This is a genomic window from Sorangium sp. So ce887 (genome assembly GCF_051521455.1).
Lineage (GTDB): Bacteria > Myxococcota_A > Polyangia > Polyangiales > Polyangiaceae > Sorangium.
The window spans coordinates 1,903,161-2,018,503 of record NZ_CP150354.1; the positions used below are offsets into that span (position 1 = coordinate 1,903,161).

75 protein-coding genes and 4 pseudogenes (2 of these 79 cut by a window edge) are annotated in these 115,343 nt (G+C 69.6%); 45 read left to right on the forward strand and 34 right to left on the reverse strand.

Annotation, left to right across the window (positions count from 1 at the left end):
• Together WMF36_RS07220 and WMF36_RS07225 are read right to left on the reverse strand one after the other, a co-directional pair.
• Window positions 1–658, reverse strand: partial view of a CotH kinase family protein gene (locus tag WMF36_RS07220; RefSeq protein WP_437578864.1) — the start only. 1,184 nt of this gene lie to the left of the window's left edge; the window shows 658 of its 1,842 coding nt (coding positions 1–658); it begins with the start codon at window positions 656–658; the stop codon falls past the left edge of the window.
• An 87-nt stretch (window positions 659–745) separates the two neighbouring features.
• Window positions 746–904 (reverse strand): annotated as a pseudogene (locus tag WMF36_RS07225) (DUF1552 domain-containing protein); the annotation flags it as partial.
• 432 nt (window positions 905–1,336) lie between these two features.
• Between WMF36_RS07225 and WMF36_RS07230 the strand changes: the two are divergent.
• Entirely contained in the window at window positions 1,337–3,028 is a 1,692-nt protein-coding gene (locus WMF36_RS07230) for a hypothetical protein (protein WP_437578865.1), read from the forward strand.
• Window positions 3,029–3,154: 126 nt separating this feature from the next.
• Here the strand turns inward: WMF36_RS07230 and WMF36_RS07235 are convergent, their stop codons facing one another.
• The 3 genes from WMF36_RS07235 to WMF36_RS07245 form a co-directional block, all read right to left on the reverse strand.
• Window positions 3,155–4,072: a hypothetical protein gene (locus WMF36_RS07235; RefSeq protein WP_437578866.1), complete on the reverse strand. Its 918-nt coding sequence runs from the start codon at window positions 4,070–4,072 to the stop codon at window positions 3,155–3,157.
• A gap of 469 nt (window positions 4,073–4,541) precedes the next feature.
• Window positions 4,542–5,117: an RNA polymerase sigma factor gene (locus WMF36_RS07240; protein WP_437578867.1), complete on the reverse strand. Its 576-nt coding sequence runs from the start codon at window positions 5,115–5,117 to the stop codon at window positions 4,542–4,544.
• A gap of 383 nt (window positions 5,118–5,500) precedes the next feature.
• A complete protein-coding gene (locus WMF36_RS07245) occupies window positions 5,501–6,505 on the reverse strand; it encodes an RNA polymerase sigma factor (RefSeq protein ID WP_437578868.1) in 1,005 nt (334 codons plus the stop codon).
• Between the two features lie 431 nt (window positions 6,506–6,936).
• Here WMF36_RS07245 and WMF36_RS07250 point away from each other — a divergent pair, with 431 nt between their 5' ends.
• The 3 genes from WMF36_RS07250 to WMF36_RS07260 are packed head-to-tail and all read left to right on the forward strand — an operon-like array spanning window position 6,937 to window position 11,279.
• On the forward strand, window positions 6,937–8,019 hold the full coding sequence (locus WMF36_RS07250) for a hypothetical protein (RefSeq protein WP_437578869.1): 1,083 nt from the start codon (window positions 6,937–6,939) through the stop codon (window positions 8,017–8,019).
• Between the two features lie 17 nt (window positions 8,020–8,036).
• Window positions 8,037–9,659 (forward strand): hypothetical protein, encoded by a 1,623-nt coding sequence (locus WMF36_RS07255; RefSeq protein WP_437578870.1) that lies wholly within the window; start codon window positions 8,037–8,039, stop codon window positions 9,657–9,659.
• 36 nt (window positions 9,660–9,695) lie between these two features.
• On the forward strand, window positions 9,696–11,279 hold the full coding sequence (locus tag WMF36_RS07260) for a hypothetical protein (RefSeq protein ID WP_437578871.1): 1,584 nt from the start codon (window positions 9,696–9,698) through the stop codon (window positions 11,277–11,279).
• Window positions 11,280–11,588: 309 nt separating this feature from the next.
• Here the strand turns inward: WMF36_RS07260 and WMF36_RS07265 are convergent, their stop codons facing one another.
• Window positions 11,589–11,900, reverse strand: coding sequence for a GxxExxY protein (locus tag WMF36_RS07265; RefSeq protein WP_437578872.1), 312 nt, complete (start codon window positions 11,898–11,900; stop codon window positions 11,589–11,591).
• A 148-nt stretch (window positions 11,901–12,048) separates the two neighbouring features.
• Here WMF36_RS07265 and WMF36_RS07270 point away from each other — a divergent pair, with 148 nt between their 5' ends.
• Complete coding sequence (locus tag WMF36_RS07270; RefSeq protein WP_437578873.1) at window positions 12,049–12,675, forward strand: hypothetical protein; 627 nt, start codon at window positions 12,049–12,051, stop codon at window positions 12,673–12,675.
• 59 nt (window positions 12,676–12,734) lie between these two features.
• On the opposite strand, the gene WMF36_RS07275 is transcribed toward WMF36_RS07270, so the two are convergent.
• Window positions 12,735–13,898: a hypothetical protein gene (locus WMF36_RS07275; protein ID WP_437578874.1), complete on the reverse strand. Its 1,164-nt coding sequence runs from the start codon at window positions 13,896–13,898 to the stop codon at window positions 12,735–12,737.
• A 426-nt stretch (window positions 13,899–14,324) separates the two neighbouring features.
• Between WMF36_RS07275 and WMF36_RS07280 the strand changes: the two genes are divergently transcribed.
• The 11 genes from WMF36_RS07280 to WMF36_RS07330 all read left to right on the forward strand — a co-directional run bounded on the left by WMF36_RS07280 (window position 14,325) and on the right by WMF36_RS07330 (window position 26,282).
• A complete protein-coding gene (locus WMF36_RS07280) occupies window positions 14,325–15,401 on the forward strand; it encodes an FG-GAP repeat domain-containing protein (RefSeq protein ID WP_437578875.1) in 1,077 nt (358 codons plus the stop codon).
• 405 nt (window positions 15,402–15,806) lie between these two features.
• A complete protein-coding gene (gene kdpF / locus WMF36_RS07285; RefSeq protein ID WP_437308836.1) occupies window positions 15,807–15,899 on the forward strand; it encodes a K(+)-transporting ATPase subunit F in 93 nt (30 codons plus the stop codon).
• Window positions 15,896–17,638: a potassium-transporting ATPase subunit KdpA gene (gene kdpA, locus WMF36_RS07290; RefSeq protein WP_437578876.1), complete on the forward strand. Its 1,743-nt coding sequence runs from the start codon at window positions 15,896–15,898 to the stop codon at window positions 17,636–17,638. Before kdpF ends, kdpA begins: the two co-directional genes overlap by 4 nt.
• Complete coding sequence (kdpB, locus tag WMF36_RS07295) at window positions 17,635–19,833, forward strand: potassium-transporting ATPase subunit KdpB (protein WP_437578877.1); 2,199 nt, start codon at window positions 17,635–17,637, stop codon at window positions 19,831–19,833. Before kdpA ends, kdpB begins: the two co-directional genes overlap by 4 nt.
• A 20-nt stretch (window positions 19,834–19,853) precedes the next feature.
• Complete coding sequence (gene kdpC / locus WMF36_RS07300) at window positions 19,854–20,426, forward strand: potassium-transporting ATPase subunit KdpC (protein ID WP_437578878.1); 573 nt, start codon at window positions 19,854–19,856, stop codon at window positions 20,424–20,426.
• Window positions 20,427–20,441: 15 nt separating this feature from the next.
• Window positions 20,442–23,171, forward strand: coding sequence for a DUF4118 domain-containing protein (locus WMF36_RS07305; RefSeq protein ID WP_437578879.1), 2,730 nt, complete (start codon window positions 20,442–20,444; stop codon window positions 23,169–23,171).
• 16 nt (window positions 23,172–23,187) lie between these two features.
• On the forward strand, window positions 23,188–23,892 hold the full coding sequence (locus tag WMF36_RS07310) for a response regulator (RefSeq protein WP_437578880.1): 705 nt from the start codon (window positions 23,188–23,190) through the stop codon (window positions 23,890–23,892).
• Between the two features lie 238 nt (window positions 23,893–24,130).
• Window positions 24,131–24,271 (forward strand): hypothetical protein, encoded by a 141-nt coding sequence (locus WMF36_RS07315; RefSeq protein WP_437578881.1) that lies wholly within the window; start codon window positions 24,131–24,133, stop codon window positions 24,269–24,271.
• Between the two features lie 239 nt (window positions 24,272–24,510).
• Complete coding sequence (locus tag WMF36_RS07320; protein ID WP_437578882.1) at window positions 24,511–25,224, forward strand: YcnI family copper-binding membrane protein; 714 nt, start codon at window positions 24,511–24,513, stop codon at window positions 25,222–25,224.
• Between the two features lie 16 nt (window positions 25,225–25,240).
• Window positions 25,241–25,516 carry a hypothetical protein gene (locus WMF36_RS07325; RefSeq protein ID WP_437578883.1) on the forward strand — a complete coding sequence of 92 codons (276 nt, stop codon included), beginning with the start codon at window positions 25,241–25,243 and terminating at the stop codon, window positions 25,514–25,516.
• Between the two features lie 157 nt (window positions 25,517–25,673).
• Window positions 25,674–26,282, forward strand: coding sequence for a hypothetical protein (locus tag WMF36_RS07330; RefSeq protein ID WP_437578884.1), 609 nt, complete (start codon window positions 25,674–25,676; stop codon window positions 26,280–26,282).
• Between the two features lie 146 nt (window positions 26,283–26,428).
• Here WMF36_RS07330 and WMF36_RS07335 read toward each other — a convergent pair whose 3' ends face one another.
• The 3 genes and pseudogenes from WMF36_RS07335 to WMF36_RS07345 all read right to left on the reverse strand — a co-directional run.
• Window positions 26,429–27,325 (reverse strand): hypothetical protein, encoded by an 897-nt coding sequence (locus WMF36_RS07335; protein WP_437578885.1) that lies wholly within the window; start codon window positions 27,323–27,325, stop codon window positions 26,429–26,431.
• 205 nt (window positions 27,326–27,530) lie between these two features.
• Window positions 27,531–29,300, reverse strand: coding sequence for an endo-1,4-beta-xylanase (locus WMF36_RS07340; RefSeq protein WP_437578886.1), 1,770 nt, complete (start codon window positions 29,298–29,300; stop codon window positions 27,531–27,533).
• Window positions 29,301–29,374: 74 nt separating this feature from the next.
• Window positions 29,375–29,515 (reverse strand): annotated as a pseudogene (locus WMF36_RS07345) (2Fe-2S iron-sulfur cluster-binding protein); the annotation flags it as partial.
• Window positions 29,516–29,517: 2 nt separating this feature from the next.
• Between WMF36_RS07345 and WMF36_RS07350 the strand changes: the two are divergent.
• From WMF36_RS07350 to WMF36_RS07380, 7 genes are all read left to right on the forward strand, one after another.
• Entirely contained in the window at window positions 29,518–29,781 is a 264-nt protein-coding gene (locus tag WMF36_RS07350; protein ID WP_437578887.1) for a hypothetical protein, read from the forward strand.
• An 87-nt stretch (window positions 29,782–29,868) separates the two neighbouring features.
• Entirely contained in the window at window positions 29,869–30,876 is a 1,008-nt protein-coding gene (locus WMF36_RS07355; protein WP_437578888.1) for a hypothetical protein, read from the forward strand.
• Window positions 30,877–30,974: 98 nt separating this feature from the next.
• The gene (locus tag WMF36_RS07360) at window positions 30,975–32,255 is read left to right on the forward strand and encodes a sigma 54-interacting transcriptional regulator (protein ID WP_437578889.1); all 1,281 of its coding nucleotides are present in this window, start codon (window positions 30,975–30,977) and stop codon (window positions 32,253–32,255) included.
• Window positions 32,256–33,286: 1,031 nt separating this feature from the next.
• Window positions 33,287–35,602, forward strand: coding sequence for a family 2 encapsulin nanocompartment cargo protein terpene cyclase (locus WMF36_RS07365; RefSeq protein ID WP_437581864.1), 2,316 nt, complete (start codon window positions 33,287–33,289; stop codon window positions 35,600–35,602).
• A gap of 21 nt (window positions 35,603–35,623) precedes the next feature.
• Complete coding sequence (locus WMF36_RS07370; protein WP_437578890.1) at window positions 35,624–37,030, forward strand: family 2B encapsulin nanocompartment shell protein; 1,407 nt, start codon at window positions 35,624–35,626, stop codon at window positions 37,028–37,030.
• 96 nt (window positions 37,031–37,126) lie between these two features.
• Window positions 37,127–38,527 (forward strand): family 2B encapsulin nanocompartment shell protein, encoded by a 1,401-nt coding sequence (locus WMF36_RS07375; RefSeq protein WP_437578891.1) that lies wholly within the window; start codon window positions 37,127–37,129, stop codon window positions 38,525–38,527.
• 14 nt (window positions 38,528–38,541) lie between these two features.
• The gene (locus tag WMF36_RS07380) at window positions 38,542–40,227 is read left to right on the forward strand and encodes a mechanosensitive ion channel family protein (RefSeq protein ID WP_437578892.1); all 1,686 of its coding nucleotides are present in this window, start codon (window positions 38,542–38,544) and stop codon (window positions 40,225–40,227) included.
• 184 nt (window positions 40,228–40,411) lie between these two features.
• Here the strand turns inward: WMF36_RS07380 and WMF36_RS07385 are convergent, their stop codons facing one another.
• Complete coding sequence (locus WMF36_RS07385) at window positions 40,412–42,487, reverse strand: bifunctional serine/threonine-protein kinase/formylglycine-generating enzyme family protein (RefSeq protein WP_437578893.1); 2,076 nt, start codon at window positions 42,485–42,487, stop codon at window positions 40,412–40,414.
• Between the two features lie 121 nt (window positions 42,488–42,608).
• Window positions 42,609–43,727 (reverse strand): hypothetical protein, encoded by a 1,119-nt coding sequence (locus WMF36_RS07390; RefSeq protein WP_437578894.1) that lies wholly within the window; start codon window positions 43,725–43,727, stop codon window positions 42,609–42,611.
• A gap of 450 nt (window positions 43,728–44,177) precedes the next feature.
• On the opposite strand from WMF36_RS07390, the gene WMF36_RS07395 reads away from it, so the two are divergent.
• The 4 genes from WMF36_RS07395 (at window position 44,178) to WMF36_RS07410 (ending at window position 48,621) form a co-directional block, all read left to right on the forward strand.
• On the forward strand, window positions 44,178–45,392 hold the full coding sequence (locus WMF36_RS07395) for a DNA polymerase IV (protein ID WP_437578895.1): 1,215 nt from the start codon (window positions 44,178–44,180) through the stop codon (window positions 45,390–45,392).
• Window positions 45,393–45,419: 27 nt separating this feature from the next.
• On the forward strand, window positions 45,420–46,673 hold the full coding sequence (locus WMF36_RS07400; RefSeq protein WP_437578896.1) for an outer membrane protein assembly factor BamB family protein: 1,254 nt from the start codon (window positions 45,420–45,422) through the stop codon (window positions 46,671–46,673).
• 37 nt (window positions 46,674–46,710) lie between these two features.
• Window positions 46,711–47,256 (forward strand): dihydrofolate reductase family protein, encoded by a 546-nt coding sequence (locus tag WMF36_RS07405; protein ID WP_437578897.1) that lies wholly within the window; start codon window positions 46,711–46,713, stop codon window positions 47,254–47,256.
• A 177-nt stretch (window positions 47,257–47,433) separates the two neighbouring features.
• Complete coding sequence (locus WMF36_RS07410; protein WP_437578898.1) at window positions 47,434–48,621, forward strand: MFS transporter; 1,188 nt, start codon at window positions 47,434–47,436, stop codon at window positions 48,619–48,621.
• A gap of 39 nt (window positions 48,622–48,660) precedes the next feature.
• Here WMF36_RS07410 and WMF36_RS07415 read toward each other — a convergent pair whose 3' ends face one another.
• Window positions 48,661–49,158, reverse strand: a complete 498-nt coding sequence (locus WMF36_RS07415; protein ID WP_437578899.1) for a hypothetical protein — start codon at window positions 49,156–49,158, stop codon at window positions 48,661–48,663.
• A gap of 181 nt (window positions 49,159–49,339) precedes the next feature.
• On the opposite strand from WMF36_RS07415, the gene WMF36_RS07420 reads away from it, so the two are divergent.
• The gene (locus WMF36_RS07420) at window positions 49,340–49,810 is read left to right on the forward strand and encodes a hypothetical protein (protein ID WP_437578900.1); all 471 of its coding nucleotides are present in this window, start codon (window positions 49,340–49,342) and stop codon (window positions 49,808–49,810) included.
• A gap of 362 nt (window positions 49,811–50,172) precedes the next feature.
• Window positions 50,173–51,330, forward strand: coding sequence for a hypothetical protein (locus tag WMF36_RS07425; protein ID WP_437578901.1), 1,158 nt, complete (start codon window positions 50,173–50,175; stop codon window positions 51,328–51,330).
• Between the two features lie 348 nt (window positions 51,331–51,678).
• Here the strand turns inward: WMF36_RS07425 and WMF36_RS07430 are convergent, their stop codons facing one another.
• The 3 genes from WMF36_RS07430 to WMF36_RS07440 all read right to left on the reverse strand — a co-directional run bounded on the left by WMF36_RS07430 (window position 51,679) and on the right by WMF36_RS07440 (window position 57,556).
• Window positions 51,679–52,035, reverse strand: a complete 357-nt coding sequence (locus WMF36_RS07430) for a hypothetical protein (protein WP_437578902.1) — start codon at window positions 52,033–52,035, stop codon at window positions 51,679–51,681.
• A gap of 688 nt (window positions 52,036–52,723) precedes the next feature.
• Entirely contained in the window at window positions 52,724–54,985 is a 2,262-nt protein-coding gene (locus WMF36_RS07435) for an SdrD B-like domain-containing protein (protein WP_437578903.1), read from the reverse strand.
• A gap of 1,350 nt (window positions 54,986–56,335) precedes the next feature.
• Window positions 56,336–57,556, reverse strand: coding sequence for a cytochrome P450 (locus tag WMF36_RS07440; RefSeq protein ID WP_437578904.1), 1,221 nt, complete (start codon window positions 57,554–57,556; stop codon window positions 56,336–56,338).
• Window positions 57,557–57,749: 193 nt separating this feature from the next.
• Between WMF36_RS07440 and WMF36_RS07445 the strand changes: the two genes are divergently transcribed.
• From WMF36_RS07445 to WMF36_RS07465, 5 genes are all read left to right on the forward strand, one after another.
• Window positions 57,750–59,441, forward strand: coding sequence for an SNF2-related protein (locus WMF36_RS07445; protein WP_437578905.1), 1,692 nt, complete (start codon window positions 57,750–57,752; stop codon window positions 59,439–59,441).
• Between the two features lie 274 nt (window positions 59,442–59,715).
• Window positions 59,716–60,147 carry a hypothetical protein gene (locus WMF36_RS07450; RefSeq protein WP_437578906.1) on the forward strand — a complete coding sequence of 144 codons (432 nt, stop codon included), beginning with the start codon at window positions 59,716–59,718 and terminating at the stop codon, window positions 60,145–60,147.
• A 349-nt stretch (window positions 60,148–60,496) separates the two neighbouring features.
• Entirely contained in the window at window positions 60,497–61,603 is a 1,107-nt protein-coding gene (locus WMF36_RS07455) for a hypothetical protein (protein ID WP_437578907.1), read from the forward strand.
• Between the two features lie 286 nt (window positions 61,604–61,889).
• On the forward strand, window positions 61,890–62,750 hold the full coding sequence (locus WMF36_RS07460) for a HipA family kinase (protein ID WP_437578908.1): 861 nt from the start codon (window positions 61,890–61,892) through the stop codon (window positions 62,748–62,750).
• A complete protein-coding gene (locus WMF36_RS07465) occupies window positions 62,731–63,159 on the forward strand; it encodes a DUF3037 domain-containing protein (RefSeq protein ID WP_437578909.1) in 429 nt (142 codons plus the stop codon). The genes WMF36_RS07460 and WMF36_RS07465 overlap by 20 nt, the downstream gene beginning before the upstream one ends.
• On the opposite strand, the gene WMF36_RS07470 is transcribed toward WMF36_RS07465, so the two are convergent.
• Both WMF36_RS07470 and WMF36_RS07475 read right to left on the reverse strand, forming a co-directional pair.
• Entirely contained in the window at window positions 63,160–65,169 is a 2,010-nt protein-coding gene (locus WMF36_RS07470) for a S9 family peptidase (RefSeq protein WP_437578910.1), read from the reverse strand.
• A gap of 8 nt (window positions 65,170–65,177) precedes the next feature.
• The gene (locus WMF36_RS07475) at window positions 65,178–66,101 is read right to left on the reverse strand and encodes a DUF808 domain-containing protein (protein ID WP_437578911.1); all 924 of its coding nucleotides are present in this window, start codon (window positions 66,099–66,101) and stop codon (window positions 65,178–65,180) included.
• A gap of 346 nt (window positions 66,102–66,447) precedes the next feature.
• On the opposite strand from WMF36_RS07475, the gene WMF36_RS07480 reads away from it, so the two are divergent.
• On the forward strand, window positions 66,448–67,020 hold the full coding sequence (locus tag WMF36_RS07480; RefSeq protein WP_437487799.1) for an NADPH-dependent FMN reductase: 573 nt from the start codon (window positions 66,448–66,450) through the stop codon (window positions 67,018–67,020).
• A gap of 42 nt (window positions 67,021–67,062) precedes the next feature.
• On the opposite strand, the gene WMF36_RS07485 is transcribed toward WMF36_RS07480, so the two are convergent.
• The 9 genes from WMF36_RS07485 to WMF36_RS07525 form a co-directional block, all read right to left on the reverse strand.
• A complete protein-coding gene (locus WMF36_RS07485; RefSeq protein ID WP_437578912.1) occupies window positions 67,063–67,992 on the reverse strand; it encodes a YlqF/YawG family GTPase in 930 nt (309 codons plus the stop codon).
• A gap of 29 nt (window positions 67,993–68,021) precedes the next feature.
• Window positions 68,022–68,750: a DsbA family oxidoreductase gene (locus tag WMF36_RS07490; RefSeq protein WP_437578913.1), complete on the reverse strand. Its 729-nt coding sequence runs from the start codon at window positions 68,748–68,750 to the stop codon at window positions 68,022–68,024.
• Between the two features lie 382 nt (window positions 68,751–69,132).
• Window positions 69,133–69,912 (reverse strand): ZIP family metal transporter, encoded by a 780-nt coding sequence (locus WMF36_RS07495; protein ID WP_437578914.1) that lies wholly within the window; start codon window positions 69,910–69,912, stop codon window positions 69,133–69,135.
• A 164-nt stretch (window positions 69,913–70,076) separates the two neighbouring features.
• The gene (locus tag WMF36_RS07500) at window positions 70,077–70,325 is read right to left on the reverse strand and encodes a DUF6510 family protein (protein ID WP_437578915.1); all 249 of its coding nucleotides are present in this window, start codon (window positions 70,323–70,325) and stop codon (window positions 70,077–70,079) included.
• The gene (locus WMF36_RS07505) at window positions 70,325–71,083 is read right to left on the reverse strand and encodes a ferredoxin reductase (protein ID WP_437578916.1); all 759 of its coding nucleotides are present in this window, start codon (window positions 71,081–71,083) and stop codon (window positions 70,325–70,327) included. Before WMF36_RS07505 ends, WMF36_RS07500 begins: the two co-directional genes overlap by 1 nt.
• A complete protein-coding gene (locus tag WMF36_RS07510; protein WP_437578917.1) occupies window positions 71,053–71,664 on the reverse strand; it encodes a sulfite oxidase-like oxidoreductase in 612 nt (203 codons plus the stop codon). Before WMF36_RS07510 ends, WMF36_RS07505 begins: the two co-directional genes overlap by 31 nt.
• Window positions 71,665–71,892: 228 nt before the next feature.
• The gene (locus WMF36_RS07515) at window positions 71,893–72,312 is read right to left on the reverse strand and encodes a rhodanese-like domain-containing protein (protein ID WP_437578918.1); all 420 of its coding nucleotides are present in this window, start codon (window positions 72,310–72,312) and stop codon (window positions 71,893–71,895) included.
• Between the two features lie 174 nt (window positions 72,313–72,486).
• A complete protein-coding gene (locus WMF36_RS07520; protein WP_437578919.1) occupies window positions 72,487–72,636 on the reverse strand; it encodes a hypothetical protein in 150 nt (49 codons plus the stop codon).
• A gap of 284 nt (window positions 72,637–72,920) precedes the next feature.
• The gene (locus WMF36_RS07525) at window positions 72,921–73,994 is read right to left on the reverse strand and encodes a LacI family DNA-binding transcriptional regulator (protein ID WP_437578920.1); all 1,074 of its coding nucleotides are present in this window, start codon (window positions 73,992–73,994) and stop codon (window positions 72,921–72,923) included.
• 113 nt (window positions 73,995–74,107) lie between these two features.
• Between WMF36_RS07525 and WMF36_RS07530 the strand changes: the two genes are divergently transcribed.
• Window positions 74,108–75,700 carry an L-fucose/L-arabinose isomerase family protein gene (locus WMF36_RS07530; RefSeq protein WP_437578921.1) on the forward strand — a complete coding sequence of 531 codons (1,593 nt, stop codon included), beginning with the start codon at window positions 74,108–74,110 and terminating at the stop codon, window positions 75,698–75,700.
• 174 nt (window positions 75,701–75,874) lie between these two features.
• On the opposite strand, the gene WMF36_RS07535 is transcribed toward WMF36_RS07530, so the two are convergent.
• Genes WMF36_RS07535 through WMF36_RS07545 form a run of 3 tightly spaced genes read right to left on the reverse strand, consistent with a single transcriptional unit; the run spans window position 75,875 to window position 79,069 of the window.
• On the reverse strand, window positions 75,875–76,468 hold the full coding sequence (locus WMF36_RS07535; protein ID WP_437578922.1) for a hypothetical protein: 594 nt from the start codon (window positions 76,466–76,468) through the stop codon (window positions 75,875–75,877).
• A gap of 10 nt (window positions 76,469–76,478) precedes the next feature.
• Window positions 76,479–78,611 (reverse strand): molybdopterin cofactor-binding domain-containing protein, encoded by a 2,133-nt coding sequence (locus WMF36_RS07540; protein ID WP_437578924.1) that lies wholly within the window; start codon window positions 78,609–78,611, stop codon window positions 76,479–76,481.
• Window positions 78,608–79,069 (reverse strand): (2Fe-2S)-binding protein, encoded by a 462-nt coding sequence (locus tag WMF36_RS07545; RefSeq protein ID WP_437581865.1) that lies wholly within the window; start codon window positions 79,067–79,069, stop codon window positions 78,608–78,610. Before WMF36_RS07545 ends, WMF36_RS07540 begins: the two co-directional genes overlap by 4 nt.
• A gap of 194 nt (window positions 79,070–79,263) precedes the next feature.
• Between WMF36_RS07545 and WMF36_RS07550 the strand changes: the two genes are divergently transcribed.
• The 3 genes from WMF36_RS07550 (at window position 79,264) to WMF36_RS07560 (ending at window position 81,588) form a co-directional block, all read left to right on the forward strand.
• On the forward strand, window positions 79,264–79,668 hold the full coding sequence (locus WMF36_RS07550; RefSeq protein WP_437578926.1) for a dihydrofolate reductase family protein: 405 nt from the start codon (window positions 79,264–79,266) through the stop codon (window positions 79,666–79,668).
• A 99-nt stretch (window positions 79,669–79,767) separates the two neighbouring features.
• Complete coding sequence (locus WMF36_RS07555; RefSeq protein ID WP_437578928.1) at window positions 79,768–79,917, forward strand: hypothetical protein; 150 nt, start codon at window positions 79,768–79,770, stop codon at window positions 79,915–79,917.
• Window positions 79,918–79,950: 33 nt separating this feature from the next.
• Window positions 79,951–81,588, forward strand: coding sequence for a CocE/NonD family hydrolase (locus WMF36_RS07560; RefSeq protein ID WP_437578930.1), 1,638 nt, complete (start codon window positions 79,951–79,953; stop codon window positions 81,586–81,588).
• Between the two features lie 468 nt (window positions 81,589–82,056).
• Here WMF36_RS07560 and WMF36_RS07565 read toward each other — a convergent pair.
• Window positions 82,057–82,455 (reverse strand): annotated as a pseudogene (locus WMF36_RS07565) (aldo/keto reductase); the annotation flags it as partial.
• Between the two features lie 224 nt (window positions 82,456–82,679).
• On the opposite strand from WMF36_RS07565, the gene WMF36_RS07570 reads away from it, so the two are divergent.
• Window positions 82,680–83,573: an NAD(P)/FAD-dependent oxidoreductase gene (locus tag WMF36_RS07570; protein WP_437578932.1), complete on the forward strand. Its 894-nt coding sequence runs from the start codon at window positions 82,680–82,682 to the stop codon at window positions 83,571–83,573.
• Between the two features lie 40 nt (window positions 83,574–83,613).
• Window positions 83,614–84,444, forward strand: coding sequence for a GNAT family N-acetyltransferase (locus WMF36_RS07575; protein ID WP_437578933.1), 831 nt, complete (start codon window positions 83,614–83,616; stop codon window positions 84,442–84,444).
• 726 nt (window positions 84,445–85,170) lie between these two features.
• Here WMF36_RS07575 and WMF36_RS07580 read toward each other — a convergent pair.
• The 3 genes and pseudogenes from WMF36_RS07580 to WMF36_RS07590 form a co-directional block, all read right to left on the reverse strand.
• Window positions 85,171–85,695 (reverse strand): annotated as a pseudogene (locus WMF36_RS07580) (TfuA-like protein); the annotation flags it as partial.
• Window positions 85,692–86,927: a YcaO-like family protein gene (locus WMF36_RS07585; RefSeq protein WP_437578934.1), complete on the reverse strand. Its 1,236-nt coding sequence runs from the start codon at window positions 86,925–86,927 to the stop codon at window positions 85,692–85,694. The pseudogene WMF36_RS07580 and the gene WMF36_RS07585, both read right to left, overlap by 4 nt.
• A gap of 938 nt (window positions 86,928–87,865) precedes the next feature.
• The gene (locus WMF36_RS07590) at window positions 87,866–88,144 is read right to left on the reverse strand and encodes a hypothetical protein (protein ID WP_437578935.1); all 279 of its coding nucleotides are present in this window, start codon (window positions 88,142–88,144) and stop codon (window positions 87,866–87,868) included.
• A gap of 662 nt (window positions 88,145–88,806) precedes the next feature.
• On the opposite strand from WMF36_RS07590, the gene WMF36_RS07595 reads away from it, so the two are divergent.
• The 4 genes in view from WMF36_RS07595 to WMF36_RS07610 are tightly spaced (each overlapping or abutting the next) and all read left to right on the forward strand, a layout consistent with a single transcriptional unit that may run on beyond the window.
• Window positions 88,807–94,026, forward strand: a complete 5,220-nt coding sequence (locus WMF36_RS07595; protein WP_437578936.1) for an amino acid adenylation domain-containing protein — start codon at window positions 88,807–88,809, stop codon at window positions 94,024–94,026.
• Window positions 94,023–99,338, forward strand: coding sequence for a type I polyketide synthase (locus WMF36_RS07600; protein ID WP_437578937.1), 5,316 nt, complete (start codon window positions 94,023–94,025; stop codon window positions 99,336–99,338). Before WMF36_RS07595 ends, WMF36_RS07600 begins: the two co-directional genes overlap by 4 nt.
• Window positions 99,328–104,172 carry a type I polyketide synthase gene (locus WMF36_RS07605; RefSeq protein ID WP_437578938.1) on the forward strand — a complete coding sequence of 1,615 codons (4,845 nt, stop codon included), beginning with the start codon at window positions 99,328–99,330 and terminating at the stop codon, window positions 104,170–104,172. Before WMF36_RS07600 ends, WMF36_RS07605 begins: the two co-directional genes overlap by 11 nt.
• Window positions 104,169–115,343, forward strand: partial view of an amino acid adenylation domain-containing protein gene (locus WMF36_RS07610; RefSeq protein WP_437578940.1) — the 5' portion only. It continues 1,122 nt past the right edge of the window; only the first 11,175 of its 12,297 coding nucleotides appear in the window; its start codon is at window positions 104,169–104,171; its stop codon lies off the right edge, out of view. Before WMF36_RS07605 ends, WMF36_RS07610 begins: the two co-directional genes overlap by 4 nt.

Consider the following 115,343-nt stretch of genomic DNA (forward strand, 5'->3'; position numbering starts at 1 on the left):
CGAGGTCCTCCCCGTTGACGGTCACGTGGGCGAAGTTGCAGCGCGAGGCGGGCAGGCCTGCGTCGCGGAAGACCTTGAACGCGAGACACGTCTTTATCAGCGAGGGATCCTGGCGGGCGTTGTTGAGGGTCAGCCCTTCGAGTCCGGCGTGCTTGCGGCCGTCCACGTATTCGTCGAAGCTCACCTTGAGCGACGGCTTTGACAGGCTGGCGGATCCGAGGAAGCCCTTCTTGCGGACGGCGGACATCTCGAGCGGGGTGCCGTCGACGGTGACGGTCGCGGGGAACTGGGTGTAGGGGCTCTCCTTGGGGCCGTCCATGCAGCCCTCGCCGAACAGCTTCGAGACGTCGCGGGACTGGCGGCGGAGCGTCTCCCAGTCCTCGGGCGCCATGGTGATTCCCACCTCGATCACGTGGTCGGGATCGAACATGGCGTCGGTCGGATCGGGATCGGGTGCGTCAGGGCCGCCGCCGTCGCCGGAGGGGCCGCCGCCGTCGCCGGAGGGGCCGCCGCCGGAGGAGGAGGAGGCGTCGGGCGTCCCGCCGGGCGTCTGCGGCGGGTCGGAGCCGCACGCGGGCGCGCCGAGGGCCAGCGCGAACGCCATCGCCGAGAGCATGCTGCCTGCGCGAACGAGAGTGGTTGTGTGTTTCCGTACCATGGGACCAGTGTCTAGCACGGCCTTCCCCCTCCGCGGCCAGAAGCACGAAAACCGTTTGTCGCTCTAGCCAGGCATCGCGGGAAATGCCTACGTGAGGTTCGTGAGCGGCCCGGTGCAGTGCTCCGGCGCGCCGAACGTCGTCCGGGGGTCGCCGAACAGGTTCAAGATCGAGACGAGCAGGTTGTTGTGCGAGAGGCTCGGGTACCGGACCCAGCGGCCGGTGCGCAGGCCCCCCGCCTGCGCGAGCGGGATAGCCCACCGGGAACCTCCGGGAGGACCCGCGGGCTCCTGACTCGAGGACCCAGGCATCGCTGCCGCTCCTCGCCCGCGCCGCCCGCGCTGAGGTCCCGTGATTAAACAACAGTCTTTACAAAGTGACCAAGGGGATTGTCGCGCGGGGATCACCGGACCACGAAGTGTTCACCACGAGCGCGTATGCCACAGAGATAAAACTTTCTCATGCGCGCCTCTCCGGAGCAGCTCCGGCCACCAGCGTGTTTGGCGGGGATACCGGGGTCGGGGCCGCCCCGCCGCGCGATCCGGCGCGTCTCACACGCCATCACCTTGCGCCCCCGCGCCTGCCTCCGTGGTATCCACGACCGCGCACCGCTCGGGTCCCGATGCCGCCGCCGGCCTTCGGCGAAACCTTTGCGGATCGCCCGTGTCCAAGGAGACGTGATGCGCTCGATCCCCCGCTCGATCTTCACCGCCCTCACCGCCGCGATGGGGCTCTCCCTCGCGGCCTGCGCCGCGGCTCCTCCGCCCGCGGCGCACGCGCCCGTCCCGCCGGGCGACGCCCGCGCGGCGACCCCGCCGCCGCCTCCGCTCCCCGAGAGCGAGGCGTTCGCCGTCCACGGCACGCTCAAGGATGAGTGGCTGCCGCTCCTCAAGCCGACGCCGTTCGACCCGAAGGCCGCGCTGGTCCCCCCGGCGCCGGCCGGGGTGCCCGCCCCGCCGCGCGTCTGCGAGCCGTTCGTGCGGCGCGCCCCGGTCGCGCCCGCGCAGCCCTGCGGCGATGCCCGGGGCGCGCTCGACGCGCTCGACGCCGCGCTCGCCGAGGAGGACGCCGCGAAGCGCGACGCGCGGCTCGCGGGGGTCGAGGCGTGCGCGGGCCTGGAGGCGGGCCTCGCGCGCGCGCTCCGGGCCGAGCTCGCGCCCGTCGCGTGCGGCGACGCCCTCGCCGTGCCGTACCTCGAGGCGCCGCCGGCCGCGCTCAAGGGCGACCTCTACCAGGTGCTGCTCGGCCTCACGCTCTCCGCCCGGCTCGCGCGCACCGCGACCGAGCCGCCCGCGCTGCGGCCGCCCTACGATGTCCAGCGCGTGCTCGCGTTCACCAAGGGGCCGCTCTTCACGTGGGTGACGGACCAGGCCCGGGCGATCGAGGATCTCGGGCGGCTCGGGGTCGAGCTGCCGTTCTACGCGAAGGGCATCGTCGCCGTGGAGTCCGGGCGGGCCGACATGCGGCTCGTCGAGGCGGTCCGGTCGGCGCCGCTGCCCGACGCCATGCGGAAGGACGCGGAGCTCAGCAACGTCTACTACGCCGAGCTCGACCAGCTGCTGGAGCCCTGGAAGAGCCGCGGCCGCGACGCCGCGCTCGTCGGCCTGCGCGAGCTCTCGTCGGTCGGCGTGCTCCGCGACGCCCGCGTCGAGGGCGCGCGCGCGATGCTCTCGCGCCTCTACGGCGGCCGGCCCGTCGACGCGCTCGACGCGCTGGAGCTGCCGCCGCCCCCGGAGGTCGCGCCCTCGTCGGGCGTCGAGCGGCTCGCGGCCAGGCTGCCGACGTACTACGCGGGCCGCCTGATCCCGTCCGAGATGGCGGCGCGGCCCGAGCTCCTCGGCATCTTCCTTGGCCGGGGCGTCCCGCTGCAGCACCGCGCGGCGCTGCGCTCGGCCCAGCTCTCGCCCGACGCGCGGCTGCTCTATGCGCGGGCGCGGATCGAGCTCGGCCGGCTGTACTGGCGCGCCGTGGACTTCGACCAGGCGACGGCGCTGCTCGCGGCGTGGCCCGAGGGCACCCCGCGCCCGCCCGAGGCGACGACGCTGCTCGCGGTCGCCCTCGGCCTGCGCAACGGCCCCGAGGACGCGGCGCTCATGATGCGGCGGGCGCCGCTCACCGGGCTCGGCCTGGGCGATCTCGCGGCGCTCGACTGGGTGGCCCGCGCGAAGCCGGCCTCGCCGTACGCGGGCATCGCGGCGTACGACGCGGCGCTGATCAAGCAGCTCGCCGCCCCGCAGGGCGCGGACCCGAGCTACTGGGCCGACGTGGCCGCGCGCTTCCGCGAGGCGCAGGCGCTCCTGACGGGGCCGCTGGCGAAGGCGGCGGAGGAGCGGGCGCGGGCGGCGGAGGAGATCGGGCGGACGGCGCGCTGAGGCGCGGGCGCTGAGCGCGCGGAGCCGCGGGCGCTGCGCCGCGGGGCGGGGGACCCGGCGGGCTGGGTCGAGCACGGGCCCCCTCCCGGACCCTGCGAACCCTGGCCGAATTTCTGACGCGCGGAGCTAGACGACAGGCGGCGCGCCGTTGGGCGCAGCGCCGGGCGCCGCCGTGTCCGCCGGCACCACCGGAGGCGCCGCGCCGGGCGATGCCGGCACCGTCGGGCCAGCCGGGGCGGCGTCCTGCGGCGCCGCGGCGGTGTCGCTCGACGACGCCGAGCGACCGCCGCGGCCCTTGTACAGCGACGGCGCGATCGTGTCGGCATCACCCTCGTTCCATCGGAGGTAGGCGACGGCGCGGCGGGTCTGATCGTAGGCGTGCACGAGCAGCGCGAACGCACGCGCCCTCTTGTCGGCGGCCTCGGTCGGTCCAGGCCCCTTACCGTGCTCCCTCACGCCGAGGGCGGCGAGGAGCAGCGGCCCGATCTCCCCGGCGCGGTTCACCTCCTTCTCTGTCGCCGCCGTCTTGCCGGCGATCTCCGACCAGCTTCCGCTGAACAGCGCCGAGAGCGCGACGAGGTCGTTTGCCGTGTCGATGTGCCCTTGTCCTGCGCGGATCTCCGCGACCGCCTCCGCGTCGAGCAGGCCGCGGCGGGCGAGCGCCTCGGCGTCGCTCAGCAGGTTCTCGCGGAGCGGCACCGCCTCTTCGACGAGCGGCTTCAGCGCGTTCTCGGCGCCTCCGCTGGACAGCCACACGAGGTGCGCGTACCACGCGGCGAGCGCGTACGTCTCGAGCCGGTCGACCAGCGCGACATCGTGCTTCTGCAGTCGCTCGGTGATGTCCGAGCGGAGCACGACGAGGCCAGGCAGCACGCCAAGCACCTGGGAGACCATGCGCGGAATGTCGAGATTGATGGCGATGAGCCGATCCGGGCTCAGCGCCTCAATCTCGGGGAGGGTCTTGTCGAACGCCGCCGCCGCCTGGGGCGTGGCCCCGGGCTTCTTGGGAGCCGGCTTCTTCTTGTTCGAGAACGGTCTGGCCATGAGGGGATTACCTCTCGTTGATCTCCGTCGCGGAGCGGCAGAAGAACATGAGCATCATGCTCCCTACCCCCCGCGCTGAACATGATAGGAGCGCCCGGCGCGCGCCGGACGTTCGGGGCAGGGATAATCATCCGCGTCTTACTGTCAATTCATCTGTCGATGATTCTCCAGATGCGTGCCCCCTCTATAAACGTCGGAATGTTACGTCGGAATGTTGCGCATGGCTGGCGTGCCTGCACGCGTCGATCGATAGAGAGGAGCCGCCCTGTCGCCCTCGCGCGCGCCTGGCATCCTGCGGGGCGGGCGCCCTGCGGGGCCTGGAAGGTAGAGGATCGGGCAGCCCGGTTCCGCGAGGCTGCTCAGCTGCCTGCCGGCAACCGGTCCCGGTTCCGCGAGGCTGCTCAGCTGCCTGCCGGCAACCGGTCCCGGTTCCGCGGGACCGCTCAGCAGCCCGCCGGCGAGGCAGGCTTCAGCTGCCTCCCCCGCGGGGGCGAGCGTGGGGCTCCTCCTCCGCAGCGAGGCGCCTCGCGAGCGCTTCCTGCGCGCCATGGAGCGCTCTGGCGCGCCATTTGTACACCGTGCTGACGGGTATCCCTCTCGTCGCGGCGATGTCTCTCATGGAGATCTCGTAGAGGTCGTGCTGGAACAGCACCGAGCGCGGCTCGAACGGCAACTCCAGGACGACTGATCTCAGCAGGCGCCGCCGCTCCGCTGCGAGCAGGAGCTCGATGGCCGTCGCGCCGCCGCCGGCCTTGCACAGCTCCGCGGGATCCGTGATGGCCTCGTTCCGCCGAGATGCCTTCGCGTGGTAATGCGAAGCCAGGTTCACCGCGAGGCCGTTCAGCCACCGCGCGACCGAGCCACGCGAGGGATCATAGTTGCCAAAGCTCATGACGGCCGCCAGGAAGACATCCTGGCTCAGGTCGCTCCGATCGCGCTCGGGCACGCGGAGCTTCCCGAGCCATCGATGAACACGCCGGATCGTCTCCGCCTGGAATAGAGCGTGGAACGCGTGCGCCCGGTCGCGGTTCGTCGCCGGCTTCACCGCGCTCTGCCGAGATCCCGGCCGAGCCGTCGTCCGCGCCGCGACGCACGGCGCGCCGGACGCGCTCGGACCCGCCGTCCTTTCGTGTCGCGCCGCAGGGGACGACTCCTCGGCGAAGACGCGTGTTCCGACGCAATGAATGATCGCCCCGCGCGGGGGCAACGCCAGGAGCTCCAAGGCTCGCCTCCAGGTGAAACGTGAATGCTCCGCGCGAGTCCTCGTCCGCGCGGACACGATCGCTCCTGAGCGGGCGTCGCTCGGCGCGCGACGACCGCTCAGGAGACGCTCAACCTCCTACGGCGGCGACCACGAACCACAGTGGTCCAGCGCCGCCTTCGCCACGAAGGACACCTCGTGCTCAGCGATGGCCTAATGCTCGGTTATCACCTGAGCTGGTCCAGCAGCGCTTCGCGTTCACCCGCCAGCCGGCCGCGCGGGAATCTCCGTCCGTGCTCCTCCAGCAGGCGTCGCGCCTCGACGAGCGACACGACATCACCGGCCTCCACGGCCGTCCGTGCGCGGGCGATCAGATCTCGCTCGCGGGAGCTGATCGCCGGGCGCGGTGCCGCCTGCCGGCCTGCCGGCGTGGCGGAGGCGGCAGGGGCAGTCACCGCCGCGTCCAGCGCCGGAGAGGCCGTCGCCGCCCCGTCCAGCGCATCGCCCACGCGCGCCGACACGGCGGGGTTCCGGGCGGTCTGCGCGGTCGCCGGCCCGGTCGTCCTCCTGGAGACCAGGGTGGCCAGGGAGGCGCGGAGAGGCTCGACGGGCTCCGTCGGGCCCGTGGCCAGCGTGCCGAGCATCGCCGCACAAGCGATGGCGAAGCCTCGTGCCATCCAGCGCGCGGGACCACCTCGCTGCCCAGAGCGCCGTTCCAGGAGCCAGGGCGGGAACAGCACGGCGCGCAGCCGGCGAGCGCCGCGACCTCGCTGCCTCGCGTCCCAGCGAGCCGCCGCCTCTTCGAACTCCTCCCAGGCCCGGCGCAGGCGACTTCGCGCGGTCTCCAGCGGGATCTCCTGCTCTCGGGCGACGTCGGCGATCGGCCGCTCCAGGAGCTCGCACGCGATGAAGACGCCGCGGCACCGCTCGCCGATCTGCGCGATGAGCTGCCGCACCAGCGCCGCCTCCTGGCGAGCGATGGCGTGATCCTCGGGGCTCCGGCGCTCGTCGCACAGCGCCGCCTCGTCAAAGCCCGCGAGCGCCTCCTCGCGCCTGCGCGCTCCCCGGCGGTGATCGCGGGCCGTGTTCAGCACGACGCTGTCGCGAAAGGCGCCCGGGTTCCCGGCCGATCGGACCTGCTCTCGCCTCTCCCACAGCCGGATCATCGCGTCCTGCATGACGTCCTCGAGATCCCGGGCGGGCACCCCGACGTAGGCGACGAGCGATTTCACGCGCGCGGGCGGAGGAGGGGTCGGCGTTGCTCGGTCCACGATCCAGCAGACGATCCGAGCCCGGTCCCAAGGTTCAACAATCGACCGAGCCCCCCGGAAGAAGGTGGGACAGACGGAGCCACCGTATGCGATCGCGAAGAGGGGGAGCAGGGGCCCGGCGAGGGTTCCTCCTCTCGGGTCGCAGCGCTGCCCGCCGGGGGAGCTGATCCGTTGCCCGGCGACGCCATGGCCGCCTTCCTCTCCCACCCTCCTGATCGCCCTGATGGAACCAAGACGCCAAGGCATTCCTTCATCGATGCTCCAATTCTCTTTCGTTCATCGATCCGGTGACGATTCTGGCCGTCCTGAACGCGGTCATGAACGAGAATTCCCGGCGGTTCCGGGAAGCGGCGCGTTGACATGGGCCCGCGCGAAAGAGTATTCAGGGTGGCGTGCGTCACGCGCTCTGCTCCTTCTTGCCGTGCGTCTTCATGGGAGTCGTCGCGGCGGTGGAGGGCGTGGCGAGCGCAGGCGAGCCGCCCCATGCCATCTCGGGTCCGCGCGAAACATCGACCCTGGCGAGCTCGCTGCGCCGTGCTCGGCAGGCGCGCGATGCGGGGCGGTGGGTCGAGGCCGAGGCGGCGTACGAGCTTTCGCTGAAGGCGGCCGACGCCGCGTGGACGACCGACGCGGAGCGCGCCGAGATCGCCGCGGAGCTCGGGCTGTGCGAGCTCGCGCTGGGCAGGTATCGAGACGCGGCCGACCACCTGGCGCAGAGCTTGAGGCACCGTGATGCGCTCCGCGGCGGGCTGGCGGAGCGGGCCGAAGAAGGATTGAAGAAAGCCGAGAGCCGGGTGGTGACGTTCTATCTGGGTGTGAGCCCACCGGACGCCGAGGTCCTTGTCGATGGAAAGACGCCGGGTCGCCCGGCGCCGACCTACGAGCTGTTCCTGGAGCCGGGGCACCACACCGTGCGGGCGCGGCTGGATGGCCACACCGACGCGGTGAGCTCGCTGGAGGGGCAGGCAGGCGGGCGGCTCTCGCTGACGCTGAAGCTGCTGCGCGCGCCGGAGCGCGGCGCGCCGCAGGCGGCCGGCGGCGGCCCGGTGCGGGCGGCGGATCCGGCGGCGCGGTCGACGGTCCCCATGACGGAGCTGCGGATCGGGGGCGCGGCGCTGGCTACGGCGGCGCTGGGGGCGGGCGCGGTGTTCCTCATGCGGGCCGATGTGGTTCACGACAACCTCGCCGAGCGCGACGTCGTGTTCCGCGGGCGAGGCTGGACCTCGTCGACGTGCTGGTGGCCGAACGCGCCCTCGGCGTGCGCGGAGATCCGCGACGACGCGGCGGAGCGGGATCTGTTCGCCACGCTCGGCAAGGTGGCGCTGGCGACGGGGGCGGTGTTCGGGATCGCGACGGCGGCGTCGTTCCTCGCGGAGGGGTGGATCCTCGACGAGACACCGGTCCGCGGCGGCGTGCACGTGGTGCCGAGCCCGACGGGAACGCAGGCCGGGCTCGTCCTTCAGGGCGTATGGTGAGGCGCGAAGAGGGGCTCATGGGGAGGATGCGCGGGGGTCGAGGCTGGCTGCGTTCGCTCGCGGTGATCGCGCTCGGCTGCGGGAGCGCCGCGGGGGGCACCGGGTGTTATGCCGAGGACTGCGCGACGACGTTCTCGTGCCATCCGCTCCCCGGCGAGACGCCGCCCGTGCTGCCTGCGTCACCGTGCGACGGCGATCCCGCGACGAGCGCGGCGAAGGACGGGTGCGGGGTGTTCGTCGCGAGGCGCGGGGACGACGCGAGCGACGGGACGAGGGAGGCGCCCGTCAGGACGCTGCGGCGCGCGGTGGAGAAGGCCGCGGAGCCCGGGGGGACGCGGCGGGTGTACGCCTGCGCGGAGGATTTCGCGGAGGCGGTCACGCTGCCGTCGGGCGTCGCGATCTGGGGCGGCCGGGACTGCGCCGCGGAGGCGTGGACCTGGGGCGGGGTGGAGAGCTTCACCGAGATCGCGCCGGAGCCGGAGCGGGTGCCGCTCACCGTGGAGGCGCGCCAGGCGAGCGTGACGTCGGCGGTGTTCGGCGTGCGGCTCGTGGCGGCGGACGCGACCCGGCCCAGCGGGTCGTCCATCGCGATGATCGTGCGCGAGGGCGCCGCGGTGGACGTGGTGTCGAGCGAGCTCCTGGCGGGGAACGGCGCAGATGGGGCGGACGGGGACGATGGCGCTCCCCGGGACCAGCCGTGGCGGGCGCCGGACGGGGTGGTTGGCAACCCTGGCATGCCCGGGTGCGTGGCGGACTGGACCGAGGGCGCGCCGCGGGTGGTGACGGTGTGCGAGGACGGCACGATGTCCATCGGCGGCGCGGGCGGCGAGGGCGACGTCGCTGCGGGCGGCGACGGCATGGAAGGCGCGCCGGCACCGGTATCCGACTCGATGGAGAGAGGCGAAGGGGGAAACGGCGGGGTGATGAGCTGCACGGCCGGCAAGTCGGGCGGCAATGGGGAGTCCGGCGCGAACGGGGTTGGAGGCGGGGCGGGGTTGTCCGATGAGCGGCTCAAGTACGGAAGCATCAGCGCCCACGGCTGGCAGGGCTTCTCGGGACAGAACGGCCAGAACGGGGGGATCGGCCTGGGAGGCGGCGGTGGGGGCGGCGTCGGCTCGAACGGCCACTGCCGCCCCGTGGATCCGCAAAGCGGACCGTCCGGCGGCTCGGGCGGAAGCGGCGGCTGCGGAGGGCGTGGCGGCCGGGGGGGCGGCTACGGAGGCGGCAGCTTCGGGATCATCGCGTTGCATGCACACGTCCTGGTGGACAAGACAGCCATCATCACCGGCGACGGCGGTCGCGGCGGCAACGCAGGGACGGGGCAAGCGGGGGGCCGGGGCCGGGCAGGCGGCGCCGACGGACGAATCGACGGTACCGTTTACTCTGCATGCGCAGGGGGTAACGGCGGCGCCGGAGGCAAAGGCGGCCATGGTGGCGGAGGGCTCGGAGGCGTCTCCATGGCCGTCGCGCGCGTCGACAGCAGCGTCCACCTCACGCAGAGCGCGACCTGGGCCTGGGGAGAAGCCGGCGCTGGTGGGCTCGGCGGCGCAGGCGATCCGAACGATACGATAGCCAATGGAGAGCGCGGCCGGACCGCGCCCCTCTGGGATTTCCCCGAGCTGGTTGTGCCGCCCCGATGATGGATTCCACAAGGGGATGACCAGGGAGAGAGGATCATGAAGATCACAACCGCTGCATGGGTCCTTCTGCTGTCCTCTCCGGTCGCCCTGGGGTGCGGAACGGAGCCGTCCACCACCCCGCCGTGCGCGGAGGGGGGCACCTGCGACGCCGAGCCCGCGGCCGAGCCCTCGGAGGAGGCGTGTCTCGAGGGCCTCGCCGCGCTGCGCGTGCAGGCCGGCTGCGGGGTGTTCGCGAGCACGACGCAAGGGGACGACAGCAATCCCGGCACGATGGAGAAACCGGTGAGGACGCTCGCCCGTGCGGCCGAGCTCGCGCCGCGCGCACGGGGGCGGATCTTCGCCTGCAGCGAGCCTTTCCTCGCGGGCTTCACGTTGCCCTCCGGCATCGATCTGTGGGGCGGTTTCCAGTGCTGGGGGCAGTGGAGGCACACGACGGACAATCTGGGCGGCTTGCTGGCAACCATCGGAGGCGCAAGGCGCCGCGACGCTCTGATCACCGTGGTCGCAGCGCAGGGCGACGGCGAGGTGGTCGGCGACGGCGTATCCACGATCGTGGAGGTGCACCTGTTCGCCGAGGTCCCACCGGACACGAGCCTCGATGTCGTCGCGATGAGGCTAGAGCCGGGTGCGGTCGTGGAGGTGCTTCGGAGCAAGATCGAGACGGGTCATGCCCAGAGAGGCGTGGACGGCGTGGACTGGGGCCTCATCAATCCGCAGGCGCCGCACGGGGAGACCGGCGCGATCGGGAAGGACGCCTGCTCGGCAGCCACCGTGGCCGGCGCACCCGCCGTGAGGAGCGTGTGTGGCGACCTGGTCTCGACGGGCGGCAAAGGGGGCGACGGGACTCCGGACCGCGGCGGCGATGGCGACGATGGGAAGCCGCTGCCGATCCCGAACCCCGGCAACGCGGGCGCGGGTGGTGTAGGCGCGAAGGACGGCGCCGGGTGCAAGGACGGCCTCGATGGGGAGCGCGGCGCGCCGGGCGCGCCAGGCGCCGGTGGCCAGGGTGGACGCCTCACCGCGGCCGGGTGGGAGGGCGTGCCTGGCGAGCAAGGCGGCGCGGGAGCGCCCGGCCAGGGGGGCGGCGGGGGCGGCGGCGCGCGGGGCGGCCGGAGCGCCTGCGGCAACGCGGCGCTGGGCGGTGCGTCGGGCGGCTCGGGCGGCGGCGGCGGTTGTGGCGGCCAGGGCGGCTACGGCGGCGGCGGGGGCGGCTCGAGCATCGCGATCTTCGCGCATCCGGGGAGCAAGGTGACCCTGCGGGAAACGCGCGTGGTCACGGGCTGGGGCGGCGCCGGAGGCCGGGGGGGCGAAGGCCAAGGCGGTGGGGCTGGCCCGCAAGGAGGCCCGTCGGGGCCGCGGGCGGACACGCTCAGCGAATACGCCTGCCGAGGAGGTTACGGCGGCTGGGGCGGCAAGGGCGGCTACGGCGGCGGGGGCTCCGGCGGGCCCTCGATCGGCATCGCCTATGCCGACGACGAGCAGCTCACCCTGGATCGCGTCACGTTCGAGATCGGCCCAGGGGGCCCGGGCCGCGCAGCGGATGTATTCGACGAGACGCTCGAAAAGGCGAACCGAGGCGGCGACGGCTTCTCCGCCGAGACGATGCGCTTCGCGCCGTGAGTCCGCGCGCGGGATCGCCGCCCGCGACCGGCGCAAGCTCGTGCACAACGCCCGCGGCCGTTGTGATCTCCCATGGAGGCTCGCCCAGCGCCTCGAGCGCCAGCCGGTTGGAAGATCAGGGCCACCAGCGCAAAGCCGTAGAATCTGTGGGTGCATGGTTCGAGCAAGGGCACAACGACTTGCGAATCCGCCGGAGGGTGCCAGCCGTCCAGCCCCCCTATGCGGCTGGGCGCAGCGTCGGGTGAATCCGCTGGTTGGGCCGTCTATTCCAGCACCTTGGTCGCTGAAGCGGTGGCGGAGCGCGTCCATTCACAACGGGAAGCCGGAATTTAACGCAAAGGCGCAAAGGCGCAAAGGCGCAAAAAGACAAGGGAGAGGGGGGAAGTCATTCCTGCAATTGGTTGACCACGCACCACGCACCACGCGATGGATACCCTGCCTCACGCTCACCTCGCCAAAGTTGATGACGATCGCGAGCTTGAGGTTCGAGAGCCGCAGGTAGGTGAGGGCCTGCGCTTCGAATACTCTGTTGTGCGCGACCGTGGCCTTGCGCTCGACGATGACTCGCTCGCCCGCGAGCCGATCGAGGCGCGAGTCCGACGCAAGATCATTCTCGTTCATTTTCCCTCCGTCGTTTTGCGCCTTTGCGCCTTTGCGCCTTTGCGTTGAATTCTGGCTGCTCCGCAGAATATGCGCTGCAGGCGTGTGCCAGCGGTGCCCACCTCCAGCCGGCCCGGCGAGTGCTGCGCGGAGGGAGGGGGGAAGCGCAATGAGCGGCACGAGTGACGTGGTTCGCCTTGAACATGCGACGCGCAGGCGCGGCGGCGACCCGCCGGTGTCGGAGGTCTCCGGCGTGGTGCTCGTCGACAACATTGCCCCCGAGAAGCAGGTGCTCATCCATTACCGGGACGCCGGCGGCGCGTGGCGCGTTGCTCCGGCCAGGTACGATTCCGCGCCGCCGTGGGGCTCCCCCGAGCGGTGGGTGTTCTCCGGGATCGTCTATCCTGCCGACCACGCGGAGCCGGCGCGGTTCGCGATTCAGTACATCGTCGCCGGGCGTGAATACTGGGACAACAACGGGCAGCACGACTACCTGCTGGATCCCGAGGGGATCCTGTTCGGCGATGCGCCGCTCTTCGGGGTCGATCGTCTCCAGCGTATCGTCGAGTTCGTGAGCTGGCGATACCACATGGACGTGATACGGATCGAGGAGGTCATGCCGATCCACGGGCGCGGCCACGTCTTGCGATACAAGGTCACGATCGGGCGAAGCGTGGGACCCGGCCGTTACGCCCATGCGCGCTGCGTGGGCATCGCCGTTCGTGGCTCGGACGTCAGCGTCCTGGGCCACACGGCGTGCGAGTCCGTTCCTCCGGTCGAGCTGGTCACCCCTTGATCAGGGCGACTCGCGGGCCGGCGACAGCCACGACGCTGGCCGGCCCGCGAGGCGCGGGCTCACGGGCCGCCCCCCGAACCGCCTGCTCCGCCGGTGGCCCCAGCACCGCCGGTGGCTCCCCCGCCGCCCGCGCCAGGATCGCCGCCCGCGCCGCCGCTGCCAGGATCGCCGCCCGCGCCTGCGCCGCCCGCGCCGTACGTGGGAGGGCCCAGGATCGGGCCCGGGTTGAGCACTCCCCCGCCCATTGCGGCAAAGTCATAGGCGCGGTACGTCGCAAAATAGACACCAATCGGCTTGAGCACGACGCCGGAGCCGACGACGATGCCCCCTGCCGGGCCGGCTCCCCAGTTCCAGCCGCCGTTGCTGACGATGTTCCAGGTGATCTTCTGGAAGACGGGGTACGCCGAGACGCGCGCATACGCAGCCGTCGGGACGAAGTAGATTGAGCTGGCCTGAAGCGTGATGGTCTCGCTCACGCTGAATCCAACGGCGCTGGAGATGTCCGAGATCGTCGGTGTGCAGCTGCCGGGTAGGCCCAGCGAAGGGCTGTTCGGGCGCACGCCGCTGCCCGGCATGCTCGACGAGGGCTGTCCGTTCGAGGGCGCGCCGCTGCCCGGCATGTTCCACGGGGGCTGTCCGTTCGAGGGCGCGCCGTTGCCCGGCATGCTCCACGAGGGCTGTCCGTTCGGAGGCATGCAGTCGACAGGCCTGTTCCACGGAGGCTGGCAGTCCGCGGGAGCGCGGGTGCCCGGCGTGCCCGTCACGACGGGCGCGAACGGTGTGCCGGGCGCGAACGGTGTGCCGGGCGCGAACGGTGTGCCGGGTACGCCCGGGAGCTCGTTGATAGGCGGCATTCCCGGGATGCCCGTCGTGCCCGTCACGGGCTGGGCGCTCGCGGGCGGGAAGGTGCCCGTGACGGCCCTGTCAATGGTCACGGTGGGCTGGACGCTCGACGCCACGCTGATATCGAGCGTCCGCGGGCCGAACCCCTCGGCGACGGTGAGCACGTGGGCGGCATCCTCCCAGTGATACGTCTCGGGGAGCACGGTCACGTTCGCGATGAACTGACCGTGACATAGGGGCAGGCGCACCTCGCCGGTCTCGGCGCGCACGCCGCCGCTATCCGCGGGCCAAGGCGCCTCCCGCGGGCCCGCGCAGCCGAGGGATGGAACAACGAGCGTCATCGCCATGCCGAGTGTGATCTTTACGTCGGGTGCAAACATCGTTGAACCTCGAGGTGCCGTCATAACCGCAATGATCCGAGCTGCCCAGGCGCGGCGAGCTCCGGCGGAACGCGCGTCTCGCGTGGCGCATCGGCGCCCTGCGAGGCCGCTCCTCCGAGAGATCGGAGCTCGGGGCCCATGTGCCAGCGCATGAAGCGCGGCATGCGTCCGGATGTCTGGTGAGCGAACCGCTCGATGAGCACAGAAGGCCTATGCGACGACCCGCCATGCAAGAAGCGGGGAATGCCCGGTCTGGCTCGCATGTGGGCGCTGCGCCGAGATCCGCCGCATGACGGGAATTCGATGGACCGGCCTTTGCCGCTACCCCCGCGCGCGTGATCGGCGCGCTCACGGGGCCGGATCGTCGCCGCCGGAGCCCCCATCGATCACCGCGCGCACCGCGCGCGAGGCGCGGACGAGGCGAGCATGAGAAAGCCTGCTGCTGTCGTGAGGGCCGCGAGCGCGGCCTGTGCGCTCCTCACCCTCATCGCCTGCGCGGAAGGCGTCGAGCCGCAGCGCGAGGCGCTGCCTGCCGGGCTTCCGGGGCGATCCATCGGCGCGGCGGGGCAGCGCATCAACGAGTACGGGTGGGAGGTCGTCCAGGCGATCGACTTCAACGCCGACGGCATGGCGGACGTGCTCTGGACCGACCCCGAGCAGAACCTCATCGCCGTGTGGTTGATGGAGGGAAATCGGCTGCTTGCGCCGGGGCCGTTCATCCTGGGGCCGCTCGGCGACCCCTGGCACGCCAGGGCGAGCGATTTCAACGCCGACGGCATGGCGGACCTGCTCTGGCGCCATGACGAACAGGGGGTGATGGCGATCTGGCCGATGGACGGAAGCCAGCTGCTCGTGCCGGGGCCGATCCTCCCGGGGCCGGGCGGCAGCGGCTGGATCGCCAGGGGGATCGACTTCAACGCCGACAACCTTCCGGACGTGCTCTGGAGCCATGGGGAACGGAGCGTGATGACGGTGTGGCTGACGGACGGCACCCGCCCGCACGCGCCGGGGCCGCTCATTCCGGGGCCGCTTGGCGATGGCTGGGACGTCGGCGCCGTGGGGGACTTCAACGCCGACGGCATGGCGGATGCGGTCTGGCACGATGTCGAGCAGAACCTGATGGCGGTGTGGCTGATGGAAGGCACCGGCCTGCTCGCGCCGGGCCCGCTGATCCCGGGGCCGCTCGGCGACGGCTGGGACGTCGTCCGGGGCGCCGACTTCAACGGCGACGGCATGGCGGACGTGTTCTGGAACAACACCGAGCAGAACCTGCTGGCGGTGTGGCTGATGGAAGGGAGTCAGCTGCTCGTGCCGGGTCCGGTGATCCCGGGGCCGCTCGGTGATGGCTGGGAGGCGCGCACCGCCGGCGACGTCAACCTCGACGGTATGGCGGACGTGGTCTGGCAGCGGGCCGGGACGAGCGAGATGACGGTGTGGTTGATGGAGGGGAGCCGGCTGCTCGCGCCGGGGCCGGTGATCCCGGGGCCCTACGGCGGCGGCTGACATGGCGCCGCCGCCCACCCCGGCAGATGGCCCGCGGCCCGGAGGCCTGATCGACGCGGTCTCCCCGCCGGGAGGGCGCGCCTTGAGGGGGCCGGCGGGACGCTGGCGCGCCGCCTCATCGCCCCCGCGCTCTCCGTGGCTCGGGCGGGCGAGGCAAAGGCCGAGACGCGCGGTCTCGCCGTCTTCTTGATACTTTCTTGACGTCGCGCCTCCCGGGTTTGATGACCCCTTGACCCGCGGCGGACTACGTTCAGTCCCGCTCGGTCGGCGCGGGCGAAAGAGCGCGCGATCGCGGCCGATTGCGCCCGATGAGGTCGCCATGGACATGATCTACCTGGGACTGACGGTCCTCTGTTTCTCGCTATTTGCAGGGCTCATCAAGCTCTGTGAAAGGGTCTGAGCGCCATGATCGCGTTCACCTGGATCTCGGGCGTGCTCGCCCTGGGGCTCCTCTTTTATCTGATCTTCGCCCTCCTCAAGCCGGAGAGCCTGTCATGACCGCCAGCAGCGCGCTTCAACCGGCGCTCTACCTGGCCGTCCTCATCGGCCTCTCCGTCCCGCTCGGCGCCTACATGGCGCGGGTCTACCAGGGCGAGCGCGGCCTCATGGCCCGCGTCCTCGAGCCGGTCGAGCGGCTCGTCTACCGCGCCGCGGGCGTGCGCCCGGATCAGGAGATGCGCTGGAAGGACTACGCCTTCGCGGTGCTCGCGTTCAACCTGGCCGGGCTCCTCGTCGTCTATGCGCTCCAGCGGCTGCAAGGCGTCCTGCCCCTGAACCCCGAGGGCATGGCCGCCGTCCCGCCCGATCTCGCGTTCAACACCGCCGTGAGCTTCGCCTCCAACACGAACTGGCAGGCGTACGGCGGCGAGTCGACGCTCAGCTACCTGACGCAGATGGCCGGGCTCGGGGTGCAGAACTTCGTATCCGCCGCCACCGGCATGGCCGTGCTCGTCGCGCTGATCCGCGGGATCACGCGGAAGACGGCGGACACCGTCGGGAGCTTCTGGGTCGATCTCGTCCGGAGCACCCTCTACATCCTCCTGCCGCTCTCGCTCGTGCTCGCCGTCCTCCTCGTGTCCCAGGGGGTGGTGCAGGGGTTCGGCGGATACCAGAGCGCGTCGCTGCTCCAGGCCGTCAAGGACCAGAGCGGCAACGTGGTTGTTCATCAGGTGATCCCGATGGGGCCCGCGGCCTCGCAGATCGCGATCAAGCAGCTCGGGACCAACGGCGGCGGGTTCTTCAACGTGAACTCGGCGCACCCGTTCGAGAACCCGACGGCGCTCTCGAATTTTCTCGAGATGCTCGCGCTGCTCCTCATCCCCGCCGCGCTCTGCCACACGTTCGGCCGGATGGTCGGCGACAGGCGCCAGGGGTGGGCCGTGCTCGCCGCGATGACGGTTATCTTCGTGATCCTCCTCGTCCCCTGCATCGCCTCGGAGCAGGCGGGCAACCCCGCGCTGTCCGGGCTGGGCGTCGATCAGGCGGCGAGCGCGCTCCAGGCCGGCGGCAACATGGAAGGGAAGGAGATGCGCTTCGGTATCACGAGCTCCGCCCTCTGGGCGACCGCCACCACGGCGGCCTCGAACGGCTCGGTGAACGCGATGCACGACTCCTTCACGCCCCTCGGCGGGCTCGTGCCCCTCTGGCTCATGCAGCTCGGCGAGGTCGTCTTCGGCGGGGTGGGCTCCGGCCTCTACGGCATGCTGATGTTCGTCGTCATCGCCGTCTTCGTGGCCGGCCTGATGGTGGGGCGCACGCCGGAGTACCTCGGCAAGAAGGTCGAGGCGTTCGAGATGAAGATGGCGTCCCTGGTCGTGCTCTTCCCGGCGATCACGGTCCTCGTTGGCGCCGCCGTCGCCGTGATGACCGAGGGAGGGCAGAAGGGCGTCTTCAACCCAGGGCCGCACGGGTTCAGCGAGGTGCTCTATGCGTTCTCGTCCGGCGCGAACAACAACGGCAGCGCCTTCGGCGGCCTCGGCGCGAACAGCCCTTTCTACAACACCGCCATCGGCGTCGCGATGCTCATCGGCCGCTACGCGGTGATCGTCCCCGTGCTCGCGCTCGCGGGCTCGCTCGCGAGGAAGAAGCTCGTCCCGGCCGGCCCGGGCACGCTGCCCACGCACACGCCGCTGTTCGTCGCGCTCCTGACAGGCACCGTGCTGCTCGTCGGAGCGCTCACCTTCGTCCCCGCGCTCGCGCTGGGTCCGATCGTCGAGCACCTGGAGATGACGCGATGACCATGAATCTTCACTCGTCCGCCGAGGTGATCGCCAAGCGCGGCGCGCCCGCTCCTCCTCCGCCCCCCGCGCTGTCGCCGCCGCCGAGGCCGCGCCACCCGTCCCGCGACGTGGAGGGGAAGAAGACCGCGGCGAGGCCGCTCCTCGACCCCGCGATCCTCAGGCCGGCGATCGCCGCCGCGTTCCGCAAGCTCGATCCGCGCCATCAGGTGCGCAACCCGGTGATGTTCGTGGTCCTCGCCGGGAGCGCCCTCACCATGGCCATGTTCGTGCACGCGCTCGTCGGCCAGGGCGGCGAGGGCGAAGAACCGGCCGGGTTCATCCTCGCCGTCTCCCTCTGGCTCTGGTTCACCGTGCTCTTCGCGAACTTCGCGGAGGCCGTGGCCGAGGGGCGCGGCAAGGCGCAGGCGGACACGCTCCGCAAGGCGCGGCGCGACGTCGAGGCCGTGAAGCTCTCCGCCCCGGAGCGCGGCGCAGCGCGGACCACCGTGCCGGCGTCGAGCCTCCGGCGGGGAGACCTCGTGCTCGTCGAGGCAGGCGCGATCATCCCCGGCGACGGCGACATCGTCGTCGGCGTCGCGTCGGTCGACGAGAGCGCCGTCACCGGCGAGAGCGCCCCGGTCGTGCGGGAGAGCGGCGGCGACAGGAGCGCCGTCACCGGCGGGACGCGCGTCCTGTCCGACTGGCTCATCCTCCGCATCTCCCGAAACCCCGGCGAGGCGTTCCTCGACCGGATGATCGCGATGGTGGAGGGGGCGAAGCGGAAGAAGACGCCGAACGAGATCGCGCTCGACATCCTGCTCGCCGCGCTCACGATCGTGTTCCTCCTCGCGACCGTGACGCTGCTGCCCTACTCGGTCTTCGGCGTCCGGGCGGCGGGGCAGGGGACCCCGATCAGCATCACCGTGCTCACGGCGCTGCTCGTGTGCCTGATCCCGACCACGATCGGCGGGCTGCTCTCGGCGATCGGCATCGCCGGCATGGACCGGATGATCCAGGCGAACGTCATCGCCACGTCGGGCCGCGCCGTCGAGGCCGCCGGCGACGTGGACGTGCTGCTGCTCGACAAGACAGGCACGATCACGCTGGGCAACCGGCAGGCCACGGAGCTCATCCCGGCGGACGGCGTCGAGGCGAGGGCGCTCGCCGACGCCGCGCAGCTCGCGTCGCTCGCCGACGAGACGCCCGAGGGACGCAGCGTCGTCGTGCTCGCGAAGGAGAAGCACGGCCTGCGCGAGCGCGACCTCTCGGCCCTCGGGGCCCGCTTCGTCCCCTTCACCGCGCAGACCCGGATGAGCGGCGTCGACTACGGCGCGCGCGAGATCCGGAAGGGCGCCGTCGAGGCGATCGAGGCCTATGTCGAGGAGAAGGGCGGCGCGGTCCCGGCCGCGGTGCGCGCGGTGACGGAGGCCATCTCCCGGAAGGGCGGCACGCCGCTCGTGGTCGCCGAGGGCGGCGCGGTGCTCGGCGTCATCCACCTCAAGGACATCGTGAAGGGCGGCATCCAGGAGCGCTTCGGCGACCTCCGGCGCATGGGCATCAAGACGGTGATGATCACCGGCGACAACCCGCTCACCGCCGCGGCCATCGCCGCCGAGGCCGGCGTCGACGACTTCCTCGCGCAGGCCACGCCCGAGGCCAAGCTCTCGCTGATCCGCGAGTACCAGGCGGGCGGGCGGCTCGTCGCCATGACCGGCGACGGGACGAACGACGCCCCCGCGCTGGCGCAGGCGGACGTCGCGGTCGCCATGAACACGGGCACCCAGGCCGCGAAGGAGGCCGGGAACATGGTGGACCTCGACTCGAACCCGACCAAGCTCATCGAGATCGTCGAGATCGGCAAGCAGCTCCTGATGACGCGGGGCGCGCTCACGACCTTCAGCCTGGCGAACGACGTGGCCAAGTACTTCGCCATCATCCCGGCGGCGTTCGTCTCGACGTACCCCTCGCTCGGGCGGCTCAACGTGATGGGGCTCGCCACCCCGCGGAGCGCGGTGCTCTCCGCGGTCATCTTCAACGCGCTCGTCATCGTCGCGCTGATCCCGCTCGCGCTCCGGGGCATCCGCTACCGGTCCGTCGGGGCGGAGCGGATGCTCCGCAGGAACCTGCTCGTCTATGGCCTCGGCGGGCTCCTCGTGCCGTTCGTGGGGATCAAAGGCATCGATCTCCTCCTCTCCGCGCTCGGCCTCGCCTGATCACCCAAGGAAAGAACGCTATGCTCGCGCACCTGCGACCCGCCCTCGTCCTCCTCCTCGTCCTCACCGGCGTCACGGGGTTCGTCTACCCGCTGCTCTCGACCGCGATCGCGCAGGCCGCCTTCCCCGAGCAGGCGAACGGCAGCCTCGTGCGGAAGGACGGCCGCGTGGTCGGATCGGCCCTGCTCGGCCAGCCATTCGACGATCCTCGCTACTTCTGGGGACGCCCCTCGGCGACGAGCCCCGTGCCCTACGCCGGGCAGGCCTCCGCCGGGAGCCACCTCGGGCCCACGAACCCCGCCCTGGCCGAGGTGGTCAAGGCCAGGATCGACGCGCTCCGCGCCGCGGATCCGGAGCGCGCCGCGCCGGTGCCGGTCGACCTCGTGACCGCCTCCGGCAGCGGCCTCGATCCGCACATCAGCCCCGCGGCGGCGGAGCACCAGGTGCGGCGCGTGGCGCGCGCGCGCGGCCTCCCCGAGGACGAGGTGCGCCGGCTCGTCGCGAGGCACACCGAGGTGCGCCTGCTCGGGCTCCTCGGCGAGCCCCACGTGAACGTGCTCCTCCTGAACCTCGCCCTCGACGGCGTCCGCTGAGGGGAGGCGCCGGCCGTGGACGCACGCGACGACCGGCCAGATCCCGAGGCGCTGCTCGCCGCCGCCCGCGAGGAGGAGGAGCGCGAGCGGAAGGGCAAGCTCAAGATCTTCTTCGGCGCCGCGCCCGGGGTCGGCAAGACATTCGCGATGCTGAAGGCGGCGCGTTCGCTCCGCGAGGAAGGGGTCGACGTCGTCGTCGGGTGGGTCGAGACGCACGGGCGCGCCGAGACGGAGGCGCTCCTCGATGAGCCCCCGCGGCTGCCGCGCCTGCCGGCGATCGAGATCGAGCATCGCGGCAGGACGCTGCGCGATTTCGACCTCGAGGCCGCGCTGAAGCGCCGTCCGAAGCTCCTCGTCGTCGACGAGCTCGCGCACACGAACGCGCCCGGGCTGCGGCACACGAAGCGCTGGCAGGACGTCCTGGACCTCCTCGACGCCGGGATCGACGTCCACACCACCGTCAACGTCCAGCACATCGAGAGCCTGAACGACGTGGTGGCGCAGGTGACCGGCGTCGTGGTCCGGGAGACGGTGCCCGACTCGATGATCGAGCGCGCCGACGAGATCGAGCTCATCGACCTGCCCCCGGACGACCTCCTCGAGCGGCTGCGCGAGGGCAAGGTCTACCTCTCGGAGCAGATCGAGCGGGCGGCGAGCAGCTTCTTCCGCAAGGGCAACCTCATCGCCCTGCGCGAGCTCGCGCTGCGTCGCACCGCCGAGCGCGTCGACGGCCAGATGCGCGGCTACATGCGCGCCCACGGGATCCAGAAGACGTGGGCCGTCGCCGAGCGGATCGTCGTCTGCGTGGGGCCGAGCCCCATGTCGGCGCGCCTGATCCGGGCGACGCGGCGGATGGCCGGCAGCCTCAAGGCGGAGTGGCACGCGGTCTACGTGCAGACGCCGGCGCAGGCGCGGCTCTCCGAGGCCGATCGCGGGCGGGTCGACCGGAACCTCGCGCTCGCCGAGCGCCTCGGCGCCAGCACGGTCCAGCTCCACGGCGCGGAGGTCGCCGGGGAGGTCCTGCGGTACGCCAGGCGCCACAACGTCAGCAAGATCGTCGTCGGCAAGCCGACCCACCCCCGCTGGAAGGATTTCGTCTACGGCTCGCTGCTCGACGATCTCGTGCGCCAGAGCGGCGACATCGACGTCTACGTCATCCAGGGGACGGCGGAGGCTCAGAAGCCGGACCCCGGGCCGCCGGAGCGGCGCCCGGTCAGGCCGCTGGCCTATGCCTGGAGCGCGTGCGTGGCGGCGCTCTGCACGCTGGTCTCGTGGCTCATGCACCCGTTCTCCGACCTGGCGAACCTCATCATGGTGTACCTGCTCGGGGTCGTCTTCGTCGCGAGCCGCTTCGGCGCCGGGCCCTCGGTGCTCGCCTCGGTGCTGGGCGTCGCCGCCTTCGATTTCTTCTTCGTAAGGCCGTACCTGACCTTCGCGGTAAGCGATCTCCGGTACCTGCTCACGTTCGTCATCATGCTGGGGGTGGGCCTCGTCTTCGCCAGCCTCACCGCGCGCATCCGCCGCCAGGCCGCGAGCGCCGGCGAGCGCGAGCAGCGCACCGCGGCGCTCTACGCGATGAGCAGGGAGCTGACCGCGCTGCGCGGGATCGACAAGCTCAGCCTGGCGGCCGCGCGCCACGTGCGCGACGTCTTCGAGGCCGACGCGGCCGTCCTCCTGCCCGGCCCCGACGGCCGCCTCGCCGTCCGGGCGGGGACGGCCGAGGATCTGGCCTCCAGCGAGCAGGAGCGGGCGGTCGCGGAGTGGGCGTATGCGCGCGGCAAGGCCGCGGGGGCCGGGACGGACACCCTCCCGAGCGCGGGCGCGATGCACCTGCCGCTGGAGGGCTCCTCCGGGCCGATCGGCGTCCTCAGCGTCCGCCCGCGCCTGCCGTCGTCGTTCCTCGACCTGAGCCGGCGCGAGCTGCTCGGCGCCTTCGCCACGCAGACGGCGCTCGCGCTGGAGCGCGCCCTGCTCGCGCGGGAGGCCCAGGGCGCGCAGCTCCGCGCGCAGGCGGAGGAGCTCCGCAACGCCCTCCTGAGCTCCGTCTCGCACGATCTGCGCACGCCGCTCGCCACGATCACCGGCGCCGCGGGCGCGCTGCTCGACGATGGCGACGAGGGGGCGGCGCTCGACCCGGCGGCCCGGCGGGATCTGACGCAGACGGTGCTGGAGGAGGCGCAGCGGCTCGAGCGCCTCGTCCGCAACCTGCTGGACATGACGCGCCTGGAGTCCGGGGCGCTCGCGGTCAAGAAGGAGTGGCTGCCGCTCGAGGAGGTCGTCGGGGCCGCGCTGAACCGGGTCGAGGAGCACCTCGAGGGACGGGAGGTCTCGATCGAGCTGGACCGGGCGACTGGGCTCGTCCCGATGGATGGCGTGCTGATCGAGCAGGTGCTCATCAACCTGCTCGAGAACGCGCTCAAGTACTCACCCGCCGGCAGCCCGATCGCGATCCGGGGGTTCACCGAGGGGAGCGTGGCGGTGCTGGAGATCAAGGATCGCGGTCAGGGCATCGCGCCGGGCGAGGAGGAGATCCTCTTCGAGAAGTTCTACCGGGGGCGCGGCCACGGCCGCCAGGGCCTCGGCCTCGGCCTCACGATCTGCCGCGGCATCGTGGCCGCGCACGGCGGGCGGATCACGGCGGAGAACCGGCCTCACGGGGGCGCGATCTTCCGCGTGACGTTGCCCATCGATGGCCGCCCGCCGGACCTCGCGGGCCCGGAGCTGCCAGCGGCCTCGGGGGCTTGATAGCCTGGTCGGGCGAATGTCGGACGCGTCCCCTCTCGTGCTGCTGATCGAGGACGAGCCGCAGATGCGGCGGTTCCTCCGCGCGATGCTGGCGGCCCGCGGCTACCGGCTCGTGGAGGCGGAGACGGGCGGCGAGGGGATCGCCCAGGCGACGACGCGCAATCCGGATCTCGTGCTCCTCGATCTGGGGCTCCCTGACATGGATGGCCTGGAGGTGACCCGGCGGCTCCGGGAGTGGAGCGCTGTCCCGATCATCGTGCTGTCGGCCCGCGGACAGGAGCAGGACAAGATCGACGCGCTGGACGGCGGCGCGGACGATTACCTGACAAAGCCCTTCAGCGCGGGCGAGCTCCAGGCGCGGCTGCGCGTGGCGCTGCGCCACGCCGCCCGCGCGGCGCGCGGGGCGAACGCGGAGAGCTCGAGCTTCCAGGTGCAGGACGTCGAGGTCGATCTCGCGCGCCGGGTCGTGCTGCGAGCGGGCGAGGAGATCCATCTGACGCCCATCGAATACAAGCTGCTCACGACGTTGATCCGGCACGCGGGAAAGGTGCTGACGCATCGCCAGCTCCTCGGCGAGGTGTGGGGCCCGGCGTACGCGGGGCAGACGCACTACCTGCGCGTCTACATGGCGCAGCTCCGGCACAAGCTGGAGCGCGATCCCGCGCGGCCGCAGATGCTGATCACCGAGCCCGGCGTGGGCTACCGGCTGAAGGGGGCTTGAGCAAATACCGATCTCGTTGCGTCAAGGGCGCCGCCAGAATCCCGGCGGCAGGCGACGGACGTCGTGATCTTGCGCACGGGCTGCCCAGCTGCCCTCCCGAGACCGTCTCCGGTGCCGGAGGGAAGCTCAGCTGCCTTCCCGAGACCGTCTCCGGTGCCGGAGGGGCAGCTCAGCTACCCCGAGGAGACCGTTTCCGATGCCGGAGGGAAGCTCAGCTACCCCGAGGAGACCGTTTCCGGTGCCGGAGGGGAAGCTCAGCTACCCCGAGGAGACCGTTTCCGATGCCGGAGGGAAGCTCAGCTACCCCGAGGAGACCGTTTCCGATGCCGGAGGGAAGCTCAGCTACCCCGAGGAGACCGTTTCCGGTGCCGGAGGGTAGCTCAGCAGCAGGCCGTCCCCGGCGATCCGGCGGAAAAAAGTGGTCCAACCGGCGTGCCGTGGCGCGCCCGGCCTCGTCGGCGGCGAGGCGTGCGCCGGAGCCCATGGATGCCGCTCCTCGTCCGGGACACGTTCTGCGGCAGCGCGGCCCGGTCGTCGAGCGCTGCGACAACAGGTCGCATTTCCAACGGATGGCGGCCCCACTAGAGTGCTGGAGCTTTCCCTGGTGGAGGTCTTGAGATGAAGAGGGCGTTGCAGAGCTGCCTGATTGTTGCAGGCTCGTTGTTCACCGTGGCCGCGGCACAGGCGCACATTTCCGTGTCGGGCCCCGCGTTCGCCGGCGCCACCCATGAGGCCACCTTCGGTGTCGGCCACGGCTGCGACGGGGCGGATACCTACCGGGTGAAGGTCCAGATCCCGGCGGGGGTGACGTCGGTGCGACCGCTGGATAGCACGCTCGGCAAGGCCGCCCTGGAGAAGGACACCGAGGGCAATGTCACGGCCGTCGTCTGGACCAAGGCCGCCGCCGATGTGCTCCCGGCGGACACCAACTATTACAAGCTGGCCGTGCGGTTCAAGGTCCCGGACGCGCCGTTCAAGACGCTGTACTTCCCCACCCTCCAGACCTGCCGCACCGCGGACGGCACCGAGACGATCGCCGAATGGGTGGACACCTCCGGCGAGCACGGAAGCCACGACGCGGACGCGGGCACCCCGGCCACGCATCCAGCGCCGTCGCTGGCGGTCCTGCCGCCGCGTTCGCCCGGATGGAACAAGTACACGGTGAACGAGCATGTCCACGACCTCTCGGTCTTCCAGGACGCGCTCATCGTCTGGGCGGGGAAGGCGGCGTACAGCCCCAACCCGAACACCCAGAGCCTGATCATGACGGAGCCGGATACCGAGGTGCTGACGATGATCCATCCAGGCACCGAGATCTGGGTCAAGTACTGAGCGGGGGAGCCAGACCATGCGACCGTGGCTCCTCCTGATCGCCGCCTGCGCGCTCTGCGCCTGCTCCGACGACACGCGCCCGCCCCCGCGCGATCCGGGAAACGACGCCGGGGACAGCGGTACCTCCGACGCCGGCCCCCAGCCCGACGCCGGTGACCAGACCGACGCCGGTGGTCAGACCGACGCCGGGCCGGACGCGGCGTCACCGACGTCGCCGCTCGAGCGCTTCCCCGAGCTGCCGCGGCCGCCCGCAGGGAGGTTGCCGGACGACCTGAAGCCGCCGGTGCGCTGACGCGGGGAACGCCCCGCGAGGGCGTGGGCCCAACCCGGGCCCAACCGCCGAGGCAGGTCCGATAGGGAGCTACGCTCGGTGATATAATACAACTCCCTCAGGCGTGTCAGATCACAAACCTTGACGGTCCGCGCGCATTCCTGGCAAACAGCCGGGCATGAGCGCCTTCCGACCTCCGACCCTCCCCGCGATCGCTGCCCGCGGGATCGCTGCGCTGCTGGTCGCCGCCTGCGGTGGCGGCGGGGCCAGCTACCCAGATAGCTCCGATGTCACGACCGCCCAGGCAGCGTGGTGCCAGGCTCTCGCCAAGCTGAGCGGCTCGGGCGATGCATGGGAGCACCTCGGGGCGTGCAAAGGCGCATACCCGACCGCGTCGGCGGCCTACCTGCGCGGGATGACCAAGTGCTTCACGGCGCGGCACGAGGCGGCTGGTGAAGATGCCCCGGACAACAGCCAGCTCGTCGCCGATTGCAACGACGAGGTCACGGTCGAGATGGGCGCGGACGGGCCGGGCAGCGAGGAGGTGATCGCGGCGCGGTGCCAGCGGGCGGACCGCTGCGAGGAGGTGTCGGCGGCCGACTGCAAGACGGCCGTCGACAGGCTGGAGACGGCTCAGCGGGTGGTGCTCACGACCACGTACAACGCAGGCGCGCTGCACGCCATCGCGGGCTGCCTCTCGTCGTCCAGCTGCTCGGACGACGAGGAGACAGCGAGGGACAGCTGTTACAAACCCTCCTCCGAGAAGCTGCTCTGGTTCCCTGACTGACACCGTCGTAGCTTCCTCCTCGAACGAAGCTCGTTCAACCTGAGCGCGTGGGCGGCCGCGTAGGTTCAGCAAGCGCGATTTCGTGATCGACCTGCGCGCCAAGACAATCACATGTCCAGCGGGACAGACTCCGAGCGGCCCGGATCTCAGTACGCCATGCGCACCAGAAAGTAGCTCGTCCCGTCGATCGACTCGAGCACGCCGTCGAGGTCGAGCTGGTGGGTCGCGGTGAGCGTCGCATAGGCGAACCCTCCGGCGCGAGCCCCGACGCGCGAGAGGCTGAACGCCGGCCCGGGCGACCTCGCCCAGCGCGTCGCGCCGACCTCGCGCATCACGTAGAAATGACCCGTGGCGCTTCCCCCGTAGGGAGGCTGCGGCCCGAGGCCGAAATCAGTGGTCCCCGCGCTCGCGAACATGGCGAAGATCGCGTCTCCGCCGATGGGCGCCGACGTCCGGTCCGTATAGGTGAGCCCCGTGGGCGCCGCGTCCTCGACGAGGGTCGAGCCGTCGGCGAGGGACACCCGAAGAAAGCCGTCGATCGTCACGACCCCGATGAAGCCTCCCTCGACCGACAGGGCGTAGGCTTCGTACTCGGGGCCCGGCCGCGTCGACCACTGGCAATTCCCCGCGGCGTCGTAGCGGGCCAGCACGAGATCCCGGTTGCCGGCCGACAGCGGAGGCACCGGACCGCACCCTAGATCAACCTCCCATGCCTCCGTGATCGCGAGCACGACGCCGCCGTCGGGCACGGCCGCGAGGGCGACCGATGACGGGGTCCCGGTGTTCGCTCTATCCCAGGCGACGGCCCCGGAAGGGTCGTACTTGATGACGTGCGCGTTCGAATAGAAGCCGTTCGCGTAGAAGACGCTCCCGTCGACGCCGGCGGCGATCGCGTGCGGAGTGTTCTTGTCCTCGAAGGCGTGGAGCCTGGGCGCGTCCACCGCGTAGAGCAGCGCGCCGCTCGGATCGACCGAATAGATGACGCGGAACGTCTCGCTCCCCGCGGTGTGGATCGGGCTCTGGCCGAACGCGGCGGCTGACATCTCAAAGACGGGGACCGTGAGGGCGATGTGCCCGTTCGCGCCCGAGCATGTCTCCGGATGTCCTGCTGTTGCGTGATGACGAAGAACCCCGTTCGCGCAACCGATCGTATCGGTCTGCGTCTCGTTACCCCCCGGTGAGCGACGGCAGCCACCCGGACCGCGGCTCCGAGCCTCACGGACGGCGATCCTGGGAGCCCAGAAAGTGTCACCTCAAGGGCTGGATCTTCACGTCGGCCACGCACAGCTCCACGTCCGCCGATGGCCCATTGAGCGTGAGCTCGATGCGGACAGGCGCCGCGTTGACGCCGGGGCTGAAGTAGCCCGCGAGCTCAATCCAGCGCGAGTCGTGGGCCACCACGGTGGCGACCGAGAGAACTCGCGGTTCTTGCCCTTCTTCGGTGACCGTCAGCGCGGCATTCACGGTCTCGTCGCCGGCGCCGCCCACGCGTACCCAGCTGGAGAAGGAGAATGAGCCACCCAGAGAGAGCGGCTCCACCAGGGCGCCTTGGCTCAACCCGTGGCTCGCGTCGGTCCGTCCGCTCACGCAGCCTGCAAACCCTTCGCGCTCGCCCGCGGCGTCCACGCTGAGCTCCCCACCCGTCGCCACCCAGCCTGCGTCGCCGCCCGTGAAATCCCCATTCTGGAGCAGATTTTCTCCCACGACGGGGAGCAAACCCCGCAGCCCGTCCAGCGCGCCATCATAGGCCGGCTTGGCCCCGTACTCTCGATCGTACAGCAACGCGTCGTCGGGCTCGCCGTCGTCGTTGATCCAGGAATACTTGTCGGTGAAGCCCCAGAATGTCACCGCTTCGCAGCCGGGCTCGACCACGCAGGCTCCCACGATCTGCTGAAATGCCAGGCGCTGCGCTTGCCAGCGGCTGTCGCGCGTGCCGGGCATCAGCAGGGTACGCGCGTCGAGCTCGCTGATGTTGACCTTCAAGCCCAGGTCCGCGAAGCGTCGAATGTTAGCGCGAAGATTGCTTTCTGCTGGATAGCGATGAATCGAGACGTGCGACTGGAAGCCGATACCGTCGATGGGCACGCCGTTCGCCAGGAGCTCCTGCATCAGCTCGTACGTGAAGTCCGATTTGGGCCCGAGGCGCTCGATGCCCACCTCATTGTAGAAGAGCAAGACGTCGGGATCGGCGGCGCGCGCCCAGCGAAACGCGTCCTCGATGTAGCTGGGCCCGAGCTTCTGCCAGAAGATGCTCTCGGTGTACTTGGAGCCGCTGTTCATGTCCACGGCTTCATTGACGACATCCCAGGCGCGAATCCGGCCCCGGTAGCGGGCCAAGGTCGTCTCGATGTGGCTCTTCAGGGCGGCGCTCAGCTCGTCCGCGCTCATGTTCTCATCGAGCCAAGAGGGGGTCTGTTGATGCCAGACGAAGGTGTGACCCTTGACGGCTTGACCGTGCTCCTCGGCGAACGCGACGATCTCGTCGGCGCCCGCCCAGTCGTAGCTGTCGGCGCTCGTCGCGAGCGGACCCCACTTCATGGCGTTCTCCGCCGTGACATAGTCGAATTCGCGAGCAAGGATCTCCCGATACATCGGCTCGTCCCGCAACGCGCTCGCGTCCACCGCGACGCCCAGGAGCTTACCGGCCTCTGTTGCTGCTCTCCGCAGCTCACCGAGCTCGTCCCCACCGCGTCCGCCGGCGCCGCCGTCCCCGCCGCCGCCGCGTCCGCCGGTGCCGCCCTCGCCGCCACGTCCGCCGGCGCCGCCCTCGCCGCCGCGTCCGCCGGCGCCGCCCTCCCCACCGCGTCCGCCGGTGCCGCCCTCCCCACCGCGTCCGCCGTCCCCGGTTGCCACCGGAGCGGGCTCGCTCTCTCCGCACGCAACCCCCGCCGTCAGCAGGCATGCCACAAAGCTCACAGCAAGCGGCGTAGCGCCGAATTTCGCGGGAGGCTCACGCTCTTCGTTCTCGAATGCTGATCGGCTGTCGGGAAGCACGATGTCGTGAAGCGGAGGGGTCATTGGCGTGTCCTTGGCTCTCGCCCCGCCAGGGACCCGGCGAGGGGCGCGCAAGATAGCAGAATTCAAGAAAAACCGATGTCGGAGTCGCTCGGATCAGGCCTGTGCTCGAGCAAGGCCGCCGCGGTCATGATCTGACCGGACTGGCAGCACCCGCGCTGGACGACATCGACCTCGGCCCAAGCGCGTTGCACCGGGTGCGATCCGTCGGCCGAGAGGGGTGGTCACCTGCGACTCGACCACCGGAGACGGCGAGACGTGCGGCGTCGTCGATGTCCTGAACGAGCACGTCAAGGCAGGCGCGACGAACGACGCGCTCACGTTCGCCGGCGCCTGCTTCGCCCAGGAGAGCGCGGGCACCCCGGTGACGGTGATCCGCTCGGCGGCCCCCGCGGTCCGGGGCGGCGCGCGCGCGGGCACGGTCGCGCGATCGCGATCGCACCGGGCAGCGCGGGGCGCGATCGCGATCGGACATCCGGGCTGAATCGCGGCCCCAAGTGCACGAATTCACGTCAGATCTCGCCGGCACAAGGGGTGCATCAGGCGGCGCTCGGAGAGGAGCCCGATGTCGATGATGCCCCGAAATACCTCCGACACGTCCGTCACATTCTCGCTCGCCGAGCTCGCGGAGCTCGAGGAGGCGCGCGTGCGGGAGGAGCACCTCCAGCGCGCGAGGGCGCGCGAGCAGGAAGCCCGCGAGCAGCGCGAGGCGGAGGCGCGCCGGCGCGCAGCGGAGGCGGCGCGGGCCGCCGCCGAGGCAGAGGCGCGGGCGCGGCGCGAGCAGGAGCAGGCCGAAGCGGAGGCGCGCACCGAAGCGCGGGCGCGGGCGGCGCTCGAGGTCGCGCGCATCGAGGCCGAGGCGAGGGCGCGCCTCGAGGCCGACACCGCGGCGCGCTCGCACGAGCTGGCCGTCGTCCGCACGCGCGCCGAGGGCCGACGCCGCAGCCTGTTGCACGCGCTCGCCGCAGCGCTCGGCGTCGTGCTGTGCGGCGGCGCAGCGGCCGCGTACGGGGGCGCGCAGCACGTGGCGGGCCTGGAGCAGGAAGCCCGGCGGCTCCGCGACGCACAGGCGGCGCTGGCAGAGGAGCGCGCGAGCGCGAGGGCGGCCGAGCTCGCGGCCCTCGACCGGCGCCACGCGGCGCTGCGCGGCCGGCCCCTCGCCCACGACGCCGAGGAGGCGCGCGCAACCGCCGAGGCGGCGCGGAATGCCCTCGATCCGCGGGCGCTGGACCACGACCGGCTGCGGGCGTTCGGGGACGCGCTCGACGCGCTGGAGGCGCGGCTCGACGCGCTCGAGAGGATCGCGGCGCTCGATCGGCGCCACGCCGATCTCGCCGCCTGGGCCGCCGAGGGGCGGCGGACCGAGGCCACGGCGGCGGCCCGGGTCGCCGCGGCGCACGCGAGGGCCGCGGGCGCCGACGAGGGCGCGCTCCGCGCCTATGAGAGCGCGCTCGCCCGCCTGCGGGAGGCGCTCGCCCGGCCTGCGGCGCCGGGCCCGCAGCCGCAGGTCCGGTCCCCGCAGCCCGAGTGCACGAACCCGGGCGACCCGATCTGCGGGCTCGATGGGCGGCGTCTCTGAGGCGCTGAAGCTGCGCTCCTCTCCGGGCGAACGACCGCACCGCCGCCCCCAGCGCGGCGCTTCCACGCTCCGGGCGTGCATGGCACCCTGCGAGGACAATGGCCAAGGACGTGCCGAGCACCAGCGAGCACCGGAGCCCGGTGCGGCCCGAGGCCGGGCGGCGGCGGCCGGCGCTCGTGTGCGCCTTCCCGCGGCCCATGGCGTTCGCGCTGCCCGACTCCGGGTCCGTCATCGGCCGCGCCTGGCTCGCCGAGCGCGGCCTCGCCGACACAGAGGTGTCAGGCAGGCACCTGCGGATCGATCGCGCCGGCGGCGCGCTGCGCGTCGCGGACGTCGGGTCGCGCAACGGCACGTGGGTGAACGGATCGAGGCTCGCGCCGCGCGACCTCACGCCGCTCGATGACGGCGCGGTGCTGAGGCTCGGGCGCATCCTCTTCGTCTTCCGCGAGGAGCTCCACGGCACCCTCGAGCCGGCGCCGCCCGTGGGCGGGCTCGTCGGCCCGTACGGCCTGCGCGCCGTCGCGCAGCCCCTCGCGGGCCTGCCGCGGAGCCGCCCCGGCAACGTGCTCATCGAGGGGGAGACCGGCGTGGGCAAGGAGCTCGTCGCGCGCGCCGCAGCGGCGGCGCTCGGGCGCGCGGCGCCGTTCGCGGCGGTGAACGTGGCCGGCGTCGCCCGCGGCGTCTTCGAGTCGCAGATGTTCGGTCACGTGGCGGGGGCGTTCTCGGACGCGCGCAGCGCCGCGCCCGGGATCGTCGTGGCCCACGACGGCGGGACGCTGTTCCTCGACGAGATCGGCGAGCTCGACCTCGATCTCCAGGCGAAGCTCCTGCGGCTCCTGGAGAACCGCGAGGTGCTGCCGGTCGGGGCGCAGCGGCCGGTCCACGTGAACGTGCTGGTCGTCGCCGCGACCCACCGGGACCTCGAGGAGAGGGTGGCGCGCGGGGCGTTCCGGCGCGACCTGTTCGCGCGGCTCGCGATGGCGCGCATCCACGTGCCGGCGCTCCGCGAGCGGCGCGAGGACCTCTTCAGCGTGGCGTGCGAGCTCGCGCGGCGCGCGGGCGTCGCGCTCCCGGCGGAGGCGGTCGAGGTCGAGGCCATCGAGCGGCTGCTGCTCGATCCCTGGCCCAGCAACGTGCGCGGGCTCGACGCGGCCCTCGCGGCGGTGCGCCGCCTCGATCACGAGCCCGGGCTGCGGCTGTGGGCGCTCGAGGAGGCGCTGGGGAAGGCGCCGGACGACCAGAAGACCGCGCTCACGCAGGAGCGCGTCGAGTCCGCCCTCGCGGCCGCCGGGGGCAACGTGACGTCGGCCGCGGAGCGGCTCGGCGTCTCGCGCGGCAAGCTGCTGCGGTTCCGCAAGCGCGCGCAGCAAGGGGAGTGATCGCGCCTCGTTCCATCCACGAGGATCCTGCCAGGGATCCGGAGAGAGATTTCAACGCAAAGCCGCAAAAAAGAAATAGATTCGTGCATTATTGTGCCTTTGCGCGCTGGGCGTCTTAGCGTTCCCATCTCTCTCCGCTCGCGAGACAGAGCCCTGGCGGGACGATTCCGCGGCGCCGAACCGTCGCGATCCGTCGCATCCCCGGGGATTTTAGGAGGGCGTGACGACGGACCGCGCCCCCTCGGACGGCATGGCCCCAACCCGGGCCCGACTGCATTGCGATGAGTGCGGTCAGGACCTCCTCGCAGATGGTGTTTCTACAGACCCTTGCCCCTTCCGCGGAGGCGCTCGCGGGTTGAGGCGTTCCACAAGAGCTTGCCCGTTGGTCTCCGCGGCGTGCGTCCCCAGCCGCCTGCCGCTCTCGCTGAGCACGGCGAATGTCGTGCTGGTGGCATGCACGTCCAATCCGATGGTTCTCTTCATCGGCGCTCTCCCTTCTGGGTCCTTGTCTGCCTAACCGCGGGATGAGCGGGCCCGGAGAAGCGATGCGCGAGGCGGCGACGCGAGCAAGCTGGCTGGAGCGCCTTCCAGCGGCGCACCGGGTGCTGGGCGAGCAGCTCTCCGAGCAGTTGAACGCGGCGGTGACGGCAAACGAGCGGCGGAGGCGTGGTTGCTGTCGGAGGCTCACAAGCTGCCAAGTTGGCCCGATTGATGACCGTGCCAAGGCTGGGACCGTCCGCGCGACATGGGCGGTCGCCGCGGACGTGGCGCCCGAGCGGTTCCGCCCCAAGCAGAGATTATAGAGTTGCTGCGGTCTGGGGTTGATCACCAATTTTTTGGTGGGAGCCGCTGGCTGTACTAGATCCGTCCTGCACGAAGGATCCCGATCGGTCTGTACGGACGAGCCGCATAAACGCGTCGTGGCACGTCTGCGTGCGAGCGGCCGGGTCACGTCCGGGACACGCACCGCCAAAGACATTCAGGTCGCCCGCGTCGCCCCTATCGACGTCGCGCGAGAGAAGTCAGCGAACATGCAACCTTTCACGCTGCCCGACTTCTACATGCCGTATCCGGCGCGCATCAATCCGCACCTCGAAGGTGCGCGCGCGCATACCAAGGGCTGGTCCTACGAGATGGGTATCCTGGAGGAGAACCCGCAAGGAAAACCCATCTGGACCGAGAGCGACCTCGACGCGCACGACTACGCGCTGCTCTGCGCGTACACCCACCCCGACGCGCCCGCGCCCGAGCTCAATCTGATCACGGATTGGTATGTCTGGGTGTTCTTCTTCGACGATCATTTCCTCGAAATCTACAAGCGCACCAAGGACATGCGCGGCGCGAAGGCGTACCTCGACCGCCTGCCGCTCTTCATGCCCGTCGTGCCCACGGGGGCGCCGCCGGAGCCGACGAACGTGGTCGAGCGCGCGCTCGCGGACCTCTGGGCGCGGACCGTCCCGCTCACCTCGGTCCACTGGCGCGAGCGTTTCCTCGAGGCGACGAGGAACCTGCTGCTCGAATGCATGTGGGAGCTCGCCAATATCCAGGAGAACCGCGTCGCGAACCCGGTCGAATACATCGAGATGCGCCGCAAGGTCGGCGGCGCGCCCTGGTCCGCGGGCCTCATCGAGATCGCCGTGGGCGCCGAGGTCCCGGCCGCCGTCGCCGCGACGCGCCCCCTCGAGGTCCTGCGCGACGCGTTCTCGGACGGCGTCCACCTGCGAAATGACCTGTTCTCGTACCAGCGGGAGGTCGAGGACGAAGGGGAAAACGCCAACTGCGTGCTCGTCCTCGAGCGTTTCCTCGGCGTCCCCACGCAAAAAGCGGCCGATTTGACGAACGAGATCCTGACGTCGCGGCTCCAGCAATTCGAGAACACGGCGCTCGTCGAGGTGCCGGCGCTCTGCGTGGAGTACGGGCTGACGCCGGCGCAAGCCCTCGACGTCGCCAAGTACGTGAAGGGGCTGCAGGATTGGCAGTCCGGCGGCCACGAATGGCACATGCGGTCGAGCCGCTATATGAACGAAAACGCGGACAAATCCGCGAGCGTCCCCGATTTCCCCGCGGCGCCGACGGGGCTCGGCACCTCGGCGTTTCGGATCAGGCTCACGCCCGGCGCCCTGGGTTTGCAGCGGATCAAGACCCTCACCCACGTCCCGTTCCAGCCCGTGGGCAGGACGCCGCTCCCGAAGATTTACATGCCGTTCAAGCTCCGCTTGAGCCCGCATCTGCCCGCGGCGCGCCGGAATACCGTCGAGTGGGCCCGCAAGTTCGCGATGCTCGACGTGGTGCCGGGCGTCTTCGGCTCCGGGATCTGGGACGAGCGCAGGCTCATCGGCTTCGATTACCCCATCTGCGCCGCGGGCATTCACCCGGACGCGTCCCCGCACGAGCTCGACCTGACGTCGGCCTGGCTGACGTGGGGGACGTACGCCGACGATTATTTCCCGCTCGTGTTCGGCGCGACGCGGGACATGGCGGGCGCGAAACGGTTCAATGCCCGGCTCTCGATGTTCATGCCCCTCGACTGCGCGGGCGCCCCGGTGCCCGAGAACCCGGTGGAGAGCGGCCTCTTGGATCTCTGGATCCGTACAGCTTCCCCCATGTCGATGAATTCGCGGCAGTCGCTCCGCCGCAGCGTCGAGACCATGACCGAGAGCTGGCTCTGGGAGCTCCTGAACCAGACCCAGAACCGGATCCCGGATCCGGTCGATTACGTCGAGATGCGCCGCAAGACGTTCGGCGCCGCTCTCACGATGAGCCTGTCCATGCTCACGCTCGGCAATGTGGTCCCGGCCGCGGTCTTCCGGACGCGGACGATGCGAGGGCTCGACAACACCACGGCCGACGTGGGCGGGTGGATCAACGATCTCTATTCGTACCGCAAGGAGATCGAGTTCGAGGGCGAGCTCAATAACCTCGTGCTGGTCGTCGAGCGGTTCCTCGAATGCGACGCGCAGCGGGCCAAGGAGGTCGTCAATGACCTGATCACGGCGCGCGTGCTGGAGTTCGAGCACATCGTCGCGACCGAGCTGCCCCGCATCCTCGACGAATTCGACCTCGACAAGGCTGCCCGCGAGGCCGTGCTCGGATACGTCGAGAAGCAGCGATGGTACATGGCTGGCGTCCTCAACTGGCACGTCGTGACGAGCCGGTACGTGGACGCGGAGATCGAGCGCCACCCGATCGAGCGGGCGATCGACGGTGCGCGTGGGTTTGGCGCCTCTGCGGCGCGTATCAGCAGCTTCTTCGGCGCCGGAAAAGCCGGCGCCGCGGCTCCTGCTGCGAAGGCGGATCTTTCGATGGGTACGGCGCGGTCCGTGCCGGTGAAGCACGGGCGGCCCTAGCCGTCCGGGAAAGAGGGACTCATGTCTATCACAGGTAATTTGGGTTCGATCGATCAGCACCAGACCAGCCTCGCGACGGCGGCCGCGAGGCAGCTCGCGACGACGACCAAGTCGGCGCCGCAGATGCAGGGCATCTCGTCGCGGTGGCTGGTCAAGCTCCTGCCGTGGGTGCACGTCAACGGCGTGTACCGCGTGAACCGCCGCCTGAGCTATGCGGTGGGCGACGGGCGGGTGACGTTCACGAACACCGGCGCGAAGATCCAGGTCATCCCGCAGGAGCTCTGCGAGCTGCCGCTCCTCCGCGGTTACGATGACGTCGAGGTCCTCACCGCGCTGGCGAACCGCTTCGTGCAGCGTGAGTACAAGCCCGGCGACGTCATCACCGAGCGCGGCAAGGAGGCCGATCACATCTGCCTCATCGCGCACGGCAAGGTCAACAAGATCGGCGCGGGCAAGTACGGCGATGAGACGGTGCTCGCGGTCCTCGCGGACGGCGACCATTACAGCTACCAGGCGCTCCTGGAGACGCGGGATTACTGGACGTTCACGGCCAAGGCCGTCACGACGGTCACGGTGCTGACGCTCCAGCAGAACGCCTTCGAGGAGCTCGTCGCCCAGCACCCGTCGCTGAAGAAGCACCTCGACAACTTCAAGGCGCTCGCCGCGAAGAAGCAGGACAACACGGGCGAGGCGACGATCGAGATCGCGGCGGGCCACTCCGGCGAGCCCGTCCTCCCCGGCACGTTCGTCGATTATGAGACCTCGCCCCGCGAGTACGAGCTCAGCGTGGCGCAGACCGTGCTCCACATCCACACGCGCGTCGCGGATCTGTTCAACGAGCCGATGAACCAGACGGAGCAGCAGCTCCGCCTGACCATCGAGGCCCTGAAGGAGACCCAGGAGCACGAGCTCATCAACAACCGCGAGTTCGGCCTCCTGCACAACGCCGACCTGAAGCAGCGCATCCATACCCACAGCGGCCCCCCGACGCCGGACGACATGGACGAGCTCCTCGCCACGGTCTGGAGGGAGCCGTCGTTCTTCCTCGCGCCCCCGCGCGCCATTGCGGCGTTCGGCCAGGAGTGCAGCCGCCTCGGCATCTATCCGCAGAGCACCGAGGTGAACGGCCATCGCGTCCCGGCGTGGCGCGGCGTGCCGATCTTCCCGTGCAACAAGATCCCGGTCTCGGAGACGCGGACGACCTCGATCCTGCTCGTGCGCGCGGGCGAGAAGAACCAGGGCGTCATCGGCCTGCACCACGCCGGCATTCCGGACGAGGTCGAGCCGAGCCTCAACGTGCGCTTCATGGGGATCAACGATAAGGCCATCATGTCGTACCTCGTCAGCCTCTATTACTCGGCGGCCGTGCTGGTCCCCGACGCGCTCGGCGTCCTGGAGAGCGTCGAGATCGGACGCGCCCACGAATGAGCCGCGAGCGGTAGCCGCTCCGCGTGTGCCCCGTGCAGACGCAGGGCACACGCGGAGCGCTCTGCTCTCCGAAGCGCGCAGAAGGAAAGGTACGTCATGGCAAACGCCGAAATTCTTGGGATCGGGGACGAGGTAGAGCGTTCGAGCCTCGGGACGCTGGGGGCGCGAAGGCTCGCGACGACGACCAAATCGCACCCGCAGATGCAGGGGATCACGCCCCGGTGGCTCTTGCGGGTCTTGCCCTGGATCGAGGTCACGGGCGGCACGTATCGCGTGAACCGTCGCCTGAGTTATGCAGTCGGCGACGGGCGGTTGAGCTTCGGCAACGTCGGGGCGAAGGTGCAGGTGGTCCCGCAGGAGCTCTGCGAATTGCCGCTCTTGCAAGGTTTCTCGGATGACGCCGTGCTCGACACCCTGGCGAGCCGGTTCATCCAGCGGGAGTACAAGCCCGGCGCGCTGATCGCCGAGCGCGGAAAACCCGCGGAGACGATCTTCCTGCTTGCGCACGGAAAGGCCCAGAAGCTCGGCGTAGGCAAGTACGGCGCCGACACGATCCTCGACGTCCTCGCGGATGGGGACCATTTCGGGGATCAATCCGTCATCGAATCGAACGACGTATGGACCTATTCGGTCAGGGCCGTCACGCCGTGCATCGTGCTCGAGCTCCCGCAGCGCGTCTTCGAGGAGCTGATCTCGCGATCCCCGGCGCTCCACGCGCACGTCGAGTCGCTCAAGGAGCGGCGGAAGAAGCCGCAGGACAAGCTCGGACAGGCGGCGATCGCCCTCACCGCCGGTCACAAGGGCGAGCACACGCTCCCGAGGACGTTCGTCGATTATGAGACCGCGCCGCGTGAATACGAGCTCAGCGTCGCGCAGGCGGTCCTCCGGCTCCACACGCGCGTCTCGGATCTCTTCAACGATCCGATGGATCAGCTCCAGGAGCAGCTCCGCCTGACCGTCCAGGCCCTGCGCGAGCGGCAGGAGTACGAGCTCATCAACAACCGTGATTTCGGCCTCCTGCACAACGCCGACCTGAAGCAGCGCCTCCATCCCCGGAGCGGCCGCCCGACGCCCGACGACATGGACGAGATCCTCTGCCGGCGCCGCAAGTCGCAATTTTTCCTGGCGCACCCGCGCACGATCGCCGCCTTCCACCGGGAGTGCAGTCGCCGCGGCATCTACCCGACCACCGTCGAGCTCTCCGGCACGCAGGTCGCGGCGTGGCGCGGCGTCCCGATCCTGCCTTGCGACAAGATCCCGATCAACGAGGACAAAACGAGCTCCATTCTCGTCATGCGCACGGGGCAGGAGCATCAGGGCGTCATCGGCCTCCACCGCACGGGCCTCCCCGAGGAGATCGAGCCCGGTGTCTCGGCCCGCAGGATGGAGACCGACGGGAAGGCCATTACGTCGTACCTCGTGAGCACCTATTACTCCGCCGCGGTGCTGGTGCCCGACGCTCTCGGCGTCCTTGAGAACGTCCAGATCGGGCGGTAGTCTCGACGGCCTCGATGACGCTGCATCTCGACCTGCTCCTCCACAACCTCGTCGCGCTGTGCATCGCGATCGTGGTGCTCCTGCTCCTCTCGGAGCTCGTGGTTAGGCTGATCCATCGGGCCTACGCCTTCGTCTTGCGCTCGCCGACGCTGGAGCACGTCACGGCCGACGAGCGCAAGTCGTTCCGGCGTCGCGTCCGTCGCCGCGCGCTCGTCTGGGTCGCGCTCGTCGGGGCCGTGCTCATGGGCGGCGCGGCGTTCGCCATGGTTCGCGGAATTCGCGCCCTCGACGTGGTGAAGAGCGCGCTCGTCGGGCTCGTCGGAGACGAGCCCGCGCTCGCCAAGATGCGGTTGCTCACCGCGCTCGGCATCGCCGTCGGCGCGCTCTTCGTCGACGCCCTCGCCCGGGGGCTCGCCGACGCGCTGGGAAAGGCGGTCGCGCGCTCGGACTGGCTGGAGAAGCGGCGCGAGCCGGTCGCAGAGGTCACGATGCGCCTGCGCAAGGCGCTCCGCGTGGTCGTCCTCGGCGCCGCCGCGGTCCTCCTCACCGAGAAGCTCGCGCTCGCGCCGGGGACCCAGCGCACCGTATTGCTCGCCAGCTACACGCTGGGCGCGTTTTACGTGAGCCGCCTCGCGACGGGGATCGGATACCTCCTCCTCGACGTCATCTTCGACAACTCCACGAGGCTCGCCCGCCTCGAAAGCCCGCTCAGGTACCTCGGGAACCTGTCGCACCTGCTCGGGATCACGAAGCGCGTCGTCGATTATTGCGTGTACATCACGGCGGCGACGTGGGTCGCGGACGTGCTCACGCCCGACACGTGGCTCTCGCAGGCGGGGCGGGTCGGGCTCCGGATCATCGCGATCGTTTATGCGAGCCGGGTCCTCGTCGAGATCTGCGTGCTCCTCATCAACGACCTCTTCCTCGGGAAGGTGGCGGAGGAGAACCCCCAGACGCTCCAGCAACGAAAAACCCTGGTCCCCGTGGCCATGGGCTTCGTGCGGTACGCGATTTACTTCTCGGCTCTCGTGCTGGGCCTGCGCGAGGCGTCCATCGATCCCACGCCGCTGCTCGCCGGCGCCGGCGTCATCGGCGTGGCCATCGGCTTCGGCGCGCAGACGTTCGTGGGCGATATCGTGGCCGGCTTCTTCATCCTCTTCGAGAACCTGCTTCTCGTCGGGGATCTCGTGGAGATCGGCGGCATCCAGGGGCGCGTGGAGGAGATCGGCGTTCGTATCACGAAGATCCGCGACGAGATGGGCGTGCTCCATTCGATCCCGAACGGCGAGGTGCGCAAGGTCGCGAACCATTCGCGATCCTACGTGAACGCGGTGGTCGACGTGCACGTGCCTTACGAGGAGGACGTGCAGCGGGTGCGTGAGCTCCTCGCGAGGGTCGCCGAGAAGGAGGTCGAGCTGCAGACGGGCGCTCCGGGGCAGGTGGACGTCGGCGTGGAGGAGCTCAACGAGGGATCGATCGTCCTGCGTATCAGCGCGCGCGTGCCGCCCGGCAAGAACAAGGAAGTGAACGATGCGCTGCGCGGCCGCGTCGTGGAGGAGCTCTGCAAAGCTCAGGTCAGCGCGCCGCGCCCGCGTCGAGCCATCCTCATCGACAGCACGCTTTCCGTCAAAAACCCGCCCAAGCGAGAAATCGAGGAGTCCGTGCGCGTCGAGCCTTTCTCGCCCGCGAACGGCGACTGACGAGCGGTTCGTCTCGCGGCCGCGCTCAGCCCCCGAGGGCGATGCGGCGGCGCAGGGCGCCCCGTTGGATCACACCGGAGCCGCCCTCGGCGGGGAGACAGGCGGAAGCTATCAAAATTGCTACTGTTTCTGGCGGCCGCTCGTCATCGGCCGGTGTTTCTGGCGGGATTTCTGACCGGCGGAATCAGGGGGTCTTGGCGCAGCGGAAGCCGATGCTCCAGCCGCGCGCCGTGGGGGCGCTCGGGCGGCGGTGGGCGGAGCGCACGTACTGGCTCTCGACCGTGTCCCACCCGCCGCCGCGGAGCACGCGGCGGGAGTCGTCGCAATCGTCCCTGTCGTAGGGGCAATAATGGCTCTCGGTCCACTCCCAGACGTTGCCGGCCAGGTCCAGGGCGCCGGCGGGCGATTTCCCTGCCGGCGATCGTCCGACGGGGGCAGTCGCCGGGGCCGCGTCGCCGTCGTTGTACATGCGAGGCCACGGCCCCTTCCCCACCTTGTCGAGCCGCTCCGTCAGCATGCGGCTGCACTCCGGCCCGCAGGCGTTGAGGCGTTCGCCCGAGGGAGGCGCGTGGCCCCAGGGGTAGGTCCATGCGTCCTTGCCGCGCGCCGCGAGCTCCCACTCCGCCTCGGTGGGCAGCCGCTTGCCGGAGGCGGCACAATACGCCTTCGCCTGGTGCCAATCGACGCAGTTGATGGGGTGGTCCAGCGCCTCGGGGCCGTTGCAGAACTGGCTCCAGAAGGAGCGGCCGTTGGGCGTGAGCCCCTCCGACTCGACGGTTTGCCGCGGGCGCTCGCAGGCCTCGCAGTCCGAGTAGGCCTTCACCGTGACCTCGGTGACGTCGAGGCAAAACGGCCTCACGGTCACGCCGTGTCGCGGTGTTTCGTCGCTGGGCGTCTCCGCGTCCGCGTCGGAGCCCATCTTGAACTCGGCGTCTTCGATGAGCACCATGCCGCCCGGGCAGCCGCCCGATCCGGCCGATGGCGCGCGCAGGAAGAGGTACACCCCCGCGCCCGCCGCGCATGCGGCGGCGGCGAGCGGCACGCCGCGCCGAAGGCGCGTGGCGCGCGCGCCCGAGGGGCCCCGCGCCGCGGGCCGCTCCGCGGCGAGCGGGTGGAGCACGGTGTGGCCGGCCGCGGCGTCGGGGACAGAGCCTGCCGTCCCAGGGGCGCCCGCGAGCGCGCCTGAGGTCGCGAGCGCGCCTGAGGTCGCGAGCGCGCCCGAGGTCACAGGCTCTCTCTCGAGCTCGTCCGCGCCGTGGGGCGCGCCCCGAAGATCGACCGGCGCGGCCACGGTCGTGGCGAACGCGGCAGGGTGATGGCGGCCAGCGGGCGCGTCGAGCTCCACGATCCGGGCCTCCACGCCCGGGAAGGACTCGACCATCTCGCGCGCCGACTCGAATCGGCAGCTCGGATCGACGGAGAGCGCCTTGGCGAACCAGTCGTCGATCGACGCCGGCAGGTCCGGCCTCTGCTCGGTGGCGGGGCGGAACTTCCCCTTCAGGACCGCCGCGCCCACGGCGACGAACGAGCTGCCCTGGAAGGGCTGCGCGCCGGTCAACGTCTCGTAGAGGACGACGCCGAGCGACCAGAGATCCGAGCGGAGATCGACGTCCTTGCTCCCCTCGAGCTGCTCGGGGCTCATGTAGGGAGCCGATCCGATCACCATCCCGGTCTCGGTGAGCGCGGGGTTCGCCGCCGGCACCGCCGCGTCGCCCGCCATCTTCGCGACGCCGAAGTCGAGCACCTTGACGAAGAGCGGATATCCTTTGCCCCCCTCCGTGATGAAGACGTTGTGGGGCTTGATGTCGCGGTGCACGATGCCGCGCTCGTGGGCGCACTCGAGCGCGCTCCCCACCTGCCGCACGAGCGACCTCGCGGTGGCGAAGCTGAGGCGGCCGCCGCGCTCGAGGAGCTCGGCGAGCGAGAACCCGCGCAGGAGCTCCATGACGAGGTACGGCACGGCGCCGTCCACGGCCCCGTAATCCATCACCTGCACGACGTGCGGGTGCGCGATCCGCGCCGTGGCCCTCGCCTCCCGGTGGAAACGCGCGACGAGGGCAGGGCTCTCCGCCACCCGCTCGGGGCGGATGAACTTCACCGCGACGTCGGTCTCGAGGGCGAGGTGCCGCGCCGCCCACACGACCCCCATCCCGCCCTGCCCGAGAGGCCTCAGCAGGTGCAGCTTGTCCGCGATGACGGCGTCGGGTCGGAGCTCCACGATGACCGGGCGATCGTACCACCGGCGCGCCGGCGGCTGCACCGCGGGACCTGTCCTGGTGACCCTGATCGATCCCGAGGTCACGCCCCCCAGAAACCCCGGCGGAATCCACGGATCGCGAAGGAGCCGCCTTCACTCCACAGCCTGCGGGAGGAGTGCTGCCTCAGTTCGTGTCCAGCTCGCAGACCGGGAAGCCGTCCTCCTCCAGCTCGCAGCTCGTGCCGACCGCGCACGGAAAGATCTCGATCCCCATCCGCGGCGAACAGATCCGCTCGGCGGACACGCCTTCCTCGGTGACGACGCAGTCGCCGGCCTCGGGCACGGACGAGCAGTCGTACGGTGTGGAGTTCGGCCGGAACCAGCAGCGCGGACGCGCGCCGGGTCCTTCCGCGCAGGCGGCGTACGCGGCGTCCGCCTCGACTGTGGGATCGATCTCGACCAGGCGCGCGTACGGCGGGACGAGACCGGGGATGTCGGCGCCGGGGTTTCGCACCGGGCACAGGGCGCCGGCGAAGATGGTGTCCACGCGGCACTGAGCCGCCATGTTGTTGACGTTGGTGCCCGTCAGGACCCTCGTTGAGGGCGTGTCGGTCGATGCCGGCGTCCTGCCGAGCCAGATCCCGAAGTCGTTGGCGACCGCCGCGACGCGGTAGCAGAGATCGCGCTCCGCGTCGCTCGCCCATACGCCGTCGCAGCGGGCTTGGGTCGCCGGCGACACCCGCGTCCGGTACGCGCTGTTCTCGTCGATGTCATCGCCCCAGATCCGGGCAAGGCAGTCCTTTGATGCGAAGTAGTCGGCCTGGCCCTCGGAGGCGCTCACCGTGCCGAACTGGCCTTCCGCGAGCCCGTCCACCTGGGTGCGCTGCGGCGGACCGTCTTTGAACGGGAAGCCGCCAAGCGCGTGGCCCACCTCGTGGCAGCCGATGAATGTCGCGAGGTCGCGCGTGAGGCCGGCCCGGAAGAAGTCGGTCCCCACGACGATGTTCCAGGTGCGATCCTCGGCGATATCGATGTGCGTTGACGAGCCCATGACGCGTACGGTGAACTGCGCCCCGTGCGCCTGCGCGTCAGCGGCATAAGCTGCCGCGACGCCTTCGACGATGAGCTTCACCTCCGACTCTGACACAGGCTCATCACCGGCCAGCGCCATGATCGGCGCCTCGACCCCATCCAGATCCTCTCCCAGGTCTTCCGCAGGGGGGCTCGAGCACCCCATGATTGCGCTCGTGGCGATCGCCACGGCGAGGAAGGTTTCTGCGCTCCGCATACCAACAACGACCATGATGCTCCTTTCGCCGCGCATGCTGCGCGGAACGGTGCGCGCCAACTGCAGCTCGCATGACAAGCGCCGCGCCCGCTGCGGGACCACGACACAGGACGATTCCGTCAGAGCCAGGTACGACTGTCTCATGGAGTCATCCCCCCTGCGTGCGAGGCACGGAGCGCCTCGACAGGAATGGCCGCCGGCAGGCTCGACCCTCGAGGCCCGGCTGGGCCCTGCGTTGCTGCTCGGTTGCCTTGTGGATGCGGGCGCCCTCGGTCGTCCTTCGCTCGAATCGCGCGGGACGGCGTCGTTTTCTTGCTGCGTCGACCGGGATCTCGAAAAGCGGCGCGGTGCGCGCGCGGACGCTGCTGCGGAGGCGGCGCGGCGCGCCGTGAGGGATCAGGCGGCGGTTGGCCGTCGGGGCGGTTGATCCCGGCGCGCTCCCGGGGTGCGATCGCTCCCCCCGCGATGCGCCAGATCCTCCACATCGACATGGACGCGTTCTTCGCGTCGGTCGAGCAGCTCGACGACCCGTCGCTGCGGGGCCGCCCGGTCCTGGTCGGCGGCGCCTCGCGGCGCGGCGTCGTCGCGGCCGCCTCGTACGAGGCGCGCCCCTCCGGCGCCCGCTCGGCGATGCCGATGGCCGAGGCGATCCGCCGCTGCCCGCAGGCCGTCGTCGTGCCCGTGCGGCACGCCCGCTACGCCGAGGTGAGCGCGCAGGTCTTCGGGATCTTCCGCCGCTTCACGCCGCTCGTCGAGGGGCTGTCGCTCGACGAGGCGTTCCTCGACGTGACCGCGAGCCGCGCGCTCTTCGGCGAGGGCGCGGCGATCGCGGCGCAGATCAAGCGCGCGATCCAGGGCGAGCTCGGGCTCACGGCCTCGGCCGGGGTCGCGTCGTGCAAGTTCGCCGCGAAGATCGCGAGCGATCTGCAGAAGCCCGACGGCCTCGTCGTGGTCCCCGAGGACATCGCCGCCTTCCTCGCGCCGCTGCCGCTCGAGCGCATGTGGGGCGTGGGCCCGCGCGCGGCCGAGCGCCTCCGCGCAGCGGGGCTCGCGACCGTCGGCGACCTCGCGCGCTGCCCGGCGCCGCGCCTCCACGAGCTCCTCGGCCCCGCGTGGGGCGAGCACGTCCGGCTCCTCGCGGCCGGCGTCGACGACCGCGCGGTCGTCCCGGGCCGCGCGGCGGAGTCGATCGGCGCGGAGGAGACGGTCGAGGAGGACCTCCTGGGCAGGGAGGCGATCGAGCGCTGGCTGCTCGATCTGTCGGGCCGCGTGGCGCGGCGCCTGCTCAAGGCGGGCCTGTCCTGCCGCGCGGTGGCGGTGAAGCTCAAGTACTCGGACTTCACGCTGCGGACGCGCCAGACCCGGCTGTCCGAGCCGGTCGGCGACACCGACTCGATCTACGCGTGCGCGCGGGGGCTGCTCTCGCGGTTCGACCTCTCGCGACCGGTGCGGCTCGTCGGCATCGCCGCCGGCGACCTGACGCGCCAGACCGGCGGCCCGACCCTGAGCCTGTTCCCTGTCGCCTCCGAGCGCCGCCGTCGGCTGGAGGGCGTCGTGGCGGAGGTGGCCGAGCGCTTCGGCGGGAAGGGGCTCACCCGCGCGGCCCTCCTGGATCGTGCGCCCGCGGACCCGTGCGGCGCGGTCCCCGGCGGGCGCGGGAACGCGCGAGAGAAGAAATAGACGGCGGAGCTCGTGTAGAGTCGAACGATGGCAAGGATCGTCGACACCCGATGCCCGCGATGCGGCGCCCCGCTGCCGGTTCAGCCGGCGATGGACGCCGCCACCTGCCAGTACTGCGGCGCGCGGTCGCTGATCGATCGCGGCAGGAAGCCGACCACCGCGCCGATCCCGCAGGGCATGCACGTCGTCCGGATCGCCCCGCCGTCCGGTAACGTCGCGGCGTTCACCGTGACGGGGGTCGTCTTCTCCATGGTCGTGGCCGGCGCGGTCGCCGGCTTCGTCGCGCTGCGCACGCCGGGGGCGTCCGGCGCCGGGGCGCGGCCTCTGCTCGGCGTCGGGCCCAGGATGCACTTCGGCGACCGGCCGATGCTCGCCGACGTCAACGGCGACGGCGCGCCGGACGTGATCGGCAAGAGCAGCATCCCCGGCGGGGAGGCGTGGATCGCGGCCTACGACGGGCGCGACGGGAAGCAGGTGTGGAAGACGGCGGTCCTCACCAAGGACGCGACCAGCCACGAGGCGCGGCGCGCGGTCGTCCTCGATCGGGTGATCTCGATCGACGGGCTGGGCAAGGCGCAAGCCTACGATCTGCGCACCGGGACGCCGTCGTGGTCGGTGTCGCTCGGCGAGAAGGCGAAGCGGGTGTGCCAGGGCGACGGCGTGATCGTCGTCGAGACGGTCGACGACGCGAAGCACGGGCTGGAGCCGGCGAGCGGAAAGCGGCGCGTGCTCGCGAAGGACGCGGCCTGCAAGCCGGTGCCGAGCTCGAACGCCGGCGAGGCGCCCGGCTATCGGCTCGTCAGCTGGTCCGATTTCGACGAGCTCGGGCTGCCCCGGCTGCACGACGTCGAGGGGATGTCGGCGCATAACGCGCTCGTCCCGAGCGGGCCCGGGCCGCGGTTCCTGCTCGGCCGCCGCAGCAAGGGCAGCCAGGTCAAGATGGTGGCCGCGGTCGACACGAAGAAGGTCCTCTGGAAGGACGTGGTGCCCGGCGTCGATCCGCTCACCACGAAGGCGTCGGGGACCGAGGAGGCGGCCTACGCGGGCGGGCTCCTTGTCATCCCTTACGACATGAACGATCACAGCCAGGGGACGCGCCTGGCCTGCTTCGACGGCGCCGCCGGCAAGCGCCTGTGGGACGTGCAGGTCCACAAGAAGTCGCAGGTCTCGTCGGGGATCGCGGTCTCGGCGAACGACGTCTTCTTCGCCAGCTGGACGGCGGTCTACGTGATCTCGTTGAAGACAGGGCAGCTCAGGTACATGATCGGGACCGAGTTCTAGCGGGAGCGAGGCTGGTTTCGAGAACGAGAGGATTCGAGTGAGAAAGATCATTTACGACGTCGCGGTGACGCTCGACGGTTTCGTGTCGCACGAGGACGGCTCGGTCGACGGCTTCCTGATGGAGGGCGAGCACGCCGCCGAGTACGCCGAGCGCCTGAAGGGCTACGGCACCGTCGTGATGGGGAGAAAGACGTACGAGTGGGGCTATCCCTTCGGGCTCGTCCCGGGGAAGCGGGCCTACCCGCACATGGATCACCACATCTTCTCGAAGACGCTGCGCTTCGACGAGAATGCGGAGGTCCGGGTCGTCGCTCGCGACGAGGTCGCGGTCGTCGAGGGGCTGAAGGCGGTTGACGGCGCGGACATCTATCTCTGCGGCGGCGGCGCCTTCGCCGGCTTTCTCCTGGATCGCGGGCTCATCGACCGGCTTGTCCTCAAGGTGAATCCCATCCTCTTCGGCCAGGGGATCCGGCTCTTTGGCGGCAGCACAAGGAAGGTCGAGCTGGCGCTCGCTGGCTCGAAGCCGTACGCGAACGGCGCGCATCTCCTGAAGTACGACGTGAAATACGGCGGCGCGGCGTAAGGAACGCCCGCGACGCCGAAGCGGGTCAGGATCTCCGCGCCATCCCCGCGCCACCCCGGTGCTTCCCTCGTCTCGCGATCACGGTAGGCCCGGGGAGAGGCTGTTCGTCGCGCGGCGCGGGGCCCCGCCGATCGAGGACGCGGCGCCCTCGACAGCGTAAGCTCGCCCCCTCCTGTCATGTCGCCCGTCCAGCGGAACCCCTGGCTCATCTGCGCCTACTACGGCGTGCATTCGTTGATGTTCCCGGCGGCCATCTTTCCGCTGTTCTGGACCAAGGACATCGGCATGAGCGTGGCCACGATGATGAGCGTGCAGGCCTCGTTCAGCCTGAGCATCGCGCTCTTCGAGTTCCCCTCCGGCTACATCGCCGACCGCCTCGGCCATCGCCGCGCGCTCGTGCTCGGCTCCTGCAGCATCTTGCTCGGCTGGCTGCTCTACGCGCTCGCGCACGCGCTCTGGTCGGTGCTGCTCGCCGAGCTCGTGCTCGGCGTCGGGTTCTCGCTCGTCTCGGGGGCGGACTCCGCGCTGCTCTACGACTCGCTCCGCGAGCAGGGCAGGGAGCACGAGTTCGCCCGCTGGTACGGCCGCATGCGCTCGATCGCGCAGATCGCCTCGGGGAGCGGCGCCCTCATCGCGGGCTTCCTGTACGCGCGCTGGTCTCGCCTGCCGTTCGTGATCGAGGTCGCGGTCTGGGTGCTCGCCCTCGGGATCGCCCTCCGGTTCGGCGAGACCCAGCGCGCGCAGCCGAAGGTCGAGGACCACCTCGGCCGCATGCGCGCGATCGTGCGCGACGCGCTGTTCGAGCGCGCCGACTTCCGCGCGGTGCTGCTGCTCGGCGTCGTGTTCGCGCTCGCGTCGTATCTGCCCACCTGGCTCATGGCCCTGTACGCCACCGAGGCCGGCGCCAAGGTCACGTGGATAGGCCCCATGTGGGCCGTCGCCAGCTTCACCACCGCCATCGGCGCGATGCTGAGCGAGGGCGCCGGCCGCCGCCTCGGCATGACGGGGACGCTGCTCGTGTGCGTCGCCCTTGTGGCGGCCGGCTACCTCGGCCTCGCGCTCTCCCATCACGCGCTCGGGTTCGCGTTCTACTTCCTGCTCACGTTCGTGCGCGGCCTCCACATGCCGCTGCTCCACCACGCAGAGCAGCGGCTCGCGCCCGACAGCGATCGCGCGAGCTGCGTCTCGCTCCGCAGCTTCCTGTTCCGCCTCGCCTTCGTGCTGCTCGCGCCCGTCGTGGGAATGGGCGTCGATCGCTACGGGCACCGCCCCGTGCTGTGGGTCGCCGGCGCGCTCATGGCGGCGCTCACCCTCGCGGCGTTCTGTCTGTTCCTCGCCCGTGCGGCGCGCCGCGGCGACGGGTGAGCCGGGCGCGGCCCGAGCCGAGCCGCGCGCGGGCGCGGATCAGGCCGACTTGGCGACCTTCATGCGCATCCGGTGCCTCAGCTCCTGGACCGCGCTGACGATCCTCGCCGCCTCGAGCGGCGCCTCGCCGGCGACCATGTGCTTCGACAGGAATGCTGCCGAATCGACCACGCTCCCGCTGAGTCGAAACGTGACCGGCGTGCTGGCCAGCATCATGAGCCCGGTCGCGACGCTGCGCACGGCCGACGCGAAGAAGCCCTGCCCCTCGCACGCGACGGACACGGCGCTCACCGCGCCTGGATACTCGTTGAAGACGCGCACGATGAGCTTTCGCAGCTCCGGCGGCGGCAGCGGGGTGCCAGGCTCGATGACGGCGAGGTGGCCGACCCCCCAGCCGAAGCGCGAGATGCCGGCCTTCATCTCTCGATAGTACGTCTGGGCCTCGTGGACGCCGTTCGCCCGCCAGACGGCGATGTTGAGCCGGTCGACCCAGCCGATGGCGCAGACATCGTTGACCAGTCGGACCTCCACGGTCATGGCCCGGATGTTAAGCAGCCCGCTCGCCGGGGTGCAAGGCCCGGTTGGGTCCTGGTCGTGCCCGGAGCGTGCCCTGGTCGCGCTCCTTCCTCGCGGCGCTGTGCGCCTCGCGTCGGCGCGCGAGGCGGGCGGACGCGCGAGGGCCATGAGGCGCGGGCGCCGGAGTGCTACGGCGTCGGTCATGAAGAGCGTTGCGCGAGAAGAAGAGGTGGACCGGTTCATCAAGCTCGTCGGGGCCGAGTCCTGGGAGGTCGCGCACAGGATCCTGGAGGGGCAGTTCGCCGTCCTCCACAACCGCGCCCAGGTGCTCATCGGCCTGTGCGGCATCGTCATCACCACGACCGGCTTCTCGGGCCGCCTCATCGCCGGCACGAGCCGCGCCGCGCAGGGGCTGATCATCGCCGGCGTGGCGACCGTCCTGCTCGCCGCGACGCTGATCGTCTGGGGTGTGCAGCACATCCGCTGGCTCACCCAGCAGCCGGGCAACGACATGCGCAGCTGGCTCCTCGTCTCACTCGCCTACCGGGACCGCAAGACCACGATCTACCGCGTCGCCATCGCGTTCCTGCTGGCGGGCCTCTCGTTCTATGTCGCGGCGATCGCCCTGATGCTACTCCACCCCACCGCGGCGCCGCCCTCGGGCGGGCGCTGAGCCCTGCGCCTCGACGGGCCCCGTGAACGGCGCCGCCGTCCTCTCGGCGTCATCGCGCCAGGGTCGAGCAGCCCTCATCGCTCGGCTGCCGGGCCCACTGGCGCGCTGCGCTCCGGGCTCGACTCCGGAGGTGGTCTGATGTGGCTGCCGCCCTCCCAGCGTATCCAGCGTCGGTGATCGCGAAGCGCATTGTGCTCCTGCCAACGTATTTAACCGTCCTTGCTGTTGAGAAGTTTCTTGGCACCAGATAATGTCGAGGGTGCAGGGCTGGCGCGGAGGCGCTCGGGTTCGGTGGTAGCCGCCACGGCGAACTGCCTCTCCGGCCGCGCAGCCTCGCCGGATAGATATAAGGAGGGGCTCGGATGAGAACCGTTCATTCTTTGGCGGTAACCGGTTTGCTGGTCGGCGCGTTCGCCGTAACGGGTTGCGGTGACGACGACGGCTCGGGCAGCGGCGGCGCTGGCGGAGGCCCCTCCAGCTCCAGCACGTCGAGCTTGACGGGCGGGACCGGCAGCTCGACCGGCACGGGAGCTGTCGGCGGCGGCTCGGGTGAAGGCGGCGGCGGGACCGTCGACCCGAACGAGCAGTGCTCCGGTTGCGCGCGCCTCTCCGTGCCGCTCACGCGCGCAAAGCAAGCGACGCAGTTCTTCATCGGGTTCGACGAGCCGGTCGACCTGACCGGCACCATCGTCACGTTCCGCGTGAAGGCCCACACCGGCACGAGCGGTGGTCTGCAGCCGTTCGTGCAAAACGGGGCTGACCTGTTCTGGGCGAACATCGGCTATACATGGAATCCGGTCGCCGGCCTGGGAGAGTGGGTGGACCTCACGATCGATGTCGATGCCGCGGCCTCGGCGTCTCCCTTCTTCAACGGAACCGTGGTGGCGTTGCTCGGGCTTCAGGTCACGGCGGGCGACACGGGGCCCTGGACCAACCCGACCGTCATCTACGTCGATTCCATCACGGTCACGAGGCCCGCGAGCATGAGCGGTGCGCGCGGCGCCGGGAGCCCGAGTGGCGAGCGCGGCGCGGGCGGCGAAGGCGGCGCGGGTGGCGAGGGCGGCATGAGCGGCGAGGGCGGCGTGGGTGGCGAAGGCGGCACCAGCGGCGTGGGTGGCGAAGGCGGCACCAGCGGTGTGGGTGGCGAAGGCGGCACCAGCGGCGTGGGTGGCGAGGGCGGTGTGGGTGGCGAAGGCGGCACCAGCGGCGCGGCCGGCGCGGGCGGTGTGGGTGGCGCAGGCGGCTCGGGCGGCGAAGGCGGCGAAGGCGGCGCGGCTGGGGCCGGCGGCGCGGGTGGCGCGGGCGGCACCAGCGGCTCGGGCGGCGAAGGCGGCGCGGCTGGGGCCGGCGGCGTGGGCGGCGAAGGCGGCGCTGGCGGCGAGGGCGGCGGCGGCGGCGGCCCCGGGGAAGATGTGGTTCATGTGGTGGGCCCGTTCGAGTTCACGACCGGCGTGGAGCCCATGGTGATCGGCGATTATATGCCAGTGGCAGGCTCGACGCTGCTTCACATCGCCGACTGATCGCGCGCCAGCCCGCGGCGCCCGCTGCTCCTCACCACGGAAGCGCGCGAGACGCGCTAGCTAGCACCTCGCGCCCAAGGACGAATTGGGGGTGCCGAGCGGGCGCGATCCGTCGGATCGCGTTCGCGGTGGCGAACCGTCGCGATCCGTGTCTTTTGTCGCAATTCCATGGGGGCGTGGACCCGGTTCGCACCCGTTCGCGAGCCCTGGACCCAACCCAGGCCGAACGAATAGGCGTTTGCGGGACTGCGCCGGGACCTCGCCGCCGCTGCTGCTCAGGCGCGGTCCCGCAAACGCCTGTTCGTTGGCGGCTGTCCGCCTGTGGTTGCGTGCGTTTGCCGACACGCCCTAACAGGATGGAGATGTCTTGCGGCTTGATCCCGTCCTTCGAGGCTCGAGCTCGAGGTGGTTTTCACCAGCGTTGCGCCGATGCCAACGCTCGAGCACGTTGACAAGGGCCGCGAGGATCCAGCCCAACGCTGCCCCGAGGCCAGGCGAAGGCTCGTCGCACAGCGTCGGTGCGACCGAGAGTCGCAGCCGGTCCTGGATGATCTCCTGAGCGCGGCGAATGGATCGTGGATCCCGGCGGTCGAACCAGATGGCTTCGCCAAACGACTCGTTGGCCTCGGGGCCTTGGTCCTCCGCGGGCTCGAGGTGCAGGATCACGGTGTGTCGTCCCAGTGTGGCTGGCGGATCGATCAGCATGTTCCTGGAAACAGCGTGATACGCGCTCGTGACAGATCGGTGGCACAAGCGAAGATTCTCCGTTGCAGCGCCGCGCTCACCCCGGAGGCTGTGGAGTGAACGCGGCCCCCTCGATGCATGGATAAGTTGCTGATACAGCGTCACTTTTTCAGGAGGGATGCGGATCGCGTAAGGTTCTCTATGTCAACCAGCGCGTGCAGCGTGGCTGTACGGTGGGACGGCCACTACGAGGAGATTGACTTTCGGATCGCGTTTGAATTTCCTGGCCCCTCGACCCCGCTCATTGGCGGGGCGGTGTAGACGGTGCCGGCAGGGGCGCCCTTCCGTGCGGCAGGGGCAATTTGGCGCGCGAGGGGCCGATTACGCCCACCGGTGGGGCACATCCGCCGCTGTGCTTCGCCGGTGCCGGTGCGCCGTGTGACGCGGTTGCGATCTGCGCCACGCGCGGCGTCGTTCCACTCGCAGCGGGAGCCGTCGGGCGCTGCGCGTCTAGGGCGGCGATCCGCCGGCGCCGGAGCGCTGTTGAAGGAGGAACTCGGGGGAGGGGAGCGGCGCAGGAGGGAAAGCGGCTGAGGAGAGGGGGAGGGGCCAGCGCAGGTCGCGCTTGAGGTGGTTCGCTCGGGGCGGGCGCTGGCCTCGGGGAGCTCTCGTCTTGCTGGCCGATTACCGGTTATCGGCAGATCATCGGTCAGTCACGGTGCGGCGCGCAGAGGAGGCCGTTGTTGTAGTTGTCGAGCTTCTCGGCGAGCGGCTCGCCGGTCGCCCAGGGCGAGTTCTTGCCTCCCTCCTTCACGTTGCTGCCGAGCGGGTACTTCTTGAGCCAGGCGTCGGCCGCGGCGATGGTGTCCTCGATGCAGCTCGACTGGTTGCCGATACCGACGTTGAGCTTGGCGACGATGAGGTGCTTCGCGATGATGTACGTGACGTCACCCTTGGTCGGACGGCTGATGATGTCGAGGAGCTGGGACTTCGTGTACGTCTTGCCTCCGATGGTCAGCTGCGAGACCTTCCACGCGCTCTCGTGGTTCTTCCAGTAACCGGGGGTGCCGGTGCCGGGGGACGCGCACTGGCAGGCGCCGCAGTCGGCCGTGCAGCTCGAGCAGTCCTCGGAGCCGGCCTTGCAGACGCCATCGCCACAGACCGGCGGGCACTCGCCGCAGTCGGCCGCGCAGCTCGAGCAGGTCTCACCGGCTTCGCAGACGCCGCTGCCGCAGACCGGCGGGCAGATGCCGCAGTCGCTCGGGACCTCGAGGCAGTTCTCGCCGGCCTCGCAGACCCCGTTGCCGCCGACCGCGGGGCAAGCGCCGCAGTCGCCGGCGCAGGTCGCGCAGTCCTCGCCGTTCTCGCAGGTACCATTGCCGCAGACCGCGGGGCAGGTGCCGCAGTCGTCCGAGCAGGTGCCGCAGTCCTCGCCGGCCTCGCAGGTGCCATTGCCGCAGACGGGCGGGCAAGCGCCGCAGTCGGCGCTGCAGCTCCCGCAGCTCTCGCTCGCGTCGCAGGTGCCGTCGCCGCAGACCGGCGGGCAGACGTCGCAGTCTGCCGCGCAGCTGCCGCAGTCCTCGCCGATCTCGCAGGTGCCGTTGCCACACTGGGGCGGGCAGATGCCGCAGTCGACGGCGCAGGTGGAACAGCTCTCGTCGCCGCCGCAGACGCCGTTGCCGCAGGAGAGCTGGTAGCCGAAGTCCGCGTCGAGGAGGTCCTGGGCCCAGCCGAGCGAGACCACGCCCACGTTGTCGAGCCCGCCATCGGGGTCGGCCGTCGGCTCCTGTTCAGCGAGCGGACCGCTCGTCATGAAATTGTCGGGCGTGATGACCACCGAGTAGGTGCCCGCCGGGAGCGTGTCGAAGAGGTAGAAGCCGGGCTGGCCGGTGTAGGGGCTCGTGCCGGTGATGGTGAAGTCGATCAGCTGGTCCCCCTGGAACAGCTCGACACGGACGCCGTTGACGCCGAGCTCGCCCGTCTCCGGCTCGTAGAGCCCGTCGGAGTCGCTGTCGAGCCAGACCGTGTCACCGATCGACGAGTACGTCACGTAGCCGAGGTCGGCGTTGGCGACGTTCTCACCCGCGTCGAGGGACACGGCGAGCGGCTCGTCGTCGCTGGTCAGGAGGTGGCCGAGCGGGAGCGTCGTGTCGTCGACGTCGACAACGTAACAGCCCGCGTCGAGCTCGGAGAAGCGGTAGATGCCGTTTGCGCCGGTCACGGTCGTATGGAGCGCGGCGCCCTCGGCGACGCCGTCGCAGTTCGCGTCGCCGAAGAGGTCGACGACGACGCTGGAGATGCCGAGCTCGGAGGCGTCCTCGACGCCGTCCGCGTTCGCGTCGAACCACACCTTGTCGCCGATCGAGCCCTTCGGCGCCGTGTAACAGACCTCGAGGAGAGGGCGGTAAGACAGGTCGGTGTGGGCGCTGCCCTTGTACGACGTCTTCCCGCTGGCGCCCTCCTCGAGGAGGATCCCGTAGCTCGGCGCCGTCTCGCTCACCCACTTCTGCACGATCCCGGTGAGGTCGACGGAGGTCCACCCCGTGACGTTGGGCACGAACGAGGTCACCGCGGTGGGATCCATGCCGCCGAAGTTGTTCCACGTGACAAGCTCCTCGCTCCAGGGGGCGAGCACCTGGTGGACGTACACGGTCTTCGCGGTGCTCGTGTACGTCAGCGCGTAGAACTTGGCCGACGTGACGAGAGAGCCCGCGGGGATGGGGCTCAGATCGAAGCGGAACAGGGCGCGCTTCTCGCCGACCGTGCTGGAGTACCCCGTGTTCACCTCAAAAGGAGACGGGACGTGGTAGCTCGGGGCGAGGCTCCAGATCTCGGCGTTGAAGATGTCGCCCAGAACACCCCGCCGGATCACGGTGCAGGTGGGGGATGGAGCGGTGGTGTTGGCGAGGCTGGTGGCGGTGATGAACAGCGTGGCGAGCGCGGCAGAAGATGCGATTGCGATCTGCTTCATTGGTAGCTCCTTGAGGTCCTCACAGGTGAACCATTGCTGGAGCGTCATCCGAATAGCAGGCACCATGACACGCGGGTCAGGCGAGGTCGGTTTCGCGGGCTCCGGTCGGAATGAGCCCCGCGGGCTGATCAGGATCGGATCAAGTACGCGGGTGCTTTGGCTTCGATCAGAGGGCGGATGCGCAACATGACAGCGTTCAAGATAGCAACTCGACCATGAAAGTGTCCAGGCCTTTTTGAAGGTGGACGAGAAAAATGCATCGAGTTGCGCAGTGACAATTTCGGGTCGTGCGGTGACGCTTTTTGTCTTCTCGCGACCCGTGGAGAGGAACGCAGAGAAGAGCGCGGTCTGTCGCGTCGATATCGATGGCCAGTGTGCAGCTCGCAGTCCGCGGATTGCCGCGTGCCCCGCGCCGCGCGTGCGGCGGTGGCGCGCCACGACGCTCAGCGGGCTCAGCAGCCCTCTCCGACCCTTCGCAGGGGCCGAGGGACGAACAGGATCGGATCAGGTACGCGGGAGTGTCTGACGAGATTTGATGCAGAATGCGCACGGGACCATTTTTCAAGATAACGAGTCTTCGTTTCGCCTGTCTAGATCCTTTTTTTGCGCCGTGAGCTTTTTGTGTGGTCGCCGGTGCGGGTGGGTGTTGGGTGCCGGGCGCCGTTCATCGCACACCGTTCATCGCACACCGTTCATCGCACACCGTTCATCGCACACCGTTCATCGCACACCGTTCATCGCACACGTTCATCGTCCACCGCCCACCGCGGCCGGGGACCTGCGCCTCGGGCGTGCATCGAGGTGTCGTTCGGCGTCCTCCGTCGGTAACCGTCGTAACCAGGCTGTGGAGTGAACGCGGCCCCCTCGATGCATGGATAAGTTGCTGATACAGCGTCACTTTTCCAGGAGCGATGCGGATCGCGTAAGGTTCTCTATATCAACCAGCGCGCGCAGCGTGGCCGTACGGTGGGACCGGTGATGTCGCGGGCCCTTCACCGCGGACGACGCGGCGGCGGAGGCCGCCCCGTTGGGCCACACCGGAGCCGCCCTCGGCGGCGAAACAGGCGGAAACCGTGAACATCGCTGCTGTTTCCGGCGACGGCTCGTTATCGACCGGCTTTTCTGGCGGGACGATTCTGCGGGGGCGAACCGTCGCGATCCGTCTATGTGAGCCCTGTTCGCCGAGGACGGGCCCACACGTTGTCTGCACCACCGACGTTGTCCACCGTCAGCGGCAGCTGAGCTGCCCCAATCCCTGATGACCCCTCCAGGGTCGCGATCGACCGGGCGGACCAGGCCATCTCCCGGTCGTACCGCAGTGATCGTGGGAATGGGCCGAGGCCGCCCGCTTCAGGCTGCGGGGAAGCGAACGCGCAGCGAGCTCGGCCCGCGGTCCTGCAGGTTCGAGCCGGCGTAGCTCAACGTCTGTTCGGCGAGCTCCCAGCGCGGCAGCGAGAGCAGGGCGCGCACCGACTCCTCCACTTCCATCCGGATGAGCGGGGCCCCCGGGCAGTAATGAGCGCCGCTCCCGAAGGTCAGGTGCCGGCTCTGCTGCCGGGTGATATCGAAGCGGTCCGGCTCGGAGAACAGCCCGGGATCGCGGTTCGCCGCGGCGAGCATCGCGAAGACGAACTGCCCCTCGGAGACCCTGGCGCCCCGGATCTCCGTGTTCCTGGCGCACATGCGGCTGAGGGAGAGCACGGACGGCTCGAAGCGCAGGCTCTCCTCGACCGCGCCGCGGACGAGGCCTGGCGCCTCCCGGAGCTTCGCGAGCTCGGCGGGGTGGTTGAGGAGCGCGAGCACGGTGTTCGCGATCTGGTTCACGGAGGTCACGAATCCCGCGGCGACCATCTGGAAGCATTGCATGGCCGCCTCGCCCGCAAGCTCGGTGCCTCCGTCTTCTGCCGCGATGAACCTGCTCGCGACGTCTTCGCCCGGCGCCTTCCGGCGCTCCTCGACGAGCCGCATCATGTAGTCGACCATGTCGCAGCAGCTTTGCTTCACCGCCCGCTTCTGCTCCTCCGCGCTGACCCCGCCGCCAGCGAGCTTCAGGAGGTCCGTCGACCATCTCATGAACTGCGGTCGATCGGCCTCCGGTATCACGAACATCTCGGCGAGCGTGTTGAGCGCGACCGCCTCGGAGAACGCCGAGACGACATCCATCTCGCCGTCGCGCCGCGCCTTCTCGGTGGCGCGCTGCACGAGCCCCACGACCCGCGGGCGCATCCACTCGACGGCCGACGGCGAGAACCCTTTCATGATGAGCTGTCGAAGCTCCGTGTGGCGCGGCGGGTCCTGAAAGAAGGCGAGCCGCGACAAGGAGTTGAACGTTTTTCTCGAGAGCTCGTCCTCGCCGAGCATGCCGAGGCCGCCGAGGAGCGCCGTCGCCCGCCGCGCGGTGAAGCTCGAGTCCCTCACGAGCCCCTCGATATCGGCAGGTGCGGTGATGATGAAGCACTGCAACGGCTCGAAGAAGTAGACCGGCGCCTCGGTGCGGAGCCGATCGAGCGTCGGGAATGGATCGGCGAAGAAGCGTTCGCTCGTGAGGTCGAAGCCAGAGGTGACGGCCATGGTCCTTCTTTCCTTGTGGCGCCCGTGGCGCGGCGGGGATCCACGGCCAGGCTAGGGTATCGCCACGCCGCCGTGAAGCGCCCTGCCCGCGCGTCGATCGTCGATCGCCCGCGCGACGGCGGCCGAGAGGTCTCGCCGAGCCTTCACGCCGATTCCTGCGCGGGCGCGCGGCCGCGCTGGTATCAGGGCCGTCATGACGACGATGCGCGCCAAGCGAACGGTCTCGGCCCCGCGTAGAGCCTCCAGCGCGGCCGCTCCAGCGGCCCCTGCGCCGCGCGCGGCGGCGGAGCGAGCCCACGTGCTCGACGTCCCGTTCACGATGCGCGCGGTCGCGTCCGCGAGCGGCGCGCGCTGGGACGCGGCGCACGGCGTGTTCGTCGTTCGCGCAGAGACGCTCCCGCCGGCCCTCGCGCCGCTCCGCGCCGCGCCGTACTCGTGGGAGCGACGCATCGAGCTCGCGCTCAACGACGACCCCGCGCCCGCGCCGGCCGCCCCCGCCGGGGCGATCGTCCCCCGCCCGCACCAGCTGGACGGCGTGCGGGCCATCGCCGCCGCGAAAGCCGGGCGGCGCGCCGGGTTCCTCCTCGCCGACGACGTCGGCCTCGGCAAGACGATCACCGCCTGGGCAGCGGTCCTCGGGATGCCGGACGTCACAACGGTGCTGATCGTCTGCCCGCTCGCCGTCGTCGCGCACTGGCGCCGCACCGTGCAGGCCATGGGCGACGCAGGCAAACAGGTCGTGATCATCAACTATGATCGGCTCGGCAAGCTCTTCGAGGTGACCCCGGAGGCGCGGCGAAGGATCCGATCGAAGAAGGGACTGGCGCGCGCCGGCAGCGCCGCGGAGTTCGACGTGGTGATCTGGGACGAGAGCCACCGCTGCAAGAACCCGGCGGCGGCGCGCTCCAAGCTCGCGGTCAAGCTCAACGCACGCGCACGGTTCGTGCTGTGGCTCTCCGCCACCGCGGGGCAGAACCCGCTGGAGCTGTCGTATCTCGCGCCGCTCCTGGCCAGCGCGACCGGGAGCCGCTCCGCGGATCTGAAGGACTTCGAGCAGTGGTGCGCCGGCCAGGGGCTCGGGGTTGCGCGCGGCGCCTTCGGCAGGTGGGACTGGCGCGGCGATCCGGCGGACTGCGAGAAGGTGCGTGCCCTCCTGTTCGACGGCCGTCCCGCGGTAGGGATGCGGCGTCGCCCGGAGGACGTGGCCGGCTGGCCCGAGATCAACCGCATCCTCACCCCCCTCGAGCTCGATGCCTCCGCGCGGGAGCTCTACGCGCAGGCCTGGACCGCGTTCCGCCGCGAGATGGAGCTCGTGCCGAAGGGCGCGAACCCGAGGTCGGCGCTCGCCGCGACGCTGCGCCTGCGACAGAAGAGCTCGCTCATCCGCGTGCCAGGCACCGTGGAGCTCGTGCGTGAGCTGCTCGACAACGGGCATCAGGTCGCGGTCTCCGTCGCCTTCATGGAGACGCTCGAGGCCGTGCAGGCCGCGCTGGCCCGGGAGCGCGTCCCGTGCGCGCTGATCCACGGCGCGCTGCCGGCCGGCGAGAAGGAGGCCGAGCGCCTCCGCTTCCAGCGCGGCGAGCCGCTCGTGGTGCTCTTCACCGTGGAAGAGGGGATCTCGCTCCACCAGGGCGAGCACAACGAGGTGCCGCGCTCGGAGGTGATCCACGATCTGCGGTGGTCGGCGATCCAGATGGCGCAGATCGAGGGCCGCTGTCACCGCGATGGACGCTTTGCGCAGGTCTACTGGGCGTATGCCGACGATACCGTTGAAGAGAAGATCGCCGCGATCGTGTGCCGCCGGATCCAGTCGATGAAGGCGATGGTCGGCGATGATGTCGAGACGATGCACGAGATCGAGCGGTTGCTCGCCGGAGCCGCTTGAACGCCGTTCGACCCCGCCGCGGCGTCGGCGCTGGGCGGGCGCGGAGCGCCGCACATCGATGCGCTCGCTGAGGCGAAATGCGCCATGCGTGCGCGGTGCAGCGGCGCAAAGGGCGCAGGATCGCGCGGCGGTGGGCGCAGCTCCCCCGGCGAGGCCCAGGCGGCACGGTGCGTGCTTTGACCGCGCAGAGAACGGACGACCACGGAGATGACGGGGGCCGCCGCGAGCGGTCCCCGCGAGGCGGGCGGCTCCGGTCTCTGCGAGGATGATTGTCATGCACGACACTGGTTTTGATGCTGTCGAGAACGACCTTGAGGCGCGCCGCCGGGGCGATGAGCCGTTGCCCGCGGGCGTCCCTCCGCGCGCCTCCGCCCTGGCGAAGGCCGCTGCTGGGGCCCTCGCGGGGGCCGCGGCGGGCGCGGCGGTGGGCGCGATCGCCGGCCCGACCGGGGCTGTCGCCGGCTCGGTGATCGGCACGCTCGTCGGGACGGTCGCGGAGGTGGTCGTCTCGCGCGATCGGCAGCGGGAGGCGCAGCGGGACGCCGCGCTCGACGCGGAGATCGGCGTGGTCGGCGGGGACATCGGCGCGGCGCCACCCGGCCAGCCCGCCGCGCAGCGCGGCGCCTTCTCCGCGCCGGCCGCCGGGTCCGTCGACGTCTGGGCCGGGCCGGCCGGCGGTCCGATGCAGAACGTCGAGCACGCCTGAGCGCTCGTCGTCCCCCGGCGCCGGTCGAGCTGCGCACAGCGCTGCGCCCGGTCCGAACTCCTGGCCAGCCTTCCTTCGCCGGTGCTCCGGTGCATCTCCCGCGCTGGCGGCGAGGCCGACGATCGGTGATCGTCCGGCGCGCCGAGGGCTGCATGTCGGAAAAGTCCACCTGCGCCGTTGAGAAAATTCCGGCTTCGGGATAACGTCGCGCCCGCGCGGCGGGTTCGGAGAGAGCTCGGGTACGGCAAGAGCAGGTACGGCGAACGGCGATCTCAGCCGCGCGGCCCCGCGTGGGACACATGGAGAGGATGCGATGAGATCAGTACTTTCTTTGGCGCTATGTGGATTGGTGACCGGCGCGTTCGCGTTGACGGGTTGCGGCGACGACGGTGACGGCGGCAGCGGCGGGGGCACCTCCTCCAGCACGTCGACGAGCTCGACGAGCGGCCCCGGGAGCTCGACCAGCACTGGGGTCGGCGGCGAGGGCGGCGAAGGCGGCCAAGGTGGCGAGGGCGTGGGCGGCGAGGGCGTGGGCGGCGAGGGCGGCCAAGGTGGCGAGGGCGTGGGCGGCGAGGGCGGCACGAACGAAGGAGGCGGGGGCGCCGCTCCGGACATCGGTCCTGGTCCGGACGAGAGCTGCTCGGGTTGCGCCCGGCTGGCCGTGCCGCTCACCGCGGCCACCACAGGGACGCTGTTCCAGTTCGACATCCCGGAGCTCGTCGACCTGACCGGCGCCACCGTCACGTTCCGTTTGAAGGCCCACGCCGCCACTGGCGGTGGTGTGCAGACGTTCGTACAGAACGGAGAGGCACGGAACGACGATGAACAGGCCTGGGTGGGCGTCCCCTGGGCGTGGACGGACTTCAGCAGCCTGGGCGAGTGGACGGAGCTCACCATTGACGTCGATGCCGCCGCTGCGGCCGCTGCGGAGGACGTGAAGTTCAACAAGACCGCGGTGAGGCGCATCGGCCTCAAGGTCGATGCAGGTAGCGCGGGGCCCTGGGCCAACCCGACCGTGGTCTACGTCGACTCCATCACCGTCACGAGGTCCGGCGGCACGAGCGGCGCTGGCGGCGAGGGCGGCGCCGGTGGCGCGACGGGCGAGGGCGGCGCCGGCGGCATGAGCGGCGAGGGCGGCGCCGGCGGCATGAGCGGCGAGGGCGGCGCCGGGGGCATGAGCGGCGAGGGCGGCGCCGGCGGCATGAGCGGCGAGGGCGGCGCCGGGGGCATGAGCGGCGAGGGCGGCGCCGGCGGCATGAGCGGCGAGGGCGGCGCCGGTGGCGCGACGGGCGAGGGCGGCGCTGGCGGCACGAGCGGCGAGGGCGGCGCCGGCGGCGCGAGCGGCGAGGTCATTCATGTGATCGGTCCGTTCGAGTTCACGACCGAGCTGGAGGGATTGCTGCTCGGTGACTACCAGACCGTGTTGGGATCGCGGCTGGATCACCTCGGCGAGTGAGCCAGGACGGCCTGCGGCGCTCGTTCTCGCGCAGCTGCGCGGAGCGAGCGCCCGGCCGGCCTCATCGATCATCGAGGGCGCGCGTTCCGGTGCGACCCAGCTCGACCCAGCTTCCCCGTTTCACGTAACGTCAATGCGCGCCTGCTGTCGGTGCTGGCCGCGGCGTCGCCTTGCGAGCCACCGGACCAGCGCGCGGCGGCGACGCGCTGGCATCGAGCGCCGAGATGTCGTCAACTACCGCCGCCTGACCCGAGGGGCGCAGTCCTCCACGTGGCCAAGGTCCCGCATGATCCGAACCGTCCGCACGACCCGCTACGTCACCCCGCTCCGTGAGGGCGGGTCGCTGCCGGCCCTCGTCGAGGCCGACGACGACGGGCTCTATGTGCTGAAGTTCCGCGGCGCCGGCCAGGGGCCGAAGGCGCTCATCGCGGAGCTCGTCGCGGGGGAGATCGGGCGCGCGCTCGGGCTGCCGGTGCCGGAGATCGTGCTCATGGAGCTCGACCCCGAGTTCGGGCGCGCCGAGCCGGACCCCGAGCTCTCGGACCTGCTCTCGGTGAGCGCCGGCCTGAACCTCGCCCTCGACTACCTGCCCGGGTCGCTCGCCTTCCATCCGCTCGCCGGCCCGGCGCTCGACCCTGGGCTTGCGGCGGCCGTCGTCTGGTTCGACGCCTTCGTGAGCAACGTGGACCGGACGCCCAAGAACCCGAACCTGCTCCTGTGGCACCGCCGCCTCTGGCTGATCGACCACGGCGCGGCGCTCTACGTCCACCACGCCTGGACCGACGCGACCGATCCGCTCGCCGACGCCCCCGACCGCTTCCCGCTCATCGGGAACCACGTCCTCTTGCCGTTCGCCGGCGACCTCGCCGCGGCCGACGCCGCGCTGAGCGCCCGGCTCACCCCCGAGCGCATCGCGGAGATCGTCGCCGCGATCCCGGACGCGTGGCTGGTCGAGCAGGCGCCCCCGGTCCGGCTCGCCGGAGAGCGGCGCTCGGCGTTCTCGTCCGACCCGGTGGACGAGCCCGGGCCGCAGGACGCGCCGGTCGCGGCGGCGCGGCGCGCGGCGTATGCCGCCTACCTGACCCGCCGCCTCGCGTCGCCGCGGGGCTTCGTCGAGGAGGCGCTCGATGCTCGAGCCCGGCGCTAGCCCTCCGCCTGCCCGCGCGGGGGCCGACCCCTTCGATTACGCCGTGCTGCGCGTGGTCCCGCGCGTGGAGCGCGGCGAGCGCGTCAACGTCGGGGTGGTCCTCTTCTGCCGCGCCCGGGGCTTCCTCGACGCGCGCCTCGAGCCCGACGAGCGGCGCCTGCTCGCCCTCTGGCCCGATCTCGACCTCGAGGCGGTCCGCGGCCACCTCGACTTCATCCGCCGCGTCTGCGCCGGCGATCCGGCGTGCGGGCACGTCGCCGGGCTCCCCCAGGCCGAGCGCTTCGGCTGGGTGGTGTCGCCGGCCAGCACCATCGTCCAGCCCTCGCGCGTCCACGTCGGCCTCGGCGCCGACCCGGCCGCGGCCCTCGACAGGCTGCTCGCGGCCCTGGTGCGGCCGGAACAGGGCTGATCACCGCGGCGGTGCGCCCTCCTGCACGTGAGTTTGCAGGAACCCGGCGATGCGCCGCTGGGCGTCGATCCGCGTCTCGGTCTTCGAGAACATGTGCCCCTCGTCCGGGTAGATCGTGAGCTCCGCGACGCCGCCGCGCTTCCGGATCGCCTCCGCCATCTGGATGGCCTCGGTGGGCGGATCGCTCGGGTCCTTGCCCCCGGCGAGGAGCAGGACCGGCGCGCGGATGCGATCGACGAAGTGGATCGGCGACCGGTCGAGCCAGAGCGCGCGGTTCTTCTCGGGATCGCCCATCATGAACCGGTCGTACTCGCGCAGCTCCGGGTCCTCGGTCGCGAACTCGGTGAAGAGGTTCACGAAGGGGACGATGGAGACGGCAGCGGCCCACGTCTCCGGCTGCTTGGCGACCCCCATCAGGGCCATGTAGCCGCCGTAGCTCCCGCCCATGATCACGAGGCGCTTCGGATCGACGAACCCGGTGCGCGCCACCCACGCCGCGGCGTCGCGCACGTCGTCGAGGTCGCCGCCGCCCCAGTCGAACCGGTTCGCGAACGCGAACTCGTCGCCATAGCCCGTCGAGCCGCGGAAATTCGGCGCGATCACCACGTATCCCTGGTGGACGAGGTGCTGGATCCCGGGGTTCCACTTGTTGGCGAACTGCGACGTCGGGCCCCCGTGCACGTAGGTGATCGCGGCGCTGCGCCCGTCGCGCGGCAGGTTGTAGGGCACATAGACGAACGCGGAGATCGTGAGTCGGCCGTCCGAGCTCCGGTAATGCACGAGCTCCGGGTGCACGAGATCCGCAGGGTCGATGCTCTCCGAGAGCGCGCGCGTCACCCGGCGGGACGCCCCCGTCGCGAACGCGTGGACCCACACCCCGCGGGGGCCGTCAGGGCCTTCGTGGAAGAAGAAGAGTTGGGACCCGTCGGGCGAGAACGCGCTGGGCGCGGGGAGGACCTCGTTGAACCCCTTCCCGGCGGGCAGCGTGCGGACAGCCCCGGTGCTCCGATCGACGATCGCGAGATCCGCGTTGCCATCGGCGTTATGAGAGAACGTGACGAAGCGTCCGTCCGGCGAGAACGCCCCCGGTTGGTTCGACCATTCATCGCTCACGATCCAGTCGAGCGCGTTCGTCGCGAGATCGAGGACGGCGACGCCGTCGCGCCCGTTCCTTGCGTTCGAGCCGAGGAGCAGCTTCGCGCCGTCGGGGGAGAAGTCGACGGCGAGGTAGGAGCGCTCTCCCTCGTGCGGCGTGACCAGCTTGCGCGCCCCGGTGGCGAGGTCGACGACGTAGACATTGCTGTTCTTCCGCGCGCCGTCGGACTCGGTGTACGCGAGGCGCTTCCCGTCGCGCGAGAACACCGGGGCGATGTTGCTGAGCCCGGCCCGTGTGCCCGTCGTGACCGGGCGGAGGTGCCGGCTCTGGACATCGAGGAGCGCGATCTCGGACGACGGCGACGTCCTGGGCCGCACCATGCAGGCGATCGTCTTGCCGTCCGGGGAGAAGCGCGCGCCGGACTCGGCGACGTCGGGGGTCGCCGTGAGGTGGGTGAGCTCGGTGCCGTCGGGCCGGACGATGAACAGGTCCCATTGCTCGTCGCCGTCCGTGTCCGATTGAAACGCGATCCAGGCGCCATCCGGGGAGAAGGCGGGCTTCGTCTGGCGCTGCTCGCTCCTCGTGAGCGGGCGAGCCGCACCGCTCTCCACGTCGGCGATCCAGAGGTTGTAGCGGCCGCTCGCGTTGCCGCTGTACACGACGCGCTTCCCGTCGGGGGACGCCCACGCCCCCTCGAGCGAGACCGACCGGAAGAGCTCCTCGAGCGGCACGGTGCGCGCCCCCGGGCGGGACCGGCTCTCGAGGCGCGCGGGATCGTCGAGCGCGGCGTCCGGGCGCGACGGCGGCCGGGAGGCGGCCGCTCCGGGGGCGGCGTCCGCCGGCCGTGGCGCGGGCGCGGTACAGCCGAGGGCGGGCGCTGCGACGAGGAGGAGCGAGGCGAGCTCGCGGGTCATGTTCGGCCTCAGGGGGCGTGCTTGTCGCGGCCGAGCGCCCGCTTCACCGCGGTCACGACGCCCAGCACCACCGCGCCGGCCGCGACGCCGACCACGGCGTTCGCCAGCGACGGCACCACAGCGCCGAGCACGGGGCCGACGCCGTGGGTCATGTCCTCGATGCGGTGATGGAGCCACGGCACCCCGTGCGTCAAGATGCCGCCGCCGACCAGGAACATCGCCGCCGTGCCGGCGACCGACAGGCCCTTCATCAGCCAGGGCGCCGCCTTCAGGATGCCGCGGCCCAGCGCCTGCTGGAGCCGATCGCCCTGGCGGCTCAGGTGGAGGCCGGCGTCGTCGAGCTTGACGATGCCGGCGACCAGGCCGTAGACGCCGACCGTCATGAGCAGGGCGATGCCGGTCAGCACGGCGACCTGCGTGCCGAACGGCGACGCCGCCACGGTGCCCAGCGTGATCGCGATGATCTCGGCCGACAGGATGAAGTCGGTGCGCACCGCGCCCTTGATCTTGTCCTTCTCGAACTCCACGAGGTCGATCTTCGGGTCGGTGAGCGCGTGCACCAGCTCGGCGTGGTGGGCCTCGTCCTCCTGCTCGGAGTGCAGCACCTTGTGCGCGACCTTCTCGAACCCCTCGTAACAGAGGAAGGCGCCGCCGATCATCAGCAGGGGGGTGATGGCCGCGGGCACGAAGGCGCTAATCGCCAGCGCCGTCGGCACCAGGATGACCTTGTTGAGCATCGAGCCCTTGGCCACGGCCAGCACGACCGGCAGCTCGCGTTCGGCGGTGACGCCGGTCACCTGCTGCGCGTTCAGCGCGAGGTCGTCGCCCAGCACGCCGGCGGTCTTCTTGGCGGCCACCTTGGTCAGCACGGCCACGTCGTCCAGCACGGTGGCGATGTCGTCGATCAGGGTGAGCAGGCTGCTTCCGGCCATGGAGTGAGGTCCTCGTCGAGTGGATGGGGTGAGGGGCGTCGCGGCGGCGCCGCCTGGCGGCCGTCGCGGCCCGGCAGGATAGCGGCGCCGGCCGTCGCCGGTCGAAGATCCTAGGCGTTCACGTCGACCGGCGAGCCTAGCATGCGCGGTCCCTCGACGTCGCCCGCGCCGCGCGGCCCGGGCGACGCCGGCCGACCGCGAGGGCGCGCGCGCGCCTTGACGGCGAGGCGGCGAGGCGGCCAGACGGCGGATTGGACACTATCCAACAGGTTGGAGCGCGAGCTGACGCGATGGACACCCCAGCTTACCCTGATGGCATGTTCGTTCCTGGCTGGAGGGAGCCCTCATGAAGATAGGTATTTTGCTTGGCAGCACGCGGGTCGGAAGGCAGTCGCACAAGGTCGCGCATCACCTGGAGAAGAAGCTGCAGGAGCGGGGCGTCGCGACGGATCTGATCGATCTGGCCGATGACCCGCTGCCGATCCTGGAGGCGCGCGCCGGCCGAAACGCGCAGGTCCAGGCGAGGGTCCAGGCCCTGAGCGCGCGCCTGCACGCGGCGGACGCGCTCGTGTTCGTGACGCCGGAGTACCACGGGAGCTTCTCGGGCGTGCTGAAGAACGCGATCGACCATTTCTGGGAGGAGTTCGGCAGAAAGCCGATCGGCGTGGTCGCGGTCTCGGCGGGGAAGCTGGGGGGCATCAACGCGTCGACCCAGCTGCAGCACGTGATCCTGAGCCTCGGGGCCTTCCCGCTGCCCACGAAGCTGCTCGTCTCGGAGGTCCAGAACGCGTTCGACGAGTCGCTCCAGCTCAAGGGCGAGCAGGTCGTGAAGTCGACCGAGCGGTTCCTGGACGAGTACCTCTGGTTCGCCCGCGCGATCGTCCAGGCGAAGCAGGCCGCGACGGGGAGGGCGGCGTAGCCGCGGCCGGCGACCGTCGAGCGCGCCGCGCCGCGCCGCCGCTCAGGCGCTCTCTTCGATCCCCGAGGGCGACTCCAGCTCCAGCCCCGGCGGCTCTTCCAGGCTGATGCGCCCGAGGCGCCCGGCGCGGAAGTCGTGGACCAGGATGTCCGACGCCTTGTGCAGGTCCACCGATCCGCCGCCGCGCAGGCAGCCGCGGCGGCGGCCGATCTCCTCGATCAGCGCGGCGGCCGTCTCCGGCAGCTCCTTCAGCTTGTAGCGGGCGACGAGGAGCTCGGGATAGCGCCGCAGGAAGTACCCCGCCGCGAAGAGGGCGACGCTCTGGTAATCGATGGCCGTGTCGGGGATCGCCCCGCCCACGGCCAGGCGGAACGAGGCCGCCTCGTCGTCGATCTTCGGCCAGAGGATCCCCGGGTTGTCGGAGATGGCCATGCCGCTCTTCAAGGTGACGAGCTGCTGGCTCTTCGTGACCGCGGGCTCGTCGCCGACCTTGGCCACCTTGCGCTCCATGAGCGTGTTGATGAGCGTCGACTTGCCGACGTTGGGGATCCCCACGATCATGGCCCGCACCACCTTCCCTGGGCCGTTCTTGGGGGGCACGAGGCGCTTGCAGAGCTCCGGGATCCGGCGCCGCGCCTCGGCCGACTGGGTCGCGGAGATCGCGATCGCGAGCACCTTGCCGCCGGGCGGCGCCTCACGCGAGGCTTCACGCGAGGGCTCACCGAGGAGCGCCGGGGGCTCCTCCTCGAGATGGCGGAGCCACGCCCGGGTCACGGCCGGGTCCGCCAGATCGCTCTTGTTGAGCACCTTGATGCACGGCTTCCGGCCGCGCAGCTCGGCCACGACGGGGTTCTCGCTGGCCTGCGGCATGCGGGCGTCGAGCACCTCGATGACGATGTCCTGCGACGGCATCGACTCGGCGATCGTGCGCCGAGCCTTGGTCATGTGGCCGGGATACCATTGAATCGACATCGGCCGGCAGCTCTATCACGCCCGGCGGCTCACGCGCACCCGTCCGGGCCGCAGGCCGCCTCCTCGGCGAGCGCCTGGTTGGGCGCGTCCGGCGCGTCCGGCTCGTCGGCCGCCTCGTCCCACGCCCGCTGCAGCACGCCGAGGAGGGCCTCGGCCGGCTGCGCGCCGGAGACGCCGTACCGCCCGCCGACCGCGAAGAAGGGGACGCCCGTGATGCCGATGGCGCGCGCTTCGGCCTCGTCGGCCCGCACCTCGCGCGTGAACGCGTCGCCCGCGAGCGCCTCGCGGACCTCGGCCGGGTCGAGCCCCGCCTCGCCGGCGAGGCGCGCGAGCACCTCGGGCTCGCCGATCGCCTCGCCCTCGGTCATGTAGGCCCGGAGCAGCCGCTCCTTCACCGCGTCCTGCACGCCCCGCTCGGCCGCGAGGTGCAGCACGCGGTGCGCGTCGAAGGTGTTGCCGGGCCGGACCTTCTCGAAGTGGAGCTCGAGCCCGTCCGCCGCGGCCACCTCGGTCATCTGCCGGATCATGCCCTCGGCCTTGGCGACGGACGCGCCGTACTTCCTCGCGAGCCGCTCGGCATAGGAGACCTCCGCGTCCTGGACGCGCTTCGCGGCAGGGTCCAGCTCGAACGCGCGCCAGACGACCTCGACCGCATCCCGGCGCGGGAACCTGGCGAGCGCGGCCTCGAGCCGGCGCTTGCCGACGTAGCACCACGGGCACGCGATGTCGGACCAGACATCGACACGGAGCGTCTTCATGGCGGTCAACGTAGGGCGCCGCGGCGTCTCCGGCCAGGCGCGTTCGCCGCCGGCGCGGAGGGGCGCCCGCGCCGGGCCGGCGGCGGACGGGGCCCGGCTGGTCCCGCGCGTCAGAAATCCCCTCAGAAACACCGGTCGATGACGAGCAGCGGCCGGAAACAGTAGCGATTTTCGTAGCTTCCGCCTGTTTCGCCGCCGAGGGCGGCTCCGGTGTGGCCCGATGGGGCGCCCTCCGCCGCTGCGTCGCCCGCGATGAAGGGCTCGCGGCATCACCGGTCCCACCGTACGGCCACGCCGCGTGCGCTGATTGGCACAGGAATATGGGATGTACATTCGGCCTGCTCTGGGCGTCCAGCGGGCAGTGGCTCGCGTCGTCGCTCGGTCAGAGGGCCGCGAGGGCAACGATCGATGCGAAGCCGAGCACCGCGATCGCTCCGCTGAAAGCGGGCGCGCGCTCGAAGGCCTCCGGGATCATCGTCTCGGCCGCCATCACGAAGAGGACGCCCGCCGAGAACGCCTCGAGCATGCCTTCTACGGCCGGTGGGGACGCCGTCAACAGCACCGCGCCGAGCACGGCGGCCGCCGGCGTGATCGTCAGAGCCCCCGTCCACAGCGCGAGGACGTAGCGCCGCGATCGGCCGGCCGCGATCATGCCGGCGGTCGCCGAGAGTGCCTCGGGGACGTTGGCGAAGAACAAGGCGAGCACGACCGTGAGCGCTGGGGCCATCCCTCGCGCGACCGCGACGCCGAGGACGAGCCCCTCCGGAAGCGCGTCGACGAGGGTCCCGATAGCGATCGCGTGCCCGCTCCCGGGCTCGCGTGCCTCCGTCGGCTGCGCCACGCACTCCCCGCAGCGCTTGCGGTTCTCCGCGCCGCGGCGCGACAACCAGAGGTTAATCCCGGAGAAGAGGGCAGCTCCGACCAGGAGCGCCAGCGTCGCGCGCGCGACCCCCGAGCGCCGCTGGGCCTCGAGCGTGAACTGGATCGAGACGACGCCCAGCAGCAGGCCGGATCCGAGCGCCATCATCCGCGCCACGCCGCGGTGATGGAACCGCCCCGTCAGGGCGGCGGCCGCGCCGGCGGGCAGGCCCACGCCTGCAACAAAGCCCCAGAGCACGGCACGCAGCCAGGTCGATATCGGCAGGAGATCGCTCGCGTCCATGATCGGTTTCTCTCGCGGTCCAGGGCCACGCCCTTCCGGAGCAGTAGGCACGGCGCCAACCGTGGCGGCGCGGTGCGCTCGCATGTCACGTGGTAAGCGCCCCCGCCGATCGCGAGGCACCGCTCGTGCCGTGCCGCCGAGGCGCGCAGGGTGGCAGAGGAGCGCTAGAGCCGCAGCACCCGCGCGCCGCGCATGTCGAGCCAGTAGTGTCCCTCGATCTCGGCGACGCGGATCAGCACCGTGTCACACGACGGGCAGCGCAGGATCGTGCCCATGCCGTGCTTGTAGACCGTTACCGTGGCCATCACGTGGTGCCCGCCACAGCCGGCGCAGACGGCTTCGACGGTTGTCATCTCGAACGGAAAGATCGCGTGCAGGATGCCGCCTGCCGCGTTGCCATCCAGTTTCTCCATCACGTGCCTCCTGTCGGGCCGAAGCGTTCGGTCTTGATGCGGGCCGGTTCGTGGCCGAGCGCGACTAGACTCGCCGCGGCCGCCTCGACGAACTCGGTCCCTCCGCAGATGAACGTCTGCGGACGGCGATCGCGCGGCCACGCGACCTCGCGCAACATCTCGGTATCGATGCGGCGGCGATAGCCGGTCCAGTCGGCCGGCTGCGACCGCGTCAGCGTGTAGATCGTCTCGAGCCCGCTGCCGTCGCTGCCGATGCGCGCGAGCTCGTCGCGATAAACAACCTCCTCGTACGACCGCGCCGAATAGAGCAGTCGCGCCGGTACCGCGTTGCGCGCCGCCGCGCGATGGCGGAGCATCGCCATCAGCGGCGCGATGCCCGAGCCGCCCGCGACGAGCAGTAGCGGACCACCGAGCTGCACTTCCCACACGAAGTGGCCACCGATCGGGCCGCGCAGCTCGAGCCGGTCGCCGACGCGCAGCTCGTCGATGAGGTATGGCGAGACCTCGCCGTCGTCGATGCGCTCGACGGTGAGCGTGATGCGCTGGCCGTCCTCGGGCGGCGATGCGATCGAGTAGCTGCGCTCGACCTGGTAGCCGTCCTCTGCCGTGAGTCGCACGTCGACGTGCTGCCCCGCGCGGTGGCCGGGCCACGACGCGATCGCGAACGTGATGCTGCGCGTCCTCGTGGTCTCCGCGTGCGTCGCGATGACCTCGCCGACCTGCCAGCTCAGTCGCCCGAGTAGCGCTGTTCCTGCCATGGGTCACCGTGGTTGTGATAGCCGAGCGACTCCCAGAACCCCGGTTCGTCCTCGTCGAGCACGCGCAGCCCGCGGATCCACTTCGCGCTCTTCCAGAAATAGAGGTGCGGCACGAGCAGGCGCGCCGGGCCGCCGTGCTCGGGCGGCAGCGGCTGGCCCTCGTACGCGTCGACGACCCATGCCTTGCCCCCGGTCACGTCCTCGAGCGGCAGGTTCGTCGTGTAGCCGCCGTCGCAGAACGCGAGCACGTAGCCGCCGCGCAGCTCGACGCCCGCGAGCAGCGTATCGACGGCAACTCCCTGCCAGTGCGTGTCGAGCTTCGTCCACTTCGTGACGCAGTGGATGTCGCGCGTGATCAGCTCGCGCGGCAGCGCGTGAAACTCGCTCCACGTCCAGCGGCGGGGCGCGGCGACGGCTCCGTCGACGGAAAAATCCCAGCGATCGAGCGGCGTGCGCGGCGTCGGCCCTGCCGAGAGCACCGGGAAATCACGCTCGACATACTGACCGGGCGGTACGCGGCCGGCGGCTTCAGCCGGCTGGCGACGACCGTGAAACCCGCGCGAAACGATCCTGTCGGCCATGATCGAGCGCGATGCACGCGGTGGACCAGCGCCGCCGATCGCCGCGCGAGTGAGGTCATTTTGCTCAGCGCGCGCCGAGCGTGCGAGGGATGCCCGGCGCTCCGCATCGCACGCCGATCGCTTCCGGCCCACGGTGTCGCGGTGGCCATCCTACCGGGGATGCCCTCTGCAACCATCTCGGCCAGGGCCCCGATCGTGAGCGACGGATTGCCGCCGAGCGCCGGGTGTCTACCTTCGATTCCAGTCGTCGATTCCGCCGAGGTTCGTCACCTGCTCGTAACCAGCCTCGAGGAGCACGTCCTTCGCCTGCTGCGCTCGCCTCCCTGACGCGCAGTAAACGACGATGGGCGTGCGCTTGTCGCTGCCCGTGAGCCTCTCGATCTCTGCAAGGCGACCCTTGAGCTCGCCTATGGGGATGCTGACGGCGCCCTCGATATGGCGATTTGCATACTCCTCGCCCGTCCGCACGTCGAGCAACAGGCCCCCGGAGGCGACCAGCCTCCGGGCGAGCGCCGGATCGTGATCGGGAAGCCCGGAGGCGGCCGACGTCAGCGTATCTGCCGAGCACGCGGCGGGCTCGCTGCTGAACGCCGGGGCGAGCGCGAGCATGAGGGACACGGCGCAGGGAACAGCAATGAGCGTGCGCATGACCATCATGAACCCGTGTACCATTGCCCCGAACACCCGCAAGCGTGCGCTCGCACTCCCCAACTCCGCCAGCGTCAGTCGGGTCCTCCGCCAGCGTCAGAGGGTCGCCTGGTCGCCACGGACGAGGAGTTGAGTCGACCCGAGCGGCGGGCTCGACGTTCGGCCCGAGCTTGCTCACCCCTCCGGTGCCACCGGCAGCCCGAGCAGCCGACCGATCGCTTCGTGACCGATCCGGGCGGCCACCTCATCCCCGAGGGCGACGGCGCGGCTCAGGGTGCTGGCGAGCGAGGCGATCACGGCCGCCCGAAGCGACGGCTCGGTCATGGCGAGCTCCCCAGGCCCGGGGCTTGACCGTTGGACCCGGTTTGGGTCCATGCCGCCCGAGGGGATGCGATCCGTCGTCACGCTCTCCCCAGATCCCCGGGGAAGCGACGGATCGCGACGGTTCGCCCCCGCGGAACAGTCCCGCCAGAAACAGACGATGAGGCAGCCCTGAGGTCAAGGGCTTGAGCGCTCTGCTCGATCGACTGAGCTTGCAGCCGCAGGCCCTTGTTCTTTCCGGGACCGCCGCTCTTGGATCGCCGAGATTGATCCGGTGAGCGGTCGGCTCACCGCGCGCGAGCTCGCCTCTCGCTGCGCGGCACGTCCGCTGTTCGCGTGGTGAGGCGAGGGGGGAGCAAAACCTCTCGCGCGACCTTGGCGCCCGCCAGCCTTTCAAGGAGCAGCCGGACCGCTTCGCGTCCTATCGCGCCGACGTCCTGATCGACGGTCGCGACGGGATAGCGCAAGAGATCGGCCATCAGGATGTCATCGAATCCGACGACGTCGATCTCGTCGGGCACGGAGAGGCCGGCGGCGCGGATGGCCCGCAGGGTCCCGACAGTGGTGCAGAAATTTGCTGCGTAGACGGCCAGAGGTCCACGCAGCCGCTGGAGAAGCTCGACCATGCGCGTCTCGGCCTCTTCCGGGGTGGCCTCCTTCAACTCCTCGATGGCCGCCGCCTTGACGCCGCTCCGCGTCAACTCCGCCCGGAACCCGTCGAGACGATGTCGGTAGGTGGGGATGTCGAGCGGGCCGCCGATGTAGACGAGCGACCGATCCTTGTGCCTGAGAAGGTGGCGGAGCGCCAGCACCGAACCGGCGGCGTGATCGGTGCGCACGCACGCCACGTCGAGGTCCGGGACCGCCCGGTCGATCTGCACAAAGGGCAGTCCCTGCTTGTGCGCCGCGATGAGATCGCAATCCCCTCCGGAAACCGGGGACACGATGAGTCCATCCACCCGGGACTCGTGCAAGAGCTGCAACGCGCGACGCTGGCGCCCTGCGTTACCGGCCAGGTGGCTCACCACGAGGGCGTAGCCGTGGAGCTCGGCCTCGCGCTCGGCGCCGACGGCTATCCCGGCCCAGATCGGGTTCGACAGGTCTTCGACGGCGAGGGAGATCGCGTACGATTTTTGCTCCCGGAACGCCTGGGCCATGGCGTTGGTCCGGTAACCCAGCTTCTGGGCCAGCGTCCAGACCCGCTCCACCGTGGCGGCGCTGATGCGAAATTTCGCATGCTTGCCCGTCAGGACGTGAGACACCGTGGTCTGGGACAACCCCAGGCGTTCGGCGATGTCCTTCATACGGATCGGACGCAGACCGGGCACGTGCGGGGGGTCGGGGTCGGGGGGATCGTTCAAGCTCGCGCTCCCTTTAGCTAATTCGGATTAGCTGTTGACGCTAGCACGGACATGCATAGTATTGAAGCGGAATACGCGGTCGGTGTTTGCGGTCCCCCGCGCGCGAGGGAGCCATGGCAGCGATTCTACGGATCCACCAGACCATTCTGGTTCAAGACCGCCTGCTCCAGGAGACAGCGATGACACAGAGTGAACCGGTGATTTTGGGCTTCATGGGCAACCGGGGCTTCTTTCCGACGGAGTTTGCGGAGGACGGAGCGAAAGCCACCCAATCGGCTGTGGGCCATGTGCTCGGCGGGCGCGTGCGCTACGTCGAGCTCGGCAACGTCGAAACCTACGCCGACGCGCGCGCGGCCGCGGGCGTCGCCCAACAGTACCGCCGCACTCCCGACGGCGGCGGGGCCATTGGCGTCATCTGCTCGATGTACAATTTTTCCGATGAAAACGGGATTCGGGACTTTCTGCGGCTGGCCGACCTCGATGTGCCGGTGCTGCTGCACACCGAGCCTGACGTGCGCGGTCTGGGACGCATGGGACAGAAGGGCCGGCGGGACGGGGCGTGCGGGCGCTTTTCGGCCGCTAACGCGCTCCGCCACATCGGCTACCCGTACACCCTCACGTCCAAGCATTGCGAAGCCGTGAGCTCGGCCGCCTTCGCGGACGATCTCCACGCCTTCTACGCGAGCTGCGTTCTGGCATCGAAGTTCCGTCGCCGGGGCCGCGGCGTGCGCCTCGGGTTGGTGGGCTCGGGGCCCGACGCGTTCCAGACGGTCACCAACGTCTCCACCGAGCTGCTGGGGCACATGGGCCTGAGCACGGTCGGCCTGGAGCTGATCGCGCTCGATCGACAGATGCGTAAGGTCTCGCCGCGCGAGCTATCCACTCAGCTGGAAGCGGTCTCCGGCTACATGGCAGCGGCTGACGTTCCGCGCGCCTCACTGGAAGCGATCGCCCGGATGGGCGTCGTCTTCGATCGCTTCGTGAAAGAGAATGACCTCGACGGCATCGCGGTGCGCTGTTGGACGGAGATGCAGAAGTACCAGATTGGTGGAGAGGTGGGCGTGATGCCCTGCACCTGCATGAGCATGCTCTCGGACAAGCTCATTCCCGCCGCCTGCGAAACCGACATCGCGGGCTGGATGGGGATGTACATGCTCCAGTGCGCTTCCGGGCTCGTGCCGCTGCTCGGCGACTGGAACAACATGTACGATGACGAGCGCGAGGAGGTGGATCTCTTCCACTGCGGCGTTTGGGCGAAGAGCGTGATGCGCCCCGGCGCCCGCATCACCCGCCAGGAGATCCTGGCCACCCAGGCCGACATCGGCGCGGAGAACACCTGGGGCGCGGTCGACGGCGAGCTCAAGGCGGGCACCTGCGCTTTTCTGAGACCTTGCACCAACGCGCGCGAAGGCGGCGTGTTCCTCTACGGCGGGGTGGGCCGGGTCAGCGAAGAAGGCATCGACACTTTCGGCACTCGCGGCCGCATCCAGATCCCGCGCATTCAGGAGCTATTTCGCTATTTGACGCAGCCCGAGCGGGCGGTGGAGCACCACACCGCCCTCGTGGTCGGGACGCACAAGAACATCGAGCTGACGATGAAGGCGATTCGAGACGCGGTGCCCTACATCAATGCCCAAGCGGGCCTCAGCCGCAGCGGCCAAGCGCTGGTTGATTTCTACGAGCACAGCCAGGTGGGCGAGCTCTGAGGCCGCGCCGCCCCGCGGCACCCTGCGCGCGGCCAGGGCCCAGGAGATGGGGCGGGCGGTTCGGTCGATGCTTTCGCGTGTCGCTCGTCATGTCCTGTCATCCATCAGATGAATCTGGTGCCCCTCCCACCAGAGCCGCCGCCTCGCGCACAATCCTCTCGATCTCGTTCAAGATCACCCTCCCGGGCACGGCGCGCCGGCGCGGGCCCAGGTCTCCCACGCGGCGATGAACTCGGCGTGGGGTGTCGCCACGGGTTCGCGGCCAAAGCCAGGGTCCCAACCCCAGAGCACGAGCGGGTCGTCGTGGAGGTGGGCGCGCAGCGCCGCCATGTCCCTGCCGCCGTTGCGCGCTGGGTCCTTGATCTGCTCGCACAGCGCGCCCGGGGCGAGACCGACGAACACCATCGGCAGCTCGGGCGGCGGCATGTGCCAGCCGCTCACGACACCGGGCGGAACCGCAGCGCCGTAGCTGTCGGGCGGGTTCGCCGGCCCGTGGCACGCCGTGCACTCGGCGCCGGCCATGCCGTGGCCGGTGGGCCCGCGCTTCACGAGCTGCTTGTGAGGGTGGCTGTCGTTGCCCTGTAAAGGCACGTCGCCGGCAGGGTGGCAGTTCTGACAGCGGGGGTGTTGGAGGACGCCGCGCACGGTTTCGAACGCGGCGAGGCCGGCTTCGTGGCCGCCGGGAGAGGAGGGGCCGTGCGACCCCCCGGCGGTCTCTTCCCCGCACGCGGCGAGGAACAAGGCGAGAGCAAGGCAGGACCGGATCATGGTCAATCCCCTAGGCGAGGCGAAGTGGGAGGGAGCGCAGCCGCTGCTTGGTCAACGCGAACACCGCATTGGCCACGGCGGGCGCAACGGGTGGGACGGCGGGCTCGCCGATACCGCCCATCTCGGCGTCGCTCGGGACGACGTGGACAGCGACGCTCGGCATCTCGAACATCCGGAGTATCTCGTAATCGTGGAAGTTGCTCTCCTGGACCTTTCCATCGATGAGCGTGAGCTTGCCGTGAAGCGCCGCGGTGAGGCCGAAAGCGACGCTCCCCTGCATCTGCGCCTCGACAGCGAGCGGGTTCACGACCGTGCCGCAATCGACGGTGCAGGTGACCGAATGGACCCGGATACGCCCCTTATCGATGGAGACTTCGGCGACCTCGGCCACGACGGTTCCGAACGACTCGTGCACGGCGAGCCCGCGCGCGCGACCCTGGGGAGGCGCGGTGCCCCAGCCGGCCTTCTCGGCAGCGAGCATCAGCGCATTGGCGTGCCGCGGGTGGTCCTCGAGCAATTCGAGGCGATACTCGAGCGGATCTCGTCCGGCTGCATGAGCGAGCTCGTCGATCGCGCTCTCCATCGCGAAGGCGGTGTGGGAGTGACCGACCGAGCGCCAGGGCTGCACGGGGATCGCGGTCCTCGGCGAGTGCAGCGACACGCGCCGCGCCGGCACCCCTTCCAGGTAGGGTGATCCGGCGACTCCTTCGACCGAGGTGCCGTCGATGCCGTTCCGGACCACCACCGCCTCAAGGGGGGTGCCGGTGAAGATCGACTGGCCGACGAGCACGTGATCCCAGGCGACCGGCACGCCGCGCCCGCCGACGCCGACCTGGACCCGGTGGACGAAGGCGGGGCGGTAATAGCCGCCGCGGATGTCGTCCTCGCGCGTCCACACGACCTTCACCGGAACCCCGGCGGCCTTCGCGACGAGGACAGCCTCTGAGACGAAGGTCGACGTGAAGACGCCGCGCCGACCGAAGCCCCCGCCGAGGAACGGCGTGTGGAGCACCACCTTGTCGGGAGCGGTTCCGAGGAGGTTCGCCGCTGCGTTCTGGTCCAGCGTCTGCAACTGCGTGCCAGTCCAGATCTCGCAGCGATCGCCCTCGATCTTCACCGTACAGTTGAGCGGCTCCATCGGGGCGTGCGCGAGGTACGGCACCTCGTACTCCGCTTCGAATCGCGTCTCCGCGGCGGCCACCCCCGCATCGACGTTGCCCACCTCGACAGCGGTCGTGCCACGCGTCCTGGCCATCGCGTGAAAATCGGCGAGGAGCTCGACGGTGTCCACGCCACCGCCGTCGGGCCGTGTCCACACGACGTGAAGCGCATCGCGCCCGAGCTTGGCGGCCCAGAAATGCGCGGCGACGACGGCGACGCCGTTCGCCGTCGGGACGACCTTCTCGACGCCGGGCACCCTCAGGGCTGCCGCAGCGTCGAACCTCACGAGCCTGGAACCGAAGGCCGGCGGGCGGAGCACCATGGCCGTGCGCAGCCCGGGGAAGCTCACGTCCATCCCGAACTGCGCCTTGCCGGTGATCTTCTCCGGGGTATCGAGGCGGCGCACTTTGGTGCCAATCAGCCTCCAGTCCCTCGGCTCCTTCAGCGCCACCTCCTCCGCCGGGGTCAATTCCATCGCATCCGCAGCGAGCTCGCCGTAGGTCAGGCGATCTTCGCCGTGGAGGACCACCCCATTTTCGGTTCTGCACGCCGCCGGCGAGACGTTCCACCGGTTGGCGGCCGCGCGCACCAGCATCTCCCTCGCGGTCGCTCCGACTTTGCGGTACCGATCGAACTCGTATTTCATCCCCGACGATCCGCCAGTCATCTGGATATTGAGCAGCGGATGGGCGTAGACGGGCGCCGCCGGCGCGTGCTCCGGTCGTACCTTCGACCAGTCACAATCGAGCTCCTCGGCGATCAGCATCGCAAGCCCGGTCCAGTTCCCCTGGCCCATCTCGACGCGCGCGAGCTGCACGGTCACGGACTCGTCCGCTCCGATGCGCACGAACGCGTTCGGCATCGGGTGGAGCGTCTCCGCGTCCGGCGCGGCACGGGCTCTCGCAGGAACGTAGAAGCTGAGGACGAGCGCGGCCACCGAGCCCGCGGTCGTCTTGAGGAAGCCTCGTCGAGTGACGGTCATCGCTCACCTCGCTTGAGCCGCGACGCAAGATGCACCGCTTCGCGGATGCGAACATAGGTCCCACACCGACACAGGTGGGGTGACATCGCAGCATGGATGTCGGCATCGCTTGGATCGGGCTTCTTCTCGAGCAAGGCCGCTGCAGTCATGATCTGACCGGACTGGCAGTACCCGCACTGCACGACATCGGCCTCGGCCCACGCCCGCTGCACCGGGTGCGATGCGTCGCTCGACAGGCCCTCGATCGTCGTCACCGTGCGCGCCCCGACGCTCGACACCGGCAGAACGCAGGAGCGGGTCGGGTTGCCGTCGAGCTGGACCGTGCAGGCGCCGCACTGGGCCATGCCACAGCCGAACTTGGTGCCGGGTAACCCCAGCACATCGCGGAGCACCCACAGCAGGGGCATGTCTGGGGAGACGTCGATCTCGCGAACGGATCCGTTGATGTTGATCTTCATCATGGCTGCTTCGCTCGGTAGGGGTACACGAAATTCCATCGCATGGAGCTCACCCGCGAACATCGCGCCCAATTCCTGGATGCTCCCGTGGCGAGGGCCGGTTGCTTCGCACCTCCCTACGCCGTCATGGGCGACATGCTGGCGACTGCAGGGGTGCCCGTCAACGCGCGTTCATGGCAAGCCGTTTTCTATCCATGCAAAATGACGAGCGATGGCCTGGCGTCCCCGTCCCATTCCCCCGCAGCGCCGGCGGGCGTCTCCGCGCGGCGGCCGCGGGCGGGCGCGCCGAGTGGGGCCCCGCGACGATCGAGCCCGACGTTGTCGCCGGCGTCGCCGGCCTGAAGCAACGCTACGAGCGCGAGGTGCAAGTGCACGGCAGCGCGGGCCTCGCGCAGACGCTGCTCTCGCACCGCCTGGTCGACGCGCTGCACGTGCTCACGTCCCCGGTCGTGCTCGGCGCCGGCAAGCGCCTCTTCGAGCGCGTCGCGTCCACGGCCTTCGAGCTCCAGGCCGCGCGCACGACCGGGCGGGGCGTCGTCGTCAACACCTACCGGCGCGCGGGCGAGCCGACGTTCGGCTCGTTCCGGCTCGACGATTGAGCGGCCCCGCGCGACGCCCGGCCGCGCTCGCTCCCTTCGAAGGTCGTTCGGCCCGGGCCGCGTTCGGCGGCCTCGCAGGGCGCGGCAAGGGGGCGACCCGTGATCCTCGGCGTGCCCGTGCCCCGGTGGCTGGTGCGGATCGATCACGTCTTCCACTCCGCCGATCGGGTCACGATCGACGCGCGCACCGGGCCGGAGAGCGACGCGAGCGATCATCGAACGGTGGTGGTGACGCTCGCGCTCCATTGACGCACCCTCCGGGGGCGACTTGAATTTCCGGCCATGACCGTCGTTAGCCGCATCTTCGAACGACTCCTCGATCTCCCGCCGGCGGAGACGCGCGACATCGTGGTCGAGCGCGATCTCCCGGTGCCCATGCCCGACGGCGTCACGCTGCTCGCCGACCATTACCGCCCGCGCAGCGGCCCGAAGCGCCCCACGATCCTGGTGCGATCGCCCTATGGCCGGGCCGGCTTCTTCGGCCTCTTGTTCGGGCGGCCGCTCGCGGAGCGAGGGTTTCAGGTGCTCCTGCAGAGCTGCCGGGGCACCTACGGCGCAGGTGGGGAGTTCGATCCGTTCCGCAACGAGCCGGCCGACGGCGCCGCCACGCTCGCGTGGATCAAGGCGCAGCCGTGGTTCTCGGGCGAGCTGGTCACCTTCGGGGCGAGCTACATGGGGTTCGTGCAGTGGGCGATCGCCGCCGACGCGGGTCCGGAGCTGAAGGCGATGGCGACGCACGTGACCAGCTCCGAGTTCCGCAGCCCCATGTACATGGGCGGATCCTTCTGGCTGGACACGGCGTTGACGTGGACGCACATCGTCCACAATCCCTCGGAGTCGGTGATCCATGCGGCGCTCGCGATGATGAGGGCCGAGAAGCTCGTGCGCGCCGGCGCCGCGCGCCTGCCGCTCCGCGAGGCGGACACCGAGGTGATCGGCAAGCCGGCGAAGTTCGTGCGCGAGTGGCTGGAGCACGATCAGCCCGGCGATCCCTGGTGGAAGCCCGTGGATTTCAGCGAGCGCGTCCGCGAGGTGAGCGCGCCGGTGTACATGCTCGGCGGCTGGTACGACGTCTTCCTGCCGCAGACGCTCGCCGATTACCAGCGCCTCCGCGGCGCGGGGCGATCGCCGCACCTGACGATCGGGCCCTGGACGCACAACGATCAGCGCTGGCTGTCCGTGGCGATGCGCGAGTCGATCGCCTGGTTCCGCGCGCACCTCTTCGGCGATCGCAGCGGGCTCCGCGATCTGCCGGTGCGGCTCTTCGTGATGGGCGCGAACGAGTGGCGGGATTTCGCCGAGTGGCCGCCGTCGGGCTACGCGGAGGAGCGCTGGTATCTGCAGTCGGCGGGGGGCCTCTCCACGCGCGCGCCGATCGCCGCCGAGCCGGATCGATATCGCTACGATCCTGCGGATCCCACGCCCTCGGTGGGCGGCGTCAGCCTCAGCCAGAACGCGGGTCCGAAGGACAATCGAGCACTGGCGACGCGCGGCGACGTGCTCGTCTACACGAGCGCGCGGCTCGATCGCGCGGTGGAGGTGATCGGCCCGGTGAAGGTCGTCCTCCACGTCGCCTCCAGCCTGGAGCACACCGATTTCTTCGCGCGCCTCTGCGACGTGACGCCCTCGGGGAAATCGACCAACCTCACCGACGGCATCCTCCGCCTCTCGCCCGGCAGCCCGCCCGCCGAGGCCGACGGCACGCGCCGGATCGAGATCGATCTCTGGCCGACCGCCCACCGTTTCCAGCCCGGCCACCGCATCCGCGTGCAGGTGTCGAGCGGCGCCCACCCGCGCTTCTCGCGCAACACCGGGAGCGGCGAGCCTCTCGCCACCGCCACGCGCCTCGTCGCCTCAGATCAATCGATCTACCACGACCCCACGCACCCCTCGGCGATCCTGCTCCCTGTCGAGCGCTGATCGACCTGTCGGACCGCGCAGCAGCCTGTGAACCACCCTCCAACGGGTTGGCGCGACCGGGCGCCGCCTGTCTCGTCGGCGCGCCTTCCTTCCGGGAGCGCTCCATGCAGAACCTCGAGCTTTGGTTCGCGTCGATCGAGCGACGACCTAGCGCAAGCCCAGCTCGCGGCGCCGCAGGGCCCAGGGGCGTACATGTGTGCCCGTCTGATCGCCGACCGACGCCGCGCGCCCGGCGGCCAGGCCCGATTGCAAGGGGTCACGGTAGCCCGCTGCCATTATTTAGATCACAACGAGTCCGATAACATATTAATTTTATCGAATTTCCACACGCGAGCGACATCGCACAGGGGAGATTATGTCCACTCGACCCGACCTAGAGGCTGCAGAAGCTGAAGTTTTTTGACATCCACAAAGGCGCTTGGACTTCCTACCCGCCGGGGCCCCCGGCCGCGCGGCAACGTATGTCGGTCAATCCGCGATGGGCAGGGGCGCAGCAGGGCTGACGAGACCGGCCCTCCGCAGCTCGCGCCAGAAATGGGCCGGCACGACCTCGTTCAGCGCAGCCCGGTCCTCCGCGACGCGGCCCGGCTGGCTGGCGCCGGGAATGACCGCGGCCACGGCCGGATTGGCCAGCGCGAACTGCAGCCCCGCCGTCTTCATGCTGGCACCGTGACGGTCGGCGATCGTCTTGATCCGGGCGACCCTGTCGAGGATTTCCGGCCTGGCGGGCGCGTATTCGAAATTCGGGCCGCCGACCAGCGCGCCCGAACTGTACGGTCCGCCAACGACGATGCCCCGGTCCCAGGCCTTGATCACGCCTTCGTCGCGCAGCCGGTCGAGCGCCCTGAAGGCGCCCTTGCGCGTCGAATACCCAAATGGTATTAGGTCCTGGAAAAAGCCCACCTTGAGAGCGCTGTCTTTAAGGTCCGGCGTCCTCCGTCTCGACGATGACGGAGTCGGAACGTGCCCTCTGGTGCAAACAGGCCGTAAAATTGCTTCGGAAGTGCGGATCGAGCCTGGCGGGTCGTCCAGAAGGGAACTGATTCAGGGATTGCGTCGCTACCCTTGTCCACATACTGAAAGGAAGTACCGTGTTGCAGGCGATGTATGACGTGTTGATTGTTGGCGGCGGACACGCCGGTTTGAGCGCAGCCCTCACCCTCGGGCGCGCGCGTAAGAAGGTACTTCTGGTCGATGGTGGACCCGGCCGGAATCAGGCTGCCCACGCGGTACACAATTTCCTGTCTCGAGACGGTACTCCTCCACCGGTGCTCCGGAAGATCGGTCGGGAACAGCTCGAGCCCTATCAGACCGTTACCTACACGGAGGGGCGGGTATCCGAGTTGGTCCCAAGAGCTAACCAGTTTTGGGCTCGCTTGGAGGACGGTAAAGAAATCCTGTCGCTTGCCATCCTGCTCGCGGTCGGAATGGTGGATGAGCATCCGCGGATCGATGGTTTCGAGCGGTTCTGGGGTAAAACCGTTTTTGGCTGCCCCTACTGCCACGCCTGGGAGTTTCGTGACAAGCCAATCGCTGTCATCGAGTCAGGTCCCAAAGGTCTGGGTGCATCTCGTATTTTGAAAAACTGGTCGAGCGATGTCATCCTCTTTACTGGCGGTGTCACGGACCTCGACCCTGAAGCTCTCGATCGCCTCGAGAAAGCAGGGGGTGCAGTTATCATCAAAAAGCGGGTTCGTAGGTTTGTGGGGGACACCGCGCTGTCAGCCATCGAGCTGGAGGACGGGGAGCAAATCCCACGAGAAGCCGTCTTGATGTTTCCCAAGCAGCACCAGACGCCGCTCGTCCAGCAGCTAGGCCTGGATTTCACGGAGGATGGATTCGTCCGGGTGAACGAACAGAGAGAGACTTCGCAGCGAAACATTTATGCCGCTGGCGATCTGACCTCGCCTTCCCAGATGGCTATCGTTGCCGCCGCGGAGGGCACCAATGCGGGCATTCAAATCGTCGCTCGCCTTACCCCTTAAAGCCTCCTAGTAGCTGTTTTCCACACCGGATCGAGAAGCTGTGCTGATTCGAAAACTTGACGACAAGGATGCGTCCATTTGCACTGCGCTGGTGCGCCAGGGTGGTTGGAAGACCACCGAGGCGAGGTGGCGGCTGCTGCTCTCCGTCGGCGACGCTTTCGGTCTCGAGCTCGACAACGGTGAGTTGGCGGGGACGGTGATACTCAACCGATTCGACGCGCTGGCCGTCATTGCAATGATGTTCGTGAGCGAGGCCCATCAGCGGCGCGGTTTGGGGCGAAAGCTGCTGCAACAGGCGCTGAAGCAGGGGAACGACATCGTCGTTTATTTGTTCGCATCGAACATGGGACGGCCGCTGTATGAGCAGGTTGGCTTCATCGCGACGAGCGTGACCTCCGTGCGGCTCGAGGGTCGCGCGAGCTTGAGGCGTGCAGCCTCACGCGACGGGTTACGGAGCATGACCGCCGCGGATATCGATGAGATTTGCGCGCTGGACGAAGAGGCGCAGGGAGGTTCGCGCCGTCGCCTACTCAAAGCGTTGTTCGCCTCGTCCGACCGTGCGCTGGTGGTCGAGCGTGGCGGAGGGGTCGTCGGCTTCGGACTCTCGTCGTGGCCCACGAATATCCGCCAGCTCGGACCGATCGTTGCGCGGGCTGAAGAAGATGCCCGCACCCTTGCCACGGAGCTGGCTGCGGATGTATCCGAACCGCTGTGCATCGAGATTCTCTCGGACGAGCAGACGATGCTAGCCTGGGGGCAAGCCGCTGGACTCGCTGTCGTCGATAGTGTGCCGCTCATGACGCTCGCGGGGGCGCAGCTGCCGGGACGGCGCGGACTCATTCGCTCTCTTGCTGGCCGTCCCTTTGGCTGAGCGGGCTGAGCTCATGTGCTCGACGAACGCGCGCGCGCTCGCGATGGCGTGGCAGGTCCTGTCGATCCACGCGAAGGGAATCGCACCGCAGAAACGCCCATCGACGACGTTCTCCAGGAGCAAGGACCACTGGTACGCTCCGTGAGCGATGCTCACCTCCTCCCGAACACGCTGGAGGATCCGCGGATCGAGGCGCAATGACATGCGCTCGGCGTCTTGAGCTAGACGCTTTGCGGCGTACATCCTCGCGATCTCGGCGTGTAGCTCGCCGAGGAACTCCAGCTCTTCCCAGATCCTGTTTGCAAATGTGGCGTCGTGCGGAAGAGTCCGAGCAAGAACATCACAGAGCACCTCGCGTAGTCGCTCGGCCCTGTCCGTCTGCGGCATCCCCTGGAAATCGGCGTGACCTGCGAGCAGAGTCCAGATGTAGCGCCGGTACCTGCCTGTGCCGAATAGCCACTCCACGAGCTCATCGCGCAAGGCTTCGGCGGAGCTCCCGAAGAACGGCTCGGAGATTGTGCGGTTGGGTCGAACAAATGGCTCGCTATGCGCACGGCCATATTTCTCGGCGACGTTCTCGAGGCGGAGGAGTTCGCCAGCATGCTGGAGCGCTTGGACTGCATCTTGTCGCTTGATGTCTTGCGCGGAGAGAAATCTCAGGAGCTCCCCAGACTCATCCGCGACGCGCGCCTCGCGCAGGACAGCGCGCCACTGACGCTCGGGGTAGAACATCCGTGAGGCGACGTCGACGAGGCGCCGCCCAGACGGACGGTCCAAAATCTGCCGCCGGATAGCGTGAGAAACCGCGTACCGGACGTTGACCAGCGCCACGGAGACGGCGCGATAGTCGTTGTCTTGGTCTGTGCCGACCGCGACCTCGCCGTCGCTGCTCAAGACGCCCATCCGAAACGCTCGATAAACTAGCCCTATGCCTCGCATGCCGACCGGCCAGCACTCGGCGGCGCGCAGCGCGCCCATGCTCGACGCGCCGAGTACCAGCGCGCCATCGCGCACGATATCGATGACCTCGCGCGGGGAGACAGCAAGCTCGTGCGAGAACACGCCGTCGATGATGATGAAGATGGCACCGCCAAGCTCCCGATCGCGATACAGGTCTCCACGCACTACGGGGGTTCGAATCCGCGCACCAGGAAGCAGCTCAGCCACTGCGCTCGGTGAGATGCTCGGGCCGACGTAGACCCAAGGTGTGTCCGCGTGCGAGGTTTCGCGTTGCAAATGGGCAGATGTCACAGCAAGTGCCTCAACTGGCGCCAGGACGGACGCTCGCCGCAGCTGATCGGGCCACTCATCCCTGGCACGATGATGCGAACGACGGGGACCTGGAGATCGGACCGGGTAAGATCCGCGACGATGCAACGCGTGAACCCCGCGCTAGCTAGACGCTCGCAGACCTCCTCGAGGTCGTGCAGCAGGTCGCCCGACGAGCTGCTCCTGGCAGCGTCAAACGGGTGCAACTCTCGCGGATAATAGAAGTCGGCGAGTCTCTGCATAGTCCATGTGCGATCGATGGATTGGCCGCCTTCGAAGGTATCGCGCGCACCCTGCATCGTGACGACGCGGCTCTGCACGGCCTCGGTCACGGCGCGGAGGACGGCGCGTTGCGGGTCGAGATCGGTCCCCCAGCCCGCAAAACGACGCTCTGTCGCGCCGTGGAGGCTCGGAAATGCCGGGTCCAGGATGCCTGCGGCGAAGGTGGACACCGCTGTGCTGTTGATCAGCTCTCCGATCGCGAGCCGCAGCCCCGCGCGAGTAATGCGATCACGCCATTCCTGGCACTCACCCGGGATGGTGTCGAGATCTATCATCCGACACTGTGGCACGTCATGGTCGCCGGACTCGGCGACCTCATCACAGAACTCGTGCTGTGCCACAGTGTCGCGTTCTATTACTTCACACAGGGCGTGCAACGCCGCCTCCGTGTAAGTATTCCCCGATGCGAGGCCGTTCGTGTGGGGCCCCGGATAGATCCCATCGCTGCCGGGGGTGATTACCAGGTCGACCGGCACCCAGACGTGCTGCCGCTGGATCAGGTCGAACGCCATCATCCAAGAGCATGCGCGGTCTGGCCGGTACACGCTCCGGAACGGCAGATCGCAGTCCTCGAGGTTCAGCACCGCGTCGCCAGCGCTCTCGCGCTGCTCTTCGAAGGACGCGCGACGAACCTCAGTACTGGCGGGGAGGTCTTCCGCGCAGCACCGCTCGATGGCTTCCATGATCGCGCTCAGGCGCGCAGCGCGGTGCGTCAACCCCTTGCCTGCGTGGGTGGTGAGGTCCTTGGCGAGCGGCGTGACGGCCACCCAGCTTGGCAGCTCCAGATAGTCGAGCGGAGTCACGTCGACGACGCGCGTGATGGGTACCCGTCTGAGCAACGGTCGTACCCAGACCTCGGTGTCATCAAACGACCGCGCATGACCGGCGGGGCTCACGGCTGGTGTAGAGGTGAATCGATCGGCGGCGATCATCGCATTGCGACTCACTCTCAGGCAAGGATTGAAATAATTTTAGATTCGTTCAACGCATGCCAGAGCGGGTCCGCCGCAACTGTGGTTGCGGTGTCCCTGGAAAAATATACGGTCGATATGCCCATGTTGCTCAGGTGTCACTGACGAGAGAACGCTCAGCAGAGCGCGCTCCCTCCTGCCATGGAAAAGCCGCGAGGCACCTATCGTTGAGCATATGAAATTCGCGATGTTTCACCCTATTAAACGATCAGGGCTAGAGATCGGAATCACATCGGCATCAATCGATCGATGTGCCCCGCGACCACTCTCCTATAGGTCAGGAGAGACAGCTAGGTTCTGCTCAGGCGCAGACGCTCGTGCTACCCCTGACATTCGACTTGATCTTCATCGAACGCTTGGGCTGCACGACCTGAACCTGCTGGGCGTTACCCTGATTATTATGCATGATGATATTCCTTCCTAGTTCTAGAGTGGCGTGCAGGTCCGAGTGGACATGCAACCAGCTCTAGTGGGTTGCAGCAACATGGCAGCACCTTACTGCGCATGCACCTTATACCTAAAATACTGATATCGGCTTGTCAAGCTGAGCTTGAGCGGGTGTGCTCAGCGAGATGCCTCCGGCGACAAGGCCGTCGATCAGGGCGCGCATGGGCGTCATGTGACAGATGTGTTTCATTGGCTCGCTAATGTGCTTTTTTTTGGTCGGTTATGTTTCCAAACCAAGCGCGTGGTCGGGCGCAGGGATTCATTGGTGCATCTTGGCCACGCCGCAAGATGCGCTGTGGGCTCCGCAGTGGAGAGCCCGTTCCGTGGTTCATCGACCAGCGCGGAGGAATCATTCTCAAAAGCGGAACCGCTGTCAACGTCTAAGCGAGCGTGTCGTTTTTATGGATATCTCTGGTTGAGATGGAAATGGCAATCTGATCCTGGTCACCCGGTCAGTAGAACTGGCCTTGCCTCAGTCGGGCTCCGGAATTCGCTCGTGGGTCCCAGAGCTCGGCGAGGCGCGTGCCGCTCGCGACGTCGTCTCCCTTCACGGCAATCGCCAGCCTCCACTTGAAGATGTCGAAATTGTCGATGCGGCGAGCGAACGGATCCTCGAACACTGCGCCCACTGCTTCGCACCGCGCCGGGCTGCAAAAGAGCCGCAGCGCCGGCGCGCGACCCACGCGCTGGAAGGACGCGCCCGGAGCACCGCGGCGGATCATCGAGGCCACGTTCCATCCGCCGTGACGCCCTCTGCACCGGCGGGCCACAGATGGGTCCGCCGCAGCCCGAGGTCCGGAGACAGGCGCATCCAACCCGCCCCGCAACCGCGCCGGTATCATGTCCAGAGTATGCGGCGACACGGTGGGCGACGCCAGACAGCGGGCTGGAACGGCGGCGTTCCAGAAGTGAAACAATGCTATCGCTGCTGCGGGGAGTCGAGCCGGGAAGCGACGGCCCGGGCGGTGAATCTTTGCAGTCTTACGTGAGCCCGGGGTGCATCAGGCCATACATTTCTCTTGCGCGACCGCCGAAGATCGAGCAAGGATTGCGCTGTCGCATGGATTCGGCGTTTTGATGCTTCAATACGCGGCCTCAGCCGGATGATGCCCGGATCGATGTGTGCATTGGTAATTCTGGCATCAGGGAGTTGAAGGCCGGAGTAGCGTCAACTGCGCAGCGAGCATCGGGGCGAGCGATGCCGCCCAGTCGTGGAGTGTCATGCCGGCCATGTAGGTGACGATGCTCTCAAACGGTTGACTGCGATGGCGCGCGGGCGCCTGAGCACGATGCGTTGCGAAGACTCGACCGTTTGAGGAATTCTTTCGGCAAGGGGTATCTTGCCAAACCCTCTGTCGGAATCAGGGTGTTAGTTGCAACGTACAGGCTCACAATGCTGATCACTGTTCTCAGACAGAGGGCCTCGGCCCAGGCCGATCGCTGCGCGTTCGTGTTCCTCGACTACGAACACTCGCCGGCTGGCAGCTGTTCGTCGACCGCGATGACCTATGGTGAGCTCGACGTCCAGGCGCGCGCGATCGCCGCGGAGCTCCAGCGCCGGTACACGCCTGGCGACCGCGCTCTACTCCTACTCCGCTCGGAGAGGAGCTTTATAGCCTCTTTCTTCGGATGCCTCTACGCGGGTCTCGTCGCCGTGCCTTTACCGCCGCTGCGATCCGGGGCGTCGCAGCTCTGGCTGCGGGCCATCGCGGAGCAATCTCGGGCTTCCGTCGTGCTGGTGGACGGTCCATGGCAGGAGGACGTCGTCTCGCACGCGACGAGTCCCGCGGCGCAGGCTCTGGATTGGCTGCGCATAGACGAGATCGACCCCGCGCTCGCAGGAGCGTGGACGGATCCGCATGTCCACGAGGATGCGCTGGCCTTCCTGCAGTACACTTCTGGCTCCACGGGCGCTCCGAAGGGGGTGATGGTCTCCAATCGCAACCTGATGGTGACCTCCGCTGATCTGAACTGCGGCTGGGAGCACGATGACGACAGCGTGATGGTCACATGGTTGCCCATGTTTCATGACATGGGACTTATCTACGGTGTGCTCCAGCCCGTTTTCAGGGGTTTTGTCTGTCACGTGATGAACCCCAGGGCCTTCCTTCATGAGCCTTTGCGATGGTTGGAAGCGATGTCGACCCTTGGGGGAACGCACACCGCGGCGCCTAATTTCGCGTACGATCTGTGCGTTCGCCGATACCGCCGCGCAGCGCCGCGGCGGCTCGACTTGAGTCGCTGGCAGGTCGCGGTGAACGGGGGCGAGCCGGTCGACGCGGCGACATTGAGCCGGTTCGTCGAGACGTTCGGCCCCAGCGGTTTTGGTCCCCGCGTGTTCGCTCCGGGGTACGGGCTGGCCGAGGGGACGCTGAAGGTGGCAGCCTCGGCGCGAGACCAAGGACCGATGTTCGTCGCCGTGGACAAGGCCGCGCTCGAGCGCGGCGCTGTCGTCTTCGACAAACAGTCGCCGAGCTGTCGAACGCTCGTGGGGAACGGGGAGAGCCACGCCGGCGCCACGATCTTGATCGTGGACCCCGAGACGCAGCATCGCTGCCCAGCGGGCCGTGTTGGCGAGATCTGGGTCTCGGGGCCGATGGTCGCAGGAGGCTACTGGGAGCGACCGGACGTGACTGAACAGACGTTTCACGCACGTCTCTCCGGCGACGACGCGAGCGGCCCTTACCTTCGCACCGGCGATCTTGGCTTCCTCCACGAAGGTTCGCTCTTCGTGACAGGGCGGCTCAAGGATCTCCTCATTATCCGCGGGTGCAACCACTATCCCCAGGATATCGAGAGGACGGTCCAGACGTGCCACCCGGCCTTCCGGCCCGGCCGGGGCTGCGCCGTGAGCATCCAAGTCGAAGGGTCTGACGGCGAGGAGCGGCTGGCGGTCGCCCAGGAGCTCGACGAGGACGAGATCGGCCGCCTCGACCTCGTCGAGCTCGCGGCGACGGTGCGGCGCGCTGTCGCGGCGGAGCACGGCGTTCATGTCTCGCAGGTCGTGTTCTTGCATCCAGGCGCTCTCGTGAAGACCTCGAGCGGGAAGCTACGGCGCCGCGCGTGCCGTGATGATCTTCTCACAGGCCGGCTGCGCGAGGTCTGGCGCAGCGCTGTCGAGGACGACGACGAGGCGACGGTCGAGGAGCGAGCGCGCCAGTTGATCGAAGGCGCTCTGCTCGGAGCGTCTCGAGTCGGCGAGGGGTCACTCTACGAGCTCGGCCTCGACTCCCTCCGCGCTGCGGAGCTCGTCGCCCAGATCGCGCGCGAGCTGCACGTCGAGGTTCCGCTGCAGCGGATCCTCTCAGCAACCACGCTGGGCGAGCTGGCGAGCGCTATCTCAGGGCTCGTCACGCTGGAGCCCCCTCAGGTCGATCACGCGCCTGCGCTACAGCCTGCTCCGCAGGACCGACACCGTCCCTTTCCTCTGTCCGATCTCCAGCAGGCGTACTGGGTCGGTCGCAGCGGGGCCTTCGAGTTCGGGAACGTCCGCGCCCATGCCTATCTTGAAATAGAGACGGCGTGTGACGATGTAAACCGGCTCAGCGCGGCGCTCCGGCGGCTCGTGGCGCGACATGATCTCTTGCGAGCGGTGATCCTGCCCAACGGGCAACAGCAAGTCCGCGAGCCTGAGAGTGTCGAAACCATCCCCGAGGTCGCCGTGTCGTCCGGCGATCCGGCGCAGCTGGCGATGATCCGGCGCGAGATGTCGGACGAGCTGGCGCTCTCGGATGACCATCCGCCCATCGAGATGCGGCTTTCGCGCAGCGCTCTCCACGGCTCGCGTCTGCACCTGCGCGTCGATCTCACGGTCGCGGATTTTCGCAGCCTCCTCATCTTGTTGCGGGAGCTACGAGCGCTCTACGACGACCCTGATGCGGCGCTGCCTGCGCTGGAGTTAACCTACAGAGATTACCTCCTCGCGATGTACGCGATCGCTGGATCCGCCGCGCATCAGCGGGCGCAGCAGTACTGGTGGAGTCGGCTCGACGCACTCCCGCCGGCCCCCGAGCTGCCCCTCGCCCGGAACCCCGGCTCGATCGCTCGACCACGCTTCACTCGGCGAACTCGGGTTGTCGAGTCCGGCGTCTGGTCGTGCCTCAAGGCCCGCGCGGCGCGCGCTGGACTTACCCCTTCGGCGCTCTGCCTGGCGGTCTTCGTGGAGATGGTCCGCACATGGAGCGCTCGCGGCGACTTCACGATCACCGTGACGACGCTGAGCCGGCAGCCGCTCCACCCCCAGGTCGACGATCTCGTAGGTGATTTTGCATCGACGGTGCTGCTCGCCGTGGACACGGAGCCTGGCGCGGATCTGCTCGCCCGCGCGCTTCGCCTGCAGCGTCGGCTCTGGGAGGATCTCGAGCACCGCGCGATCAGCGGGGTCCAGGTCCTCCGGGAGCGTGCCCGCAGGCGGGGAGCTGGCCGGTCGTCCGCCATGCCGGTGGTGTTCACGAGCACGCTGGGCGTGGATTCGCAGGGAGCGAGCCTCGAGTCCTTCGGTCGCCTGGTACACAGCGCGAATCCAACGCCGCACGTCTACCTGAGCAGCCATGTGCTCGAGAGCGGCGGGGCGCTCGTCGTCCATATCGACACCGTCGACGAGCTGTTTCCGGCTGGCTTTCCGGAGGAGTTCCTCGCTGCCTTCGGGGCGCTTCTCGAGCTTCTGGCCGGCTCGGATGCCGCCTGGCACGCCCAGCAGCGTCGGTGGACGCCGCCCGCGCAGCTGGCGCAGCGAGCTGCCATCAACGCGACCGAGCGCCCGCTGAGCGGCGATCGGCTCCACACGCGCTTCGTCGCGAACGCCAGGCTTCATCCGAACCGGACGGCGCTCCTCGCTCCGGATCGAACGCTCTCGTATGGCGAGCTCGCCCAGCGTGCCGGTGCGCTGGCGCTGCATCTCCGAGACCTCGGCGCAACGCCCAACACCCTGATCGCGGTCATCCTTGACAAGGGGTGGGAACAAACGGTCGCCGTCCTCGCCATCTCCATGTCAGGCGCCGCGTATCTCCCGATCGAGGCCGGGCTCCCGGCCGCGCGGCGCCGGCTCTTGCTCGACGAGGGCGGCGTGAAGATCGTCGTGACCCAGCAGGCGCTCGTAGCGAAGCTGGATCTCCCCGAAGGGTCGCGCGTCGTCTGCGTCGATGAGGTCCCGCACGCCCTGGAGATCCCCCGGATCGAGGACACGCAGACTCCGGATGACCTCGCTTATGTCATTTACACCTCTGGATCGACGGGTCGGCCGAAGGGCGTGATGATCGACCACAAGGGCGCCGTCAACACCATCCTCGACATCAATGATCGCTTCGCCGTGGGACCTGACGATCGCGTCCTCGCGATATCCGCGCTCGGCTTCGATCTCTCCGTGTATGACATCTTCGGGACGTTGGCGGCCGGGGCGACCCTCGTCACGCTCGACGCCGACTCCGCGATGGATCCCGCGCGGTGGGCCTCCGCCGTCGTCAAGCAGCGCGTGACCATCTGGAACTCGGTCCCTGCGCTGATGCAGCTACTCGTCGAGCGGGCGGAGGGGTCGCCTGCGGGGAGCGAGTCCGCGCTGCGCCTCGTCATGCTGAGCGGCGACCTGATCCCGGTGGGGCTGCCCGATCGGATCCGGGCCGCGTTCGGCGGCGCGCAGGTCGTGAGCCTGGGTGGCGCGACGGAGGCCTCTATCTGGTCCGTCGTCTACCCCATCGGGATCGTCGAGTCGGCGTGGAGGACCATCCCTTACGGCAAGCCGCTCTCCAACCAGGGGTGTCACGTGCTCGACGAGCGCCTCGAGCCCTGTCCCATCTGGGTCCCGGGCCGGCTGTACATCAGCGGCACAGGGGTCGCGCTGGGTTACCGCGATCAGCCATCCGAGACGGATGCTCATTTCGCGCTCGATCCGCTCACGGGACGCAGGATCTATCTCACAGGCGATCTCGCACGCTACCTGCCCGACGGCAACCTCGAGTTCCTCGGACGTGAGGACTTTCAGGTCAAGATCAATGGCTTCCGGATCGAGCTCGCCGAGATCGAGGCTGTCCTCGCGCGGAGCCCGGCGGTGCTCCAGGCCGTGGCGGTGGTCGATACGGCCCCCGGCGGCGAGCGGCGGATCGTCGCTTATGCTGTCCCGTCGAACGGCGAGTCACTCGCGACGCACGACGTCCTCGCGCACGCCCGGGCGCTGCTGCCTTCGTACATGGTGCCCTCGCTCTTGATCCCCATGAAATCGCTTCCGCTGTCGGCAAACGGCAAGGTCGACCGCGCGGCGTTGCCGCCTCCGTCCGTGTCGGTCTCGCCGCCACCCAATCGGGGCAAGACGACGGCGATGGAGCAGCGGATCGCCGCGGTGATCGCCAGCGTCCTCGGCGTCGGTGCCGTGGATCACCAGCAAAACCTGTTCGAGCTCGGAGCGACCTCGCTCCACATGCTCCGGATCCAGACCCGGCTGGCGAACGAGCTCGGGGTTGATCTGAAGGTCGTCGACCTCTTCACGCATCCGACAGCGGTATCGCTGGCCACGCACCTCGTTCGGGCGCCTGCCGAACGCGACCCGGCGGTGCGTGAGCTGGCCGAGGCGCAGAAGGCCTTCTTTCGACGGCGGCGACGCCGCGCAGAGGATCTCTCATGAAGGAAGCGCTCGAATCACCTGGGGCCGGACACATCGCGGTCATCGGCATGAGCTGCCGCTTTCCGGGTGCCAGCACGCCCGAGCAGCTCTGGGATAACCTCGCGGCAGGAGTCGAATCGATCTCCTTCTTCTCCGAGGAAGAGGCGCAGGCGGCGGGCGCGCCCGCGTCGGTCCTGGGGCACCCTCGGCACGTGCGTGCCGGAGGCGTCCTCCCTGACCTCGATCTGTTCGATGCACGCTTCTTCGGGATCAGCTCCGCTGAGGCCGAGCTGCTCGATCCTCAGCACCGCCTGTTCCTCGAGTGCGCCTGGGAAGTGATGGAGCGGGCGGGCTACCCGCCGCCCGGCCCACGCGCGCGCGTGGGCGTCTATGCGGGCGCGAGCAGCCTCGATTACCTGCGCTTCCATGCCCGACCCCTGCTCGACCCGAGCGAGCCGAACCGCTACTTGCAAGCCTGGCTCGCGAACGACAAGGACTATCTGGCGACCCGCGTCTCCTACCGACTGGGGCTCCAGGGGCCGAGTATCGCCGTGCAGACGGCCTGTTCGACCTCGCTGGTCGCCATCACGCTCGCCTGCCAGGGGTTGCTCAGCTACCAATGTGATCTCGCCATCGCCGGGGGCGCCGCCGTCTCGTTGCCGCAGCAGAGCGGCTATGTGTACGAGGAGGGGAGCATCCTCTCGCCAGACGGTCATTGCCGCGTCTTCGACGCGCAGGCGCAAGGAACGGTCTTCAGCAACGGCGCCGGCTCCGTGCTCCTCAAGCGGCTCGATGAGGCTATCTCCGACCGGGACTGCATCCATGCCGTCATCCGCGGCGGTGCCATCAACAACGATGGATCGCAGAAGGTGGGCTTCTCGGCGCCCAGCACCTCCGGGCAAGCGGCGGTGATCGAGATGGCCCAAGCGCTTGCCGACGTCGACGCGGAGACCATCACCTTGGTCGAGGCGCACGGCACTGGCACGGCGCTGGGGGACCCCATCGAGATCGCCGCGCTCACGCGCGCGTTTCGGGCCTCCACGTCGCGAAAAGGGTTCTGCGCCGTGGGATCCGTGAAGGCCAATCTGGGCCACCTGAACGCGGCCGCCGGGCTGGCCAGCTTCATGAAAGCGGTCCTCGCGCTCCAGCACAAACAAGTCCCGCCGAGCTTGCATTACAAGAAGGCGAACCCCGACATCGACTTCGAGAACAGCCCTTTCTACGTCCCCACGCGCCTCTCCGCGTGGGAGACCGATGCTGTGCCGCGGCGCGCGGGCGTCAGCTCGTTCGGAATCGGCGGGACGAACGTCCATGTGGTGCTGGAAGAGGCGCCCCCGCGCGCCCCGGTCGGTCCGGGTCGTGGATGGGGTGTCCTCACGCTCTCCGCGAAAGACACGGTCGCGCTCTCCGCGCTCGTGCAGCGCTATCTCAGCCACCTGCACGCCAGCGAGCAGGCGCCGATCGAGGACGTCTGTTTCACCTCCAACGTGGGGCGCCCGCATTTCGCTCACCGCATCGCGATCGCGGGTGGTACGCGTCGACAGATCATCGAGAGGCTGGAAGCGTACTGCGCGTCGCCTCCACCCGGCGTGTCGTCCGATGCTGGGCCCGTGGAGGTTGCGTTCCTTTTCGGCGGCCGGGCGCCAGTCCATCCGGCGATCGTCGAGGATCCGACGTTTCGCGGCGCCGTGCAGCGATGCGGCGAGTTCCTGCGGCGGCGCCTCGGCCGCTCGATCCTGTCGACCCCTGAGCCCGGTTCTCCGGACGCGATTCTTCATGCGGAGTTGACCTCCTTCTCGGCAGGCTATGCGCTGCTCGAGCTGTGGCGCTCCTGGGGGGTCGAGCCGGTCGCTGTCCTCGGCGTGGGCACGGGTGGGTGTGTCGCCGCCGTCGCCGCCGGGGTGCTTCCCCTCGAGGAGGCGCTGGAGCTCGCTTTCCTGCGGGGCCGAGTCCTGGCCGCGGCGGGATCGCGCGAGATCACGCCGGAGACGCTGAAGGCACCGGACGTCCACCCGCGCGTCGCCGAGCTTGTCCGCGCGATAGATGCGATGTCGCTGAGCGAGCCCCGAGTCGGGTTCGTCTGCAGCGCCACGGGCGAGACGCTCGACCGCGGCGCGCTCGGGCAGGCCCACTGGCTCCGCGCGTTCAGCTCCGAGGAGGTGGCCTGCGAGGCCTGGGAGACGCTCGATGCGCTCGGAATCGGGGCGTGCCTGGAGCTCTCCTCGCACCCCGTGCTATCGGCCGCGGCGCGTGAGCAGGGGCTCGCGTCACGCTGCGTCTGGCTCGCCAGCCTGGTGCAAGGTCTGCCGAGCTGGCAAAGCCTGCTGGAGAGCGTGGCGGCGCTCTACATGCGCGGCGCATCCATCGACTGGCAGGGCGTTCACCGCGACCAGCCCCGCTCCCGCGTTCTCCTGCCCGTCTATCCGTTCCAGCGCAGGCGCCACTGGCTCCCGGTTGCGAGCGCGGAGGTCGCCCCCACAGCCGCCGGGGAAGACCTGTTGCTCGGCAGGATGACCCGCTCCCCGCTCCTCGCGGAGACGCTGTTCGAGGTCGTTCTTCGCGCGGACAGGCCGTCTTTTCTCCCCGATCATCGTGTGTACGGCGAGGTCGTCGTGCCCGGCGCGTGCTTCGGGGCGATGTTCCTCCGCGCGGCACGGGTGGCGTTCGACCGCGACGACGTCGAGGTCGCCGATCTGTGCTTTCCCGAGGCGATCGTCCTTCCCGATGGCGAGGCACGCACGGTGCAGATCGTGCTCGAGCGCACGGCCCATGACGGCACTCCCGCGCGCCTGATTCGCCTCGCGCCGGGCGGGCACGGGGCGAGTCCCGGATGGTCGACCTCTGCGACCGCTGTCCTGCGCGCGCGAGGGCATCGCCCGCGGGAGCAGGGGCCGTCGCTCGCGGAGCTCTCGAGGCTGTGCCTGGAAGAGGTGCGGACAGCGGAGCTCTACGAGGCGCTCGCCAGCTGGCATGTGCAGCTCGGTCCGAGCTTCCGGTGGGTCACGTCGATTCGCAGAGGGAATCAAGAGGTCGTGTGCCGCCTGAACGCGCCGATCTCCGCGGGCGAGCGGGAGGCCTACCGGCCGCATCCGGCGCTGATCGACGCGTGCTTCCAGGTCCTCGCGGCCACGATCCCTGCGGCGGGAGGCGACACATTCGTGCCTTTCCGAGTCGACCGGCTCTGGCTCTCCACCGGCTACGACGATCGTGAGCTCTGGTGCCACGGCAAGCTGCGCGACGCCTCGGGCGCGGATGACAGGATCATCGGGGATCTGAGGCTCTTCAGCGCCGACGGCGAGCTCGTTGGCGAGATCAGCGGGCTGGAGTCGAGGAGGGCGTCCCGGCGGACGCTGCTCCGCGCGGCCCGCGGTCCAGTAGCGCACGCGGGCTCGCTGCTCCACGCGATCCGGTGGCGCGTGGCGCCCTCGACCCGTGCCGCCGATAGCGCGTCCGCCTGGATCGTGTTCGTCGACGCGCGCGGGCTGGGCGCGGAGGTGTGCGATCTCCTCCGCGCGCGCGGCCATCGCTGCGCCGTCGTCGAGCGTGGCACGTCGTTCGAGCGGCTCTCCGCCCTCCATTACCGGATCGGCTCGTTGCTTTCGGACATGGAGCGGCTCCTGGACGAGGCAACAGCCCAGCTCAAGGCCGCTCGGGTCGGCGTCTTGCACCTCCAGAGCGTGGACGCAGCGCCGGTCGACGAGATGACGAGCGCCTCGTTGATCGAGGCGCAGGAGCTCGGGTGCCGCACGGCGCTGAACCTCGTTCAGGCCATCGACAGGCTCGCGGGGCCGCCTGCGCTTCGCCTTTACCTGGTGACGTGCGGGGCGTGCTCGGTGATCTCGGACGGCGCGCCGGACGATGCTCCGGTGCAGGTCACGCAAGCGTCGCTCTGGGGTCTGGCGCGGGTGATCGCCGCCGAGCGACCGGCGCTGCGCTGTACGATGGTGGATCTGCCGCATCCGCTCGATCAGAGCGGCGCTCGCGCGTTGCTCGACGAGCTCGCGGCCGACGACCCGGAGCAGGAGGTCGCCCTGCGGCGGGGTGATCGGTTCGTCCCGAGGCTGGTCCAAGCGAGCGCGTCGACCACGGACGCGGAGCCCGCGCGCGTGCGCGCCGACGGGAGCTATCTCGTCACCGGCGGTCTTGGCGCCCTCGGCCTTTACGTCGCTGCGTGGCTGGTCGAGCAGGGAGCGCGCCACATCGTGCTGGCTTCACGCAGCCGCGCGTCCGCGAGCGCGGCGAGCGCGCTCGACGCCCTCGAACGGGCAGGCGCCAGCGTCGTCACAGCTCAGCTCGACGTGACGTCGGAAGACGACGCAACCAGGCTCGTCGCTCGCTTCGGCGCGGATTGGCCGCCCTTGTGCGGCGTCGTCCACGCAGCGGGCGTGCTCGAGGATGGGAGCCTGGTCAACCTCGACTGGGAGCGCTTCCGCGCCGTGCTCGCACCGAAGGTGGACGGGACGTGGCTCTTGCACCGGCTCACGCAGGGGCTGCCCCTGGATTTCTTCGTCTGCTTCTCCTCCATGTCCTCGGTGCTGGGCCCGCGTGGTCAGGCCAGCTACGCCGCGGCGAACGCGTTTCTCGACGCGCTCGCGCATCAGCGCCGAGCGCTCGGGCTGCCGGGCACGAGCATCAATTGGGGGCCTTGGGCTCGTGCCGGGATGGCGGCCAGCTTGAGCGAGCGCCTGGCACGGCGGATCGCCGATGCCGGCGTCGAGCCGCTCGATCCAGAAGAGGCGTGCCGGCTCTTCGGCCAGGCAGCGGCCGGCAAGGAGGCCCAGATCGGCGTCGCTCGCGTCGACTGGCCAAAGTACCTGGCGCGGTTGCCGGATGGCGCGACCCCTGCAGTGCTGCGTGGCCACCGCGCCGCGGAGGGCGCGCAGCAACGAGAACGAGGCTTTATCGACGAGCTTCGACGCGCGCCAGCGGACAACCGGCGGGCGCTGCTCGAGGAGCATGTCCACGCTCGGGTGGCGGCGCTGCTCGGCGTGGAGGCGGGCGAGCGGCTCGCCCGCGATCGAAGCCTGTTCGACTATGACCTCGACTCCCTGCTGGCGACCGATCTGCTGAGCCGGCTCGAGACGAGCCTCGGGATCACTCTGGGGGCCACGCTCCTGTTCCGTCACCCGACGATCGAGGGGCTGACCGATCACCTCATGACCGCACTGTTCGGCGCGAAGCCTCGCGAGGCGGCTGGCGCGCCCCCTCCTGCCGCCCCCTCCCGCGCCGTTCCCCCCGCGATCCCGGCGGCATCCGACGCGCTCGACGGGCTCTCACCCGAAGAGATCTTGGACCTTTTATCGAGGAAAATCGAGGAGCTGCATGGCAGCTGAGCAGACCGAGGCCTCGCCGAAGCAGGGCATGAACGAGGGCGCGAGGAGCCGTGATCCGATAGCCTTGTTGAAGGCCTCGTTCATCGAGATCGAGAAGCTGCAGCGGAAGCTGGACGCCGCAGAGGCCCGGGCAACAGAGCCGATCGCGATCGTCGGCGCGGCTTGCCGGCTCCCTGACGGCATCGAGACGCCCGAGGATCTCTGGCGTCTCCTCCTGGAAGGCGTCGATGCCGTGGTCGAGATCCCGCGAGATCGCTGGGACATCGACGCCTACTTCGACCCCGACCGCGATGCGCCGGGCAAGGTGTATTGCCGCAATGGCAGCTTCCTGGATCGCGTGGACGAATTCGACGCGGAGTTCTTTGGCATCGCGCCGAGGGAAGCAAAGGCCATGGATCCCCAGCAACGGCTTCTCCTTGAGGTCGGCTGGGAGGCCCTCGAGCGCGCGGGCATCGCCGTGGAACGGCTGCGAGACTCGCGGACCGGGGTGTTCGTGGGCATCATGCATCAGGACTACTCCCGGCTCCTGTCGGATCCCGACGCGCTGGACATCCACAGCGGAGCCGGCAACGCGGTGAGCATCGCCGCGGGGCGGCTCTCGTATGTTCTCGGGCTGCAAGGGCCCGCGCTTACCATTGACACGGCGTGCTCATCATCTCTCGTCGCCATCCACATCGCCTGCCAGAGCCTCCGGGCACGCGAGTGCTCGCTGGCGCTCGCCGGCGGTGCGAACGTGAACGTGTCGCCCATCTCGACCATCGTCGAGTGCCGTGCGCACATGCTCTCGCCGAGCGGTCGCTGTCGTGCGTTCGACGCTTCGGCAGACGGGTTCGTGCGCGGGGAGGGCTGCGCGATCGTGGTCCTGAAGCGCCTGCACGACGCCGTCGCGGATGGCGACGATGTGCTGGCGGTGATCCGCGGATCCGCGGTGAACCACGACGGCGCGAGCGGCGGGCTGACCGTGCCGAGCGGCGCCGCGCAGGAGGCATTGATCCGCACCGCGCTCGAAGGCGCGCAGGTGAAGCCGAACCAGGTGGGCTACATCGAAGCGCACGGTACCGGCACGGCGCTGGGCGATCCGATCGAGATGCTCGCGCTCAGCGCAGCCGTCGGCGAGGGCCACACGAAAGACCGCCCGCTGCTCGTCGGCTCGGTCAAGACCAACTTCGGTCACCTCGAGGGCGCGGCCGGCGTCGTCGGTTTCCTCAAGGCGGTGCTCGCGGTCAAGCACGGCGAGATCCCGGCCAGCCTTCATCTTCACGAGCCCAATCCCCACATTCCGTGGTCCTCGCTGCCGGTCGAGGTCGTGTGCCAGCACATGCCCTGGCCCGAGGGCGACGGGCCCCGGATCGCCGGGGTGAGCTCGTTCGGCTTCAGCGGCACGAACGCCCATGTGGTCCTCGAGGAGCCCGGCCTGCACGCGCGACGCCAACCTTCGGTCGCGAGGCACGAAGCGGATCCGGTATCGCCGCACCTCCTGGTCCTCTCGGCGAAGACGGAGCCCGCGCTCGCGCAGCTCGCGGCTCGATACCGCGTGATGCTCGGCGCAGCGCCGACCGTGAAGCTCGCGGACGTCTGCTTCTCTGCCAGCACGGGTCGCTCCCATTTCCGCCACCGGCTCGCTGTGGTGACCTCCTCGGTCGCCGAGCTCTGCGAGCAGCTCGCCGCGTTCTCCCGCGGCGCGCACGCGCCGGGCGTGACCGCGGGGGCCTCGGTCGCCACGCGGTCGCTGAAGATCGCGTTCCTCTTCACCGGGCAGGGCTCCCAGGTGCGCGACATGGGTCGAGGCTTGTACGAGACCGAGCCGGTATTTCGCGCGAGCCTCGATCGGCTCGACGCCTTCGCGCGCCCGCACCTCGGCGTTCCTCTGGTGCACATCCTCTTCCCGGAGCCCGGCGCAGCGCCGCTGCTCGACCGGACGGAGTACGCGCAACCAGCGCTGTTCGCCCTGGAGATCGCGCTGGTCGAGCTCTGGAGGTCGTGGGGGATCGAGCCCGCCGTGGTGCTCGGGCACAGCCTGGGCGAGTACGCCGCAGCGTGCGCGGCTGGTGTGTTCAGCGCGGAGGACGGACTGCTCCTGGTGCTGCGCCGCGCGCGGTGCATGCAATCGGTCGACGATGGCGGGGAGATGGTCGCGGTGCGCGCTGGCGTGGTCCTTGTCGAGGAGGCGCTTTCGTCCTGCGCCGGGGACGTGGCTATCGCCGCGATCAACGGCGACGCGCAGACCGTCATCTCCGGCCGGCGCGCCTCGGTCCAGCGGGTCGTGTCCACGCTGCGCGAGCGCCGGATCGCGACGGTCAAGCTGAGAACGTCGCGCGCGTTCCACTCGTCCATGATGGACGCGATCCGCGACGATTTCACCCGGGCGATCCGCGACATCCCCCACGCGTCGCCTCGCCTCACGCTGATCTCCAACCTCACCGGGCGTCCGTTCGACGGTGAGAGACCATCGGCCGAGTACTGGAGTCGGCATCTCCGCGCGCCGGTGCGGTTCGCCGACGGGTTGGACGCGCTCCACGCGCAAGGTTGCGACGTGCTCGTGGAGATCGGCCCGGGCTCGACGTTGCTCGAGTTCGCGCGCGAGCGAGCGCCTGACGGATCTGGCGTTCGCCTGCCGAGCTTGAGCCCTGTGCTGGGAGACCCCCGCTGCATCCTTACCAGCCTGGGCGAGCTGTACGCCCGCGGGGCGCGGGTGGACTGGAGCGCCATCTACCGTGATCGCGGCGGCGCGCGCGTGGATCTTCCCACCTACCCGTTCCAGCGGCGGAGGTACTGGGTCGATGCACAGCGCCCCCGAGAGCGGGCAACGGAGGCACCAGGCCAAGGGAGCCCGGTGACGCGGCTCCTGCAGCAGGAGCGCGCGCGGGAGCTGGCGGGCCTGCTGCACGACAGCGAGGCGCTCCAGGAGGTGGATCGTGCCCTGCTCACCAGGGTGGCTGACGCGCTGGTCCATGAGCACCAGCGTCGGCTTCCTCGTCCTGTCGATGGATCGCTGTACGAAGTCCAGTGGAACCCGTCGCCGCGCCGACGCGCCGACGCGCCGCGCGCTCCGACCGGCGATCAGCGGAAATGGATCCTCTTCGTGGACGAAGGCGGCGTGGGGGACACGCTCGCAGGCGTGCTGCGGCAAGGCGGCGACGCGTGCCGGATCGTGCGGAAAGGCACGTCCTTTCAGGAGCGTGGCGGCGGAGAGTGGCAGATCGCGCCGACCGAGGCGTCGCACGTTGAGCGCCTCTGGGCGGCGCTGCAGGAGGAAGCGAAGGACGCGTCCGGCATCGTTCACCTGTGGAGCCTCGATGCGCGCTGTCCTGCCGATGCGTCGACCGAGGCGATGCGCCTGTCGTGCGGCAGCGCTCTGCACCTCGTCCAGGCGGCCGCGAAGCACGCCTCCACGGTGAAGATCTGGTGGGTCACGCGGGGCGCGGTCGCCACGGAGCGTGATGGCGCGCCCGCGCTCGCCCAGGCCCCGCTCTGGGGGATGGCCCGCACCATTGCGCTCGAGCACCCGGAAGGCTGGGGTGGGCTCGTCGATCTGGCGCCGACGGCAGAGGCGGGCGAGGAGACCGCGCTCGCCGCGCAGCTCTGCGATCCGGCCGGTGACGACCAGGTCGCCTTGCGCCGCGGCCGCGTGTATGTCGCCCGCCTTCGCCGCTACGCGCCCCCGCCGACGCCCGCCGTGGCGATCCGCGATGATGCGGCGTACGTGATCTCGGGCGGGCTCGGCGCGCTCGGTCTCCATGTCGCGACGTGGCTGGTCAAGCGCGGCGCGCGCCACCTGTTCCTGTTCGGGCGCAGCGCGCCCTCGCCCGCCGCGGAGCAGACGCTCAACCTCCTGCGAGCGCGTGGCAGCCAGGTCCACGTCATCGCGGCGGACGCCGCGAGCGAGCGAGACGTCGCCCGCGTGCTGGACGAGGTGCGCGCCGCTGGCGTCCCGCTCAGGGGTATCGTGCATGCCGCAGGGACCCTCGATGACGGGGTGCTGCCTCTCCAGGACTGGGAGCGATTCCACAAGGTGTTTGAGCCCAAAGCCCGTGGCGCGTGGCTCCTCCACGAGCTCAGCCGCGGCAGCGCGCTCGATTTTTTCATTCTGTTCTCGTCCGCGACAGCGCTCCTCGGCTCGCCCGGGCAAGCCAATTACGCTGCTGCCAACGCGTTTCTCGATGCCCTCGCGCACTACCGGCGCGCGCACAGCCTCCCGGCGCTCAGCGTCAATTGGGGCCCCTGGGGAGAGGCCGGTATGGCGGCGCGCGTCGAGGTAGAGCGGAGAGGTCGACTTGAGAGGAGCGGCGTCGACGCGCTTTCCCCCGAGCGCGCGCTGCAGGCGCTTGATGAAATCGCCGGCAGCGCCCACCCCCAGATCGGGATCTTCGACATCGACTGGCCGTCGTTCGGGGCCCGGCTGCCCGCGACGCAACAGCGCTCTCTTCTCGCGGAGCTCCTCCCGCGCGCCAATGCGCCGCGCGCACGGCTCGAAGACCCGCCCCGGGATGTGCTCAAGAGGGTCCTGCGCGCCCCGGCAGCGGAGCGCGCGTCGGTCCTGCGCGCCCTCGTCGCGGAGCAGCTCGCCGGGGTCCTCGAGCGCGAGGACGCGGAAGCCATCGACGCGAAGACATCGCTGATCGAACTCGGCCTCGACTCGCTGATGGCGGTGGAGCTCAAGAGCTGGCTCAAGGCCTGCTTGGGTGTCGACGTCCCCCTTGAGCTCTTTATCAACGGATCAACGCTGGAGAACCTCGCCGAGCGAGTCACCGCCGAGCTCGCGCTCCGTGAGCTCGTCGTCTCAGGCCCACAAACCACCGGGCCGACCGACGCGTTCGAGATCATCAAACTATGATACCGTCTGAGCTCATCAGCGAGCTGTCCAGCCTCGGCGTGCGGCTCTGGGCCGAGGGCGATCAGCTCTGCATTCAGGCACCGAAGGGCGCGCTGCGCCCGGATCTGCAGCGCCAGCTCGTCGAGTCCAAGGCCGCGGTGCTCGCGCTGCTTCAGGGCAACGTCGATCGCGCGGCCTCGCCGATCCTCCGGGAGGCCGGCGCCGAGCCGGAGCTGACCGATGCTCAGCGGCGCATCTGGTTCGTTCATCAGCTCGCAGAGCAGAGCGCGCTTTACAACGAGCGCATGGCGCTGCGTCTCACCGGCGCGCTGGACGCCGGGGTGCTGGCGCGGTGTCTGACCGAGATCGTTCGCCGGCACGCGATCCTCCGGTGGACAATCCGCGAAGAGCTCGGCGTGTTGAAGCCTGTTGTCGCGGCGTGCGCCCCGGTCCAGCCAGCCGTCTTGGACCTCTCAGCGCAACCACAGTCCCTGCAAGCCGAGTCCGTCGAGCGCATCCTCCGGGAGGACGTGCTGCGGCCTTTCTCGCTCGAACGGGGGCCGCTGTTTCGCGCTGCGCTGCTGCGGCTGGGTCCCGCGTTGAACATCCTCGTGTTGACAGTGCACCACATCATCTTCGATCGCTGGTCGACGGGGATTTTCCTCCGGGAGTTTGTGGCGCTCTACGAGGCTTTCTCCTCGGGCAAGGCATCTCCGCTCCCTGATGTACGCCTCGACTACGCCGATTACGCCAGCTGGGAGCGCAGGCGATCCGCGGATGTGTCGTTCGAGGAGCAGCTTGGCCGGTGGAAGCAGCGGATGGCCGGAGCGCCGCCGCTGCTCGATCTGACCCAGGGCCAGCTGCGCCCCATGGTCCAGGGGTTCCGCGGGGGGAGCGTGCGAACCCACCTCAGCGCGGAGTTGACAGAGCAGCTCAGGGCGCTCGGGCGCCGGCACGGCGCCACGCTCTACATGACGCTGCTCGCCGTCTTCAAGGTGCTGCTCGCCCGGCGCTCCGGCCAGGATGACATCGTCGTGGGCTCTCCGGTCGCGAACCGGACGCGGCCCGAGACCGAGTCGATGCTGGGCCTCTTCATTAATATACTTCCGCTGCGTACGCATCTCGCAGGCAATCCGAGCTTTGTCGAGGCGCTCGAGCGCGTCCGTCGCGTCGCCTCCGACGCCTTCGACGACCAGGAGGTGGCGTTTGCGAGACTGGTCGACGAGGCCCAGGCGAATCGGACGTTGAGCTATCACCCGATCGTTCAGGTCCTGTTCGCGCTTCACAACGTGCGCCTACCGAAGATCGAGCTGCACGGACTCACGGTGACGCCGCTGGAGATCGACAGCGGCATGGCGCGGTTCGACCTGTCGCTCGTCGTGGAGGAGGTTGATCGGGGGCTCTCGGGCGTCTGGGAGTTCAACGCGGACTTGTTCGACGTAGCGACTATCCAGCGGATGGCGGAGAGCTTCGAGGAGCTCGTGCGTGGGATCGTGGCCAATCCAGCCCGGCGTATCGACGAGCTGCCGATGCTCACGACCGCGGAGCTATCTCAGCTCGAAGCGTGGAACGACACGGCAGCAGACCCCCGATCCGACAAGCTCGTTCACGCGCTGATCGAGGAGCAGGCGAACAGGACGCCTGACGCCGTGGCCGTGGAGAATGAGCAAGGGAGGCTGACCTATGCGGAGCTCGATGCTCTCGGAGAGCAATTCGCCTGTCGCTTGCGCGCGCTCGGTGTAGGGCCCGACGCGCGGGTAGGGCTCTGCGTCGAACGCTCTTTGGGGATGGTGATCGGTGCCGTCGCCGTGCTCAAGGCTGGCGGCGGGTACGTCCCGATGGATCCGAGCGCGCCCGCGAGTCGTCAGGAGTACATCGTCGGAGATGCCGGGATCTCCGTCGTCGTCACGCAATCGAGCCTCGCTGGGCGGTTCACCGAGACCGCCGTGAGCACGTTGCTGATCGACGACCCCCGCGCGTTCGTCGCGCTGGAGACCCAGCCGCCCCCGCCCGTCGTCACGCCAAACCACCTCGCGTACGCCATCTACACCTCCGGGTCGACCGGCCAGCCGAAGGCCGTGATGGTCGAGCACCGGAACGTCGTGAACTTCTTCACGGCGATGGACCGGATCCTTGGCGAAGGGACGGGCACCTGGCTCGCGCTGACGAATTATACCTTCGATATCTCGGTCCTGGAGCTGCTCTGGACGTTGACGCGCGGATACAAGGTGGTGCTGGTCCGCGGTGACGACGTGATGCCAGCGCGGCCCCGGAGGACGCCGACGCGCCCCATCGCCTTCAGCCTCTTCTATTTCGCGAGCGCGGCGAGCGATAGGGCGGCGAATCAGTACAGGCTGCTCCTCGAGGGGGCGCGCTTCGCCGACCGAAACGGGTTCGAGGCCGTCTGGACGCCCGAGCGCCACTTCGGCACCTTCGGCGGGCTTTATCCGAACCCCGCGGTGACCGGCGCCGCGATCGCCGCGATCACCGAGCGTGTCGCCATCCGCAGCGGCAGCCTGGTGATGCCGCTCCACAACCCCATCCGCGTCGCTGAGGATTGGGCCATGATCGACAACCTGTCGCACGGCAGGGTTGGGCTCTCCTTCGCCGCAGGCTGGCAGCCGGTCGACTTCGCGCTCGCGCCGGAGAGCTACGTGAATCGCAAGGAGGTGATGTTTCAGGGGCTCGACGTGGTGCGGCGCCTGTGGCGCGGAGAGGCGGTCTCTGTAACCTCGGGCGACGGCTCGCAAGCGGGCGTGAGGACGCTGCCGCGCCCCATTCAGGCCGAGCTGCCGATCTGGATCACGGCGGCGGGAAACCCGGAGACGTTCCGTCGTGCGGGCGAGCTGGGGGCCAACCTGCTCACCCACCTGCTCGGCCAGTCCGTGGAGGATCTGGCGAGGTCGATAGCGATCTACCGCGAAGCATTTCGGCGCGGTGGTCACCGTGCCGGCGGCGGCCACGTCACCCTCATGCTGCATACCTTCGTGTCGACCGATGACGGCGAGGTCCGCGAGAAGGTGAAGGAACCGTTCAAGCGCTACCTGCGTGAATCGATAGACATCCTGCGCCCCCTCGCCGCCGCGCGAGGGCTCGACATCGACAGCTTCGACGAGGGCGATCTCGATGCGCTGACCGAGCACGCGTTCCTGCGCTACTTCGAGACGAGTGGCCTCTTCGGCACGCCGGAGAGGTGCGCCGCGATGGTGGAAACGCTGAAGGATGTCGGCGTCGACGAGATCGCCTGTCTCATCGACTTCGGCGTCGACACCGACTCCGTGCTCGCGAGTCTCGAGCACCTGAATCGACTCCGCGGCATCGCCCAGCCGCGCGCCGAAGCGGGGCTTTGCGAGGTGCAGGGGGAAGCATCGATCGCAGCGCTCATCGCGGATCACGGCGTGACGCACCTGCAGTGCACACCTTCGCTCGCGGCGCTGCTGACAGGCGACGAGCCTACACGCGCGGCGCTGGCCCAGCTCTCCTTCATGCTGGTGGGAGGCGAGGCGCTACCGCCCAAGCTCGCGGCCGATCTCGTCTCGCTCGTTCCGGGACAGGTGCTCAACATGTATGGGCCGACCGAGACGACGATCTGGTCGACGATGCATCGCGTCGGTCACGGGTCGGTCCTTATCGGAAAGCCGATCGCGAATACGCAAGTCCATGTCGTCGATGCCAGGCTGAATCCGTTGCCGCCAGGGGTCGCAGGTGAGCTCCTCATCGGCGGCAGAGGCGTGGCGCGCGGCTACCTCAACAGGCCTGCGTTGACCGCAGAGCGCTTCATCGCCGACCCGTTCTCCAAGGAGTCGGGAGCGCGGCTCTACCGCACGGGTGACCTGGCGCGATGGAACGAGCGCGGCGGTCTCGAGTTCCTCGGCCGCAATGACCATCAGGTCAAGGTCCGTGGTTTCCGCCTCGAGCTCGGTGAGATCGAAGCCGCGTTGTCGGCGCACCCGTCGGTGCGCGCGAGCGTGGTGGTGCTGCTGGAGAACGTCCCCGGCGACAAGCGCTTGGTAGCGTACGTCGTCCTGCAGCAAGGGAGCGCGCTGTCGGTCGGGGCGTTGCGCGAGTACGTGCGAAAGACGCTTCCGGCGTACATGGAGCCGTCAGCGTTTGTGGTGCTGGACGCGCTGCCGCTGACGCCGAACGGCAAGGTGGACCGGCGAGGGCTGCCGGCCCCGGACGCCGCGCGCGCCGGGGACGCGCAGACGTACGCGGCGCCGCGAACGCCGGCGGAGGAGCTGCTCGCGGGGATCTTCGCCGAGGTGCTGGGCGTCGAGCAGGTCGGAGTGCACGATGACTTCTTCGCGCTGGGTGGGCATTCGCTGCTGGCGACGCAGGTGATCTCGCGTATCCGCGCGGCGTTCGGGACCGAGCTGCCGCTGCGGCTGCTCTTCAAGACGCCGACGGTGGCTGGCCTCGGAGCGCAGGTGGAGGCCGCGCAACGCGCGGGCATGGGGGCCAGCGCGCCGCCGATCGAGCCTGTGCCTCGCGACGGAGAGCTCGCGCTCTCGTTCGCGCAGCAGCGACTCTGGTTCCTCGAGCAGCTTAATCCAGGCAACGCATCCTATGTCAGCCCGGGAGCGCTGCGCCTGCGCGGAAGGCTCGATGCGGCGGCGCTCGGGCGGGTGTTCGGCGAGGTCGTGCGACGCCACGAGGCGCTGCGCACCACGTTTGCGACGCGCGACGGACGCGCGGCGCAGGAGATCCAACCGGCGCCCGCGGCGTGGCCAGTGCCGGTGATGGACCTTACGTCGATGCCGGAGGCCGAGCGCGAGGCGGAAGCGCTCCGGGCGACGGCGGCGGAGGCGGCGCGGCCGTTCGATCTGGCGGCGGGCCCGCTGCTCCGGACGCGGCTGCTGCGGCTCGGTGCGGACGATCACGTGTTGCTGGTGACGATGCATCACATCGTGTCGGACGGCTGGTCGATCGGCGTGCTCATGCGCGAAGTGGCGGCGCTGTATCAGGCGTTCGTCGAGGGGAAGCCGTCGCCGCTGCCGGAGCTCGCGATCCAGTACGCCGACTTCGCGGCGTGGCAGAGGCGGTGGCTCGCGGGCGAGGTGCTCGACGAGCAGCTCGCGTACTGGAAGGAGCGGCTCGCAGGTGCGCAGGTGCTGGAGCTGCCGACGGACCGACCGAGGCCTGGGGTGCAGCGCCTCCGGGGGGGGCGTCACGAGGTGCGCCTGCCCGCGGCGCTGGTGACAGAACTCGGGCGGCTGAGCCGCAGGCGCGGAGCGACGCTGTTCATGACGTTGATGGCGGCGTTCCAGGTGTTGCTATCGCGGTACTCGGGCCAGACCGACATCAGCGTGGGGACGCCGATAGCGAACCGGAACCGGGCCGAGGTGGAGCCGCTGATCGGCTTGCTCGTGAACACGCTGGTGCTGCGGAGCGACGTCTCGGATGCGCCGCAGTTCACGGAGCTGCTCGACCGGGTGCGCGAAGCGGCGCTGGGGGCGTATGCGCACCAGGACGTGCCGTTCGAGCGCGTGGTTGAGGCGCTGGGAGTGGCGCGGGACCTCCGCCGGACGCCGCTATTCCAGGCGATGTTCGGGCTGCAGACCGCGCCGATGAGCGCGCCGACGCTCGCGGACGTACAGCTCTCGCTCCTGGCGGCTGACTCGGGGACGACAAGGTTCGAGATCGAACTGACGCTGAACGAGGAGGCTGGGGCCCTCGTGGGGGCGGTCGTGTACAGCGCAGAGCTGTTCGACGCGACGACGATCGCACGAATGGTCGAGAGCTTCGAGGTGCTGCTGCGCGGCATCGTAGCGGAGCCGGAGCGCCCGGTGAGTGAGCTGCCGCTGCTGAGCGAAGCGGAACGGCACCGAGTGCTCGTGGAGCGGAACGACACCGCGGTCGCCTATGCGCCCCAGGGCCTGGTGCACGAGCTCATCGAGGCGCAGGTGGGGCGGACCCCGGAAGCCGAAGCGGTGGTGTTCGAGGGCGAGCGGGTGACGTACCGGGCGCTGAACGCTCGAGCAAACCGCCTGGCGCATCGACTGCGAGCCCTGGGGGTGGGCCCTGAGACGCTCGTGGGCGTGTGCGCGGAGCGATCGGTGGAGCTGGTGGTGGGGCTGCTCGGGGTGATGAAGGCCGGAGGAGCGTACGTACCGCTCGATCCGAGCTATCCGGAGGAGCGACTGCGGTTCATGATGGCGGACGCCGGAGCGCCGGTGCTGCTGACGCAGACGCACCTGGTAGAGCGGCTGTCGGGCTCCAGGGCCACGGTGGTGTGTCTGGACGCGGATCCCGCGGAGGGTCGAGAGGACGACCCGACGAGCGGAGCGACGGAATCAACGCTGGCGTACGTGATATACACGTCAGGTTCGACGGGCCGCCCGAAGGGCGTGATGAACACGCACGGGGGCCTGAGAAATCGCCTGTTGTGGATGCAAGACACGTTCGCCCTGGGGCCTGGAGACGCGGTGTTGCAGAAGACGCCGTACAGCTTCGATGTGTCGATATGGGAGTTTTTCTGGCCGCTGACAATCGGAGCGCGGCTCGTGGTAGCCCTGCCAGGGGGGCACCGGGATAGCGCCTACCTAGCTCGGATCATAGAAGCTGAGCGCGTCACGACGGTGCATTTCGTCCCATCAATGCTCCAGGCGTTCATGGAGGAGCTGAGCGCCGGCCGATGTGGCTCGCTCAAGCGGGTCATCTGCAGTGGCGAGGCGCTGTCCTATGAGCTCATGGCGCGGTTTTTCGAGCGCAATCAAGCGGAGCTGTACAACCTCTACGGCCCGACAGAGGCATCGATCGACGTCTCATTCTGGAAGTGCCAGCGCGACGATGTGCGTCGGGTTGTTCCCATCGGTCAGCCTATCGCGAACACGCAGCTCTACGTGATGGACGCACACGCGTCGCCTGTGCCGGTAGGCGTCCCTGGAGAGCTCTACATCGGCGGAGTCGGGGTGGCGCGCGGGTACCTGGGCCGCCCCGAGCTGACGGCGGAGAGGTTCGTGGCCGACCCTTACAACGCCGACCCGCGCGCGCGCATGTACAAGACCGGCGACCTGTGCCGGTGGCTTCCAGATGGCAACATCGAGTACCTGGGCCGTCTCGATCACCAGGTGAAGATCCGCGGCTACCGGATCGAGCTAGGCGAGATCGAGAGCGTGCTAGCGCAGCATCCATCGGTCCAGGGGGCGGTGGTGCTCGCTCGCGAGGACACACCCGGAACCAAGCGGCTCGTGGCTTACCTCGTGGCGCGCGACGCGGCCCGACCGGACACCGCCGAGCTGCGTGAGCGTCTGCAGCGCGCTCTACCAGAGTACATGGTCCCCGCGAAGCTCGTGTGGCTCGATGCCCTGCCGCTGTCGCCCAACGGCAAAATCGACCGCAAGGCCTTGCCGGCGCCCGACATGGCACATCCGGAGCAAAACCGTACGTACACGCCGCCGCGCACCCACGCGGAAGAGCTCCTCGCTGGCGCGTGGAGCGACGTGCTCAGGATCGATCGGGTGGGTATTCACGACAGCTTCTTCACGCTGGGCGGCGACTCCATCCTTGCCGTTCAGATGGTGAGTAGGGCCCGACGGGCGGGGCTCGGGCTGTTGGTCCAGCAGGTCTTCGAATGCCAGACCATCGCGTCGCTGGCGGCGCAGGCCACCACCGAGGTCGCGGCGCAAGCCGAGCAGGGGCTCGTCACCGGTTCCGTCGCGTTGACGCCGATTCAGCGCTGGTTCTTCGAGCAGCAGCAGCCGGAGCCGGACCACTTCAATCAGGCGGTGCTGCTCCAGCTCCGCGAGCCGCTGGATCCAGTTTGCCTCGAGCAGGCCGTCCAGGCGCTCGTGCGGCACCACGATGCGCTGCGCATGCGGTTCGTGGCGGAGAGCGGGAGCGTGCGTCAGGCCAGCGGCGCCCTCGATGCGGCCGTCACAGTGAGCGTCGCCGATCTCTCGGCTGTGCCTGCGCCGGGCAAGGCGCACGCCCTCGAAGCCGCTGCGGCAGAGGCGCAAGCAAGCCTGAGCCTTGCGCAGGGTCCGCTGATGCGTGCGGTCCTTATACACCTCGGCACGGGGCAGCGCGGAAGGCTCCTCTTGGTGATTCACCACCTCGTGGTCGACGGGGTCTCCTGGCGGATCCTGCTCGAGGACTTGCAGACGTCGTATGCCCAGGCGCGCGCGGGGGAGCCGATCCGGCTCCCGTCGAAGACGACCTCCTTCCAGGCGTGGGCCGAGCGGCTCACGGCGTATGCGCAGTCGGAAGCGGTGCAGAGTGAGAATTCGTTTTGGCTGGCCCCGAGCTCACCTGCCCGACTTCCGCGTGACGTCGAGGAAGGAGATAACACCGTCGCCTCGGCACGAACGGTCGAGGTGGCGCTCGGCGTCGAAGAGACCCGTGCGCTCCTGCAAGACGTTCCGGCGGTCTACCGGACGCAGATCAATGACGTCCTGCTCACCGCGCTCCTGCAAGCGTTTGGCGAGTGGACGGGGGCGCGCGCGCTGCGGCTCGACCTGGAGGGGCACGGGCGGGAGGACATCGGCGGTGGCTTCGATCTGTCACGCACGATCGGCTGGTTCACGGCGCTGTTTCCCGTCGAGCTGCGAGCGCCTGCGGGCGGACCTGGGGAGGTGCTCAAGGCGGTCAAAGAGCAGCTGCGCAGCATCCCCGGCCGAGGCGTGGGCTTTGGCGCGCTGCGCTACCTGAACGAGGACCCCTCGGTCTCTGCCAAGTACGAGGCGCTCCCGCGCGCCGAGGTGCTCTTCAACTACCTGGGGCAGCTCGACCAAAGCTTCGCGGAATCCCCCCTGTTCGAACGCGCCACGGAGCCGACCGGGCCAGCTTGCAGCCCGCGCGGCGCTCGGACGCATGCGATCGAGATCAACGCCGTGGTCGCCGAGGGGCGCCTGCAGATCGCGTGGACGTACAGCGAGGGCCTACACCGGAGGTCCACGATCAACCGTCTCGCGCAGGCGTTCCTGATGTCCCTCAGGACGCTGATGGAGCACTGCCGTGCGGCGGAAGCGGGCGGCCGTACTCCATCGGACTTTCCCCTCGTGCAGCTGACCCAGGCCGCCGTGGATCGACTCGTGGGCGTCGGGAGGGCGGCGAGGGACGTCGAGGATGCCTATCCACTCTCGCCGATGCAAGAGGGCATGCTCTTCCATGCTCTCCGGGACCCGACCTCTGGCGTGTACGTCGAGCAGGTCGCCTTCAAAATCCCAAAGGCGCTCGTGGTCACGGCCTTCAAAGAGGCCCTGCAGACGCTCCTCGCCAGGCACGCCGTCCTGCGTACGGCGTTCGTGTGGGAGGGTGCCGACGAGTTCCTGCAGGTGGTACGCAGCGGCGTCCCGTTCCCGTGGGTCGAGCTCGATTGGCGTGGTGTCCCGGAGAGCGAGCAGCAGGAAAGGACGTCCTCGTGGCTCGCGGAAGACCGCGCCAACGGCTTCGATGCCAGCGTGGCGCCGCTGATGCGGTTCACGCTCATCCGGCTCACGGAGGAGGCTTATCAGTGCATCTGGACCTTCCATCATATGATCCTGGACGGCTGGTCGCTGCCGCTCTTGTTCACCGAGATGCTGCAGCTCTACGAATCGGCTCGTGACGGGCGACCCGCCGCGATGCCGAGCCGGCGGCCGTTCCGCGACCACATCGCCTGGCTGAAGCAGCAGGCCAAAGCGGACGCCGAATCGTTCTGGCGCCGCGCGCTCCAGGGTTTCTCGGCGCCGACACCGATTCCGTTAGACCGGCCCCGCGGCGCGGCGCCGCCCGCAGGCTCGGCGCCGCCGCATCATGAGCGGCGGCTGACTGCCGCGGGCCAATCAGCGCTTGAGCGCTTTGCCCGCAAGCACGGCCTGACGCTGAGCACCCTGGTCCGCGGCGCCTGGGCGCTGCTCTTGAGCCGCTACAGCGGAGAGAGCGACGTGCTCTTCGGCGCGACCGTGTCGGGACGCTCGGCGGGCGTCGACGGCATCGACGCCATGGTAGGGCTGTTCATCAACACCATCCCCGTGCGCGTCCAGATCGCGTCCGAGCAGCCTGTCGTGTCCTGGCTGCAAGAGCTCCAAGCGCGCCAGACCGAGCAGCTTCCTTTCGAGCACAGCCCGCTCGTTCAGGTGCAGCGCTGGAGCGCTGTCCCATGGCAAAAGGACCTCTTCGAGAGCGTGCTCGTCGTCGAGAACTACCCCATCGACCAGATGCTGCGGGAGGGCCACCCTGCGCTGGAGACCACCGACGTCCGCCCGATCGAGCAGACGAACTACCCCCTCACCGTGGTCGTGAAGCCCGGCCGGGAAATGGCGCTGCAGCTCATCTATGCCGCGGAGCGGTTCGATCCCGCCGCGATCGAGCGGTTGACCGGCCACTTCCAGTCTCTCCTGGAGAACCTCGTGGCGGAGCCCGAGCGGCCGGTCTCGCAGATTTCAATGCTCACAAGCGAGGAGCGAGCCCAGCTCTGCTCATGGGCCGGCGCCAGCGTGAGCTATCCCAGCGACCGTTGCCTTCACGAGCTCTTCGAAGTGCAGGTCGAGCGGACGCCCAGCGCGGTCGCGGTGGTGTTCGAAGAGCGGCGGCTGACGTACCGCGAGCTCAACGAGCGCGCCAACCAGCTCGCTCACCACCTTCGCTCTCTCGGCGTTGGGCCCGAGGTGCTCGTCGGGCTGTGTGTCGAGCGCTCGCTCGACATGGTCATCGGAATCATCGCCATCTTGAAGGCCGGCGGCGCCTACGTGCCCCTCGACCCCGCGTATCCGAAGGACCGGATCGCCTTCATGCTGGCGGACGCCCGGCCAGCCGTGCTGCTCACCCAGCGAGCGCTCCTGTCGAGACTCCCGGAGCATGACAGCCACACGCTGTGCATCGACGCGATAGGGCCGGAGATCGCAGTGCAGAGGAGCACCAACCCGACAAGCGGAGTGACGCCCGAACACCTCGCTTACGTGATCTACACCTCGGGCTCGACCGGCAAGCCGAAGGGCGCGCTGGTCACCCATGCGAACGTGACCCGGCTGTTCCATGCGACCGAGGCGTGGTTCCACTTTGACGAACGGGATGTATGGACGCTGTACCATTCCTCGTCGTTTGACTTCTCTGTCTGGGAGATCTGGGGCGCTCTGCTGTATGGCGGCCGGCTCCTCGTCGTGTCGTTCGAGGTCACCAAATCTCCGGAGGTCTTCCACCGGCTTCTCCGCGAAGAGAACGTCACCGTGCTCAACCAGACCCCGTCTGCTTTCCGGCAGATTATGCCCGCG

Coding starts and splice junctions, on each gene's coding strand:
- WMF36_RS07500 (WP_437578915.1), bottom strand. CDS start 70,325: ATGGAGAAACTGGATGGCAACGCGGCAGGCGGCATCCTGCACGCGATC.
- WMF36_RS07495 (WP_437578914.1), bottom strand. CDS start 69,912: ATGGACGCGAGCGATCTCCTGCCGATATCGACCTGGCTGCGTGCCGTG.
- WMF36_RS07465 (WP_437578909.1), top strand. CDS start 62,731: ATGCTCGAGCCCGGCGCTAGCCCTCCGCCTGCCCGCGCGGGGGCCGAC.
- kdpA (WP_437578876.1), top strand. CDS start 15,896: ATGACCGCCAGCAGCGCGCTTCAACCGGCGCTCTACCTGGCCGTCCTC.
- WMF36_RS07445 (WP_437578905.1), top strand. CDS start 57,750: ATGACGACGATGCGCGCCAAGCGAACGGTCTCGGCCCCGCGTAGAGCC.
- WMF36_RS07560 (WP_437578930.1), top strand. CDS start 79,951: ATGACCGTCGTTAGCCGCATCTTCGAACGACTCCTCGATCTCCCGCCG.
- WMF36_RS07485 (WP_437578912.1), bottom strand. CDS start 67,992: ATGTCGATTCAATGGTATCCCGGCCACATGACCAAGGCTCGGCGCACG.
- WMF36_RS07370 (WP_437578890.1), top strand. CDS start 35,624: ATGTCTATCACAGGTAATTTGGGTTCGATCGATCAGCACCAGACCAGC.
- WMF36_RS07280 (WP_437578875.1), top strand. CDS start 14,325: ATGAGAAAGCCTGCTGCTGTCGTGAGGGCCGCGAGCGCGGCCTGTGCG.
- WMF36_RS07340 (WP_437578886.1), bottom strand. CDS start 29,300: ATGACCCCTCCGCTTCACGACATCGTGCTTCCCGACAGCCGATCAGCA.
- WMF36_RS07520 (WP_437578919.1), bottom strand. CDS start 72,636: ATGACCGAGCCGTCGCTTCGGGCGGCCGTGATCGCCTCGCTCGCCAGC.
- WMF36_RS07265 (WP_437578872.1), bottom strand. CDS start 11,900: ATGAACGAGAATGATCTTGCGTCGGACTCGCGCCTCGATCGGCTCGCG.
- WMF36_RS07430 (WP_437578902.1), bottom strand. CDS start 52,035: ATGCTGATCGATCCGCCAGCCACACTGGGACGACACACCGTGATCCTG.
- WMF36_RS07480 (WP_437487799.1), top strand. CDS start 66,448: ATGAAGATAGGTATTTTGCTTGGCAGCACGCGGGTCGGAAGGCAGTCG.
- kdpB (WP_437578877.1), top strand. CDS start 17,635: ATGACCATGAATCTTCACTCGTCCGCCGAGGTGATCGCCAAGCGCGGC.
- WMF36_RS07335 (WP_437578885.1), bottom strand. CDS start 27,325: ATGTCAGCCGCCGCGTTCGGCCAGAGCCCGATCCACACCGCGGGGAGC.
- WMF36_RS07390 (WP_437578894.1), bottom strand. CDS start 43,727: ATGGTCGTTGTTGGTATGCGGAGCGCAGAAACCTTCCTCGCCGTGGCG.
- WMF36_RS07310 (WP_437578880.1), top strand. CDS start 23,188: ATGTCGGACGCGTCCCCTCTCGTGCTGCTGATCGAGGACGAGCCGCAG.
- WMF36_RS07260 (WP_437578871.1), top strand. CDS start 9,696: ATGAAGATCACAACCGCTGCATGGGTCCTTCTGCTGTCCTCTCCGGTC.
- WMF36_RS07420 (WP_437578900.1), top strand. CDS start 49,340: ATGAAGAGCGTTGCGCGAGAAGAAGAGGTGGACCGGTTCATCAAGCTC.
- WMF36_RS07365 (WP_437581864.1), top strand. CDS start 33,287: ATGCAACCTTTCACGCTGCCCGACTTCTACATGCCGTATCCGGCGCGC.
- WMF36_RS07435 (WP_437578903.1), bottom strand. CDS start 54,985: ATGAAGCAGATCGCAATCGCATCTTCTGCCGCGCTCGCCACGCTGTTC.
- WMF36_RS07515 (WP_437578918.1), bottom strand. CDS start 72,312: ATGCGCACGCTCATTGCTGTTCCCTGCGCCGTGTCCCTCATGCTCGCG.
- WMF36_RS07415 (WP_437578899.1), bottom strand. CDS start 49,158: ATGACCGTGGAGGTCCGACTGGTCAACGATGTCTGCGCCATCGGCTGG.
- WMF36_RS07475 (WP_437578911.1), bottom strand. CDS start 66,101: ATGGCCGGAAGCAGCCTGCTCACCCTGATCGACGACATCGCCACCGTG.
- WMF36_RS07395 (WP_437578895.1), top strand. CDS start 44,178: ATGCGCCAGATCCTCCACATCGACATGGACGCGTTCTTCGCGTCGGTC.
- WMF36_RS07505 (WP_437578916.1), bottom strand. CDS start 71,083: ATGGCAGGAACAGCGCTACTCGGGCGACTGAGCTGGCAGGTCGGCGAG.
- WMF36_RS07600 (WP_437578937.1), top strand. CDS start 94,023: ATGAAGGAAGCGCTCGAATCACCTGGGGCCGGACACATCGCGGTCATC.
- WMF36_RS07355 (WP_437578888.1), top strand. CDS start 29,869: ATGATGCCCCGAAATACCTCCGACACGTCCGTCACATTCTCGCTCGCC.
- WMF36_RS07270 (WP_437578873.1), top strand. CDS start 12,049: ATGAGCGGCACGAGTGACGTGGTTCGCCTTGAACATGCGACGCGCAGG.
- WMF36_RS07330 (WP_437578884.1), top strand. CDS start 25,674: ATGAGCGCCTTCCGACCTCCGACCCTCCCCGCGATCGCTGCCCGCGGG.
- WMF36_RS07400 (WP_437578896.1), top strand. CDS start 45,420: ATGGCAAGGATCGTCGACACCCGATGCCCGCGATGCGGCGCCCCGCTG.
- WMF36_RS07440 (WP_437578904.1), bottom strand. CDS start 57,556: ATGGCCGTCACCTCTGGCTTCGACCTCACGAGCGAACGCTTCTTCGCC.
- WMF36_RS07585 (WP_437578934.1), bottom strand. CDS start 86,927: ATGATCGCCGCCGATCGATTCACCTCTACACCAGCCGTGAGCCCCGCC.
- WMF36_RS07325 (WP_437578883.1), top strand. CDS start 25,241: ATGCGACCGTGGCTCCTCCTGATCGCCGCCTGCGCGCTCTGCGCCTGC.
- WMF36_RS07545 (WP_437581865.1), bottom strand. CDS start 79,069: ATGAAGATCAACATCAACGGATCCGTTCGCGAGATCGACGTCTCCCCA.
- WMF36_RS07410 (WP_437578898.1), top strand. CDS start 47,434: ATGTCGCCCGTCCAGCGGAACCCCTGGCTCATCTGCGCCTACTACGGC.
- WMF36_RS07460 (WP_437578908.1), top strand. CDS start 61,890: ATGATCCGAACCGTCCGCACGACCCGCTACGTCACCCCGCTCCGTGAG.
- WMF36_RS07605 (WP_437578938.1), top strand. CDS start 99,328: ATGGCAGCTGAGCAGACCGAGGCCTCGCCGAAGCAGGGCATGAACGAG.
- WMF36_RS07275 (WP_437578874.1), bottom strand. CDS start 13,898: ATGTTTGCACCCGACGTAAAGATCACACTCGGCATGGCGATGACGCTC.
- WMF36_RS07510 (WP_437578917.1), bottom strand. CDS start 71,664: ATGGCCGACAGGATCGTTTCGCGCGGGTTTCACGGTCGTCGCCAGCCG.
- WMF36_RS07595 (WP_437578936.1), top strand. CDS start 88,807: ATGCTGATCACTGTTCTCAGACAGAGGGCCTCGGCCCAGGCCGATCGC.
- WMF36_RS07490 (WP_437578913.1), bottom strand. CDS start 68,750: ATGAAGACGCTCCGTGTCGATGTCTGGTCCGACATCGCGTGCCCGTGG.
- WMF36_RS07540 (WP_437578924.1), bottom strand. CDS start 78,611: ATGACCGTCACTCGACGAGGCTTCCTCAAGACGACCGCGGGCTCGGTG.
- WMF36_RS07535 (WP_437578922.1), bottom strand. CDS start 76,468: ATGATCCGGTCCTGCCTTGCTCTCGCCTTGTTCCTCGCCGCGTGCGGG.
- WMF36_RS07470 (WP_437578910.1), bottom strand. CDS start 65,169: ATGACCCGCGAGCTCGCCTCGCTCCTCCTCGTCGCAGCGCCCGCCCTC.
- WMF36_RS07375 (WP_437578891.1), top strand. CDS start 37,127: ATGGCAAACGCCGAAATTCTTGGGATCGGGGACGAGGTAGAGCGTTCG.
- WMF36_RS07235 (WP_437578866.1), bottom strand. CDS start 4,072: ATGGCCAGACCGTTCTCGAACAAGAAGAAGCCGGCTCCCAAGAAGCCC.
- WMF36_RS07230 (WP_437578865.1), top strand. CDS start 1,337: ATGCGCTCGATCCCCCGCTCGATCTTCACCGCCCTCACCGCCGCGATG.
- kdpC (WP_437578878.1), top strand. CDS start 19,854: ATGCTCGCGCACCTGCGACCCGCCCTCGTCCTCCTCCTCGTCCTCACC.
- WMF36_RS07425 (WP_437578901.1), top strand. CDS start 50,173: ATGAGAACCGTTCATTCTTTGGCGGTAACCGGTTTGCTGGTCGGCGCG.
- WMF36_RS07255 (WP_437578870.1), top strand. CDS start 8,037: ATGGGGAGGATGCGCGGGGGTCGAGGCTGGCTGCGTTCGCTCGCGGTG.
- WMF36_RS07530 (WP_437578921.1), top strand. CDS start 74,108: ATGGCAGCGATTCTACGGATCCACCAGACCATTCTGGTTCAAGACCGC.
- WMF36_RS07450 (WP_437578906.1), top strand. CDS start 59,716: ATGCACGACACTGGTTTTGATGCTGTCGAGAACGACCTTGAGGCGCGC.
- WMF36_RS07360 (WP_437578889.1), top strand. CDS start 30,975: ATGGCCAAGGACGTGCCGAGCACCAGCGAGCACCGGAGCCCGGTGCGG.
- WMF36_RS07320 (WP_437578882.1), top strand. CDS start 24,511: ATGAAGAGGGCGTTGCAGAGCTGCCTGATTGTTGCAGGCTCGTTGTTC.
- kdpF (WP_437308836.1), top strand. CDS start 15,807: ATGATCGCGTTCACCTGGATCTCGGGCGTGCTCGCCCTGGGGCTCCTC.
- WMF36_RS07550 (WP_437578926.1), top strand. CDS start 79,264: ATGCAAAATGACGAGCGATGGCCTGGCGTCCCCGTCCCATTCCCCCGC.
- WMF36_RS07380 (WP_437578892.1), top strand. CDS start 38,542: ATGACGCTGCATCTCGACCTGCTCCTCCACAACCTCGTCGCGCTGTGC.